This is a genomic window from Mycobacterium sp. Aquia_213, assembly GCF_026625985.1.
Classification (GTDB): Bacteria; Actinomycetota; Actinomycetes; order Mycobacteriales; family Mycobacteriaceae; genus Mycobacterium.
Genome location: NZ_CP113116.1, coordinates 3,543,112 through 3,658,454 on the forward strand (window position 1 = coordinate 3,543,112; position 115,343 = coordinate 3,658,454).

Sequence of the window (115,343 nt, forward strand, 5' to 3'; positions counted from 1 at the left end):
CGCCAGCTCAAGGTGCCGGAGGAAATGCTGCCGCAGCTGCGCATCGAAGACCGCACGATCAGCCACGGGGACCTCAGCGACATCCCGATCCGGGTCTACTGGCCGCCGGACACCGAGGCTCCCCCGCCCGTCGTCGTCTTCTACCACGGCGGCGGCTTCTGCCTGGGCGATCTGGAGACCCACGACCCCGTCGCCCGTGCGCACGCGATCGGGGCCGAGGCCATCGTGGTGTCAGTCGACTACCGGCTCGCCCCCGAACACCCGTTTCCGGCCGGCGTGAACGACAGCTGGGCCGCGTTGCAGTGGGTCGGCGAGCACGCCGCCGAACTGGGCGGTGACCCGAGCCGGATCGCCGTCGCGGGTGACTCCGCCGGCGGGAACCTCGCGGCGGTCACCGCCCTGCTGGCCCGCGACCACGGCGGCCCGGACCTGACGTTCCAGTTGCTGTGGTATCCGGTCGCCACGGCGGACCTGTCGCTGCCCTCGCACACCGAGAACGCCGTCGCACCAGTGCTGGACCGTGAAGTCATCGAGGCGTTCCTGGCCTGGTATCTGCCCGACGTCGACATCGACGGCGATCCCACGGTGTTGCCCGTCACGCTGGCCCCGGCCAATGCCGCCGACCTGTCGGGTTTGCCGCCCGCCTACATCGGGACGGCCGAACACGATCCGCTGCGTGACGACGGGGCGCGGTACGCGGAGCTGCTCAACGCCGCGGGTGTGCCTGTCGAATTGAGCAACGAGCCCACCATGGTGCACGGCTACGCCAGCTTCGCCATGGTGATCCCGGCCGCCGCGGAGGCGACCGAACGCGGGCTTCGGGCACTGCGGAAGGCGTTGCACCCCTAAGCTCCAGCCATGAGCAAGGAGTTTTCGCGTCTCGACGAGTCGCTGCGCGAATTCATCGACGGCCAGGCCATGTTCTTCGTCGCCACCGCCCCCTCCGAAGGCGGCCGAATCAACCTCTCCCCCAAGGGGTATCGCGATACCTTTGCGGTGCTCGACGATCACACCGTCGCCTATCTCGACCTGTTCGGCAGCGGTGTGGAAACCATCGCACACCTGCGTGACAACGGGCGGATCACGCTGATGTTCTGTTCGTTCGCCCGCAACTCGCGCATCCTGCGGTTGTACGGGACCGGACGCCCGGTCCGGCCCGACGACGCCGAATTCCCAGCCCTGCTAACCCATTTCGGCGATCAGCATGCCGGCGTGCGGGCCGCCATCGTCATCGACGTCGAGCGGATCGCCGACGCCTGCGGATTCGCGGTGCCGTACTACGAACTCGTCGACGAACGGCCGGTGCTCGACACGTATCACGCGAAGGCGTCCAACGAAACCCGCGTGCACGGCATCGAACGCAACCAGCGCAGCATCGACGGGCTGCCCGGGTTGGAACCCGACCATCCGCTGCTCGGCTAGATCGCGCGCTTGAGGTCGTCGACCTTGTTCAGCTGCTCCCACGGCAGCTCGATGTCGGTGCGGCCGAAGTGGCCGTACGCCGCGGTCGGCGCGTAGATCGGACGCAACAGGTCCAGGTCGCGGACGATCGCTCCGGGCCGCAGGTCGAACACCTCGGGCACGATCTTCTCGATCTTGACCGGGTCGACGGTCGCGGTGCCGAACGTCTCGATGAACAGCCCGACCGGGGCGGCCTTGCCGATCGCGTAGGCCACCTGCACCTCGACCCGTTCCGCCAGCCCGGCAGCAACGATGTTCTTGGCCACCCAGCGCATCGCGTACGCCGCCGACCGGTCCACCTTGGACGGGTCCTTGCCGGAGAACGCGCCGCCGCCGTGGCGGGCCCAGCCGCCGTAGGTGTCGACGATGATCTTGCGGCCGGTCAGGCCCGCGTCACCCATCGGGCCGCCGACGACGAACTTGCCGGTCGGGTTGATCAGCACCCGGGTCGACGACGAGTCCAGCGTCTCGTGGGCGAGGTCTGCCAGCACGGTCTTGATCACGTGCTCGCGCAGGTCGGGGTCCAGCGTCTGCACCAGGTCGATGTCGGCCGAGTGCTGGGTGGAGATCACCACGGTGTCCAGCCGGACCGGGACGTCGTCCTCGTAGGCGATGGTGACCTGGGTCTTGCCGTCCGGCCGCAGGTAGGGCAGCGTGCCGTTCTTGCGGACCTCGGTCAGCCGCCGCGACAGCCGGTGGGCCAGCGCGATGGGCAGCGGCATCAACTCCGGGGTGTCGCTGATCGCGTAGCCGAACATCAGGCCCTGGTCGCCGGCGCCCTGGGAGTCCAGTGGGTCGGCAGCGCCCTCGACACGCGTCTCGTGGGCGGTGTCGACGCCCTGGGCGATGTCGGGCGACTGCCGGCCGATGCCGATGTTGACGCCGCAGGTCTCCCCGTCGAAGCCCTTGTCCGAGGAGTCGTAGCCGATCTCGAGGATGCGCTCGCGCACCGTGTTGGCGATGTCGGCGAATGCCTCCTTCGCGGTCGTCGTCACCTCGCCGATGACGTGCACCTGACCGGTGGTTACGGCCGTCTCGACGGCCACCCGCGAGCGCGGGTCTACCGCCAGCAGCGAGTCGAGCACCGAGTCGCTGATCGCGTCACAGATCTTGTCTGGATGCCCTTCGGTCACCGACTCACTGGTAAACAGCCGACCCTTTTCGCTCACTGCGTCATCCTTCCGTACTGACTAATGTTAGTTAGGCAAATTATCTTAGGCACTTTCAACTCAACCGGCTCCGGCGGGCGATTGCAACCTGGTGTTACCCGTCTTCGCCCTGCAGAAAAGTGACGATCGCGTCAACGATTCGACTGGCCATCAACGTCTTCGACCCGTGCTGCAGCGCGGCCTCGGTGCCGTCGGACGCCAGCAGCCAGCCGTCGTTGCTGTCCACCTCGAACGCCCTGCCGTCGCCAACCGCGTTGACCACCAACAGGTCACATCCCTTGCGGCGCAACTTCGCTCGGGCGTGGAACAACACATCGCCGTTGGCGTCGCCGGTCTCGGCGGCGAAACCGACGATGGCCCGCATGTTGGGCAGCTCCCCGTGCGCTCGCGCGCGGACCGCGCCGGCCAGCACGTCGTCGTTGCGCACCAACTCGATGGTCGGCGCGTCGTCCTGATCGTTCGGGCCTTTTTTGATCTTCGCGGCGGCAACGTGCGCGGGCCGGAAGTCGGCGACCGCGGCCGCCATCACCAGGACGTCGGCGGCCGGAGCGTGCTTGGAGACCGCGTCGGCGAGCTGCTGGGCCGTGCTGATGTGCACCACTTCGACACCGGCCGGATCGATCAGCCCGACGGTGTGGCCGGCGATCAGCGTGACCTCGGCGCCGCGCTGGGCGGCGACCCGTGCGACCGCGTAGCCCTGCTTGCCGGAGCTGCGGTTACCGATGAAGCGGACCGGATCGATCGGCTCGCGGGTGCCGCCGGCGGTCACCAGAAGCTTGCGGCCGGCCAGGTCGAAGGGCAGCGCGTCGCCGCGCTCCAGCAGCAGCTGGGCCAGCGTGGTGATCTCTTCGGCCTCGGGCAGCCTTCCTTTGCCGCTGTCCGCGCCGGTGAGCCGTCCAAATGCCGGTTCCAGCACAACAGCGCCCCGACGGCGCAATGTCGCCACATTGTCGACCGTGGCCGGGTGTAACCACATCTCGGTGTGCATCGCGGGGGCGAACAGCACCGGACATCGCGCCGTGAGCAGCGTCGCGGTCAGCAGATCGTCGGCCCGGCCGTGCACCGCACGGGCCAACAGGTCGGCGGTGGCCGGTGCCACCACGACCAGGTCGGCCTGCTGGCCGAGCCGGACATGCGGCACCTCGGGAACGTCGGTGAAGACACCGGTGTGCACCGGCTGCCCGGACAGGGCCTCGAATGTGGCGGCGCCGACGAAGCGCAGGGCGGATTCGGTCGGGATGACGCGGACCTCATGGCCCGCCTCGGCGAGCTGCCGAACGACGGTGCACGCCTTGTACGCGGCGATACCACCGGAGACACCGACGACGATCCGCTTGCGATCCACCTACGCCGGCCCTTCTTCGTTGAAGCGGCTCTGCACGTCCGGCCCCGTCCCGTTTACTCGCCCTCGGTGTGCTCGAGCAGGTCGGCGTGGATCTCACGCATCGCGATCGAGAGCGGCTTTTCCTGCAACCCGGGCTCGACCAGCGGGCCGACGTACTCGAGGATGCCCTCGCCGAGCTGGTTGTAGTAATCGTTGATTTGCCGAGCTCGCTTGGCGGCGTAGATCACCAGCGCGTACTTGCTCGAGACGCGGTCCAGCAATTCGTCGATGGGCGGGTTGGTGATGCCCAATGGGGTGTCGTAGGCGCGCGGACCGCCCGCGGAAGGATCGAATTGATCCACGGCGGTCAGCGACGCGTCGGACTGCGGAATACTCACTAAGACTTTCTCCTGGCGCTTGGTCTGTTCAAGAGCGGTTGAAACGGCTAGAAACTTGATTCTTGATCGCGTCTGACGAGTCGGCTCAGGCCGTACCAGACGCGTTTCCCACCAGCAAGGATACCAATTCCGCGCACGCAGACTCCAATTGCCTGTTGACGACGACCTGGTCGAAGTCGTCTTGGGCCGCCAGTTCCTCCCGCGCGGTCTCCAGGCGGCGCGCCATGGCCTCCGGCGTTTCGGTGCCACGCCCAACGAGCCTGGCCTGCAAATCCGCCCAGCTGGGCGGGGCCAGGAACACGGTGATGGCTTCCGGCATCGCCCTTTTGATCGCCCGGGCTCCGGCCAGATCCACCTCGATGAGCACCGGAAATCCCGCGGCGGTCGCGGCCCGGACCGGCCCGGCCGGGGTGCCGGATCGCTGCAGTCCACCGTGGATTTCGGCCCACTCCAGCAGGGCACCCTCGTCGATGAGTTGCTGAAAGCGGTCGGGACTGACGAAGTGGTAGTCGACGCCGTCGACCTCGCCCGGCCGCGGCGCCCGCGTCGTGGCCGAGACACTGAAATGCAGGTTCGGTACCTGCTCGCGCAGACGCCGAACCACTGTTGACTTGCCGACCGCTGAGGGACCGGACAGCACCACCACACGCCCGTCGCCTGATGGCTCAGGACGTGCGCGGTGCTCGGCGTCCGGTCCCTCGTCGACGGTCACCGGCGCCCCTGAGTCGGGGCACCCACAGGCCAATCGGCCTGCATCGCCGCAGGTCGGGTTAGGCGGTGCCGAACTTTTCCAGCAGTGCCTTGCGCTGGCGATCGCCGAGACCGCGCAGGCGGCGGGTCGGAGCGATCTCGAGCTCGGTCATGATTTCCTGCGCCTTGACCTTGCCCACCTTCGGCAACGCCTCCAGCAGCGCAGAAACCTTCATCTTGCCCAGGACTTCATCACTCTCTGCGTCCTTGAGCACCTGGGTCAGGTTGGTGCCACCACGCTTGAGCCGGTCTTTCAGCTCTGCTCGTGCTCGACGTGCGGCAGCCGCCTTCTCCAACGCGGCCGCGCGCTGCTCGTCGGTCAACTGGGGAAGGGCCACGATTCCTCCGTATCTAGATCCATCTCGTGTCTCTGCCGGGTACTTGGGCCCAGCGGAGACGACCGTACTCACGCTTCCTGACGAAATCTAACCCGACCCCCTGGTTAAGAGGTTAAATGCCCAGCGTGCGCCGCGCCTACTCGTGCTGTCAGCGGCATGCTTCGGCATCGCTGGCAGCGCCTGGATCGGGCCCTTGGGCGGCGGCCGCGTGCTCGCGCCATGGATCCTGATCACGCTCTCTACCTGCGGTTTTAGGAGTTGACGGCGGATCGCTGGAGGTGAGTTGAGGAGCCGTCGCGAAGGGTGCCGACTGATAGCCGCAGGGCCTCGTGCGGGGGATCACGATTTGCCATGGCGTGTCGCGCGTGTCGCGGCGCGGACAAACACCTGGTCGCCGGGTGCAAGCCGGTAGGGAAAGATTCCGATGCTGTTAACCGGAGCCCCGAAATCCCGGCTATTGCACACCGAGATAGGCGACGGAGTCCAGCATTTGTTCGCCCGCGGCCCGCAGATCCGACACGCTCGGTCCGGCCCGCAGCACCTCGCGGGCCACCGCGGGCAGCAATTGGCCCGGAACGGCCCCACCCAGGCCCGCCAGGGCCTCAGGACGCCCGCCCTGCACGCCGACGCCCGGAACCAGCACCGGCCCGCCCAGCGCGCTGACGTCGGGCGCCTCGAAGACCGTCGCACCCACGACCACGCCGACGTATCCCGGCTCATTCGGAGTCGACGACCGGTTGACCACCGCCGCCTGGTCGATGACCAGCTGGGCCACCGTGCGGCCGTCGAAGGCGGCACGCTGCACGGTCGCGCCCTCCGGGTTGGAGCTGGCCGCCACCACGAACACCCCCCGATCGTGGGCGGCGGCGGCCTCCAGCAGCGGGCGCAACGAGCCGAACCCCAGATAGGGCGAGGCGGTGACGGCGTCGGCGGCCAGCGGCGAATCGCCGGCCCAGGCCGCGGCGTAGGCCGACATCGTCGTCCCGATGTCCCCGCGCTTGGCGTCGGCCAGCACCAGCACCCCGGCCGCGCGCAGCGCGGCGATCGTGCGTTCCAGCACCGCGTAGCCGGCGGAGCCGTAGGACTCGAAGAACGCCACCTGGGGCTTGACGACGGCGAAGCCGGAAAAGGCCTCCACACAGATGTCGCAGAACTTGGCCACGCCGTCGGCGCTGGCCGGCAGGTCCCACGCCCGCAGCAGCTCGGGGTGCGGGTCGATGCCCAGACACAACGGCCCGCGATTCGCCTTCGCCTCGGCCAGCCGGACGCCGAACCCGGTCATCGAGCGTCCCTTTCGGCCGGGCCCCGGCGTCCGATCACGCTGTGCAGCTCCTGCAGCGACCGCACCCCGATGTCCCCGCGGATGCCGGCCTCGATGCCCTGCACGGCGGCCGATGCGCCCTGCACGGTTGTCACGCAGGGGATGTTGACCGACACCGCGACGGAACGGATTTCGTAGCCGTCGATGCGTGGACCGGAGTTCCCGTAGGGCGTGTTGATCACCATGTCGACCTCACCCGCCTTGATCGCGTCGACCGCCGACAACGCGGGCCGCCCGGGCTCCGGTGGCTCGAAGTGCTTGCGCACCTCGTCGCAGGGAATTCCGTTGCGGCGCAACATCTCCGCGGTGCCTTCGGTGGCCAGCACCCGGAAACCCAGGTCGGCCAGCCGCTTGACGGGGAACACCAATGAGCGCTTGTCGCGGTTGGCGACCGAGACGAACACGGTGCCCTGGGCCGGCAACGAACCGTAGGCCGCGGTCTGGCTTTTGGCGAAGGCAGTGCCGAAGTCCCGGTCGATCCCCATCACCTCACCGGTCGATTTCATCTCCGGGCCCAGCAACGAATCGATGCCCGATCCGTCGGCACGCCGGAACCGGTGGAAGGGCAACACCGCTTCCTTCACCGCGATCGGGGCGTCCAGGGCCGCGTGGGCGCCGTCGCCGGTCGGCACCAGCATGCCTTCGTCACGAAGCTGGGAGATGGTGGTGCCCAACATGATCCGGGCACACGCTTTGGCCAGTGGGATCGCGGTGGCCTTGGAAACGAACGGCACGGTACGGCTGGCCCGCGGGTTGGCCTCAAGGACATAGAGCACGTCGTCTTTCAGGGCGTACTGCACGTTGAGCAGCCCCACCACACCGATGCCGTGCGCGATGGCCTCCGTCGCCCGGCGGACCTTCTCGATGTCGCTGCGGCCCAGCGTCACCGGGGGCAGCGCGCAGGCCGAGTCCCCGGAGTGAATGCCGGCCTCCTCGATGTGCTCCATAACCCCGCCGATGTAGACCTCGGCGCCGTCACACAGTGCGTCGACGTCGATTTCGACCGCGTCCTCGAGGAACCGGTCGACGAGCACCGGGTGCTCGGGCGACAGCTGGGTGGCACGGGTGATGTAGCTCTTCAGCGTCTCCTCGTCATAGACGATCTCCATGCCCCGCCCGCCCAGCACGTAGGACGGACGCACCAGTACCGGGTAGCCGATCTCGTCGGCGATTCGGCGCGCCTGCGCGAAAGTCGTTGCGGTGCCGTACTTCGGCGCCGGCAGCCCCGCCGCACCCAGCACGTCGCCGAAGGCACCGCGGTCCTCGGCCAGGTCGATGGCCTCCGGCGGGGTGCCGACGATCGGAACGCCGGCGTCGGCGAGCCGCTGGGCCAGCCCAAGCGGTGTCTGGCCGCCGAGTTGCACGATGACGCCGACCACTCCCGGGCCGCCGCTGCCCGACTCCGCTTCGGCGCGGAACACCTCGAGGACGTCCTCGAAGGTCAGCGGTTCGAAGTAGAGCCGGTCGGCGGTGTCGTAGTCGGTCGACACCGTCTCCGGGTTGCAGTTGACCATCACGGTTTCAAAGCCGGCCTGGCTCAGCGTGGTTGCCGCATGCACGCAGCTGTAGTCGAATTCGATCCCCTGCCCGATCCGGTTCGGCCCCGACCCCAGGATCAACACCTTGGGCTTTTCGGCCTGCGGTGCGACCTCGGTCTCGGCGGCGGGGTCGAGTTCGTAGCTGCTGTAGTGATAGGGCGTCTTGGCCTCGAATTCCGCGGCGCAGGTGTCGACGGTCTTGAACACGGGGTGGATGCCGAGGCGTTCCCGCAGCGAGCGCACCCCGGCCTCGCCGGCCAATTCCGGTCGCAGCGCAGCGATCTGGCGATCGGACAGTCCGCTGTGCTTACCGTGCCGCAGCAGATCGGCGTCCAGCACCGGGGCGGCGGTCAGCTCGTCGCGCAGCGCCACCAACTCGCCGATCTGCGCGACGAACCACGGGTCGACGCCGCTGGCTTCCGCGACCCGCTCCACCGAGGCGCCCAGCCGCAACGCCAGCTCGATGTCGTACAGCCGGCCTTCGGTCGGAGTCAGCAGCCGGGTCAACACTTCCTCGACGTCACCGTCGGGGTCGGGGCCCGTCCAGAAGCCGGCCCGGTCGGTCTCCAGCGAGCGCATCACCTTGCCGAGCGCCTCGACGAAGTTGCGGCCCAGCGACATTGCCTCGCCGACGGATTTCATCGTGGTGGTCAGGGTGGGGTCGGCCCCGGGGAACTTCTCGAATGCGAACCGCGGCGCCTTGACCACGACATAGTCCAGGGTGGGCTCGAAGCAGGCCGGGGTTTCCTTGGTGATGTCGTTGACGATCTCGTCGAGCGTGTAGCCGATGGCCAGTTTGGCGGCGATCTTGGCGATCGGAAAGCCGGTGGCCTTGGAAGCCAGTGCGCTGGAACGGGATACCCGCGGATTCATCTCGATGACGATCAGCCGGCCGTCTTTCGGATCGATCGCGAACTGGATGTTGCAGCCGCCGGTGTCGACGCCGACCTCGCGCAGGATCGCGATGCCCAGATCGCGCATCCGCTGGTATTCCCGGTCGGTCAGCGTCATCGCCGGCGCGACCGTGACCGAGTCACCGGTGTGCACGCCCATCGGGTCGACGTTCTCGATCGAGCAGACCACCACGACGTTGTCGTGGCCGTCGCGCATCAGCTCGAGCTCGAATTCCTTCCAGCCGTAGATCGATTCCTCGATCAGCACGTTGGCGCTGGGCGATTCCGCCAGCCCGGCGCCGGCCATCCGGTCGACCTCCTCGGCGGAGTTCGCCATCCCCGAGCCCAGCCCGCCCATCGTGAAGCTAGGCCGCACCACGACGGGCAGACCGAGGTCCTCGACCGTTTCGCGGACCTCGTCCATCGTGAAACAGACTCGGCTGCGTGCGGATTCACCGCCGACCTTGGCGACGATGTCCTTGAACATCTGCCGGTCCTCGCCGCGCTGGATGGCGTCGAAGTCCGCGCCGATCAGCTCGACGCCGTAGCGCTCCAGGGCGCCGTTCTCGTACAGCGCGACCGCGGTGTTGAGCGCGGTCTGCCCGCCCAGCGTCGCCAGCAGGGCGTCGATCTTGTTGCCGCGCTCGGCCTGCTGGGCGATCACCTTCTCCACGAAGGCCGGCGTGATGGGCTCGACGTAGGTGTGGTCGGCGTACTCCGGGTCGGTCATGATCGTGGCCGGGTTGGAGTTGACCAGGCTGACCTGCAGACCCTCGGCGCGCAGCACCCGGCAGGCCTGGGTGCCGGAGTAGTCGAATTCGCAGGCTTGACCGATGACGATCGGCCCGGAACCGATCACCAGGACATGACGCAGGTCGGTGCGGCGCGGCACTAGCGTGACTCCCTTGCCATCAGGTCGGCGAATTGGTCGAACAGGTACTCCGCATCGTGTGGGCCGGCGGCGGCCTCCGGATGGTATTGCACCGAAAATGCCCGTCCATCAAGCAGTTTGACACCCTCGACTACTCCGTCGTTGGCGCAGGTGTGGCTGACGATCCCTTGGCCGAACGGCGTGTCGAACTGCTGGCCGGCCTCACCTTCCAGCGCGAAGCCGTGGTTCTGCGCGGTCACCGCGACCCGCCCGGTGGCATGGTCGATGACCGGGATGTTGATCCCCCGGTGACCGAAGACCATCTTGTAGGTGGACAGGCCGAGCGCCCGGCCCAGGATCTGATTGCCGAAACAGATGCCGAACAACGGGATTCCGGCGTTGAGCACCTCACAGGTGAGCGCGACGATGTGGTCCGCGGTGGCCGGGTCGCCGGGCCCGTTGGATAAGAACACCCCGTCCGGCTTGATGTCGGCGATCTGCTCGAAGGTGGCCGACGCCGGCAGCACGTGGCTGCGGATTCCGCGCCGAGCGAAGTTGCGCGGCGTGTTGGTCTTGATTCCCAAATCCAGGGCTGCGACCGTAAATCGCTGCGGCCCTTCGGGTTCCACGATATATGTGCCCGGGGTGCTGACCTCGCGGGCGAGGTCAGCACCGAGCATCGACTGCTGGTCGCGCACCCGGTCCAACAGCTCGTCCGGCTCGGCCAGCGCCGCGCCGGAGAACACCCCGGCCTTCATCGAGCCGCGGCTGCGCAGATGCCGCACCACGGCGCGGGTGTCGATGCCGGCGATCCCGACGATGTGCTGGCGGATCAGCTCGTCCTCCAGCGTCGACGTGGCACGCCAGTTCGAGGCGCGCGGCGACGGGTCGCGCACCGCGTAACCGGCGACCCAGATTTTGTCGCCCCGGCTTTCGGCGTCCTCGCCGTTCCAGCCGGTGTTGCCGATCTGCGGTGCGGTGGCCACCACGATCTGGCGGTGATAGCTGGGATCGGTCAGCGTCTCCTGGTAACCCGACATGCCCGTGGAGAAGACGGCCTCCCCGAGGGTCTGGCCGATCGTGCCGAACGGCGTCCCGGTGAAGACGCGCCCGTCTTCAAGTACCAGTTGGGCTGCTTTAGTCACGGGCGCCGCTCCTCCTCATTACTGCGTGCTGCATCGTCGTCGGCGCGGCTCACGCAGCCTCCTCGAGCCAACCGTCGTATCCGCCGCGATTGCCGGCCCGGAACCCGGTGTCGATTTCGACGCCCGACGGTAGCCGCCACCGGATGGCCAATATCCCACTGCGGGCGCCGAGCTTGCCGGCCAGCACGCGTTCGGTGCGCACTTCGGAAATTGCGCTCTGCGGAATCCAAATCGGGTTGGCGCCGATGCGTTCCAACAGGATTCCCTCGGGATAGCGGCTCAGCACCGCCTTGCTGCGAAACCCGAGATCACCGGCCGTGACCCGCTCATTCCATTCCGGGGCCAGCGTCGACCCGACGTAGACACCGCGCAGTGTGGTGGTCGCCATGCCCACCTCGTCGGGTATGGCGGGCAGGTTGCCGATCAGTTCCTGCTGGCGCAGCGAGCGCCGCCGCCAGCCCAGCATCATCAGCTGGATGACCACCGCGATGACCACGACCAGCACGGCCGCGAAGATCAGCGACCCCACCAGCGTTGCGGAATTCATGCCGGGCTCTTCCCGTCCCGAGCGGTGATCTTTCCGCGCAGCAGCGTGGCGGTCACGGTGGCGGGCAAGGTCATCGACTCGTACGGAGTATTGGCCGAGCGGCTGGCCAGGTCGCCACCGGTGACCGTCCAGGTCGCGTCCGGGTCCACCACGGTCAGGTTGGCCGGCTCCCCTACTTCCAGCGGCCGGCCGTGATCGGGCAATCCGACTATGCGCGCCGGGTTTTCGCTCATCACCCGAGCGACATCGCGCCAGGTGAGCAATCCGGGTGCCACCATCGTCTGCACCACCACCGACAGCGCGGTCTGCAGCCCCAGCATGCCGGGGCGGGCGGCGGCGAACTCGCAGCATTTCTCGTGCTCTGCGTGCGGGGCATGGTCGGTGGCCACACAGTCGATTACCCCGTCGGCCAGTGCTTGACGCAACGCGATCGTGTCGGCTGCCTCACGCAGCGGCGGATTGACCCGGTTCACCCCGTCGTAGCTGACCAGCCTGCTGTCATCCAGCAACAGATGATGCGGCGTCACCTCGGCGGTGATTGAAATGCCTTGCCCCTTAGCCCATTTCAGAAGCTCGACCGTTCCCGCAGTGGAGGCGTGGCAGATGTGCACGCGGGCGCCGGCGTCGCGAGCCAGCAGCGCGTCGCGGGCGACGATCGATTCCTCGGCCACCCGGGGCCAGCCCGCGAGTCCGAGCCGGGCGGCCGTGGGCCCCTCGTGCGCCACCGCGCCGACGGTCAGTCGCGGCTCCTCGGCGTGCTGGGCGATCAGCACGCCCAACCCGGTGGCGTATTCCAGCGCGCGGCGCATGATCAGCGGGTCGTGCACGCAACTGCCGTCGTCGGAGAACATCCGCACCTGTGCGACGCCGGCGGCCATCATGCCCATCTCGGTGAGCTCGGATCCGGCCAGTCCGACCGTGACCGCGCCGACGGGGTGCACGTCCACCAGGCCGACCTGCTGGCCGCGATGCCAGACGTGATCGGTGACCACCGGGCTGTCGGCCACCGGTTTGGTGTTCGCCATCGCGAACACCGCCGTGTATCCACCCAAAGCCGCTGCTGCCGAACCGGTTTCGATGTCCTCGGCGTATTCGCGGCCGGGCTCGCGCAGGTGGGTGTGCAGGTCGACGAACCCGGGCAGCAGCACCTGACCGGTGGCGTCGATGACGTCGGCGGTATCCGGGATAGCCTGCTTGGCCCCGATTTCGGCGATCTGGCCGTCGTCGATCCGGACGTCGACTCGATCGCCTTCGCCGTACAACCGGACTCCGCGAAGCAGCACACTCATGCCACCACCTCTTTTGCCTTCTGCTCCGCAGAATCGGTACCGACCAGCACGTGGAACAGCACGGCCATCCGCACGTGCACGCCGTTGGAAACCTGTTGCAGCACCGCGGATTGCGATGAGTCCGCCACCGACGACGCGATCTCCATGCCGCGCACCATCGGGCCGGGGTGCAGCACGACGGCGTGGCCCGGCAACATGGCCTGGCGCCGGTCCGAAAGGCCGTAGCGCACCGAGTATTCGCGCACCGACGGGAAGAACCCGCCATTCATCCGCTCGGCCTGCACCCGCAGCATCAACACGGCATCCGCGGCGGGGAGCTCCGCGTCGAAGTCATAGGAGACGGTGGCCGGCCAGCCCTCGACGCCGACCGGCAGCAGTGTCGGCGGCGCCACCAGCACCACCTCGGCGCCCAACGTGGCCAACAGCATCACGTTGGAGCGAGCGACCCGGCTGTGCAGGATGTCGCCCACGATCACCACGCGCCGACCCTCGATGGCACCGAGCCGCTGGCGGATGGTCAACGCGTCCAGCAGCGCCTGCGTCGGGTGTTCGTGGGTGCCGTCGCCGGCATTGATCACCGACGGGCCACCTTCTTCGCCGTCGCCGCGTGCGGTCCAATCGGCCAGCAGGTGCGCGGCACCGGAGGCCGGGTGCCGGATGATCAGCGCGTCGGCACCGGCCGCGTGCAGCGTCAACGCGGTGTCGCGCAGCGACTCCCCTTTGCTCACCGACGATCCGGAGGAGCTGACGTTGATCACGTCGGCGCTCATCCACTTCCCGGCCACCTCGAACGACACCCTGGTGCGGGTGGAGTTCTCGTAGAACATCGTCACCACGGTGCGCCCGCGCAGCGTCGGCAGCTTCTTCACCTCGCGCCCGACCAGAGCCTGCGCGAACCGGTCGGCGTCGTCCAGGATCGCGGTGGCATCGTCACGACTGAGATCGCCGGCGGCCAGCAGATGTCTGGTCATTCGGCCCCGTCCCGCGAGATGACAACGCCGTCGCGATCATCGTGCTCGCGCAGCTGAACATGCACACTCTCGGTGCGCGAGGTCGGCACATTCTTACCCACGTAGTCGGCGCGCACCGGCAGCTCGCGATGGCCACGGTCGACCAGCACCGCCAGTTGCACGGCCCGCGGTCGGCCCACGTCGCGCAGTGCGTCCAGCGCGGAGCGCACCGAGCGCCCGGAATACAACACGTCGTCGACGAGAATCACCAGCGCGTCGTCGATGCCACCGGCCGGGATCGACGTGACCTCCAGCGGGCGGGGCGGCTTGGTCATCAAATCGTCACGGTACAAAGTGATGTCGAGCGCCCCATGGCCGACCTCGACACCACAGAATTCACCGATGTTGGCGGCCAGCCGCGCGGCCAGGGTCACCCCGCGGGTCGGGATTCCCAACAGCACCACGTGCGGCGCGTCGGGACCATCGAGCGCGGTCTTTTCGATGATCTGATGCGCGATACGGGAAATGGTTCGGCCGACGTCGGCCGCCGACATCAATTCGCGGCCGGATGCGGAATCACCCGCGGCACTCATGCGAAACCTTGACCTCCTTCTCCGCCTCTCCGGACGGATCGTTAAAGGATGTCGACTGTCGGGCAGCGTAGCATTCCGCGACTCGCCCGACGACGCCGGACGCGCCAGGCCCCGAGCGCCGCGGCACGACAGCGCGGCAACAACCGATTCCCCATTCCGAAATGACCGCCCGGCATGACGATCCAGAAGATTGGTCACCCTGCCGCAGAAAAATGCGCGTACCGACCTACACGGCCTGAATTTTCAGCGCGCTGTTAAATTTTTGTATAATAGCGCACTCACGAGCGCGATGCGGCACAATAAGCCGAACAGAAGGTTACCAACAATTCACCGATAGCTTAATCGTCCCGAGCCGGGTGATGGCGCTTGGCCTGGGGCTATGCCGGGCCGAAAACCGTCGTTCGCATCATCGTGACGGAATCTCGGGCGAACGGAACCTCAACCCCGAATTCATTGATAAGACCGCACGAATTCATCGAGAATTATCTGTTGCAAAGGTTTTGGCCCTATGCGAGGATTTCCATGGCACGGCATTCTGCCGGCTATTTAATTTCTGAATTGGAGTTGTCATGCGCGCCGCGAGTTCGCATGCTGACTGCACGCAAATCATCACTTCACCGCGCGGCGCGCTGGCGACTCGTCCAGGCGTCCCGCTGGCGGGCACGCACCGTGGCGATTGCGGTATTGAGACCACGCCGGCGCCCCGTCGCGGGGTCGGTGCTCGCGAAATCCGTTGCCAAGCCCGCGAACATCTGCTCGCTGCGGGTCTCCGATGCATCATCGGCGTTGTCGCGCAGGTACTTGTCCGGCAGCGACAACTTGGCGACGGTCCGCAGCGTCTTGGCGTACTGCAGCAGAAATGGGCCGGTGGTGTAAGGCAGATCGTATTTCTCGCACACCTGGCGCACCCGCGCCGAGATCTCGGCGAGCCGATTGCTCGGCAGGTCGGGATACAGGTGATGCTCGATCTGGTAGCACAGGTTGCCGGTCATGAACCGCAGCACCGGGCCCGCGTGAAAGTTGGCGCTGCCCAGAATCTGGCGCAGGTACCACTGGCCCGTCGGCTCGCCGATCATGTCCGACTTGGTGAACTTCTCGGCGCCGTCGGGAAGGTGCCCGCAGAAGATCACGGTGTGAGTCCACAGGTTGCGGAGCACATTGGCGAGCGCGTTGGCTTTTGCGGTGGACTTATACGTCGCGCCCGGCGAGAACGAGGTCAGGACCGGGAAGGCGACATAGTCCTTGAACACCTGGTGACCGACTTTGACGCCGACCTCGCGCAGCCGCGCCTTGGCGATCTCACGACCGATCTTGCCCTTGAAGGTTCTGCCAACCTCCAAGTGATGCAACGCGATTCCCCATTCAAACGCGACGGCCATCGCCGCGATGTACATCAAATTGAAAGCGTTGTACCGCGTCCAGCGCTGGTCTCTAGTCACGCGCAACGTGCCGAAGCCGACATCGTCGTCCATACCAAGGATGTTGGTGTACTTGTGATGCATGAAGTTGTGGACATAGCGCCAGTGCTTGGACGGTGCAACGATGTCCCACTCCCAGGTGGAAGAGTGAATCTCGGGGTCGTTCATCCAGTCCCATTGGCCATGCATGACGTTGTGGCCGATCTCCATGTTCTCGATGATCTTGGCGGCGCTCAGGGCAAGCACGCCTGCGCACCAGGCGGAGCGGCGCGAACCGGCGGCTAGCAGCACCCGGCCGGTCACCTCCAGCGCCCGCTGCGCTGCGATGGTGCGGCGGATGTAGCGGGCATCGCGTTCACCGCGCGAATCCTCGACGGCGCGGCGGATCGCATCCAGCTCGACGGCCAGGCTTTCGATGTCGGCTTCGGTGAGGTGTGCAAATACCTCTAAATCGCTGACCGCCACCGGGCTTCCCTTCCCACCGCTGATGTCTCGGGCATAACACGATCAATTCTGCGGCACGACCTTTCCTTAAAAAGCGGCCAATGCTCAAACATTGACGGAAGTTCAAGCGCATAAGGCAACAGCCATTTAATTATGGGTTACGCATTGCCGAAAAGAACCTGCACTCGACTACGGCCCATATACTCGATGCACCAATCAGCAAAGTAGGCTCCGGTAGCTCCCGACCACGGCGCCACGTCGGTGCGAAGACGGACTACGCGGAACATTCAAGCGCCGAGAAAGAATGTGACCGCGCTGACAGTGGCCCGCCTAAGCGGCTCGCGGCACCGCCCGGGGTGCGCGGCCGGCCAGAGCCATAGCATGACAGCCAGGAATAGCATCGCCGAAAAATACTTTTTCGCAGTGCTTTTCATCACACTCGATCGACCTGCGCACCAAACATCTCCGGCGTTACGCTCGGGCCGCAACACCCCGTGATGGGTGCGGAGTCCATGTTCCGCGGCAGTCGCGGACACGTGTCGTGTCACAACCGCGACACGTGCACACGTGATCATCCGAGCAGAGATGAGATCGATCATGCGCCCTGCGGTGTCTCGACGGGCAAACGTAGTGAGGAATGGCATGGCGCTGCTATTTCGGTTGCAGAAATTTCGCGACGATGCGAAGATGTCAACCGCTAGAAAGCAAATTGAACTGCGGCCTTCTCGTTGACTGCGCGCATAAAGGGGTTGCCATGGGCACCGATATTTCATTGGCAATGAATTCGGACGCGGAATCGCTTCTCACGACCGCTGTCTCGTCGTCACTTCCGGTACGGCCCGCGCGCGGCGTCCGTTCCGGACGCATTGTGCGGAGCAATTACCTGCGGTCGAAATCGCTGCAGAGCGCGCAGCGCTCCGAGCTGATGGACCAGCTCTACGCAATCTTCAGCGACACCCTGTACGGCTGCACGCGCGATGAACTCGAGGAGGTGATGTTCAGCGCCGGCGACATCGACCTCATCCTCTGCTACGGCGTGCACGACGAACTCGTGGGGTTCTCGTTCGCCGGCATCGAGCACATCGAGCACGCGGGCCGCACGTTCGCGGTGTTCACCGCGGGCGGGTTCTTCCGACCCGGCTATCACGGCGGGGTACGAAGCATATTGTTCGGCTTGGGCCAAGCGACCCGGGCGAAGCTGCGTAATCCGCGAATTCCGGTGGGCTACCTCACCCGCTGTACCACACCGGCGGTTTACCGCCTACTCGCCTCGAAGATGCCGCGGGTCTACCCCAACCGCAGATACCCGACACCCACCGATATCGAAGAGTTGGTCCAAGCGATCAGCGCGGGTCGCCACTACACCGTGATGGGCGAAAACCCTTGGGTGGTGGGCTCGATCGGCAAGATGCATCACCCGTCGCGATTGCGCCGACTCGAATACGATCCCGAGGTGCGGTTCTACACCGAACTCAACCCGCGCTTTGCCGAAGGCGAAGCGCTGCTGGCCTGGACGCCGCTGGACGTGGCCAACATCGCCGGTGGATTCGCTCGTGCCCTGCGCGCGCGGTTGGACCGATGAACGTTCCATGACCGGCATTCTCCAACGCATCTGGGTGCCGATCGTCATGGTTGTCGTCCTGACGGTCGGTACCCTCACCGTTACCCGGCTGCACGGAATTTTCGGTTCCCATCAACATGATTCGGACAAGAGCAACGCCGACGCGATCGTCGCGTTCAACCCCAAGCACGTCGTCTACCAGATCTTCGGCCCGGCCGGCGCGACGGCCACCATCCACTATTTGGATGCCGACGCGCAGCCACAGGAGGTCAACAACGCGACGGTCCCGTGGACGTTGCGGATCGACACCACGCTCAGCGCGGTGGTGGCCAACGTCGTGGCGCAGGGCAACAGCGAACATCTCGGATGTCGCATCGTTGTCAATGACGTTGTCCGCGATGAACTTACGGTCCAGGCGCACAATGCCGCGACCAGCTGCCTGGTGAAATCCGCGTGACAGCCGATTCCGACGCGGGGCCGCTGCATACCGTTGCCCGGACAGTCCGCTGGCTGGCGGTGGCCGTCATTCTGTTCTGGGTGGCGCTGTGTGCCGTCATGAACACGGTGACACCGCCGCTGTCCGAGGTCGCCGGAAAGCATGCGGTCTCGTTCAGCGCCCACGACGCGCCGTCGCTGATCGGGATGAAGCGCATCGGCAGGAATTTTCAGCAGTTCGATTCCGACACCACGGCGATGGTGGTGCTGGAGGGGCGAGACAAGCTGGGCGAGAGCGCACACCGGTTTTACGACTCGCTGATCGCCAAACTGCGCGAAGACAAGGCCCACATAGAGCACGTCGAAAACTTCTGGGGCGACAGCCTGACCGCGGCGGGATCACAGAGCACCGACGGCAAAGCCGCGTATGTCCAGTTGTACCTGGCCGGCGACCAAGGCAGCTCGATGGCGCACGAGTCGGTGGGCGCGGTTGAGCGCATTGTGGACGGCATGCCGGCCCCGCCCGGAATCAAGGCCTATGTGACCGGCCCCGGCCCGCTCGAAGGCGATCAACACACCTACGGCGACCGCAGCCTGGAAAAGATCACCCTGATCACCGTCGTCGTGATCGCGATCATGCTGCTCATCACGTATCGCTCGGTGAGCACCGTGGTGTTGGTGCTGCTGACGGTAGGTGTCGAATTGCTCACGGCCGAGGGCATCATCGCGACCCTGGCCAACAACAACGTCATCGCCCTATCCACTTTTGCCGTCAATGTGCTTGTGGCACTGGCGATAGCGGCCTCGACGGACTACATCATCTTCCTGATCGGTCGCTACCAGGAGGCGCGGGCAGCCGGCGTGGACCGGGAACCGGCTTACTACGCCATGTTTCACGGAACGACCCATGTGATTGTGGCGTCTGGGCTGACCGTCGCCGGGGCGATGTACTGCCTGAGTTTTACCCGGCTTCCGGTCTTCAACACCCTCGGCTGGCCGTGTTCACTCGCGATACTCGTGGTGATCGTGGCCTCACTGACCCTCGCGCCCGCCGTGATCGCCGTGGGCGGCCGATTGGGAGCATTCGACCCCAAACGTCAAGCGAGCACCCGGCGTTGGCGCCGGATCGGCACGGTTGTGGTCCGGTGGCCCGGCCCGGTGCTCGTCGCGGCGATCCTGGTATCGCTGATCGGCCTGATCGCCTTGCCGATGTACCAGACCGGCTACAACGGGCGTTACTACATCCCCGCGGACACACCGTCGAACATCGGTTACGAGGCTTCGGACCGCCACTTCGCGGCGGCCCGCATGGAACCCGAGCTGCTGATGATCGAGGCCGATCACGACCTGCGTAACCCGACCGACATGCTCATCCTGGACCGGGTCGCCCACAGTGTCTTCCACACCCCCGGTATCGCACGGGTGCAAAGCATTACCCGGCCGCTGGGCTCCCCGATCGACCACGCCTCGATCCCGTTCCAGATCAGTGCGCAGAGTGCCGTTGCGATCGAGAACCTCAACACCATGCGGGAACGCATCGCGGACATGTCCCGGATGACCAACGAGCTGCAGCACATGATCGACGTCTCGTTGCACATCCAAGACTTGACGCGACAGCTCACGAACGTGACCCATGGCATGGCCACCGACACCCAGCAGATGCGGGCCACCACCGACGAACTGCGGGATCACCTTTCCGATTTCGACGACTTCTGGCGGCCCATCCGGAGCTATTTCTATTGGGAGCGACACTGTTTCGATGTTCCGCTGTGTTGGTCACTGCGTTCGTTGTTCGACGGAATCGACGGGATCGACAGGCTCAGCGAGGATGTCGGCAACCTGGCACACCACACCGATCAGCTCGACCGGCTGATGCCGCAAATGGCGGCGCAGATGCCCCCGCTGATCGCGGCGATGCAGACGGTCAAAGAGCTCGCCCAGACCGCGACAAGCACCTTCTCCGGCTTGATCACCCAGATGGACGCATTGACGCGCAACGCGACCGTGATGGGACGAGCCTTCGACGGTGCCAAGAACGACGATTTCTTCTACCTTCCGCCGGAAGCGTTCGAGAATCCGGACTTTCAGCGCGGCCTGACCATGTTCTTGTCCCCGGACGGCAGCTCGGCGCGGTTCATCATCACCCACAAGGGTGACCCCGCGACGGCCGAGGGGATTTCGCACATCGATCTGATCAGGCAAGCCGCGGACGAGGCCGTGAAGGGCACTCCCCTGGCCGCCGCGAACATCTATCTGACGGGTACCGCGTCGACCTACAAGGACGAGCACGACGGGTCGATGTACGACCTGATGATCGCTGCGACCGCGTCGCTCTGCCTGATCTTCATGATCATGCTGGCCATCACCGGCAGTGTGGTCGCCTCCGCGGTGATCGTGGGAACGGTCACGATCTCGTTGGGCTCATCGTTCGGCCTGTCGGTGCTGATCTGGCAGCACATGCTGCACCAGCCGTTGCACTGGCTGGTGCTCGCGATGGCCATCATCGTCATGCTGGCCGTGGGATCGGACTACAACCTGCTGCTGGCCGCGCGATTCCGGGAGGAAGTCGGAGCGGGACTCAAGACCGGGATGATCCGATCGATGGGCAGCACGGGCGGGGTCGTCACCACTGCCGGACTGGTGTTCGCGTTCACGATGGGCGCGATGGTGACCAGCGATCTGCGCGTCGTCGGCCAGATCGGCACCACGATCATGATCGGGCTGTTGTTCGACACCCTGATCGTGCGCTCGTTCATGATGCCGGCCGCCGCGACCCTGCTGGGGCGCTGGTTCTGGTGGCCCCGCCAGGTCCCCACCCACGCCGCGCCGCGGCCCGCCCGTCCGGCTGCCGTCGAGCAGCGTCCGGCCGCCGAGTACGCCGTGAGCGCACCCACCACCGAATGACGTTCGGCCGCTACGCTGGCGAAAATGACAGGCAGTAACCCCTCCGGCTTTCCGTCCGGATTGCAACGCATGGACTTCGACGCCCTGTACCGCGGCGAGAGCCCGGGCGAGGGCATCCCACCGATGACCACACCGCCCTGGGATACCAAGGCACCCAAGGAGAATGTCATCGGCTGGCACACCGGCGGCTGGGTCCACGGCAATGTCCTGGACATCGGCTGCGGGCTCGGCGACAACGCCGTGTACCTGGCCCGCAACGGGTATGTCGTGACCGGCTTGGACATCTCCCCGACCGCGCTGATCACCGCCGAGCGCCGCGCCAAGGACGCCGGAGTGGACATCAGATTCGCGGTGACCGACTCCACCAAGCTCGAGGGCTACACCGACGCGTTCGACACCATCGTCGACAGCGGCATGTTTCACTGCCTCGACGACGAGGGCAAGCGCAGCTACGCCGCCGCCGCACACCGCGCCACCAAACCGGGTGCCACGCTGCTAATCAGTTGCTTCTCCGACGCCAACCCGCCCGATCCGGAGCGGCCACGGCCCGCGGTATCCGAGCAGACGCTGCGCGACGTGCTCGGCGGCGCCGGGTGGGATATCGAAGCCCTGGAACCCGCCGCGGTGCGACGCGAGGTCGACGGCAGCGAAATCGAAATGGCGTTCTGGTATGTACGCGCGCAGCGGCGCTGACTACCCCACGGTGCAAGAATATTGCCCGTTGACCACACAATTCGACGGTGGCGTGTAGGTACCGCTCAGCACGCCCCGGAAACCACCCGTGGCGGTACCGCCGGGACCAATCTCGCGATCCCAATTCGCGGGGGTGACCACATAGTGCGTGCCGGATTGGGTAACGGTGCTGTTCCACGCGTGCAAGACCGATTGTCCCGCCGGCATATCGAAGTCAATCCTCCAGTCGGCCAGCGACGACATGTTCGGGTTGGTGACGGTGAAGTGGGCGATGAAACCGGTCTGCCACGTATGTTCCACCTGCAACGTCGCCATGGCCGCGGCCGCATGAGCCGCGGGTGCGCTGGCGAGTCCGAGGATGGCAACCAACAATGCCGACACGGTTACCTGAAGCGCTGTGCGCCAGCGTTTCACGTAGCTGTTCAGTGCGGCCATAGCAGCCAACACTAAAGCCAAACAGGCGATATCGGCCCTCGGATCGCGGCTACGCTGCTGTACCTTTGCTCAACCGAAACCGTCATGAAATTTTGGCCCGCGATATGCGCCGTGGGCGTGGCGGCGGATTCGCAGCTAATCTGACTCGCGTGAGTGACAACGCCGGCGGGCCAGCCCGCCCGCTGATCGGGTTCATCACCGGCGATAACGCGCCGCAGATTGCCCCGGCTTCGGTTAACCGGGCGTGGATGACTGCGCAGTCGGAGGCGGACAAGGGTTGGCCGAGCCGCTGCCTGCCGATGCTGATCGCCAACCAAAGCGGCTGGGAGTTGCGCAATCCGTGCGCGTTCACCGCTACCTGGATAGCTCAGGATGGCATGGACGTGATGATCGAACCCGATCGGTACGTGGCCGATCAGTTCCTGCCCGCCAGCCACTTCGGCAACGGAATCCTGACCTGGCGTTTGCCGATGCTGTTTCGCACTCCCCCGGGCTACAACCTGTTGGTCCGCGGGCCAGCAAACTATCCGAAGGACGGCGTGTGTCCGCTGGAGGGCATCGTCGAAACCGACTGGGCAAGTGCGAGTTTCAGTATGAGCTGGAAACTCACCCGCAAACTGATGCCGGTGCGATTCGAGGTCGACGAGCCGATCTGCATGATCGTCCCGCAACGCCGCGGTGAACTCGAAGAGTTCGCCCCCGAGCTCAAGAGCATCGCGGCTGATGAAGAGCTGCGGCGCAAGCATGAGTTGTTCCTTCGCGAACGTGACGCGGCAAAGCATGCCGAGCAACTAGCGAGGGTCGCCGCGGGAGACCGGGTGGACTGGCAGGGCGACTACACGCGCGGCAAACACAGAGACGGCGAGGCCGGGGCACCGGATCACCAGACTCGCCGTCGCCTTCGTTCCTTTGCTCAGCCCGAGGATGAGTCCCGGTAATAAAGCTCAAACCCCGGGCGTATTCAGCGAATTCGCAGGTTTCCCTTTTAACCTCGCTGGCGTGAGTGAGAGGTCCAACGAGACGCTCCGTCCGTTGATCGGGTTCACCACCCGTGACAACGCACCACCGATCGCTCCGGCACCGATTAGCCGCCCGTGGATGCCGGAGATGTCAGAGGCCCGTGCGGGCTGGCCGAACCGGTGTTTGCCGATGCTGATCGCCAACCAAAGCGGCTGGGAGCTGCGCAATCCGTGCGCGTTCACCGCCACGTGGATGGCTCAGGAGAATGGCGTGGACGTATTGATCACACCCCATGGGCGCGATACCGGTCAGCTCCTGCCCGCCAGCCACTTCGGCAACGGCATCCTGACCTGGCATCTGCCGATGCTGTTTCGCACTCCCCCGGGCTACAACCTGTTGGTCCGCGGTCCAGCAAACTATCCGAAGGATGCCATCTACGCGTTGGAAGGCATCGTCGAAACCGACTGGGCAAGTGCGAGTTTCAGCATGAGCTGGAAGTTCACCCGCAAACTGATGCCGGTGCGATTCGAAGTCGACGAGCCGATCTGCATGATCGTCCCGCAACGCCGCGGCGAGCTCGAAGAGTTCGCGCCAGAACTCAAACCTATCGAGTCCGATGAAGAGCTAGAGCGCAAGTACGAGCTCTTTCTTCGCTCCCGCAGCCGGGCAAGGCAAATCGAACAGATAGCGCGGGTCAACGCCGGCGAGCAAGTGCAGTGGCAGGGCGACTACACGCGAGGCAGACACCGAGACGGCGAAGCCGGGGCACCGGATCACCAGACTCGCCGTCACCTCCGTTCCTTTGCTCCGCCACCCTTTGCGCAGCGCCACGAGGCGTCCCAGGACCTACGCGCGCAACAGGGCTAACCAGACGGTTCGGTTGACTCACCTGTGCTCCAACACCTCTCGCGGATCCCGGCGTACGAAGGCGAGTGCGCAACGATCTGCTTGGCGAGCTGCCGTGACTGCTTGCCCACATGCCCGATCAGCGACGGTCGCAACTGATAACCGATGAACCACAGCCCGTGCGCGGCCGGTTCGGGCGCCAGTCGCATCGGATAGCCCCGGTGGTCGAGGAGGCCGAGATGACCGACGACGTCGTGGAGCCCGGATCGGAAGCCCGTCGCGCAGATGACGACATCGGGCTCTAGCCGGGTGCCGTCGACCAGGGATACGGCGCTCCGGTCGAAGCTATCGATGGTTTTGACCACCTCGATGGATCCATTCCTGATCGAACCGATTACGCCGGCGTCGACGACGGTCGGAGGATCGTTGCGCGCCGCGCAGGCGGCGAACGGACCGTCGTTCGGGATCGGCAAGCCATAAGGGGTGAGATCGCCGACGGTTCGCAGTCGGACGAAACGGGCGACCGCATCAGCGACGGCAACCGGCGCGTGATAAAGTGGTGCTGCGATAAGCTCCGGCGAGACGCCTTGAAACCCATTGCGTATCAGGATATTCGGCGGATTTCGAACCGCGAGCCACACCTTGGTCGCCACCGGCGCCAGCGCGTGAGCGGCCTCCAGGCCGCCCGGGCCCGAGCCGACGACCAGGACCCGTTTGCCGGCATGATCCACGGCATCGCGGAATTCCGACGAGTGCAGCAATTCACCGGTGAAAGTGTCCAACCGAGTCCACGCCGGAATGTATGGGGTGTTCGCATGGCCGGTCGCGATGACGACGTTGTCGGTGGCGATATCGCCGTCGGATGTCACCACGGTCCAACCGCCCCGGTGCGAATCAATGCGCTCAACCGTGATTCCCAGCATTAGCCTGATGCCGTCTTGGTGCGCGTAGCCAGCGAAGTAGTCCGCGACCTGACTGCAGGTGGGAAATGTGGGCGTGCGCTTGGGGTATGGGCGACCCGGCATATGCGAGAGGCGGTTAGGGGTATTGAGTCTGTCCGTCTCGCCGCGGCTTCGCCACCAATTCGCCACCTGGTCCGCCCGCTCCAGCAGGATCGGTACCACTCCGCGATCCCGAAGGCTGACCGCCGTGGACACGCCAGCCGGGCCCGCGCCGACGATTACCGCACGTTCTTGGTGCATTTTCCTCGCCTCGACCTCATAGCCCCAAGCTATCGTCATCTGGTAGCGTATGCAATCAGATGGCGTGTGATCTCAGATACTCCCCGGCATCGGCCGGTGTCCCGTCAAGGACTTAACGAAGCGGCCGCTACCCTGACCGAGTGAATCTCGATGGCAATCAGACCTCGATCCGCGAGGTCTGCGACGCCGGCCTGCTCGCCGGTGCGGTAACGGTGGTGTGGCGGCATGGAGAAGCCCTGCAGGTCAACGAGATCGGCTACCGGGATGTCGGCGCGGGCCTGCCAATGCAGCGAGACACGCTTTTTCGCATCGCGTCGATGACCAAACCGGTCACCGTGGCCGCGATCATGAGCATGGTCGACGAGGGCAAGCTGACGCTCAAAGACCCGATCACGCGCTGGGCGCCGGAGTTGGCCGACCTGCGGGTGCTCGACGACCCGCGCGGTCCGCTGGACCGCACCCACCCGGTGAACCGGGCAATCCTGATCGAGGATCTGCTGACCCACACCAGCGGCCTGGCCTACGGATTTTCGGTGTCCGGGCCGATCTCCCGGGCCTACATGCGGCTGCCGTTCAATCAGGGCCCGGATGTGTGGCTCACCGAGCTGGCCAAGCTCCCGTTGGTGCATCAGCCCGGCGAACGGGTCACCTATAGCCACTCGATAGATCTGTTGGGCGTCATCGCTTCTCGCGTCGACGGCAAGCCGTTCTACGAAGTGCTCGACGAGCGGGTCCTGGGCCCGGTGGGCATGCCCGACACCGGATTCTTCGTCTCGCCCGAAGCGCGGCGACGCGCCGCGACCATGTATTCGCTCGATGACGATCACCAGCTGCGGCACGACGTGATGGGGCCGCCGCACATAACGCCGCCGTCGTTCTGCAACGCCGGCGGCGGGTTGTGGTCGACCGCGGAGGACTACCTGCGGTTCATCCGGATGCTGCTCGGCGACGGGACCGTCGACGGCGTGCCGGTGTTGTCGCCCGAATCGGTCCGCCTGATGCGCACCGACCGGCTCACCGACGACCAGCGACGGCACGACTTCCTCGGGGCGCCGTACTGGATGGGACGCGGGTTCGGATTGAACCTGTCGGTGGTGACCGATCCGGCGAAGTCCACGCCGCTGTTCGGGCCGGGCGGCGTGGGAACGTTCAGCTGGCCGGGCGCCTACGGGACGTGGTGGCAGGCGGATCCGTCGGCGGATCTGATCCTGCTGTATCTGATTCAGAACATGCCCGACCTGACCGTGGACGCGGCCACCGCCGTCGCGGGTAACACGTCGCTGGCGAAACTGCGTACCGCGCAACCGAAGTTCGTCCGTCGCACGTATCAAGCACTCGACCTCTAGCACCGTGGTCGACTACCCTCCCGATCGCATCGTCGGCCCGCGACTCGTCTTGCGGCTACCCACGCTCGGGGACGCCGGCGCGCTGTATCAACGGGTCGCCCGCGATCGCGCGGTCACGAAATATCTGCTGTGGTCCCCGCATCCCGACGTGGCGACGACGCGGCGGGTGATCGCCGAGAAACTCAATGCCACCGACGAAGAGCGAACCTGGGCCGTCGAACTGCGGCACAGCGGCGACGTCATCGGGCTGACCAGCTGCCGGCGCTCGGCGCCCGAATCGGTCGAGATCGGTTATTGCCTCGGCCGGAAGTGGTGGGGCAGGGGTTTGATGTCCGAGGTGCTGGACATGCTGCTGACCGCGCTGCACGCCGACCGGGAGCTAGTCCGCGTCTGGGCGACCTGCAGCGTCGACAACGTACGGTCGGCGCGCCTGCTGGAGCGAGCCGGGTTCGTGCTGGAGGCCCGGCTGGCACGCCATGCCGTCTACCCCACGATGGGACCCGAGCCGCGCGACGCCCTGCTCTACGGCATGGCCCTGCGCTGAGTGTGCATTGCCCCGACTACGCGTTCCGGACTTCCAATGCCCGGCGCGCATAGGCCCGCACGTCGGCGTCGCTGTCCTTGAGCGCGATGCCGAGTGCATCACGCGCGGCGGCCTGATCGGCCCAGCGAGTCAGGCTGAGGACGGCCGCCTTGCGCACGTCCAGGTGTGCGTCGGACAACGCATCGGCCAACCGCGGCACCGCGAGTTCGGTCGTGGCCCCGGCCAACGCACGAGCCGCGCCCTCGCGTATCTGCCATGCCGGTGCCTGCAACGCACGTTCGACGGCAACGAAATCATCGTGACTGCAACCTAATTCACCGAGTGCCGCGAGTGCGGCCGCACGTACCAACGGATCGGGGTCGGCAATCAGCGCGCTGACCGCCTCGACGCCGGACCGCAACGTGGCCAGGCCGGCGGCCGCGGCGATGCGGACCTCCCGGCTCTCGTCGCGGGTTGCCGTCTGTACCCCGTCTACGTCGTCGACCGAGACCAGCGCGCGCACCGCCTCGATCCGCACCCGGTGGTCGGGATCGTCGAGCGCGCGCCGGTATTGGCCGGCGGCACCGGCCCGGCGGGCGGACAGCAGGTAGACGGTGGCCGCGCGCACGACCGTGTCGGCCGACAGCAGATACGGCTCGGCGCCGGCCGGGTCGGGCAGCACCTCGACCAGTTCGCGGATCCCCTCGGCGCTGGTGCGACGCACCCCGGCGTCGGCGTCGTCGAGCGCGGCGAACAGCGCGGGCGCATAACCGTCGGGAATGGACTCGGTGAGCGTCGCCACGGCGGTCCGGCGCACCCCGGGATCGGCATCGGCCAGATAGGGCTGCAGGTCGGCGATCGTCGGCTCCTCGAGGGCGAGGACCTCGGCGATCCGCGGTGACGGCGGCTCGAACGTGGTTGTGGCCGAAGCGATTCGCGAGCCGGCGGTGGCCGGTGCTTTGCCGCCGACCAGCGGCGGCTGTTGCACCTCGTGCACCGTCTGGTCCAGCGGCGGCAGTCCGTCCAGCTCCGGGACCGATACCAGGTACGGGGCGACGGGGCGCTTGAGGAATGCCATCTCGCCGTCGGGTCCCTTGCGCAGGTTCAGGTGATAGCCCCACTCGCTGTCGTCGCGGACCGGCATGTCGGCGCGTTCGTGGTAGAGGCCCCAACGGGATTCGGTGCGGGTGAGCGAGGACCGTGCGGCCATCTCGGCGCAGTCCCGGATGAACGACACCTCGACGGCCCGCATCAGCTCGTGCGGATTACGGGCCCCCATCCCGGCGATCTCGTCTTGCATCCGGTCGAAGGTGCGCACCGCGATCGACAGCTTGGCCGCCGTCTTCGGCGGCGCCACATAGTCGTTGACGAACCGCCGCAGCTTGTACTCGACCTGTGGCTGCGGCGGCCCGTCCGGATGCTGCAGCGGCCGGTAGATCAGCTCGTGCGCCTCGCGTAATTGCTCGTCCGGGAGTTGCTGTGGTGCGGCGACTTCCGAGCGTATAGAGGCGGCGTGCGTGCCGGCGAGGTCGCCGAACACGAAGGCCCCGATCATGTAGTTGTGCGGGACACAGGCCAGGTCGCCCGCGGCATAGAGCCCCGGCACCGTGGTTCGCGCGTGTTCGTCGACCCAGACTCCGGACGCGGAATGCCCGCTGCACAAGCCGATTTCGGAGATATGCATCTCGATGTCGTGCGTCCGGTAGTCGTGGCCGCGGTTGGCGTGGAAGGTGCCCCGGGTGGGCCGCTCGGTGGTGTGCAGGATGTTCTCCAGCGCGGTCAGCGTCTCGTCCGGCAGGTGCGACACCTTGAGGTAGATCGGCCCGCGTGCGGAGTCGATTTCGCTCTTGACCTCGGACATCATCTGTCCCGACCAGTAGTCGGAGTCGACGAATCGCTCGCCGTCGGCGTTGACCTGGTAGCCGCCGAACGGGTTCGCCACATAGGCGCACGCCGGGCCGTTGTAGTCCTTGATCAACGGATTGACCTGAAAGCACTCGATACCGGACAGCTCCGCGCCCGCGTGGTAGGCCATCGCGTACCCGTCGCCGGCGTTGGTCGGGTTCTCGTAGGTGCCGTACAGGTAGCCCGACGCGGGCAGCCCGAGCCGACCGCACGCCCCCGTCGACAGGATCACCGCCTTGGCCCCGATGGCGACGAATTCGCCGGTGCGCGTGTTCAATGCGGCGGCCCCGACGGCCCGGCCCCCGTCCACCAGCACCCGCACCGGCATCAGCCGGTTCTCGATCTGGATCTTCTCGCGCATCGACCGTTGCCGCAGCACCCGGTACAGCGCCTTCTTGACGTCCTTGCCTTCGGGCATCGGCAACACGTAGGAACCCGAGCGGTGCACCCGGCGCACCGCGTACTCGCCGTGCTCGTCCTTCTCGAACTTCACCCCGTAGCGTTCCAGCCGTTGCACCATCGCGAACCCGCGGCTGGCCGTCTGATAGATGGTGCGCTGGTTGACGATTCCGTCGTTGGCGCGGGTGATCTCCGCGACGTAATCCTCCGGTTCGGCCTTGCCCGGGATGACGGCGTTGTTGACCCCGTCCATGCCCATCGCCAGCGCACCGGAATGCCGCACGTGCGCCTTTTCCAGCAGCAGCACCTGCGCGCCGCTCTCGGCGGCCGACAATGCCGCCATGGTTCCCGCGGTGCCACCGCCGATGACCAGCACGTCACAGTCCAGGCGCACCGGCGTGCTGGGATCTGGAGTTTCCATCATGCTGCCACCGCCGAATGATCGAGTGCGGCAATAACTTCGGCGCGCAGCGCGGCGCGCTGCTGATCGACTCGCGGCTCCGGCACGTCGATCAGGGCGCGCAGCGGCTGGCCGGCCTTGCCCAGCACGGCGATACGGTCACCCAGCAGCAGCGCCTCGTCGACGTCGTGGGTGACGAAGACGATCGTCGTCGGATGAGCGCTCCAGGTCTCGATCAGCAACCGCTGCATGGCCGTACGGGTTTGCGTGTCCAGCGCACCGAACGGCTCGTCCATCATCACCGCGCGCGGCGTCCCGGCCAGGCCGCGAGCGAGCTGAACCCGCTGGCGCATGCCACCGGACAGGCTCTTGGGCAGGTAGTCGCCGAAGCCGGTGAGACCAAGCTCGGCGATCCAGCGGTCGGCCTCCACGCGGCGGCCGGAACGCGGGACACCACGCAACCGCAGGGCCAACTCGATGTTGGACCGCACGGTGCGCCAGGGCAGCAAGGCGTTGTCCTGAAACACCATGCCCCGGTCGCCCGAGGTGGTGGTCACGTCGGCGCCGTCGGCCAGAATCCGGCCGGCGTCGGGCCGCAGCAGTCCCGCCACGGCGCGCAGCACAGTCGACTTGCCGCAGCCCGAGGGGCCGGTCAGCACCAGGATCTCCCCCGGGCGCACGGCCAGGCTGAGCTCGTCGATCACCGGATCGCCGCTGTAGGACAAGCGAACTCGATCCAGTTCCAGACTCATTCCCGCTTGTTTCAAGGTCATTGCCGGCCTTCCTCCTCTGCGCGCGGCAGCCAACTGGTCACCCGACGGCCCACGACTTCGACGGCCGCGGCTGTCGCGAATCCGAGCACGCCGATCGTGATGATGCCGACGAACACCTGCGGGTAGGCCAGCACGGTGTAGTCCTGCCAGGTGCGATAGCCGATGCCGAGGCGCCCGGAGATCATCTCCGCGGAGATCACGCAAATCCACGCCACTCCCATGCCGACCGACAAGCCGCCGAACACTCCGGGCAGGATGCCCGGCAACACCACCTGTTTCAGCACGTCCCACCGGTTGCCGCCGAGAGTGCGCACCGAGTCTTCCCACAGGGTGGGCAGCGCCCGAACCGCATGGCGGGTGCTGACCATGATCGGGAAGTAGGCCGCGAGGAACGTGATGAACACGATGCCGGCCTCGTCGGTCGGGAACAGCAGGATCGCCACCGGAACCATCGCGATGGCCGGGATGGGCCGGGCCAGTTCGGCCAGCGGGCCGAAGGTGTTCGCGAACAACCGGGACCGGCCCAGCAACACGCCCGTCGCGACGCCGATCACGGCGGCCAACCCGAAACCGGTGAGAATGCGAATCAAGGACTGCGCCAAGTCAAGCCAGTACTCATAGGTGCCGAGCCGACGCTGCAGTGCGTGGACGATCTCGGTGACGGTGGGCAGCGTGTCGAAGCGCAGTAGCAACCGCACCTTGTCGGCAGTGAGCAGCTGCCACAGCCCGATAGCCGCGACGACCGAGGCGAGCCGCAGCAGTCGCCACTGCCACGGCGAGGTGGCCCGCCGCGGCGTGCCGGTCACCGGAGCCGCGTCGACGACGTGTCCGGTGACCGGCACTGCCGGATCGCCGGTCAGGTAAGCAGTCATACCGAACCTCCAAGGGCCTGTTGGTAATTGACGACAGTGCCGCCAGGGTGAGCGGCGAGGTAGCGGTGTGCGCCGGCCGGGGTTCCGAACGGCAGGTAGTTCTGGCCGTCTTGCACCCAGACCGCCTTGTCGGCGAACCACCGGGTGCCCAACTCGGCGTCGGGAACATAGGCGGCGCGGACTTTGGCGCCGTGGGCGGTCGCATCCCGCACCGCCCGCAGCAGGCCGTTCGGGTTGGCGAGCGTCTGGGTGGCCTCGGATCCGTCCAGCCACAGTTCGCTGGCCAGGGCGGGGTCGCCGCTGAGCACCGACGGATTGGCGGTCGCGGCCCGGGTCGCGTCGTAGTTGAGGCCGCGGGCGCCGAACACGGCGCGCAACGGTGCGTCCTGGATGAAGCCGGCAACGTCGAGTTCGGCGAAGTCACCGATCGACTTCAGGTACGGCACATCGTTTTTCAGCGCTTCGACCAGTGACGGTTTGAGCGTGGTATCGAAGGACGTGCCGCCGGGACCGTTGTAGAGATAGACCACTTCCTGCGGCAACCCACTGGACTGGGCGACGATGCGGGCCGCCTCGAGTGGCTTCTGATTGAGGAAGTCGGTGGCATCGAGTTGCGCCTGCAGGAAAGCGCCCAGCACCTCCGGATGCGACGCCGCATACGAGCGCCGCACCACCACACCGTGCAGGGTCGGCAGGTTCAGCTCGGCGCCGTCGTACAGCAGTTTGGCCTTGCCCTGGAACACCAGCAGCCCGGGCCAGGCGACGAACTGCGAAAGCCCTTGTACCTGACCGGATTCCAGGGCAGACGCGCCAATCTGCGGCTGCTGGTTGAGCACCTCGACACCTTTGATCCCGCCCCTATCCAGGGCCCGCATCAGCGTGCCGTGACCGGCCGAGCCCACGCTCGCCGAAACCTTCGAGCCGGCCAGGTCGTTCAACGTCGTGGCCGACGAACCGGGCGCCACCACAACCATGTTCAGCGCGCCCTTGGGGTTGTAGCCGGTGATCGAGACGATTTCGGTTTTCGCCAGCGGGTTGGCCTGCGTCTTGGAGCCGTTGATCAGCATGGGGTAATCCCCCATCGAGCCGATGTCGATCTTCTCGGCCAGCATCTGCGCGGTGATCGGGGCGCCGGTGTCGTAATCCTGCCACCGGACCGCGTATTTGGTGCCGGTACGGGTGGTGATGTCGGCGAGTCGGCGCTCCAGGTAGCCCTGGGCGCGCAGCAGCGTCCCGGCGGTCACGGTGTTGATGGTCTTGGACTGGTAGCCGATGACGACGTTGACCACACCGGAGGACGCCGATAGTGATTCCAGCGAGCAACCGGACACGACCGCGATGATCACGGCCGCGACCGACACCAGCCTTAAGGCGTGTCGTTTCATGAACTGTCCTGGGCTGTAGGTTATTTCAGCGAAGTAGATACGGCATGTTGACCGTGACGGCACCGGTCGGGCAGCGGGCGGCACACGGGCCGCAGTACCAGCATTCGTCCACGTGCATGAACGCCTTGCCGGTGTCGGGGTTGATGGCCAGCGCGTCCAGCGGACAGACGTCGACGCAGAGCGTACAGCCGTCGATGCAGAGCGACTCGTCGATCGTGACCGGCACGTCGACTCGGTTGTTGTTGACCAGCGTCATGGCTTGCTCCTAATTAGGTGGCCGCGCATCGTGATTCGATCGCCGCGCATCCGGATGTATTCGAGGTCGACGGGCCTGCCATCGTCGAGACTGGTGAGACGTTCGAGCATCAGCAGCGCCGACCCGTCGGGCACATGCAGCGTGGCCGCCGAATGCACATCGGCGGGGATGGCCTCCAGCGCCAGCGATGCCTCGCCCAGCCGGTGTCCGCTCACCTGCTCGATCAGGGCGAAGAGGTCTTGCGTATCTAGGGGGTTTTCCAGCGGGTGATCCAGGATCTGGGCTCCGATATCCGGGGCGAGATAGGTCAGGTCGAGGCTCAGCGGCAAGTCGCCGAGGTAACGCAACCGCTCGATGAACACCGCCTGTTCACCGGGCTCCAGCTGCAGCCGGCTGGCCACCGCCGGCGGTGCGACCACCGGCATGGCGGCGCGCACCTCGTTACGGACTTCGCCGATGTGTTTGAAGGTCTCTTTCAATCCCAACAGGGAGTCGATCCGGTGGTCGTACTTGCGCTGCGCGACGTGGGTGCCGACCTTGGGTCCACGGTCGATCAAACCCTCGTGCTTGAGGATGCCCAGCGCCTCGCGAATGGTGTTGCGGGACACCGCGAACTCGGCCGACAGGTCGCTGTCGGCGGGCAGGCCATCCGGATAGGCCCCGGCGTGGATCTGCTGCCGCAGCACATCGGCCACCCGGCGGGCACGATCGGCCCGGGGTCCGCGAATGGGTATCGCCTCAGCCACGTCGCCACGCTAACGCAGCTCAGGGGCATATTTCGGGTGAGCGATCGACGCCCGTGACGGCGGGTAGACGTATTGCGCCGGGTGCACTTCAGTGGCGACCAGCGCAAACCCGGGCGCCGGCGGCTATTGCGCCACCTGGGAAAACGCGCAGCCTTTGCGATCCCGGTGAGTAGAAGTTAGCGGCGAGGGGCACACGACGTTTTGCCCGCCTCTGAGCGACAACCCGGTGGATGTCGGGGCGCAATGGAACAGTTCGGCGGATGACGACCAACTCGTTGCGACTGCGTGGAATCGAACTCCGTTATGTACTGACCTGGCATCTGGCCCTGCATGGTGCCGCGGCCGTCCCCGACCTGATCCACGCGTTGGCGCACCACAACTTTGACGCCGGCGCGCGTCCGTCGAAGTCGATTTCTGACGCGCTGCGCTGGGAGATCCGCTACGGACGAGTGGTGCGATTGGCCCGCGGCTGGTACGGACCCGGCTGTATGCCGCGTGGTACAGAGCATCGAATCCACCAACGGGTACTCGCACTGCGCGCACGAGCAGAGTCGCTCAGAGGCGGGCAAATCGACAGGTGGTTGATCGCGTGCGGATCAGAGCCCGCGTGAGCCCATCCTCACACGTCTTCGGTGACGACCTCGACGCGGTCACCGTTGCGCGCACCGTTCAAAATCGACGTGTCCGAAGGCAGTTCGAAGCCCGGGAACACCGAACCGACCGCGGCGGTCGCCGCGCTTCGTTGCGCTTCCAGGCGGGCCAGCGCCTCCGGGGTGAACACCGACAACCCGAGATCCGGGTTGTACCCGTGGATTTCCTTCACGTCGAGTTGGGCCAGGAAGTACAGGATCTCTTTCGAGACCACCTGACCCGGGACCAGCACCGGGAAACCCGGCGGGTACGGCACCACGAAGGTGGTGGAGACCAACTTCCTGCCCTCGGCAATCCGCCGCCCGGCGCTACCGATCTGCACGTACTCACGATCGGACTCTTCATAGCCCGCGTAGAACGCCGCCCGCATGTCACCGAAGGCGCAGGCGTCCACCGGGCGGAACGCGATATCGAATTCGCTGAAGTCGGGAAGGTGCGGCAGATCCTCGGTGATCTCCTCGACGCGGCGCTTGTGCAGCGTCCAGTCGGCCACACTGGCCAATTCCCGCTCCCGCTCGAGGTCGGTGGCCACCCGGCGCAGCACATCGAGCAGATGGTGCACGCTCGACCAGGTGACACCGATCGTGAAGATCAGCAGCACGCTGTTGATCGACGTCTTGTTGATCTGAATGCCGAAGCGCTCCATCAGGATCTTCTCGCGGAAGTCGTACCCGTTCATTCCGGTGTTGCCGAGGAACAGGGTGACGCGCGTCGGATCCAGCACGAACTGGTCGGACCGCCAGGCTTCGTTCCACTCGGCCAGCGCGCCCTGCCGCACCTCGCGATAAGAGCTCACCGCGGAGGCCCGGAACTCCTCGGGCACCAGGTCGGCTTCGTCAAGGATGCGGAACCACTTGCTGATCAGCCGGTCCTTGCGGACGCGGTGCCGGAACACCAGCGCCATGTCGTAGACCTGCCGGACCAACTGGAATCCCTCGATGTCGACCTGCCGGCGTGCCAGGTCCAGCGAGGCCAGCAGTTGCTGGTTCGGCGACGTCGAGGTGTGCGTCAAGAACGCCTCACCGAACGCATCGCGGGCGCGCGAGTTGAAGTCCCGGTCGCGCACGTGGATCATCGACGCCTGCCGAAACGCCGACAGCGACTTGTGCGTGGAGTGCGTCGCATACACCCGCACCCGCGCCTTGGTCGGGTCGGGCAGCAGCCGGTGGTTGACCCACTCCGACCGCGGGACCCCCTCCATCGACGCGGCCCAATCACGGTATTCCGCAGCGTATTCCGGCGATGCGAGCATCTGCTCGAGCCGATCCGCCGCCACCATCGCGGTGCGTTGCCGGGCCCACGGAACCGCGGTCGCAAACGCGTACCAGGCCTCGTCCCACAAGAAGCAGATGTCCGGCTTGATCGCCAGCACTTCCTCCATCACCCGCAGCGGGTTGTAGACGACGCCGTCGAAGATGCAGTTGGTCACCAACAGCATGCGCACCTTGTCCAGCTGGCCGGCCGCCTCGAGATCGAGCAGCGCCTTCTTGATCGTGTCCAGCGGCACCGCCCCGTAGATCGCGAACTGCGGCAGCGGGTAGGCATCCAGATACAGCGGATAGGCGCCGGCCAGCACCAGACCGTAGTGGTGCGACTTGTGGCAGTTGCGGTCGATCAGCACGATGTCGCCCGGCCGGGTCAGCGACTGCACGACAATTTTGTTGGCCGTCGACGTGCCATTGGTGACGAAGTACGTCTGATTGGAATGCCACGTCTTGGCGGCCTTGTCCATCGCCTTCTTGATGTTGCCGTGCGGGTCCAGCAGCGAGTCCAGGCCGCCCGAAGTGGTCGAGGTCTCGGCCATGAAGATGTTGCGGCCGTAGAACTCTCCCATGTCCTGCAGGGACCGCGAGTTGAAGATGCTGGCGCCCCGCGCGATGGGCAGCGCGTGGAATTGGCCGACCGGCGAATCCGCGTACGCCCGCAGCGCATCGAAAAACGGTGTGGCGAAGCGGTTTCGCAGACCGGCCAATACCGTGCTGTACAGATCGGTGACGTCGTTGAGCCGGTAGAACGTCCGGTCGTAGATGTCGTGTTCCTCGTCATTGCCCGCCGCGATCGACTCGTCGGTGAGCAGGTAAAGGTCGATGTGCGGCCGCAACTCACGGATCCAGTCGCCGCATTCGATGCAGTCGCTGCCGCTGTCACGTCCGACCGCATCGTCGGCGACGCCCAGCAGGGTGTTCATCAACGGCACCCGGTCCCGCGACCGCAACGCGACGTCGTGACGGATGATCGCGGCCTGAATCTCGCCGTTCAAGGCGACGGCGGTGATGGCGTCCTCGACGCTGGGCACCACCAGCAGTTCGAACTGCACGTCATCGGACGGGCAGCGCAGCGCCCGCAGGGCCTCGGCCAGGCAGTCGGGTCCGGTATTCGGCGAGTCGTCGGCGAGCAACACGGTATAGAACTGCTGCTGCTTGGCCTGGGCCACCAACTCCTGGTCGGCCAGTGGGGTCGATGTGTCGAAAAGTGCTGTGCGGTCCCCGTATTCGCTCAGCAGCCGCACCGCCAGCGACACCTCCTCGGCGAGCCGCACCGTGGACAGGCTTTCGAGGTGAGCGCGGTAGGTCGCCAGGTTGTCCGCCCCCGGATACAGCCAGTAGCGCTCGTATGCTCCGAGGCGGTCCATCAGCCGCCTGACCTTTGCCACCTCGTGCGATTTGTCCAGCCCGGCCAGGTCCACCTCGGCAAGGTGACGGCATGCATCGTCGAGCAGGTTCCAGGTGTCGATGCGCGTATACGACGGGTTGGCGACCGCGGCCAGCGCGGAGACGCGCAGCCGTCGCGTGTAGGAACTGTAGGGATTCATGTCGTCACCTGTTCTTTTGGTGAGGGTTGCGGCCGCCGGCGCAGCTCCAACGTATCGCGGCAGATTGCGCGACCGCCGTGAATGTTTCCCGACACCGACCTGAACGACTCGTACTCATTGTTATCCGCTCTGGCCTGCGTCCGCGATCTTTTCGCTCAGGATCAACGCGATCGGTCAGCGGTCGGTGTCGTCACCGTCGACCACCCCCCGACCGCCACGGCTGCCGTCCATCCACCGCAGCATCGGCAGCTCCCGCCCGCGCGCCGGCAGATCGGTGACGTCGCTGAGCGACCTCACCACGGCCTGCGTCAGGCCCATCAGAGCGGCCATCACCGGCAGCAGCGGCTGTAGCGGCTTGGCCGCCGACCGCACCGTGCTGATCCGGCGGGCGACGATCAGACGCTCGATCGAGTGATACAGCCAGGCGCCCACACCCAGTGCATAGATCGAGAGCGCCGAGGCGACGATGGTGAGCCCGTACGCCGCACAGATCACGGCACCCAGCACCACCGTCGCAGCCAGGAAGGCGGCGATGTAGGCGCGGAGTTCCAGTCGGGTCATGACGGCGGTTCGGGGTTCTCCGGTGTCGGGGCGGCGACCGCTGCCCCTCGGACCGCCTTGGCGGCGGCCCGGATCTGCGGCGTCACCAGCATGACCTGGCCGAGGACCCCGTTGACGAACCCCGGTGAGTCGTCGGTGGACAACTCCTTGGCCAGCTGCACGGCCTCGTCGACCGCGACCGGCTCCGGCACGTCGTCGGCATAAAGCAACTCCCACACCGCAACTCGCAGGATCGCGCGGTCGACCGCGGGCAGCCGGTCCAGTGTCCACCCCTGCAGGTGCGAGCTGATCAGGTCGTCGATATGGGCGGACTGGTCGCCGACGCCATGCGCCACCGCGACCGTATACGGGTGCAGTGCCTTGACGTCGGGATTGGCTTCGGCCAGCACGGCGCGCACGTCGGCCACCTCGACCGGGCTCAGGCCGCGCGCCTCGGCCTCGAACAGCAAGTCCACCGCGCGTTTACGGGCATGATGGCGTCCCTTGCTGGGCCTCGGCGATTTACCGTCCGCCATGGTCAGGCGTTGACCCGACCCAGGTAGCTGCCGTCGCGCGAATCCACCTTCAGCTTGTCCCCGGTGTTGATGAACAACGGCACCTGAAGTTCCGCACCGGTCTCCACGGTCGCCGGCTTGGTGCCGGCGCTGGACCGGTCGCCCTGCAGGCCCGGTTCGGTGTGGGTGACCACGAGTTCGACCGACACCGGCAGCTCGAGGTACAGGGGTGCACCGTTGTGGAAGGCCACCTGCACCGGCAGGCCCTCCAGCAGGAACCGGGCGGCGTCGCCGACCAGCGATTCCGGCAGCGGATGCTGTTCGTAGTCCTGGCTGTCCATGAACACGAAGTCCGAGCCGTCGCGGTACAGGTAGGTGGCGTCGCGGCGGTCGACGGTGGCGGTGTCCACCTTCACGCCGGCGTTGTAGGTCTTGTCGACGACCTTGCCCGAGAGCACGTTCTTCAGCTTGGTACGTACGAAGGCCGGGCCTTTGCCCGGTTTGACGTGCTGAAACTCGGTGATCTGCCACAGCTGGCCGTCGATCACCAGCACAAGTCCGTTCTTGAAGTCGGCAGTCGATGCCACGGTCGCTCTATCTCCTACAGGATGGCCAATTTTCCAGGGCCGAGCAGTCGCCCGGCAGCGGTTTCCGCCGCAAAGGGTGCGAGCAGAACAGCACCGGATGCAGCTTACCCGCGCTGCGGTCCAGCACTAACCGCGCCGCTAATGGAGCTGCCCGGCACCGCACAGCCCGAAAAGGCCGTCGTTGAGATCGCACGGGTCCGTCGCGTGGGACGGCGCAACCATGTCGGAGGCGGGCGAAGGGGGTAGGTGGTTTGCGGCGAGGTTGCCCAGCAAACCCAGCGCAACGCCGGCCGCGATCAGAATCGGGCCTCGCCCGGCCACCCGGCGGGCGGCCGTCATGATGACCCCGGCTCGGTCATAGTCGTGGCCGACGAACAACACGGCGGTGAGCCAGAACCCGGCAAGAGCGGTCAAGGCGCCCACGACGTAGACGGCGATGAGGGCTATATACGCCATTTTCCGGATCCTACGCAGGCCCGGAGTTCGGGCAGGGCGACGGGTTATCGGCCGCTATGCCGCCCAGTGCAATGTGGGGCTAGACAACCGGCATGGTGCCGGACGTGCATCCTGCCGCCGCCAACGCGGAAAGGGCGAAAACTGTTCGGCCACCATTCATGGCGACGTTTGGGGCCTGGCCCAGCTACGTCAGGATGGCCAGCTCCTTAGGGAACCTAGTCAGTAGCTCCGCGGTCTGACCCCTGGTTTCCGACGCATCGCCGGCGACGACCAAGGTGTCCTCGATGCGGACACCGCCGCGGCCGGGCAAGTAGACGCCGGGCTCCACCGTCACGACCGAACCCGCGAGCAACGTCCCGGACGAGGTGGCACCGATTCCCGGTGCTTCGTGGATCTGCAGGCCCACCCCATGTCCCAAACCGTGGCTGAATTGCTCGCCGTAACCCGCGTCGGCGATCACCTGGCGTGCGGCGCCGTCCACTTCACGCAGGTCGGCGCCGGGCCGCAGCGCCTCGCGGCCGGCCCGCTGCGACTCGGCAACCAGCTGGTAGATCTCCAGCTGCCAGTCCGCGGCCTTGCCCAGCACGAACGTGCGGGTCATGTCCGAGTGATAGCCGGCGACCAGCGCACCGAAGTCGATCTTGACGAAGTCACCGTCGGCGAGAACCGCATCGGTCGGCCGATGGTGCGGGATCGCCGAATTCGGTCCGGCGGCCACGATCGTCTCGAACGAAATCGCGTCGGCGCCGTGATCGAGCATCAACCCCTCAAGCTCGCGGCTCACCTCGCGCTCGGTGCGGCCGGGCCGCAAACCGCCCCGCGCCACCAGCTCTTTCAGTGCGGCGTCGGCGGCCTCGCAGGCCAGTCGCAGCAGTGCCACCTCACCGGCGTCCTTGATCTCGCGCAGCGCTTCGACCGTTCCGGCGGCCCGCACCAGCTCGGTCTTACCGCCGTGCTCGCCCACCTCGCTCGTCAGTACGTCGAAGCCGTCCACCGTGACCACATTGCTTTCGAAGCCCAGCCTGGACACGCCCGCGTCGCCCGCCCGCCCCGCCAGGTAGCGCCCGACGGCCCGCTCGATGGCTACTTCCAGATCGGGCGCCTGCGCGGCGGCCTGGGTGCGGTAACGGCCGTCGGTAGCCAAAATGGCTTCGCGATCGTCGGAAAAGACCAGCAACGCGCCGTTGGACCCGGAGAAACCTGACAGATAGCGCACGTTAATCAGGTCCGTGACCAGCATCGCGTCCAGGCCGCTGGCACCGATCTGGCTTTTTAGATTGTCTCGACGCTGGGAATGTGTCACGACTCACGACGGTACTCGCTACGCTGGTCAGCCATGAGTAACTGGATGCTGCGTGGATTGGCGTTCGCTGGGTTGATGGTGGTCGTCCGGTTGTTTCAGGGGACGATCATCAATGCGTGGCAGACGCAAGCCGGGCTGGTAAGTGTCGTACTGCTTCTCCTCTTCATCATCGCCGTAGTCGTGTGGGGGGTGATGGACGGCCGGTCCGACGCCAAAGCCAATGCGGATCCGGATCGCCGCGCGGACCTGGCGATGACCTGGCTGCTGGCCGGCCTGTTCGCCGGGATTCTCAGCGGAGCCGTTTCGTGGCTCATCGCGCTGTTCTACAAGGGCCTCTACACCGGGGGCCTGATCAACGAGGTGACGACGTTCGCGGCGTTCACCGCGCTCTGCGTCTTCCTGCCCGGAATCATCGGGGTGGCCGTCGGCCGCTGGCGGGTGGACCGCAATCCCCCGGCCGACCGGCCAGGCGGGCCGGACGAGGAGCGGGCTGACACCGACGTGTTCGCCGCCGCCCGCAGCGACGAGGCCACGACGGGCGCCGTTGCGCCGGAGGCACAGACCTCGGCGGTGGCCACCGCCGAACGCGAAGCGCCCACCGAGGTGCTTCCGACGGGCCGATGGGGAGCGCCCACCGAGACGATCCCCACCACGGAAGACGACGCCAAGACCGAGGTCATTCGCACCGACGACCCGAAGAAGGACTAGCCGCTGGTCCTGGTCTCGACCAGGTAGCGCAGCGCAAGCAGGTAGCCCTGGACGCCCAGCCCGACGATCACTCCGGTCGCCACCGGGCTGAGATACGAGTGATGCCGAAACTCTTCGCGCGCATACACATTGGAGATGTGCACCTCGATCAGCGGGGCGCGCAGCTCGGCGCAGGCATCGCGAAGCGCCACGGATGTGTGGGTCAGGCCGCCGGCATTGAGAATCACCGGCTCCCCCGCGTCGGCGGCCAGATGAATCCAGTCCAGTAGTTCGGCTTCGCTATCGCTTTGCCGCACAACGGCTTTGAGCCCCAGGTGGACGGCCTCACGTTGGATCAGCGCGGCCAGCTGCTCGTGGGTGGTGTCCCCGTACACCTCGGGTTCGCGCCGCCCCAGCCGGCCCAGGTTCGGCCCGTTGATCACATTGACTGTCTTGCTCATGGCGCACAGACTCCCGCGTAGGCCGTCACCAGCAGACCCGGGTCCGGTCCCACCAACCGGCCCGGCTTGGCCAGCCCGTCGAGAACCACGAACCGCAGCACACCGGCGCGGGACTTCTTGTCTCCAGCCATATATTCCAGCAGCTGGGGCAGCGCGTCGGGGTCGTAGCTCACCGGCAGGCCCAACGAGGTCAGGATGGCGCGATGACGCGCGGCGGTGTCGTCGTCGAGCCGGCCGGTAAGCCGGGCGAGCTCGGCAACGAACACCAAGCCCACCGATACCGCGGCACCGTGCCGCCACTGGTAGCGCTCCCGGCGTTCGATGGCATGCGCCAAAGTGTGTCCGTAGTTGAGGATTTCGCGCAGCTCGGATTCTTTTTCGTCGGCGGCGACGACCTCGGCCTTGACGGCGATCGCGCGACGGATGAGCTCCGGCAGCACGTCACCCTTGGGGTCCAGCGCCGCCTGCGGGTCGGCTTCGATGAGGTCGAGGATCACCGGATCGGCGATGAACCCCGCCTTCACCACTTCGGCCATTCCGGCCACGATTTCGTTGTGCGGCAACGTTTCCAGGGTGGCCAGGTCGACCAGGACGGCTAGCGGCTGATGGAAGGCGCCGACCAGGTTCTTGCCCGCCTCGGTGTTGATGCCGGTCTTGCCGCCCACCGCCGCGTCGACCATGCCCAGCAACGTCGTCGGCACATGCACGATCGAGACGCCACGCAACCAGGTGGCCGCGGCAAACCCCGCGACATCCGTGGCCGCGCCGCCGCCGAGGCTGACCAGGGCGTCCTTGCGGTCAATTCCGATGCGGCCCAACACTTCCCAGATGAAGCCAACGACCGGCAATTCTTTTCCGGCCTCGGCGTCCGGGATTTCGATGCGGTGTGCGTCGACGCCCTTGTCGACCAGGTAGCTGCGGATCGCCTCGGCGGTCTGCGCCAATACCGGTTGATACAGGATCGCGACCCGGTGCCGGTCGCCGAGCAGTTCGCCCAACTCGGTGAGCAAGCCGGTACCGATCACCACCGGGTACGGCGGGTCGACGGCCACCTGCACGGTGACCGGCGGGGTGGGTTCTGTCATGTGATGGCCCCGGTGTTCTGCGGCAGCCGGGACATGATGTAGCGCACCACCGCCCCGGGATTGCGGCGGTTGGTGTCGACCCGGAGCGTCGCGACGCGCCGGTACAGCGGAGTTCGTTGCGCCATCAGGGCGCGGTATTTCTCGGCGCGATTTCCGCCGGCCAGCAGGGGCCGGGCGGAGGTGCCGCCGGTGCGCCGCACGCCTTCTCGAGCCCCGATCTCCAAGTAGATGACGGTGTGGCCGGCCAGCGCATCGCACACCCCCGCGGTGGTGACCGCGCCGCCGCCGAGCGATACGACACCGTCCTGGTCGGCCAGCGCCGCGCGCACCACGGCTTCCTCGATGCGGCGGAATTCCTGCTCCCCGTCGGTCGCGAAGATGTCGGCGATCGTGCGGCCGGTCTGCTGCTCGATCAACACGTCGGTGTCGACATAGCCGACGCCCATCGCCTTGGCCAGCCGACGCCCGATGGTCGACTTGCCCGAGCCCGGCAATCCGACGAGTACCGCCCTGGGGGTCACGGCGCGCCTACCCGGACGCCTTGGCGCGTGCGGCCGGCGCTTCGTGCTCGGCGACCGCGCGCTGGTAAGCCTCGATGTTGCGCCGGGTTTCGGCCAGCGAATCGCCACCGAACTTGTCCAGCGCGGCCCGGGCCAGCACCAGCGCCACCATGGTCTCGACGACGACGCCGGCGGCCGGTACCGCGCACACGTCGGAGCGCTGGTGGATGGCGACGGCCTCGTCGCCGGTGGCCATGTCGACGGTGGCCAGTGCGCGCGGCACGGTCGAGATCGGCTTCATCGCCGCCCGCACCCGCAGCACCTGGCCGTTGGTCATGCCGCCTTCCAGGCCGCCGGCCCGGTTGGTCGAGCGGATCACGCCGTCGGGCCCCGGGTACATCTCGTCGTGGGCCTGGCTGCCGCGGCGGCGCGCGGTCTGGAAGCCGTCGCCGATCTCCACGCCCTTGATCGCCTGGATGCCCATCACGGCGGCCGCCAGCTGGCTGTCCAGGCGGTTGTCGCCGCTGGTGAACGACCCCAGCCCGACCGGCAGGCCGAGTGCCACGACTTCCACCACACCGCCCAGGGTGTCGCCGTCTTTCTTGGCGGCCTCGATCTCGGCGATCATCGCCTGCTCGGCGGCCTTGTCGAAGGCGCGCACCGGGCTGGCGTCGATCGCGGTCAGGTCGTCGGATCCGGGCGGCGGTCCGTCGTAGGGCTCCGACGGACCGATCGCGATGACGTGCGAGAGCACCTCGACGCCGAGTGCCTGGCGCAGAAACGACCGGGCGACCGTGCCCGCCGCGACGCGGGCGGCGGTCTCTCGCGCGCTGGCGCGCTCCAGCACCGGCCGGGCGTCGTCGAAACCGTATTTGAGCATGCCGGCGTAGTCGGCGTGTCCGGGCCGGGGCCGGGTGAGCGGCGCGTTGCGTGCGATGTCGGCCAGCTCGGCGGGGTCGACCGGGTCGGTGGCCATCACGGTTTCCCATTTCGGCCACTCGGTGTTCCCGATCTCGATGGCGATCGGCCCGCCCAGGGTTAGGCCGTGGCGCACCCCGGCCAGCACGGTGACCGCGTCCCGCTCGAACTGCATGCGGGCGCCGCGGCCGTAACCGAGCCGGCGACGGGCCAACTGGTCGGCGATTTCGGTGGAGGTGACCTCCACACCCGCGACCATGCCGTCGACCACGGCTACCAACGCGCGGCCATGGGACTCCCCGGCGGTGATCCAACGCAACACGAGTCCCATTCTCCCATGGGGACATGCGTGGGCTTAAATCCGCGCGCTGCCTCAGAAGAAGCTGGTATCCGGCAGTTCCGCGCCGTTGACGGCGACGTCGCCGAGCACCCGCGCCTTGTAGACCGTCGGGTTGTGCGAGAACAGCGTCCGCAGGTTGCGCCAGTGCCGGTCCAACAGCGCCGATGCCTGTATCGCGGAGGCACCACCCGCGTCGAAGACGCGCGATGCCGCCCGCAGCGCGGGCTCCTGGATCGCGACCTTGACGCGGGCGGCCGAGATCGACGCCCGCTTCTCCAATTCGGGGTCGATCCCGGTGTCGCGCGCCGCGTCGAGCGCGGGCGCGAGTTCGGCCGCCGCGCTGCGCACCAGCGCCTGCGCGGTGTAGGCCACCGCGTCGATCTCGCCGACGATCTGCAGCAGCTGCGGGTCGGCGGTCGGTTGGTCGACGCTGGCGAAGGTGTAGGTGCGCCGCCGCCCACGCACCAGCGCCGCGGCGTCGGCCGTCAGCGCGCGCAGGATCCCGGCGGCGATCGCGTGCAGATACAGCTGCATCAGCGCGCCCCGGGCGCGGTCCAGACCGATGTTGGCGCCCAGCGGGAACACCTCGTCGGCCGCGACCTCCACGTCGTCGAATACCGTTGTGCCGCTGCCCGTTTGGCGCTGACCGATGCCGTCCCAGTCGTCGACGTGCTCGACGCCGGCCCGGTCGACCGGAATCACCACCGCGGTCGGGGCGCCGTCGTCGCCCTGCGCGGTGATCCGCAGATGGTCGGAGAACTGCGCGCCGGTGCTGTAGAACTTCCGGCCACGCAGCCGCAAGCCGTGCTCGGTGGCCACCAGCCGGGTGTCGCGGTTGTTGCCTCCGATCGACGTCTGGCTCTGCTCGGAGTTGGCCCCACCGATCAGCCCGCCCTCGGCGACGATCGCGATCCAGCGCTCGCTGCCCGGGCGCTTCGGCCTGATCTGCAGCTCCTCGACCAGCGCGTGGTGCACCCGCAGGATGTGCGCCAGATCGGGGTCGGCCGCGGCCAGCGCGATGAGGTGGTCGAAGAACTCCGGCACCGTATAGCCCGCGCCACCGTGTTCGCGGGCCAGCCGCACGGCGCCCAGCCGCTGCTCCCGGACGAGTTTGAGCCCGCGCAGCGGCGGCTCGGTCAAGCCGTCGGCCAAGCGCAGGCGGTAGTCCCCGGCGATGTCGGCGAGCACATGATCGACCCCAGGCATGCGCCGAAAGTTAGGCGCGCACAGCCAAACCGGCAACGATTTGCAGCGTCACAATTTTTAACCGGGCTCAACCGAGCAGCACTGCACCCGCGGTGGCCAGGCACATCGACGGACCGTGGGGCACCGGGGCGGCGCGGCACACCACGCCCAGCAGCACGGTCAGCACCGGCGCGGCCAAAGCCGCCAGAAACCAGACCGCGACGCCGAAACCGCCGGCCAGCCCGCCCAGGCCGATCGCCAGTTTCACGTCGCCGGCTCCCATCCCGGCCGGCGCGATCAGGTGCACCAGCAGATACAGCCCGGTCAATGCCGCGGCTCCGGCCAGCGCGGGCACGCCGCGCCCGAGGCAACAGGCGGCCACCAGGATCAGCCCGGCCCCGGGCAGCGTCAGCAGGTTGGGCAGTCGGCGTCGCCGGATGTCGTGGCAGCTCAGCGCCACCAGCCAGACCAGAACCACCGCCGCCGCTGTCGCCCGCACCCGCGGGACCCTAGTCCAGGGCGGCCAGAGCGCCAGTCATCGCTTCGCGCGGGGCGGGCAGCCCGGTGAACTGCTCCACCTGCGCGAAGGCCTGGTGCAGCAACATCTGCACGCCGTTGATCACGCGCCCGCCCACGTCGGCCACCGCGGCGGCCAGCGGGGTGGGCCACGGGTCGTAGACGGCGTCCAGCAGCACCGGAATCGTCGCGAAGGTGCCGGCATACCGCGCGGCCACCTCGGCCGGGATCGTGCTGACCAGGACCTGCGCCGCCGCCACCTCAGCGGCCAGGCCGTCCCCGTCCAGCTCGCAGAACCGCGTCGGCACGCCGGCCCGCGCCCCCAGATCCACCAGCCGGGCCGCCTTCTCCGGGTTGCGCGCCACGACGGTGATGCCGCCGACTCCAAGCTGGGCCAGGCCCACGACGGCCGCCGGCGCGGTGCCGCCCGATCCACAGACCAGCGCCCATCCAGAGGCCGATCCGATCGCCCCGCTGACGCCGTCGATGTCGGTGTTGTCCGCCCGCCAGCCGCGGGGCGTGCGCACCAGCGTGTTGGCCGATCCCACCTGCTCGGCGCGCTCGGTGCGCTCGTCGGCGAACCGCAGCGCGGCGAACTTGCCCGGCGCCGTCACCGACACACCGACCCATTCCGGCCCGAACCCGCCGACGACACCCGGCAGTTCCTCGGCGCCGCACTCGATGCGCTCGTAGGTCCAGCCGTCCAGGCCCAGCGCGCGATAGGCCGCGAGGTGCAGTTGCGGCGATTTCGAATGCGCGATCGGCGACCCGAGGACGGCCGCCTTGCGGGAAGGCGCCGGGTTAGCGGGGCGTGCTGTCGAGGACACCGTTGTGCTTAGCCAGCTCGATATTGGCCAGATGCTGCTTGTAGTCCTTGGTGAACAGCGTGGTCCCCTGGGCGTCGATGGTGACGAAGTACAACCAGTCACCCGGCTCGGGATGCTCGGCGGCATGCAGCGCATCGATGCCGGGCGAACAGATCGCCGTGGCGGGCAGACCCGGCGAGACGTAGGTGTTCCACGGCGTCTTCTGGGCCCGGTCGGCGTCGCTGGTGGCCACCTCGCGGCGGTCCAGCGGATAGTTCACCGTCGAATCGAACTCCAGCGTGTGGTGCGCGTTCAGGCGGTTGTAGATGACCTGCGCCACTTTCGCGAAGTCCTGCGAGTTGGATTCCTGCTGCACCAGCGAGGCCACCACCAGGATGTCGTACGGCGACAGCTTCATCGCCGCGGCGGTGTCCACCAGCCCGGACTGCATGTACTCCGCGGCCCCGGCGCTGATCAGGTTCGCCAGGATGTTCTGCGGCGTGGCCGACGGGTCGACGTTGAAGGTCCCGGGCCCGATCAGCCCCTCGATCCGGCGGTGATCGGTGCCCAGCTCGGTGACCGGCTGAATCGCCCAGGCCGGCACCGACAACACGTTGGGCGGGGTGTTGCCCGCCGCCGCGCGCAGCTCGTCCACCGAGACGCAGTGCTTGTTGCCGTCGAGATCCACACAGGTGGCGCGCGAGATCAGCGTCAGGATTCCCGGGTTGACCTTGTTGGTCTTCATGTCGGTGGTGTCGTCGAGCTGACGCCCTTCCGGAATCACCAGTTTGCCCACCCGGTTGCCGGGGTCCGTCAGCCGCTCGACAGCCGAAGCCGCCGGGATTTCGGTGCGCATCCGGTAGAAGCCCGGCTGGATCGAGTTGATCGCGGCGTTGCCGTGCGCGGCGTTGATGAAGGCCCGGACGGTCTTGATCACACCCTGGTTGAGCAGCGTCTCGCCGACGATCGTCGTCGAGTCGCCGGCTTGGATCTGAATCACGATGTCGCGCTTGCCGTCTCCGCTGTAGTCGTCCCCGGCGCCGAACACCGTGTGCCACATCTTGGAGCCGACGAAGACCGCGGCCACCACGATCACGACGAGCACGCCCAAGACGATGCGGCCGGTGAAACGGCGCCGCCGGCGCCCGCGCTCGGCCTTGATCCGGGCCATCCGGCTGGTGCGGTGCCGGGGTGGACCGACCGCGGTCGGCTCGGCCCGTTCGTCCCGCGCGCTATCCACCATCGATGACATCCCCCGCCGCCTGGGCCCCGGACTCGGCCAGCGTGGCCCGGCGCTGATCGAGCCAGCTCTGCAGGATCGCCACGGCCGCCGCCTGGTCGATCACCGCCCGCTGCTCCTTGGCGCGCACACCCGCCGCGCGCAGGGCACGCTGCGCGCTGACGGTGGTCAGTCGTTCGTCGGCGAGCCGCACCGGCGTGGGCGAAACCCGCCGCGCCAGCGCCTCGGCCAGCTCGATCGCGTCGAGCGCCGACGGCCCGGTGCGGTCGGCCAGCGTCCGGGGCAACCCGACGACCACCTCGACCGCTTCCAGTTCGGTGACGAGCTCGGCCAGCCGTCGCAGGTGCTTGCCGGAGCGGTCCCGGCGCACCGTTTCCACCGGTGTGGCCAGGATGCCGTCGGGATCGCTGGCGGCCACCCCGATGCGCACGGTGCCGACGTCGATGCCTAGCCGCCGTCCCCGCCCGGGGTCGTGGTTAGGGTCGCCGGGCCGGTCGGGCAAGCGATGCTGTGCCAATTCCACTCAACCGACCCGCGCTATCACGGCGATCTCGGAGCGGATCGCGTCCAGCGCCGCGTCGATGCCGGTCGGATTCTTTCCGGAGCCCTGCGCCAGGTCGGGCTTGCCCCCGCCACGGCCGTCGACGGCCGTGGCGAGCTGTTTGACCAGTTCATTGGCCCGGATCCCGAGGTCTTGGGCGGCCGGATTGGCGGCTATCGCGTAGGGGACGGTCTCGCCCTCCCCCTCGGCGATCAGCGCGACCACCGCGGGATCGCTGCCCAGCTTGCCCCGAATGTCGCCGACCAGGGAGCGCAGATCGCCTGCCGTCATCCCGCCCGACATCCGCTGCGCCACCACACGGACGTTACCGATCCGCTCCGCACCGGCCGCCGCATTCGCCGCCGCGGCCTTCGCGCCGGCCTGCCGGGCGCGTTCGAGTTCCTTCTCCGCAGCCTTGAGCCGCTCGACCAGATTGGCCACCCGGGCGGGCACCTCATCGGACGGCACCTTCAGCGACGATGCCAGCCCCGCCATCAGCGCCCGCTCCTTCGCCAGGTGCCGGAACGACTCCAGCCCGACGTAGGCCTCCACCCGGCGCACCCCGGAGCCGACCGACGATTCGCCCAGGATTGTCACCGGGCCGATCTGCGCCGAATTGTGCACATGCGTTCCACCGCACAGCTCCAGCGAGAACGGGCCGCCGATCTCCACCACCCGCACTTCGTCCGGGTAGGCCTCGCCGAACATCGCCATTGCACCCATCGCCTTGGCCTTGTCGAGGTGCTCGAGGAACGTGTGCACTTCGAAGTCGGCCTGCACGGCCTCGTTGGTCACTTCCTCGACCTGGGTGCGCTGCTCGTCGGACAGCGGGCCCTGCCAGTTGAAGTCGAAGCGCAGGTACCCCGGACGGTTCAGCGATCCGGCCTGAACAGCGTTGGGGCCCAACACTTGTCGCAGTGCGGCATGCACCATGTGGGTACCCGAGTGCCCCTGGGTGGCGCCCTTACGCCAGCCGGCGTCTACCGCCGCGACGACGGTGTCGCCCTCGACGAATTCGCCAGACTCGACGTTAACCCGATGCGTCCAAAGGGTTTTGGCGATCTTCTGCACATCGGTGACCGCGGCCCGCGCGCTCTCGCCGGCACCCGTTCCGCTGATCGTGCCCTCGTCGGCGATCTGCCCACCGGACTCGGCGTACAGCGGCGTGCGGTCCAGAATCAACTCGACGCGATCGGCGCCGACGCCGTCGGCGTGCGACACCACCGGGACTCGTTTGCCGTCGACGAAGATGCCCAAAATCCTTGCCTCGGAGCTTAACTCGTCGAAACCGGTGAACTCGGTCGGGCCGGCGTCAACCAGCTCGCGGTAAGCGGTCAGGTCGGCGTGCGCATGTTTGCGCGCGGCGGCATCGGCCTTCGCGCGCTTGCGCTGTTCGGCCATCAGTTCCCGGAAGCCGATTTCGTCGACCTGCAGGCCCGCCTCGGCGGCCATCTCCAGGGTGAGCTCGATCGGGAAGCCGTAGGTGTCGTGCAGGGTGAAGGCGTCCGAACCCGAAACCACCTTGGCCCCAGCAGCTTTGGTGGTTCCCGCAACGTCGTCGAATAGCTTCGACCCCGACGCCAGGGTGCGGTTGAACGCGGTTTCCTCGGCGACGGCGATGCGGCGGATCCGGTCGAAATCCGTGACGAGTTCGGGATATGACGGGCCCATCGCGTCGCGGACGGTGGTCATCAGGTCGCCGACGATCGGGCCTTCGATGCCCAGCAGCTTGGCGGAGCGGATCACCCTGCGCAGCAGCCGGCGCAGCACGTAGCCGCGGCCGTCGTTGCCCGGGCTGACGCCGTCGCCGATCAGGATCGCGGCGGTGCGGCTGTGGTCCGCGATCACGCGGTAGCGGACGTCGTCGTCGTGGTTGCCGGCGTCATAGCCGCGCGGTGCGCGCGCGGCCACCAGGTCGATGACCGGCCGCAGCAGGTCGGTTTCGTAGACGTTGTGCACGCCCTGCAGGATGAACGCGACCCGCTCCACACCCATGCCGGTGTCGATGTTCTTGCGCGGCAACGGCCCAAGGATCTCGAAGTCTTCCTTGCTGGTTCCCTCGCCGCGCTCGTTCTGCATGAACACGAGGTTCCAGATCTCGATGTAGCGGTCCTCGTTGGCGATCGGGCCGCCCTCGATGCCGAATTCCGGGCCGCGGTCGTAGTAGATCTCCGACGACGGACCACACGGCCCGGGGATGCCCATCGACCAATAGTTGTCGGCCATGCCCCGGCGCTGGATCCGTTCGAGCGGCAGGCCGGCGATCTCCTGCCACAGCTGGACGGCCTCGTCGTCGTCGAAAAAGACCGTCGTCCATATTTTTTCGGGGTTCAGCCCGTAACCACCCTCGGAGACGCTGTTGGTCAACAGATCCCAGGCCAGCGCGATGGCCTCGCGCTTGAAGTAGTCGCCGAACGAGAAGTTGCCGGCCATCTGGAAGAAGGTGTTGTGCCGGGTGGTGATGCCCACCTCGTCGATATCCGGGGTGCGGATGCACTTCTGGATGCTGGTGGCCGTCGCGTACGGCGGGGTGCGCGCGCCCAGGAAGAACGGCACGAACTGGACCATGCCGGCGTTGACGAACAGCAGGTTGGGGTCGTCGAGGATCACCGATGCGCTCGGCACCTCGGTGTGACCCGCCTTCACGAAGTGATCAAGAAACCGTTTCCTGATCTCGTGTGTCTGCACTCTTTTCCGCTTCTTCCTATAAGGGCTGTCCAACGACGCGTTTCGACCGCTCACAGTACCGGTCCCGGCGCCGTCGAATTCCCGGCAGCTAACCCTCCAAAAAGCTCAACCGCACCGAGCGCCGCGGGTTGTCCCGGTTGAGGTCGACCAAAACAACGCTTTGCCAGGTCCCCAGCTGCGGCTCGCCGGCCGCGACCGGCAGCGTCACCGACGGCGAGACGATCGCCGGCAACACGTGGTCGGCGCCGTGTCCGGCCGAGCCGTGCGCGTGCCGGTAGCGGTCGTCGCGCGGCAACAGCCGGTCCAGCGTGTCGAGCAGGTCGTCGTCGGAACCGGCGCCGGTCTCGATGATCGCCACCCCAGCCGTCGCATGCGGGACGAACACGTTGCACAAGCCATCCCCACAGGAGAAGCAAAACCTGCGCACCGCATCGGTCAGATCCACGATGCGACGACTGGTGGTGTCCACCTCGAGCACATCCGTATGCATCTGACCAAGAGTACGGCGCGCCCGCGCTGACCAGCCAATCGTCTGTGAGCACGGCCACACGAAGCGGACACGCCGAGAACACTGCGGGAAGCCATTGCCAGCGCTAGCCGGGAGGAGGAAGGTTACTTGTCAGGGGGGCCGAACGCGACGCCGGGGGCGTTGCTCAGACGAGTTAGGGGTCCATCCGTGTTCGCACGTTCTTTCACCATCGAGGGACAACCCGAGTCGGTCGACACCGGAATCGCGCATTGTCGCGACGTCGTCGTGCCGGCCATGGAGGAGCTTGACGGGTGTGTCGGCCTTTCGCTGTTGGTAGACCGACAATCCGGCCGCTGCGTCGCCACCAGCTCATGGGAGAGCATCAAGGAGATGCGCGCCAGCGCCGAGCGGGTGGCCATCATTCGCGACCACATCGCGCTGATGTTCGACGGCAGCGCGAGCGTGCAGGAATGGAGCGTGGCCTTCCTGAACCGGCGCCAGCCGTCGCTCGAGGGCGCCGCGGTGCGGGCCACCTGGGTCAAGATCGTGCCGGACCAGCTCGAGCGCTCTCTCGACTTCTACCAATTGATCGTGGTTCCGGAGATGGAGGACCTCGAGGGTTTCTGCAACGCCAGCCTGCTGGTCGACCACCCCACCTCGCGGCGGGCGGTGTTGTGCACGACGTTCGAGAGCCAGGAGGCGATGGCCCGCAACAGCGACACGGCCAGCGAGCTGCGCAGCCGGCGGGCCCGCGACCTGGGGGTCGAGATCGTCGACGTCGCCGAGTTCGAGCTGGCGATCGCCAACGTGAAAGTGGCCGACCTGGTCTGAGCGGCTAGCCGCGCTTGCGGCGGATGATCGCGCGCAACCGCTCCAGGCGCCCGGTGATCTCGCGTTCGACGCCGCGACCGGTGGGCCGGTAGTAGTCGACGTCCGCCAGCTCGTCCGGCGGATATTGTTGCGCGACAACGCCATCCGGGTGGTCGTGGGCGTATTTGTAGCCCTGCGCATTGCCGAGTGCGGCCGCTCCCGAGTAGTGGCCGTCGCGCAGATGGGCAGGCACCAGGCCAGCCCTACCCGCCTTGATGTCGTTCATCGCCGCGGCCAGTGCGGTGGTCACCGCGTTCGACTTCGGCGCGGTCGCCAGGTGAATCGTGGCGTGCGCCAACGTCAGTTGCGCTTCGGGCATGCCGATCAGCGCCACCGTCTGCGCGGCGGCGACCGCGATCTGCAGCGCCGTCGGGTCGGCCATGCCGATGTCCTCGCTGGCCAGGATCATCAGCCGCCGCGCGATGAATCGCGGATCCTCCCCCGCGACGAGCATGCGGGCCAGATAGTGCAGCGCCGCGTCGACGTCGGAGCCGCGCATCGATTTGATGAACGCGCTGATGACGTCGTAGTGCTGATCGCCGTCGCGGTCGTAGCGCACGGCGGCTTTGTCCAGTGATTGCTCGACGGCCGCGACCGTCAGCTCGCCGCCCGCCTCGACGGTTTCGGCGGCGACTTCCAGCGCGGTCAGCGCGCGGCGGGCATCGCCCGCGGCCAATTGCACCAGCAGGTCGACGGCCTCGGGTTGCACGCCGATCTGGCCGCCCAGGCCCCGCGAATCGTCGATCGCGCGCTGCACCACGACGCGGATGTCGTCGGCCGTCAGCGGGCGCAGCTGCAGGATCAGCGACCGCGACAGCAACGGCGCCACCACCGAGAACGACGGATTTTCGGTCGTCGCGGCCACCAGCAACACCACCCGGTTCTCCACCGCGGACAGCAACGCGTCCTGCTGGGTTTTGGAGAACCGGTGCACCTCGTCGATGAACAGCACCGTCTGCTCGCCGGCAAGCAGCGCCCGGCGCGCGCTGTCGATGACCGCGCGGACGTCTTTGACCCCGGCCGACAGCGCCGATAGGGCTTCGAACCGGCGGCCGGTCGCTTGGGAGACCAGCGCCGCCAACGTCGTCTTGCCGCTTCCCGGGGGGCCGTACAGGATGGCCGAGGCCACCCCCGAGCCCTCGACCAAGCGGCGCAGCGGCGACCCGGGCGCCAGCAAGTGGTCCTGCCCGACGACTTCGTCCAGCGATGCCGGGCGCATCCGCACCGCCAGCGGCGCACCGGCCGACACGCCCAGGGCGTCGTTGGCCGTCCGCGACTCGCCGGGCAGGTCAAACAGACCGTCGGACACGGCTTCAGACATACCACGCAGCTCGGACAGGTACGCGCATTGGTGGCGACCGCGCCCGAACAGGCGCGAAGCAAGCAAAGCTCAATCCTCGCTCCCCCGGCGCATATTTGCTAAGTTCCGGGTTGCCAAGTTCCGTGCGTGTGCCCGCCAGCTTTTCCGACAGCAAACTAGGACGGCAAATGAGCCAGCCCCCAGAACAACCAGGTGACCCGGCCGACCCGCTCGGCGGCGACCAGAACCCTCCGGGCTACTCGCAACCGCCTTGGCACGCCGCGCCGGGCTATGGCGCACCGCCCCCGCCGCCACCGGGCTACGGCCCGCCGCCGGGCGGCTACAACCCGCCCGGACCTCCTCCCGGCGGCGCACCGCCCCCCGGCTACGGGGCACCGCCCCCGCCGCCCCCCGGGTACGGCGCACCGCCGGCCGGCTACCCGCCGCAGCCGGGCTTCGGTGGCTCCACCGCGCCGAAATTCGACGTCGGCGAGGCGGTCAAGTGGTCGTGGGCCAAGTTCATGCAGAACCCCGCGGCGTTGATCGTTCCGGTCTTGGTCTACGGCACGGTGATCACCGTCTTCGCCCTGATCGCCGGGCTGTTGCCAATGGTCTTCGGTGAGAGCACCGCCACGACCTACACCAACAGCTACGGCGAGACCACCAGTGGCGTCGACATCGCCTACGGCCCCGCTTCGATCGCGGTGATGATCGTCGGCTACATCCTGGTCTTCATCGCCGCGATATACATGCACGCTGGGTTAACGACCGGCGCCCTGGACATCGCCGACGGCAAGCCGGTGAGCATCGGAACGTTCTTCAAGCCCCGCAATCTCGGCCCGGTATTCGTCGTCGCGCTGCTGGTTGCGTTCGGCGCGGTGGTCGGATCGATCCTGTGCATCATCCCGGGCCTCATCTTCGCGTTCCTCACGTTGTTCGCCATCCCGTTCGTCGTCGACCGGTCGCTGTCACCGGTGGAAGCCATCAAGGCCAGCATCGCGACGACGCGGGCCAACATCGGCCCCGCGCTGCTGTCGTGGCTCGTGCAGTACGCGGTGGTGCTGGTGGGCGAACTGTTGTGCGGTGTCGGCATGATCGTCGCCATCCCGGTCGCGGCGCTGATTCAGATCTACACCTACCGCAAGCTTTCCGGCGGTCAGGTCGTTGTGCTGGAGCAGCCCGGTTACCAGCCGGGACCGCCGGCCGGGCCCCCACCCGGACAGCAGTTCGCCTAGTACGTCGCCGGCGGCGAGGACCCAGAAACCCGCCTGCGCCAATCCTCGCCACCCGACCGCTTATTTGTTAAGTTCCGGGTGGCCAAGTTCCGCGCATTCACATGAGGACGGCAGATGAGCCAGCCCCCCGAATATCCAGGTAACCCGGCCGACCCCTACGGCGCGCCGCCGCCACCGCCACCCGGCTACGGCGCACCCCCGCCACCGCCACCCGGTTACGGCGCACCCCCGCCGCCGCCCCCCGGCTACGGCCCGCCACCTGGCTACGGTGCGCCGCCCCCCGGCTACGGCGCCCCACCCCCCGGCTACGGCCCGCCACCGGGCTACGGCGCCCCGGCCGCCCCGCAATTCAGTGTGGGTGCGGCGTTCAGCTGGGCCTGGAACACCTTCACCAAGAACGCCGCCGCGCTGATCGTTCCGACCCTGGTCTACGGCCTGCTGTTCGCCGCGGCGTCCGCCCTGAACTTTGTCGGCCAGAACATGAGCGCGAACGTGACACCGTATGACTCCTCCGACTACGACTTCGACTTCGCTGCGAATCTCAGTCCCACCGGAACGGCCATCGTCGGGCTCGGCTACCTCGTCTCCTTGCTTGTGACCGCGTATGCCCAGGCCGCGTTCCTGTCGGGATGCCTGGATCTCGCGGACGGCCGGCCGGTGAGCATCGGATCCTTCTTCAAGCCGCGCAACCTCGGCATGGCGTTTCTCGCCGCATTCCTGGTCAGCATTCTCACCTCGATCGGCTACGCCGCGTGCTTCGTTCCCGGCATCGTCGTGGGGATCTTCACCCAGTTCATCATCCTGTTCGTCGTCGATCGCTCGGAGAACGCCATCAAGGGGTTCGGGTCGGGCTTCTCGTTGGTGGGGTCGAATTTCGTCAACTCCCTGCTGGTGTGGCTGGTGACAATGGCGACGATTTTCGTCGGTGCGCTGGCGTGCGGCGTCGGCCTGTTGGTGGCGGCGCCCGTCGTGGCGCTGATCCTCACCTACGCCTACCGCAAGCTTTCCGGCGGTCACGTCGCGTCGGCCGAACAGCCCGGCTACCAGCCGGGACCGCCGGCCGGCCCGCCACCGGGGCCGCTGCCCGCGTAGGCGGCCCGGCTCCGCGACCGGCGGCGCGCTGCGGCGTCGCTGCCCTTGTGATGAGATCAGCGGTTATGAGCATCAAAGTTGCGCTGGAGCATCGCACCAGCTACACCTTTGACCGGGGGGTCCAGGTTTACCCGCACGTGGTGCGGTTGCGCCCAGCGCCCCACTCGCGCACGCCCATCGAGGCCTACTCGCTGCGGATCGAGCCCGCTGACCACTTCATCAACTGGCAACAAGACGCGCTCGGCAATTTCCTTGCCCGGCTTGTGTTCCCGAACCCGATGCAGCAGCTGACGATCACCGTCGGGCTCATCGCCGACCTCAAGGTGATCAACCCGTTCGACTTCTTCATCGAGGAATCGGCCGAAACATGGCCTCCCGCTTCGGGGTTGATGTATCCCAAGGCGCTCGCCGACGACCTCAGGCCGTATCTGCGCCCGGTCGACGAAGACGTCGAAGGATCCGGGCCCGGTGAGCTCGCGCGGGCGTGGGTTGCGAACTTCTCGGTGCCCGACGGCACTCGCACCATCGACTTCCTGGTCGCGCTCAACCACGCGGTCAACGCCGACGTGGCCTACAGCCTGCGGATGGAACCCGGCGTCCAGACACCGGATTTCACGCTGCGTACCGGCGTCGGCTCGTGCCGGGATTCGGCGTGGTTGCTGGTGTCGATCCTGCGCCAATTCGGGCTGGCCGCCCGGTTTGTGTCCGGCTACCTGGTGCAGCTGGCCTCCGACATCGAAGCGCTCGACGGGCCGTCGGGGCCCGCCGCCGACTTCACCGACCTGCACGCCTGGACCGAGGTGTACATCCCCGGCGCGGGCTGGATCGGGCTGGATCCGACGTCGGGACTGTTCGCCGGCGAAGGCCACATCCCCCTGGCGGCCACGCCGAATCCCTCGGGCGCAGCACCGATCAGCGGCAGCACCGGCCCGTGTAAGACCACCCTGGAGTTCTCCAACACCGTCACCCGCATCCACGAGGATCCGCGCGTCACACTGCCCTACACCGACGCGGCGTGGGAGACGATCTGCGCGGTCGGGAGCCGCGTCGACGAACAGCTCGCCGCCGGCGATGTCCGGCTGACCGTCGGTGGCGAACCCACCTTCGTGTCGGTGGACAACCAGGTCGACGAGGAGTGGACGACCGCCGCCGACGGCCCGCACAAACGGCAGCGCGCGTCCGAGCTGGCCGCCCGGCTGAAATCGGAGTGGGCCCCGCAGGGACTGATCCATCGCGGACAGGGCCGCTGGTATCCGGGAGAGCCGTTGCCGCGCTGGCAGATTGCGCTCTACTGGCGCACCGACGGGCTGCCGCTGTGGACCGACGACACGCTGCTGGCCGACCCGTGGGCGACCGAGCCGACGAGTTCGACGGCGGACGACGAGAGCGCCTACCAGGTGCTCGCCGGGGTGGCCGAGAGCCTGGGATTGCCACTGTCCCAGGTGCGGCCGGCCTTCGAGGACCCATTGGCCAGGCTCGCCGCCAAAGTCCGCCTGCCACGCGGCGACGCGGTCGAGTCCAGCGACGACCTCACCGACGACGATGCCGCCGCCCGCACCGCACTGCTGGCTCACCTCGACGAAACCACCACGACCCCAGCGGCATTCGTGCTGCCGTTGCACCGCCGCGACGACGACCTCGGCTGGGCCAGCTCGAACTGGCAGCTGCGCCGCGGCCGCGTCGTGCTGCTCGAAGGAGATTCACCGGCGGGGCTGCGGCTCCCGCTGAATTCGATCAGCTGGAAAGCGCCGCGGCCGTCGTTCGACGTCGATCCCCAGACCGTGGGCGAAGCCTTGCCGGCGGAGCCCGGCAAGGCGGCCGTGGACGACGACGACACCGCGCCGCGGACCACGATGGTCGCCGAGGTCCGCGACGGGCTGCTGTACGTATTCATCCCGCCCACCGAGGCGCTGGAGCACTTCGTGGACCTGATCGCCCGGGTCGAGGCCGCGGCGGCCAAGGCGCAGTGCCCGGTCGTGATCGAGGGCTACGGCCCGCCGCCGGACCCGCGGCTGCAATCGACGACGATCACGCCCGACCCCGGCGTCATCGAAGTCAACATTGCGCCGACCGCCAGTTTCGACGAACAACGACGGCAGCTCGAAACCCTCTACGAGCAAGCCCGATTGGCCCGGTTGTCCACGGAGTCGTTCGACTTCGACGGCAGCCACGGCGGTACCGGTGGCGGCAACCACATCACGCTCGGCGGCGTGACGCCGGCGGACTCGCCCCTGCTGCGCCGCCCGGACCTGTTGGTCTCGCTGCTGACCTACTGGCAGCGGCACCCCGCGCTGTCCTATCTGTTCGCCGGCCGCTTCGTCGGGACCACCTCGCAGGCGCCCCGGGTCGACGAAGGCCGCGCCGAGGCGCTGTACGAACTCGAGATCGCGTTCGCCGAGATCGCCCGGCTGTCCGCCGGCGGCGCGACCAAACCGTGGGTGACCGACCGGGCGCTGCGGCACCTGCTGACCGACATCACCGGCAACACCCATCGCGCCGAGTTCTGCATCGACAAGCTCTACAGCCCGGACAGCCCCCGCGGCAGGCTCGGGTTACTGGAGCTGCGCGGCTTCGAGATGCCGCCGCATCTGCGCATGGCGATGGTGCAGTCGCTGCTGGTGCGCTCACTGGTGGCCTGGTTCTGGGACGAACCGCTGCGCGCCCCGCTGATCCGGCACGGCACCAACTTGCACGGCCGATACTTGTTGCCGCACTTCCTGATTCACGACATCGCCGACGTGGCCGCCGATCTGCGCGCGCACGGCATCGCGTTCGAGACCAGCTGGCTGGACCCGTTCACCGAGTTTCGATTCCCGCGCATCGGCACCGCCGTCTTCGACGGCGTCGAGATCGAGCTGCGCGGCGCGATCGAGCCGTGGAACACCCTCGGCGAGGAATCCACCGCGACGGGCACCGCCCGCTATGTCGACTCCTCGGTCGAGCGGCTGCAGATCCGCATCATCGGCGCCGACCGGCACCGCTACGTCGTGACCTGCAACGGCTACCCGGTGCCGTTGCTGGCCACCGACAACCCCGACATCCACGTGGGCGGGGTGCGGTACAAGGCGTGGCAGCCGCCCAGCGCGCTGCATCCGACGATCACCACCGACGTGCCGTTGCAGTTCGAGCTGATCGATCTCACCTCGGGAACGTCACGCGGCGGCTGCACCTATCACGTCTCGCATCCGGGCGGCATGGCCTACGAGGAGCCACCCGTCAACGCCGTTGCGGCCGAATCGCGCCGCGCCCGCCGGTTCGAGGCGATCGGCTTCACCCCGGGCAAGCTGGACCTCTCCGCGATCCGGGAGAAGCAGGCCAGGATATTCACCGATATCGGCGCGCCGGGCATTCTCGACCTGCGGCGCGTGCGTACCGTGCAGCAGTAATGGCGTCTTCGGAGAACTAGCATCACGATGGCACTCGACCCCTTGGCGGTTACCGGTACGTCCGGCGACCACTACGACGCCGATCGGCTACTGGCCGGCTACCGGACCGCGCGCACCCAGGAAGCGCTGTTCGACCTGCGCCCCGCCGGCGCGCAGCCGGCCGGCTACGACGAATTCCTGGACGAAGACGGCAACGTGCGGCCGGCCTGGACCGAGCTGGCCGACACGGTCGCCCAGCGCGGCCGGATGGGGCTTAATCAGCTGCGCTCGGTGGTGCACAGCCTGATCGACAACGACGGGATCACCTACACGGAGGTCGAGCCCGACGGTGGCCGCGCCCTCGAGCCGCGGCCATGGAGCCTGGACACCCTGCCGATCGTGGTGTCCGCGGCCGACTGGGAGGTGCTCGAGGCCGGGCTGCTGCAGCGCTCGCGCCTGCTCGATGCCGTGCTCGCCGACCTGTACGGGCCGCGCAGCTTGCTTACCGACGGCATGCTGCCGCCGGAGCTGGTGTTCGCGCACCCCGGTTACGTGCGCGCGGCCAGCGGGATCGAAGTGCCCGGCCGCCACCAGCTATTCATGCACGCCTGCGATCTGAGCCGGCTGCCGACCGGCGCCTTCGAGGTCAACGCGGACTGGACGCAGGCGCCCTCGGGTGCCGGTTACGCGCTGGCCGATCGACGCGTGGTCGCGCACGCGATTCCCGATCTCTACGAGCGGATCGCGCCACGGCCCAACACCCCGTTCGCGCAGGCGCTGCGGCTGGCGCTGATCGATTCCGCACCCGACGACGCGCAGGACCCGGTGGTGGTGGTGCTCAGCCCGGGTATCTACTCGGAGACCGCATTCGACCAGGCGTATCTCGCGACGCTGCTGGGTTTTCCGCTGGTCGAAAGCGCCGACTTGGTGGTCCGCGACGGCAAACTGTGGATGCGCTCGCTGGGGACCCTGAAACGGGTCGACGTCGTGCTGCGCCGCGTCGACGCGCTCTACACCGACCCGCTGGATCTGCGGGCCGATTCCAAGCTCGGGGTAGTCGGTTTGGTGGAGGCACAACGCCGCGGCACGGTGACCGTCGTCAACACGCTGGGCAGCGGGATCCTGGAAAGCCCTGGGCTGCTGCGGTTTCTGCCCGAGCTGGCCGAACGACTGCTCGGCGAAGCCCCGCTGCTGAACACCACGCCGGTGTACTGGGGCGGTATCGCCAAGGAACGCTCGCACCTGCTGGCCAATCTCTCGTCCCTGTTGATCAAATCGACTGTCGGCGGGGAAACCCTTGTCGGACCGACGCTTTCGTCGGCCCAGCTGACCGAAGTGGCCGCACGCATCGAGAGCATGCCATGGCAGTGGGCCGGTCAGGAGCTGCCGCAGTTCTCCTCGGCGCCGACCGACCATGCCGGCGTGTTGTCGTCGGCCGGTGTCGGCATGCGATTGTTCACGGTCGCCCAACGCAGCGGCTATGCCCCGATGATCGGCGGCGTCGGCTACGTCTTGGCGCCCGGGCCCGCGGCCTACACACTGAACACTGTTGCGGCAAAAGATGTTTGGGTGCGCCCGACGGAACGCGCCCGCGCGGAGACCATCACCCTGCCGACCGAGGTGCAGCCGGTGAAGACCGCCGCGGGCACCTGGGGGGTCAGCTCGCCGCGTGTGCTGTCCGACCTGTTCTGGATCGGGCGCTACGCCGAGCGTGCGGAAAGCACGGCCCGGCTGCTGATGGCCGCCCGCGACCGCTTCCACGTCTACCGCCACCACCAGGAGACCGAGGAAAGCGAGGTCGTGCCGGTATTGATGGGCGCCCTGGGCCGCATCACCGGCAGCGACACCGGAGCCGACAATGACCATGCCGAGATGATCGCGATCGTCCCGTCGACGCTGTGGGCGCTGACCTTCGACCCGGCCCGGGCGGGCTCGCTGGTCCAGTCGGTGGAGGGGCTCGCCCTGGCCGCCAGGGCGGTGCGCGACCAGATGTCCAACGACACCTGGGTGGTGCTGGCGACCCTGGAGCGCGGACTTGCGCACCGGGCCGACCCGCCGCAGTCGCTGGGCGAGGCCGACACCCTGCTCGCGTCGGCCCACGGGCGCACCTTGGCCGGGATGCTGACCCTGTCGGGGGTGGCCAACGAGTCGATGGTCCGCGACGTGGGCTGGTCGATGATGGACATCGGGAAACGGATCGAACGCGGCCTGTGGCTGACCGCGCTGCTGGGAGCCACGCTCACGACGGCTCGCGACGCCGTCGCCGAGCAGACCGTCATCGAGTCGACGCTGGTGGCTTGTGAATCGTCGGTCATCTACCGGCGTCGCACCGTCGGCCAGATCAGCGTCGCCGCGGTGACCGAGCTGATGCTGTTCGACGCCAAGAACCCGCGCTCGTTGCTCTATCAGCTGGAGCGGCTGCGGGCCAACCTCAAAGACCTGCCCAGCGCGTCGGGATCGTCGCGTCCGGAGCGGATGGTCGAGGAGATCAGCACGCAGCTGCGCCGGTCGAGTCCCGCCGCGCTGGAGGGGGTGGACGCCGATGGGCACCGCGCCGAACTGGCCGAGTTGCTCACCGCGATCCACGCCGAACTGCGCGATCTGGCCAAGGTCATCACCGAGACGCAGCTGACCCTGCCGGGCGGTATGCAACCGCTGTGGGGCCCCGACGAACGCCGCGTGATGCCGGCCTAGTCCGCGACGGCCGATTCAGCCCGCGACGGCGGCGGGCCCCTGCGCGGCGGACACCACCTCGTCAATGACGTCGTGGATGAACTGCATCTTGTCCAGCACCGCGGCCGGCAGCACGAACGGATACAGATCGTCGTGGCCCATCGACCGGTTCACCATGTTCAACGACCACGACAACGGCAGCCACATCTCGATGATGTTGGGAAAAGCGCTGGGGCCCAAGGGCGGCCGGTCGAACGTTGCCGACGCCGATGCGAGACCGCACCACGCCGAGGTGTCCAGGGTGTCGCGGATGTGCAGGTAATGCGCGAACGTCTCGGCCCAATCCTCGGCCGGGTGCATCGTCGCGTAGGACGACACGAAGCTTTTCTTCCATCCCGCCGGGACGCCCTCGTTGTAGTGCCGGTCCAGCGCCTCTTGATAATCGGCGTCGGGATCGCCGAACAGCTCGTTGAAGCGCCTGAGGTTCTCCTGCGAGGAAGCGATCAACCGGTAGAAGTAGTAGTGGCCGATCTCGTGCCGGAAGTGGCCGAGCAGGGTCCGGTACGGCTCGTCCATCTCGACGCGCAGTTGCTCGCGGTGGACGTCGTCGCCCTCAGCCAAATCCAATGTGATGACGCCGTTTTCGTGCCCGGTCATTACGTTCTCGTGCGCGCTGGACAGCAGCCGGAAGGCCAACCCGTAGTCGGGATCTTCATCACGACCGATGATCGGCAGCTTCAGCTCGTGCAGCTCGACGATCAGCCGCCGCTTGGCGGCCTCGGCCTGGGCGAACTCCGCCAGGCCGACCGAGTCGGTGTCGTTGGGCCGTTCGGTCGTCAGCACGCATGACGCGCAGCGCAGCCGGGGGTTGTTGACGGGGACCAGCCAATTACATTCGGCGACTTGTAGATTGGCGCACAGTTGATAGTCGGCGCCATCCACGAAACCGGCGGGATCGCTTGAATCGCCGCCCTTGGCGATCACCAACAGAGCCTTCTGTTCGAGCGAGAACCCCAGCGCGCTACCGCAGTTCAGGCAGCTGGAGTTCTCGAACGCCAGCCGCTGGCCGCAGTTGGGACAGTTGAAATCACGCATACAGCTCATCGCCTTCGAAGGGCACCACGTCGACCGCAACGTCGATCTTGCTGCGCTTGGAGTCGGTGTAGATGATGCCACGCAGCGGCGGCACGTCCGCATAGTCACGGCCCCGCCCGACGATGATGTAGCGCTGGTCGACCATCTGGTCATTGGTGGGATCGAGCCCAAGCCATTCGAACTGGCCGGGCTGCTGCGGGGTCCACACGGCGGCCCAGGCGTGGGTCGCGTCGATGCCGATCATCCGTTCCTTTCCGGGTGGCGGGTCGGTGGCCAGATAGCCGGACACATAGCTGGCCGCCAACCCGTTGGCGCGCAGGCAGGCGATCGCCAGCCTCGCAAAGTCTTGACATACCCCTTCCCGGGCCGTCAGAACCTCATTGACACCGGTGGAAATCGTCGTCGAACCCGAGCGATAGGTGAAGTCGGTGAAGATCCGCGACGCCAGGTCGCGCAGCACCTCGATCAGCGGGCGCCCGGGGGCGAAACTGGGTGCCGCGTAGTCGCGGACTTCGTCGGTGATCTCCGGCGGGTTCAAATCCAGGGCGTACTCGGTCGCCAGCGCTCCCCGGCGCCCGGCCGGCCGGGCCGCCTCCCACGGTTCGATCGCCGGGCCGTTGCTGTAGCGCTCGGGCGGCGCCGGATAGACGTCGACGATGGAGTCGCTGGTCACCGTCAGGGTGCGATGCGGCTCGGTGACATGGAAGTAGGAGCTGATGTTCCCGTAGCCGTCGACGCTGGTGGAGCTGTCGGCGGGGGCCGGGTCGATGGTCAGCCGGTGCGCGATGCATTGCTGGCGTTGCGAGTCCCGCGGGGTGAGAAATCCGCGGCCATAGGAGCTGGTCACGATGTCCGAGTAGCGGTACTGGGTGCGGTGGGTGATGCGATGACGGCGGGTGGCCGGGGGCTGCACTGCAGAAGACAACGAGCGACCTCCTGAGATCTGCGGATGCGTGGTGGGCGACCGACAACCAATACGGCACCAAGCGCACCATAGCGGGAGCACAATCGATCTGTGGCCACCTGGGACGACGTCGCCCGGATCGTGGGTGAGCTGCCACTCACCTCCGAGCCGTCACCGCGCGACTGGCGGGTCGGCAAGAAGTTGCTGGCGTGGGAGCGGCCGCTGCGCGCGTCGGACCGCGATGCGCTGTCGGCGAACGGGGCGGAGCCGCCCGAGGGCGACATCCTGGGTGTCTGGGTCTCCGATGAGGGCGTCAAGTTCGCGCTGGTCGCCGACGAGCCGACGATCTACTTCACCACCCCGCATTTCGACGGCTATCCCGCGGTGCTGGTCAAGCTGGCCGAGATCGACGTGCCCGGTCTCGAGGAACTGATCACCGAGGCCTGGCTGACGCGGGCGCCCAAGAAGCTGGTCCAGGAGTTCCTGACCGGCTCGATCTGAGCCGTTCACGGCCGGTGCAGGTCGATCACCCGTTGCAGGTCGTCAACGCAAGCCTGGACCACGTCGGCCAGCACCACCTCGGATCTTTCCCGGGCGTTCGACAGCAGCGTCGACGCGTGCCGGCGGGCCGCTTCAACATGGGCAGCCGCGGTCCCGGGATCCGAGTCGGCGAGTGCGGTCGCCTTCGCGAGGTCGTCGAGCACCGCCTCCGCGGGCTGCGGAAGACGGTCGCGGCGGCCGTCGACCGCGGGTACGACGGCGCGGGCCAGCTGCAGCACCGAGCCGGCGAGCAGGGCCAGCTGCACGCCCTGATGGTCCGCGGCCTGGACGGCATCGCGAAGTCTGAAGCGCCGCGGCGCGGTTCGCACGACCAGACGGGCGGTAGCGCGCGCTTGCAACAGGCCGCCCAGCTGTTCGTGCACCCGGTCGACGGCCGGCAACGGCCAGTCGGGTTCGGGAACTTCACGGCCGCGGGCGAGATCGCCGGTGCGGGCCAGCACCGAGCGCAGGGTGCGCAGCACCTCGATGCGCGCGTTGCGCAACAAGACGAGCGGATCGGACGGGAACAGCAGTACGGCGACGATGATGGCCAGCCCGCCACCGATCAGTGCGTCGAAGATGCGTTCCCAACCGACGCCGCTGCGATAGAGGGCGAGCACCAGGATCGACGAGACCACGGTCTGATTGGCGAACATCATCCCCTGGCCGATGTAGCCCTGACCGATGAAGACCGCGACCAGCAGCGCGATCAGTGCGGCGATCGCGATGGACACGGCCCCGGGGCCGAGCAGCGCCTGCACCAGGGCCCCGGTGCCGATGCCGAGGGTCACCCCGATGATCATCTGGATGGCGCGTTGGGCGCGCAGCACGTTGCTGGTCGACAACGACACCGCCGCCGCGATCGGGGCGAAGAACGGTTGCGGGTGCACCAGCACGTCGTGCGCGATGAACCACGCCAGACCCGCCGCGACCGAGGTCTGCACGAGGTAAAACCACACGCCGCGGACTCGCTTGAAACCCCCGACCAGGGCGGCTCGACCCGCGAACGGCCGCGTCAGCAGCGAAGTGCTCATCTCGCTTGCTTACCGCAGCGCCAACGCGTGCGGCAATGCGAGAAACGTCAGCCGCGCTGCAACTCGAACAGCGGAATGACCCGGCTGATCTTCGACTGGTATTCGGCAAACACGGGCGCCGCGGCGACGACCTTGGGAACGATCTCCTCGCGCTCGGCAGGCGTCAGTTCGCGCGCGGTCGCGTCGTAGGCGTCCACACCCGAGTCGGTAGCAACCTCGAGATGGACCTGTGGGTTGGCTCGCAGGTTGTGCACCCAAGCGGGGTCGGTTGGTGAGCCCCGGAACGATCCGAGGATGATCAGCCTGCCGTCGATGTCGAAGAAGGCCAGCGGCGAAACCCGCTGCTGCCCCGACTTGGCGCCCGTCGTCGTCAGCAGCAGCAAATGCCCGCCGGAGAACTGCCCGGTCACTTTGCCGTCGTTGGCCCGGAATTCCTCGATGAGGTTGCGGTTGAATTCTTTTACGGTTTCGCGGTCTGGTCGCTGTTCGGTCATGCCTGCTCAACCTGTTTGGGTTTGGCATCTATTCCGGATTCCTTGCGCTGCTGCGCGGTGATCGGCGCGGGCGCATCGGTCAGCGGGTCGACGCCGCCGCCGGTCTTCGGGAAGGCGATCACCTCACGGATCGAGTCCACCCCGGACAGCAGGGCGTTGATCCGGTCCCAGCCGAACGCGATGCCGCCGTGCGGGGGCGCGCCAAAAGTGAACGCCTCCAACAGGAATCCGAATTTCTCCTCGGCCTCGGCCTGGTCCAGACCCATCACCGCGAACACCCGTTCCTGAATGTCACGGCGGTGGATACGGATCGAGCCGCCGCCGATCTCGTTGCCATTGCAGACGATGTCGTAGGCATCGGCCAGCACGACGCCCGGATCGGAGTCCAGCGCGCCCGCGAACTCCGGCTTGGGCGAGGTGAACGCGTGGTGCACGGCGGTCCACGCACCGGAGCCTACGGCGACGTCACCGGCAGCGGTCGCGTCCGCGGCGGGCTCGAACAGCGGCGGATCCACCACCCAGACGAACGCCCAGGCTGCCGCGTCAATCAGGTTGAGCCGGTTGGCGATCTCGCCGCGGGCGGCGCCCAACAAGGCGCGCGACGCCTTCGCCGGTCCGGCCGAGAAGAAGATGCAGTCGCCGGGGCTGGCTCCGACGTGGCCGGCCAGGCCGTCGCGTTCGGCGTCGGTCAGGTTCTTGGCCACCGGTCCGGAGAGCTCGCCGTCATCACCGACCAGCACGTAGGCCAGGCCGCGGTGCCCGCGCTGTTTGGCCCATTCCTGCCAGCCGTCCAGGGTGCGGCGTGGCTGCGAAGCCCCGCCGGGCATCACCACCGCACCGACATACGGCGCCTGGAAGACACGGAATGTGGTGTCGGAGAAGAACTCTGTGCACTCGACAAGCTCCAGCCCGAAGCGCATGTCCGGCTTGTCGGAGCCGAACCGTCGCATGGCGTCGGCATAGCTGATCCGCGGGATCGGCGTCGGGATCTGGTAGCCGATCAGCGCCCACAGCGCGCTCAGGATCTCCTCGGAAATGGCGATGATGTCCTCGACGTCGACGAAGCTCATCTCCATGTCGAGCTGAGTGAATTCCGGCTGCCGATCGGCGCGGAAATCCTCGTCGCGGTAGCAGCGGGCGATCTGGTAGTAGCGCTCCATGCCGGCCACCATCAGCAACTGCTTGAACAGCTGCGGGCTCTGCGGCAGCGCGTAGAACGATCCGGGGTGCAGCCGGGCCGGCACCAGGAAGTCGCGCGCGCCCTCGGGCGTCGAGCGGGTGATCGTCGGCGTCTCGACCTCGACGAAGTCGTGCCGTGAAAGCACCGATCGGGCGGCGGCATTCACCTTGGAGCGCAACCGAATTGCCGCGGCCGGGCCATCGCGGCGCAGGTCGAGGTAGCGGTACTTCAGCCGCAACTCCTCCCCCGCCGGCTCGTCGAGCTGGAATGGCAGCGGCGCACTTTCGCCGAGCACGGTCAACGACGTGACATTCAGCTCGACATCGCCGGTGGGAATCTCGGCGTTGGCGTTGCCTTCCGGACGGATCTCGACGACCCCGGAGACCGCGACGCAGAATTCGGCGCGCAATCGGTGCGCCTGTTCCAGCACATCTGCCGCGCGGAAGACCACCTGCGCGATGCCGGACGCGTCCCGCAGGTCGATGAAGATGACGCCACCGTGATCGCGGCGGCGCGCCACCCACCCGACCAGCGTCACCTGCTGGCCGGCGTCGCCATCCCGTAGTGAACCAGCGGTGTGGCTGCGCAGCACGAATACTCCTCTTGACGTTGGACGACTGACCAGTCTAAGGGGCGGTGATTCGCTGCTATCGGTCCCGGCGCCGAACGGCACGGACATGCGCGTCCTTGCGAATACATCGGTGACAAAAGTCGTTGTCACCCATAACAATGCCGCTGCCGATCGACGAGGGCTTATTCGAAGTAACGTTAGGTCGATAAGGGCCTAATGGGTTGCCCACTGACGGAAGCGCCTTCGCCGCTGCTGCCGAAGCGTCGAGTCCTGCGAGCTCTTGGATGGTCTTCGTGCGAACCACATCGAACAACAGGCCGAACGGTACCCATCGGTTTGATGCGTTTTCTGATGCCGTATCAGCCAATTTGGTGCCGGTGGCGTTGTCGATGGACGACGTAAGGGCATTTAGCGGGGGTGTGCGTTCGACCACCTTGGGTACCGTCCAACTAGCAAGGGTGCGAGTCGCGAACGAGATGGCGGTCAAACGTACCCAACAGCTGATTGAACGCAGCGCACCCGAGTACCTCAAGGTCGCGGTGCAGCTGACGGGCGCCTGTCTGATATCTCAGGGCGGCCGGGAAGCAGTGCTCGAGCCGGGCGACTACGCCGTCTATGACACAACGCGGCCGTACCAGTTGTTGACGCGCGGCCCATTTCAGATGCAGACCGCGATGTTTCCCAGTAACTTGCTTCAGCTGCCGGTATCGCAGCTGTCGCAACTCACGGCTCGACCGATCAGTGGCCATGCGGGCCTGGGCTTGATGGCGTCATCGTTCTTCGTTGAGCTCGGCAAGCGACCGACCGGCGAATTCGGCAGCGCCACCCCACGTCTCGCCGACGCCGTACTGGACATGCTCGCGGCTTCGCTCATCGCACAGTTGCCCGACGCTACCGCATGGGATCACGCCGACAGAAGGATCTTGCTGCTACGAATCCGTGCCTTCATTGAAGGCCGACTCGGTGATCGCACCCTCAGCTCCTCGACAATCGCTGCGGCACATCATGTGTCGGTGCGCCACCTCCAAAAGCTGTTCGAACAAGAAGGCCAAACGGTGGCCGGGTGGATCCGCAATCGACGGATCGAGCTCTGCCGCAGGGATTTGAGCAACGCGGCGCTCGCGGAAACGCCGGTCCATTCGATCGGCGCCAGATGGGGACTCGGCAATGCCGCACACTTCTCCCGCTTATTCAGGGCAATGTTTGATGAAACACCCAGCGAGTATCGCGCGCGAGCACTGAATGGCGAGCAACAACCCGCATGCTGATTCGCCTGGGACCGCATCGTGCACTCGGCGGATCCGCGTCGGCTTCAGCACCACCGACGGCGTAACTTCGCATCTATCGCCACAAACATCGCACTCGTGGGTCCCGGCGCGGTCGGCACGACGGTCGCCGCGCTGCTGTACCAGGCCGGGCATTCGGTGCTGGTCTGCGGTCGCACTGCGCGCGACAGCATCGAGCTGCGCCCCGACGACGGGGACCCGATCGTGGTGCCCGGGCCGGTGCACACCGATCCCGCCGAGATCGCCGGCCCGGTCGACATCGTGATCCTGGCGGTCAAGGCCACCCAGAACGACGACGCGGGCCGCTGGCTGACCCGCCTGTGCGCCGAGCACACGATCGTCCTGGTGCTGCAGAACGGCGTCGAACAGGTCGAGCAGGTGCAGCCGCTCTGCCCGTCGTCGGCCGTGATTCCCGGGATCGTCTGGTACGGCGCCGAAACCCAACCGGAAGGGTGGGTGCGGCTTCGCACCGAGGCCGCCCTGGTGCTGCCCAGTGGACCCGCGGCGGAGACGGTCGCCGAGGTGCTGCGCGGCGCCGGCTGCCGGGTGGACTGTGACCCCGACTTCCGCACCGCAGCGTGGCGCAAGCTGCTGGTCAATGCGTTGGCGGGCTTCCTGCCCCTGACCGGGCGGCGGTCCGGGATCTTTCGCCGCGACGACGTGGCCGCGCTGTCGCGCCGCTATGTCGCCGAGTGCCTGGCGGTCGCGCGGGCCGAGGGCGCCCGGCTGCCGGACACCGTGGTCGATGAGCTGGTCGAGATGTTCCGTGCGGCTCCCGAGGACATGGGCACCTCGATACTGGCCGACCGGGAGCAGCACCGGCCGATGGAATGGGACATCCGCAACGGGGTGATCATCCGCAAGGCCCGCGCGCACAACCTGGCGACGCCGATCAGCGATGTGCTGGTGCCGCTACTGGCCGCGGCCAGCGACGGTCCGGGTTAAGTTAGCGCCATGCATCCCTGCGAACGCGTCGACCTCGACTTCATCGACAGCGCGCCATACCGGTTCCGCAACAGTGTCGACCTGGCCATCACGCCCCAGCAGGTATTCGAAGTGCTGGCCGACGCCGAGGCCTGGCCGCGCTGGGCGTCGGTGATCACCAAGGTGACCTGGACCAGTCCCGAGCCGCGCGGGGTCGGCACCACCCGCATCGTCGAGATGCGCGGGGGCATCACCGGCGACGAGGAGTTCCTGGCCTGGGAACCGTTCACCCGCATGGCATTCCGGTTCAACGAGTGCTCCACCAGGGCCGTGGCCGCCTTCGCCGAGGACTATCGTGTCGAGGTCATCCCGGGTGGCTGCCGGCTGACCTGGACCATGGCACAGAAACCTGCGGGACCGGCACGGCTGGCGATGGTCATCACCGGGCCGCTGCTGAACCTGGGGCTGCGCCGATTTCTGAGCAACCTGCGCCGCTACACCGACATCCGATACTCGGTCACGCAACCGCGTTAGGCTGATTTGACCGACCCGATCTAACGGAGGCTGCGATGACCTTCAACGAGGGTATGCAGATCGACACCAGCACCGCGGACTCATCCGGCGGTGGCGGCATGGGGATGGCCCTCGGCGGTGGCGGCGTCGGGCTGCTGATCCTGGTCGCGGCCCTATTCTTCGGCATCGATCCGAGCAAGGTGATGCCCCCGCCGAGCGCGAACACCGGCGGCTACTCGGCGCCCGGGTTCGACCTGAGCCAGTGCAAGACCGGGGCCGACGCCAACAAGTACGTGCAGTGCCGGGTGGTCGCCACCGGCAACTCCGTGGACGCGGTCTGGCATCAGCTGATGCCGAACTACACCCGCCCGCATGTGCGCCTGTTCACCAGTTCGGTGAACACCGGCTGCGGGCCGGCCACCACCGCTGTCGGGCCGTTCTACTGCCCGGTGGACCAGACCGCGTATTTCGATACCGACTTCTTCAAGGAGCTGGTGGATAAATTCGGTTCCAGCGGTGGGCCTTTCGCGCAGGAGTATGTGGTCGCCCACGAATACGGTCACCACGTCCAGCAGCTGCAGGGCACCTTGGGGCGGTCCCAGCAGGGCGCGCAGGGCGCCGGCGGGAACGGGGTTCGCACCGAGCTGCAGGCCGACTGCTACGCCGGCATCTGGGCGCACTACGCGTCGACGGTCAAACAGGAGAGCACCGGCGTGCCGTACCTAGAACCGTTGAGCGACAAGGACATTCAGGATGCGCTTTCGGCCGCCGCATCGGTCGGCGACGACCGGATCCAGAAGGAGTCGACCGGGCGCGTCAACCCCGAGTCGTGGACGCACGGATCCGCCGCGCAACGCCAAAAGTGGTTCACGGTCGGCTATCAGACCGGCGACCCGCACCAGTGCGACACGTTCGCCTCGACGAACCTCGGTTAAGCCGGGTAGCCGAGGGTGCGACCGCGTGGGTCTACGTGTTCGCCGGCTGACTACCCGAGCTTGCAGGTGACGGTGGTGGTGGCGTCGGCGTGTGCGACCACCTGGCCGTCCACCGCGATCTCGCAGTGAAACTGCGCCGGGCCGTTGCCCGAATCCGGCCAGTGCAGCATGCCGCTGGCGCTGATGCTCGCGTACTGGTTCGGGTTTGCCAGGGTGGCGGTGTAGGTGACCGGCTGGCCGCTGAGGGGCGCCTGCACGCTGGTCATGAACTTCGACGGGTCCGCGTTGTAGGCGGCCTGGCTGGGCGGATCGGAACTCACGTAGTTGACGGTGGCGGTCAAGTTGTTGGGACTCGTCACGGTGTAGGTCACCTGGTGGCCGTCCGCATGCGCCGTCGCCGGCCCGAGAATTACTCCCCCGACCAGTGCAAACGTTGCCGACGCGACCGCGCTGGTCCCTTTTCGCAGGTTCGTCATCACGTTCGTCATATCGAAAACGCTACCGGAACTGTTACCAGCGGCTCCGGCGTTCACCGCTTGATATGCCAACGGTCGCCTGGCTCGGGTATGAAACATGCATGACCGACGACGCCGACCCGGCCGTTCCGGACGGCGCGACGGGCATTAGCCGCCGCCGGTTGTTGACGACCAGCGCGACCTCGGCGGTCGTCGGGATGGGTGTCGGCGCCGGCGTCGGGGTGGGCGCCGCCGCGCTGTTGTGGTCCAACTCGCACGGGCCCGCCCTATTGCCTGCGCCGGATCGCAACGGCGCGCCGCCGGTTTTCGGTCTGCACCTGCAATTCAGCAAGAACGCCGGCACCGAGGTGGTGGTGTCCTGGCACAGCACCGAGGCCGTTCGCAATCCGCGCGTCATGCTCGGCACGCCCGGGGCCGGCTATGGCCGCACCGTCGCGGCCGAAACGCGGACCTACCGAGATGCCAAGTCCAACAATGAAGTTCGCGTCAACCACGCTCGCCTGACGAACCTGACGCCGGATACCGACTACGTGTATGCCGCCGTGCACGACGGCGCCGAGCCCGAGCAAGGCACGGTACGGACTGGACCTGTGGGTCGAAAGCCGTTGCGCTTCACCAGTTTCGGCGATCAGTCCACCCCGACGCTGGACAGGATGCCCGACGGCACCTACAGCACCGACAACATCGGATCGCCCGCGGCCGCCGACACCACGCTGGCGATCGAACGCATCGGCCCGTTGTTCAACCTCATCAACGGCGACCTGTGCTACGCCAACCTCGCCCAAGACCGCGTCCGCACCTGGTCGAACTGGTTCGAGAACAACACCCGCTCGGCGCGCTACCGGCCGTGGATGCCCGCGGCCGGCAACCACGAGAACGAGTTGGGCAACGGGCCGGTCGGCTACGGCGCCTATCAGACATACTTCGCGGTGCCCGACTCCGGGGCAAGCCCCGAACTGCGCGGCCTGTGGTACTCGTTCACGGCCGGATCGGTGCGGGTGATCAGCCTCAACAACGACGACGTGGCGTTGCAGGACGGTGGCAATTTCTACGTCCACAATTATTCGGGCGGCGAGCAAAAGCGCTGGCTTACAGCCGAACTCGCGGCCGCGCGCCGCGATCCCGATATCGACTGGCTGGTTATCTGTATGCATCAGACCGCCATCTCCACCGCCGAACGCGCCAACGGTGCCGACCTCGGCATCCGCGAGGAGTGGCTGCCGCTGTTCGACCAGTACCAGGTCGATCTGGTGCTGTGCGGCCACGAACACCACTACGAACGTTCCCATCCGTTGCGCGGCACGGAAAGCACCGACACCCGCACACCGATCCCCGTCGACACCCCCCACGACGTGATCGACGCGACCCGCGGAACGGTGCACCTCGTCATCGGCGGTGGCGGCACCTCGGCACCGTCCAATGGGATGCTCTTTGCCGAACCACGATGCCGGGTGATCACCGGCGTGGGCGCGTTTGATCCCTCAGTCGGGCGCAAACCGCCGATTTACGTCCTCGAGGACGCACCCTGGTCGGCTTTTCGTGACCGCGAAAATCCTTACGGATTCGTGGCTTTCGACGTCGACCCGGGTCAGCCGGGCGGCAACACCTCGATCAAGGCGACGCATTACGCGCTGCGCGGGCCGCTCGGCGCGGTCGTCGTCGTGGAGCAGTTCACCCTGACCAAGCCCCGCGGGGACAAGCCCACTTAAAACAGCGTCGCCTGCCCGGGTTCCGGCTCGGCGGCCTTGGGTGCTTGCGAGAACGGACGCTGGTCGCCGCTCAGCCGGTGTTTGGTGATCAGCGGGGCGGCCCGCACGCGCAGCATCTCGCGATAGTCCGGCGGCAAATACGCTCCGCGCCGGTACAATTCGCGGTAGCGGCCGACGAGCTCGGGATGCGAACGGGCCAGCCAGGACATGAACCAGCCGCGGGTGGAACGACGCAGGTGCAGGCCGAAGACGGTCACGCTGCCGGCGCCGGCGGCCGCGATCTGGCCGAGCAGCCCGTCGAGGTGCTCGACGGAGTCGGTGAGGTGTGGCAGCACCGGCGCGACCATCACATGGCAGTCGAGGCCGGCGTCGCGGATCGCGCCGATCAGACCCAGGCGCGCCTGCGGCGTCGGCGTGCCCGGCTCGACGTCTCGGTGCAAGTCCGCATCCCCGACCGCCAGCGACACCGCGACCGACACCGGAACCTGTTGGGCCGCAGCGGCGATCAGCGGCAGATCCCGCCGCAGCAGGGTGCCTTTGGTCAGGATGGACAGCGGCGTGCCGGATTCGGCGAGGGCGCCGACGATGCCCGGCATCAGGGCATAGCGGCCCTCGGCGCGCTGGTAGGGATCGGTGTTGGTGCCCAGCGCGACGGCTTCGCGCCGCCACGACGGCCGGCGCAACTCGCGGCGCAATACCTCCGCGACATTGGTCTTGACCACGATCTGGGTATCGAAGTCGGCGCCGGGATCGAAGTCCAGATATTCGTGAGTGGGCCGGGCGAAACAATAGCGGCAGGCGTGCGAGCAGCCGCGGTAGCCGTTGACGGTATAGCGGAACGGCAACGCGGCCGCTTCCGGAATTTTGTTGAGCGCCGATTTGCAGAGCACCTCGTGAAAGGTGATCCCCTCGAATTGCGGCGCGCGCACGCTGCGGACCAGGCCGATCCGCTGTAAACCTGGCAATGCTCCGTCGTCGATCGGTTCCCCGTTGACGGCGACGGCCTGGTTCGCCCACCGCACTCTGCTATTCGAACAATTGTTCGATACGTTGTCAAGCTCCTACGATGGCCTAGACCGGAAATGGCGGAGGGGTACTTGTCGAATCCTGAGTATGAAGGCGAACTGCAGTCCGAACAGGGCTACGTGACCGGACTCTATGCGCGGCTCGATGCCGAACGGGCCCGGGCGAAGGACAAATTCCGCGCGGCGTTGCTGGGCGACAGCGAGAGCCTTTCGGATCGGGACGCCGAGGTGCGCGCGGTGGCCAGGGAGGTCAAGCGGCTGGACGTGGCGGACTACGGGCTGTGTTTCGGTCGGCTGGACGCCCTCTCCGGCGAACGCTCCTACATCGGCCGCATCGGCTTGTTCGACGCCGACAACGAGTACCAACCGCTGCTGCTCGACTGGCGGGCACCGGCGGCTCGCGCCTTCTACATCGCCACCGCCGCCAGCCCCGAGGACATGCACCGGCGCCGCCAGTTCCACACCCGCGGACGTCGCGTCGTCGACTTCACCGACGAGCTGTTCGGCCGGCCCGGCGCTGACGCGCAAGGCGACGCGGCCCTGCTGGCGGCGGTCAACGCGCCGCGCGGCGAAGGCATGCGCGACATCGTGGCGACCATTCAGGCCCAGCAGGACGAAATCATCCGGCTCGATCACCCGGGCGTCTTGGTGATCGAGGGTGGCCCCGGGACCGGGAAGACGGTCGTGGCGCTGCACCGCGTCGCGTACCTGCTCTACACCCAGCGCGAACGCATCGAACGCCACGGAGTCCTTGTGGTGGGGCCTAATTCGGCGTTCCTTCGCCACGTCGACCGCGTGTTGCCGTCGCTGGGCGAGTCCAGCGTGGTGTTCATGACGCCCGGCGATCTGGTGCCCGGTATGCAGGTCAGCGCCGAGGACAGTCCGGATGGTGCGGCGTTCAAGGGCTCGCTGAAAATCCTCGACGTGCTGGCTGCCGCGATCGCGGATCGGCAACGGCTGCCCGAGCGCCCGCTGGAGATCGAACTGGCGGACGTCACGATGCGCATCGACACCGAAATCGCCGAGTGGGCGCGTGAAGAGGCACGTGGCAGCGGACAGCCGCACAACCAGGCCCGCGCGGTGTTCATCGACATCCTCACCTGGGCGCTGACCGAGCGGGCGATCGCGCGGATCGGCCGCGGCTGGCTGACCCGCGAGGACCGCAGCGCCTGGGAGCAGCTGCGCCAGAACCTGCTCGCCGAGCTAGCGGACAACGAACAGTTCACCGCCGCGCTCGACCGGCTCTGGCCGATCCTGACACCGCAGGAGCTGCTGGCGTCGCTGTACCTCTCCCCCGAGCGGCTGCACGCCGTGGGTGCTCCCCAGGCGCTGTTGCGCGTTGACGGCGAGGCATGGACGGTGTCGGACGTGCCGCTGCTCGACGAACTGGTCGATCTGCTGGGCCGCGACAAGAACGCCGAGTCCGCCGCGGCGAGCGCCGAGCGGGAGCGGAACCACGAAGCCGAGTACGCCGCCGGTGTGCTGGACCTGCTCGAGATGCGCAGCGAGGACTCGATGGACGACGAGGAGCAGTTGCGCGCCCAACACATGATCTACGCCGACGATCTGGCCGAGCGATTCCTCGAGCGCGACACCCGCGAACTCGCCGAACGTGCTGCGGCGGACCGGGATTGGACCTACCGGCACATCGTCGTCGACGAGGCCCAGGAGCTGTCCGAAATGGACTGGCGGGTGCTGATGCGACGCTGCCCCGGCCGGTCCTTCACCGTGGTCGGCGATCTCGCCCAGCGGCGCTCGGCGGCCGGGGCGACGTCGTGGCAAGCGATGCTGCAGCCGTATGTGGCGGACCGATGGGAATACCGGCCGCTGTCGGTCAACTATCGCACCCCGGAGGAGATCATGACGGTCGCCGCCGCATTGCTCGACGAGTTCGCGCCCGGGGTCCAGCCACCGGAGTCGGTTCGCGCGTGCGGTGTGCGGCCGTGGTCAAGAAAGGTCACCGACGACGAATTATCCAGTGCCATTGAGGAATTCGTTCGGGACGAGGCCAGTCGCGAAGGCACCAGCGTCGTGATCGGCCCGTCCGGTGTACCGGGTACGGTGCCGGCCTCGCAGACCAAGGGCCTGGAGTTCGACGCCGTGCTGGTCGTCGACCCACAACGGATCCTCGCGGACGGCCCGCGCGGCGCGGCCGAGCTCTACGTCGCCCTCACCCGCGCCACGCAACGCCTCGGGGTTCTGCACCGAGATCCGTTGCCGCAGGCGCTGGCCGGCCTGGCCGAGTACGAGACAGGCACGCAGGCTCGGACTTAGACTCCGGCCGTGTTCTCGGAGACGCGGTATGCGATGAACGGGGACTTGTGCGTCGCCTATCGCGCATCGCGTGAGGGTTAGCGCGACATCGTTTTCGTGCCGAACTGGTTCACGAACTGCGAAGTCTTTCCGGAGCTGCCTGGCGACCAGGGGTGGATGGAAGCGATGACGTCGCTCGGGCGATTGATCCTCTTCGATCAGCCGGGCACCGGCGCGTCCGATCCCGTCGAGCCGGGCGCACTGCCGACCTTGGAGCAATGGGCCGACAGCAGCACCGCCGTGCTCGACGCTCTCGCGATTCCCGAGGCGGCTCTGGTCACCTATGCCGGCGCACTCTCGACGGCGGCGCTGTTCGCGGCCACGCATCCGTCCCGCACGACCACGCTCGTCGTGGTCGAGAGCACGACAGACGCGGCACTCCGCACAGACGCGATGGACGAACTCGGCCACGCGGCCCCCGTCTTATGGGGTTCCGGCGAGATCGAACGTCTGCTCAACCCGGACATGCCGTGGAATGAGGAGATCCGCGCCGCGTGGGCCCGGCACGTGCGCCTGGCGGCGAGCCCACGCACCGTTGAACTTGTGTTGCCACTCGTCAGCGAGATGAGCGCGCGTGCAATTCTTCCGACCGTCCGCGTACCCACCCTCGTCCTCCATTACAGCGACGATCCGCTCCTTCCGCCGGCGAAAGGCAAGGAAGTCGCCGATCTCATCGAGGGCGCGAAATTCGTTGAGCTGCCCGGGCGCAACTTCTATCACGTCGTCGAACCGTGGCGAGATTCCTTCCAGGAGATCGCCCAATTCCTCACCGGTGAGCAGCCCGAGGTCGCCGATGACCGTGTTCTCGCCACCGTGCTGTTCACCGACATCGTGGACTCGACGCGCCGCGCCGCAGAGATGGGCGACCGTCACTGGCGAGCGCTGCTTGACGCACACGACGCCATCGTGCGTTCGCAGCTCAATCGCTTTCGGGGCCGCGAGGTGAACACGTCAGGCGATGGCTTCCTGGCGATGTTCGACGGGCCGCAGCGAGCGATCCGCTGCGCCATGGCGATTCGCGACGCCGTGCGTACGCTCGGCATCCAGGTGCGCGCCGGGCTGCACACCGGCGAGTGCGAGGTCCGCGGCGACGATATCGGCGGGATCGGTGTGCACATCGGGGCGCGCGTGAGCGCGCTGGCGGGCTCGAATGACGTGCTCGTGTCCAGCACGCTGCGCGACCTCGTGATCGGCTCCGGACTCGAGTTCGAGGAGCACGGCACACACCAACTCAAAGGCGTGCCCGGTGAGTGGCGCCTGTTCGCCGTCGCCTCCGTGTAAACCGTTGCTGGGCTTTCAGAATGGCGGTGATTCTTCGTCCGTCTCGGGTTTTCGGCGGGCCATGCGCGCGTCGCGGTTCTGCCGGCGTTCGGTGGCAATGCGTGCGGCACGGTCTTGCGCGCGGGTGTGGCGCCGCCTGGGCATCATCGCGGTGCGGTCGCCGCAGTAATCCTGTGGCAGTTCGACTTCGGGCGCCGGTACACCGCCCGTCGCCAGGCACAGGCTGGGAAACAGCAGTGCGCTGCCCGGCGTGGTGACATGGGTTTGCCCGGCCGACGATGTCAGGATCAGCGTCCCGTCGGGCAGCTGCTTTTCGTGCCACCCCCAGAAGGTTTTGACCAGATGATGATAGCGACTACGCAAAGAACACCCTAACTTCAAGCCGGTCGCGCAAGCGGCAGTGTGATTCTCTTGCCCCACAACGCGAATCCGCGTCTACGTCTGGTGACGTACCCCTGCCACTGGACCAAGGATAGAGAAGCCGACGTCGTCGCTTACGTACGGATCGCCAAGATGGCTTGGGCAGTAGACTTTCGCTGATACGGCGATGAATCTGACCGCGGTTCTATGAACCCGAGCGGGGTTCAGACGGGGATTTTCCTCGTATATACCGTTCATCTCTTCGTCTACCACGGCATAGACCGAGGCGCCGCCGTCGAGTTCGCCACAAATTTGATGGGCTCGGGCGACGAGAGCAGGCAAGTTATCTACTACGGGAATCTCATCTTGTTGGAGCTCCGCCACAAACTGATCCTGCTGGCTCGGGTCGGCGCTTGCCGCGCCAGCGCAAATAACTGCGGCGGTCAGAACCATCGAGGCGCTAACCAGAGCGTCTGCAAGACGGGTGATGCCGGTGCGCACGGCAGGATTTCCATTTCTTCGGTGTCATCCACTCGGTATCTAATTCAACCCGAGTGACGACAGGACGTCCATAGGCACGGAACCAATGGCGGCAAAGAGCACCCGTTCGTCGGGCACCGACTCCGTGAGCTACTGGACAAAGAAAACCCATCAGCAACATTCGACCAGCAGGCAGATAGTTTGCTGTAACAGGTGGGTGCGATTATCTGAAAGACATTCTGGACGCAGGAGGGGTCCACACGACCGTACCGTCGGCCAGTTGCTGCTCACGCCAGCCGGAACCAAGGGCGGCGGCACAGACCGGACGGTGACCATGGGAAAGGCCAACCTAGCCACACATCGCAACCCGGTTCACGCAGCACTGACAGATTAAATCGAAGCCTGCATGGCTGATGACACCTTTTCCGCCATCCAATACGCAAGAACCATCGACCTGTCACCGCTCGGGAAGCCGATGCCTTCGAATACGACTTCTCCACTCGCCGCAGGAAGCCCGGCATCTTCGGGACGGTTGCGCCAGGTGAGTCCATACGACCGTCCAACTGGCTCGATGTGCAGGTCGAGGTCGCCGGTCAGCTCACCTTTCGCGTCGAAGTACTGTACGTGGTAATCGCCAGGGAAGCCGTTAGAAGTGTCGCCCCTTGCGCGTCCGGAGCAGATCGCGCCGTCCAACCGCTCCACAGCATCTGAAGCGATCCAGCGGGCGTCGATCACGTTGGTTTCCGAATTGCTAATTTGATATTCGCAGACCCCGATCACCATCGTGTTGATCATGCTGAGCATGCTAGTCCCGCCGCCGTCGGTCAGGCGGGTGCTCAGGACGGGCGCACCAACGGTTCCGCGAAGCGCATACCCGAGACTCATCGCTGCGCTGGTACCGAGCACAGCAAGGGTTGTCCGCCGAGTGAATAGCCACGGGATGAAAGTAGCGCAGCTGAACAATGTCGAGGGCCGTTGAGCCACGGTCAAAATGGTGGCGGGTCGTCGGGCGGGGCGGGTCCGGACCGCGCCATGCGCGCGTCGCGATTTCGCCGGCGTTCGATGGCAATGCGAACGGCGCGCTCTTGGCTGCGGCTGCGCCGGCGCTTGGGCATCATCGCGGTCCGGTCGCCGCAGTAGTTCTCGCGAAGTGGGTCGGCTTCGGGGGCGGGCATGCCGCCGACGGCGCGGCACAGGCTGGGGAACAGCAGTGCACTGCCCGGTGTGGTGACGTGAGTGTGCCCGGCCGGCGACGTCAAAATTACTGTCCCGTCGGGCAACTGCTTGTCGTGCCACCCCCAGAAGGTTTTGACCAGATGATGAGTGCGGCAGTAGCACTTGAGGTTTGACGCATGCGTCGGGCCGCCTTCGGCGTACGGGATCGTATGGTCAAGGTCGCACTCCACTGCCGGCCGGTCGCAACCCGGCCAGCGGCACGTCAGGTCTCGGCACCGCACAAAGTCCTGCAGCGCCCGGGAAGCCACATACCCTGGCTCGGGCGGGGCGTCGGCAGGATGCACGAGCGGCACCAACTTGGCCGACTTAGCCAGTTCCGCAACGAGTTCCGGTGCGATGAGGCCGTCCGCACTCAACTGGGACCCGGGCAACGACCCGCGACCGTCGACGCTGGCCTGCTCGGCGATCACATGAATGACGACGGGCGATGCGGCGGGATGCTTGCCCGCCGCGCAGTCGGGTCGGCCGCACCGGCAGCCCAGCCGATCGGCCGCCACCGCCAGCGCTCCGAGCGCGTCGGCCCGGCGCTGTTCGCGGCCCCGGGGATCGTGTTCACATACCGTGGTAGACAACGCATTCAACCGCTCTTCAAGTGCTCGCGCGTCGGGGGTCAACAGGGAACCGTTGATCTCGGAAATGCCATCTCCGAGGTCGCCGATCCAGATCTCACGGTCGAACTGCCGTTCCCTGCGCCGCCGTACGGCGTCCGCGTCGGCTCTCACGACGATCCTGTCGACCTGCCCGGCCAGGCGACCTTGGGTCATCGATGGCCAACGCGGCACATTGACCGCCAGCTCCGCGTCGACTCGGGCCAGTACCTCGTCGTCGGTCAGCAGGTCGGTGCGATAGACGATGGTTTGAAACGTTCGATAGTCGATATCGCCGGCTTTGAATACTTCCGCGACCTCCGGCAGCCGCTCACGCATCGCGCGGGCGTACCGAAGGCGGCTGGCTGCCAGCCCCTGACTGATTCGCAACGCGGCCGCCAGCTCGGCGGCCACCGCCTCCATGGTGTCGACCGCCCACGCCTCGGTCTCCGCATAACGACATAACCGGAGGCCGAACAGTGCCCCGATAGCCTCGAGTTGAGCGGCCGCAGCGCGGTTTTCGGACCGTGCGGACGAGCAGATGTCATCCACCAGGGCCGCGGATTCATCCAGTGAATCGAACATACATTCGATTATGCCCTCGCGGTCTGACAACGCCTCCGGCATAGCGCCGGGGCTACGCCTCGACGATCTCGTCCTCGCCGACGGCGTGGCGCCCGGTCATCACGCCCATCAGGCCATCCTGGTAGGTGAGTCCCGGCGGCTTACCCTTGACAGCGGGCGGTGGGATTTCGGACTTCGGGGTGGCCTTGGGCCAGGCCGGCGGCACCGAGAGTGACCCCAGCGCGCGCGACGCACCCAGCTCAGTGCACTCCACCCGGACGCTGGAGAAGTCGCGAAACGATTTCACGGTCGGAGGGGTTGTCCCGGTCTCGGCACCTTCCACGGACGTCTCCTTCACCCGGTGGCAGCGATCTTGGACGACCGTACAATAAACCCGGCTAATTGTTTGCGGATCCGTTAAATTTCTGATGACGGCGCATTGAACTGCCGCCGCCGGGGCCGCAGGCGACGACTACACCGCGAAACGCGAGAGAACCTCGGCGACAACCGAATCGAGCGGTACCGACACCTGCTCCCCCGTGGTCAGATCCTTGACGCCGATCGTGCCGGCCTGCAGATCGCGATCACCGGCGACCAGCGCGATGCGGGCACCGGACCGATCGGCGGCGCGCATCGCGCCCTTGAGCCCGCGATCGCCGTAGGCCAGGTCGACCCGGACACCCCCGGCCCGTAGCTGACCGCCCAGCACCGCCAGCCGCAGCTTGGCCGCCTCGCTCAACGGCACCCCGAAGACGTCGCAGCGGGTCGTCTCCCCGACGCTGCGGCCCTCGGCCCGCAATGCCAGCAGCGTGCGGTCCACACCGAGCCCAAAACCGATGCCGGACAGGTCTTGTCCGCCGAGCCGGTGCATCAGCCCGTCGTAGCGGCCACCGCCACCGATACCCGACTGGGCGCCCAGCCCGTCGTGCACGAACTCGAAGGTGGTCTTGGTGTAGTAGTCCAGCCCCCGCACCATCCGCGGGTTGATCACGTAGGGCACACCCAACGCATCGAGGTGGGCCAGCACCGTGTCGAAGTGCTGCTTGGCCCCATCGGAAAGGTGGTCGAGCAGCACCGGGGCGTCGGCCGTCATGGCTTTCACCTCGGGCCGCTTGTCGTCGAGCACGCGCAGCGGGTTGATCTCGGCACGCCGGCGCGTCTCCTCGTCGAGGTCGAGTCCAAACAGGAACTCCTGCAGCAGTTCCCGGTACTGCGGCCGACAACTCTCATCGCCCAGCGAGGTGATCTCCAGCCGGAAGCCGTCCAGACCCAGTGACCGGAACCCGGCGTCGGCGATCGCGATCACTTCGGCGTCCAGCGCCGGGTCGTCGACGCCAATCGCCTCCACGCCGACCTGCTGCAGCTGGCGGTACCGGCCGGCCTGCGGACGCTCGTAACGGAAAAACGGTCCGGCATAACAGAGTTTGACCGGCAGCGCGCCGCGGTCGAGGCCGTGCTCAATCACCGCGCGCACAACCCCGGCGGTGCCCTCCGGCCGCAGCGTCACCGACCGGTCGCCGCGGTCGGCGAACGTGTACATCTCCTTGGACACCACGTCGGTGGATTCGCCGACGCCGCGAGCGAACAGCCCGGTGTCCTCGAAGATGGGTAGCTCGATATCGCCGTAACCGGCCCGCCGGGCAGCGCCGAGCAGGCCAGCGCGCACAGCAACGAACTGCGCCGAGTCGGGCGGAAAGTAATCGGGCACGCCCTTGGGCGCGGAGAAGGACGAGAACTCCGTCATCCGGTCAGGCCTTCGAGGAACGGGTTGAAACGCCGCTCGGCGCCGATCGTGGTGGAGTTGCCGTGGCCCGGCAACACCACGGTGTCGTCGTCGAGCACCAAGAGCTTGTCGACGATCGACGTCAGCAAATCGCGACCGCTGCCGCCGAACAGGTCGGTGCGGCCCACCGAGCGCTCGAACAGGGTGTCGCCGGTGAACACCACATCTTTGTCGCCGGCAACCCGGAAGACCACCGATCCGCGGGTGTGTCCAGGTGTGTAATCGACGTTCACGCTGACATTGCCCAGGTCGATCTTGTCGCCGTCGCGGTCCAGCTCGACCACCTGCTTGGGCTCGCGGAAGAACGCACCCGTCATCAGCTGCGCCAGCCGCGGCCCCATGCCGTGGAGCGGGTCTTTGAGCATGAACCGGTCTTCGGGATGAATGTAGGTCGGGCAGCCGTAGGTGTCGGAGACCTTCTGAGCAGACCACATGTGGTCGATGTGCCCGTGGGTGAGCAGCACCGCGGCGGGGGTCAGCCGATTCTCGTCGAGGATGCGCCGCAGCGGAGCCATCGCCCGCTGCCCCGGATCCACGATGATGGCGTCCGTTCCGGGTCGCTCGGCCAGCACATAGCAGTTGCACTGCAACATGCCGGCGGGAAATCCGGTGATCAACACGATTCCCAGTTTCCCACGGGGGCCACTTGACACCGCTCGCGCCGCCCGCATTAGCCTGAGCCTGCTACCCGCCCCCGCTTACAACCATGGAGGCATACCGGCCGTGCCGACCAACGAACAGCGACGTGCCAACGCCAAGCGCAAACTCGAACGGCAGCTCGAACGCCGCGCGAAGCAAGCCCGCATGCGCCGCGTCTTAGTCATCGTCGGCGGCGCAGTTGCGGCCATCGCGGTGATCGCAGCGGTGGTGATCACCGTGATCAACACGAACAACAAGCACCAGAACACCGCAGCGCCGACGACCAGCAATTCGCCCGCGGCGTCGGGCACGACGACTCCGCAAACCGGGCAGGTTCCGCCCGTTCCGCCCCTGCCGGCGTTCAAGCCGTCGGACACGGTCGGCGCCAACTGCCAATACCCGCCGTCGCAGGACCCGGCCGCCAAGCCGGTCAAGGCGCCGCGCACCGGCAAGGTACCGACCGATCCGGCGCAAGTGAGCGCCAGCATGGCAACCAGCCAGGGCAACATCGGCCTGATGCTGGCGAACAACGAATCGCCTTGCACGGTCAACAGTTTCGCGAGCCTGATCGGACAGAAGTACTTCGACAACACCAAGTGCCACCGGCTGACCACCTCGGAGACGCTGGGCGTGCTGCAGTGCGGTGATCCCAAGGGCGACGGCACCGGCGGACCGGGCTACCAATTCGTCAACGAGTACCCGACCGACCAGTACCCGCCGAACGACCCCAAGCTACGGGAACCGGTGCTCTACCCGCGCGGCACACTCGCGATGGCCAACGCCGGACCGGGCACCAACGGCAGCCAGTTCTTCATGGTCTACAAGGACTCCCAGCTGCCGCCCCAGTACACCGTCTTCGGCACGATTCAGCCTGACGGGCTGGCGGTTCTGGACAAGATCGCCAAGGCCGGCATCAACGGCGGCGGTGAAGACGGAGCCCCGACCAGCGAAGTCACGATCAAGTCCATCCTCCTCGACTAAATGCTGGGCGGCTCGACACGCATTCGTACGATTTACGCCGCGAGCGGCCGACACTTTAAGGTCATTGCGTGGTGACGGAGTCATTCGGACATTACGAGTTGCGTGAGCTGCTGGGCCGCGGTGGGATGGGGCAGGTTTTTCGTGCCTACGACACCAGCACGGACCGGGTCGTCGCGCTCAAGGTGCTGCCCGCACATCTGGCGGACGACGACGAGTTTCAGCAACGCTTCCGGCGTGAGGCACGCATCGCGGCGAGCCTGAGCGACCCGCACATGGTGCCGATCCACAGCTATGGCGAGATCGACGGCCGGCTGTATGTCGATATGCGGCTGATCGAGGGTCGCGACCTGTTGGCCTATATCGCCGAAAGCGGCGGCCGGCTCAGCCCCGAGCGGGCCGTCGCGGTGGTCGAACAGGTTGCCGCAGCACTGGATACGGCCCACGAGGTCGGGCTGATCCACCGCGACATCAAACCGTCCAACATCTTGGTGTCCGCCCGCGATTTCGTCTACCTGATCGACTTCGGCCTCGCCCGTACCGCCGCCGACACCGCGCTCACCCAAGACGGGCACACGATGGGCACGATGGCCTACATGGCCCCCGAGCGCTTCCGGGGCATGACCGATCATCGTGCGGATGTGTATGCGCTGGCTTGCGTGCTCTACGAATGCCTGACCGGGCACCTGCCCTACCCGGGCGACACCTTTGAAGAACAGCTCAACGCGCATCTGAACACCCCGCCGCCGCACGCCTCATTCACCACGCCCGGCGTCCCGCCTGCCCTCGACGACGTGGTCGCCCGCGGCATGGCAAAGGATGTCAACTACCGCTACCAGACGGCCATCGAGTTCGCGGAAGCCGCCAAAGCCGCACTGGCAGGCCACGGCAGCGCCGCACCGCCCAGCCCGCCACCACCGCCGTACCCGCCAACGGCGGCCACCCCGCCACCACCGCCGCACCCAGCCGCGACCCCACAGCCGCCGGCACCGGGACCCAACCCGACGGCCTATCCGCCACAACAACCACCGCAAAAATCGAACAAGACCCTGATCGTGGGCATCGTCGCCGCATCGATCTTCACCCTTGCGATGGTGACGATCCTGGTGGTGTCCCTGGTGGCGAACGGCGATTCCCCCTCGAACAACGCGACGTCCAGCACCGCGCCGCACCCCCGGACCCCCAAACAGGGGCCCGCCTTCGGCGCACCGGGAGCGCCGACGACCTCGGCCAACCCGAACGCGAATGCCGCGCCGCCGTTGCCGGCATTTGCTCCGCCGCCCGACCTGGGCGCCAACTGCCAGTACATGGCCGTGCCCGCCGACTCGCCGGATGCGTCCCCCAAGCCCGTCAACCCGCCCCCGTCCGGCCGGGTATCCACCAGTCCCGCACAGATTCTGGCCACCATTTCCACCAATTTCGGCGTCATCCGCCTGCAGCTCGACAACGCCAAGTCCCCCTGCACGGTGAACAGCTTCACCAGCCTTGCCCGGCAACAATTCTTCGACAACACCACATGCGGCCGACTGACCAACAACACGGAAAGTGTGTCGCTGCTGTGTGGTGGCCCCGACAAGGATGGCAACGGTGGCCCCGGCTACGAATTCGCCGACGAGTACCCCACCAACCAATACCCTCCGGGCGATCCGGCGCTCAGGGCGACGGTGGTGTACCCACGTGGGACCGTGATCATGGCCACCAACGACCCCAACACCAATGGCAGCCAATTCGTCTTCTTCATGCGGGATGCCGAGGCACTGCCGGCATTCACCGTGCTCGGCACCATCGACGAGGCCGGCCTCGCGGTCCTCGACAAGATCACCGCGGCCGGAGTCGCCGGCAACCGGCAAACCGGCCTGCCCGCCTCACCGGTCACGCTCGATTCGGTAAAGCTCGGCTAACAAGAAACCCGTAACGCACCGAACGGCTTATGGTCGTTGGGTGTCGACGGAGGTATTCGGGCATTACGAACTACAGGGCCTGTTGGGGCGGGGCGGCATGGGGCAGGTGTTCCGTGCTCATGACACCGTCACCGACCGTGTGGTTGCGCTCAAGGTGTTGCCCGCGCATCTAGCGGAAGACGACGAATTTCAGCAACGGTTCCGGCGTGAGGCACGCATTGCCGCAAGCCTGAGCGACCCGCACATGGTGCCCATTCACAGCTATGGCGAGATCGACGGCCGGCTCTACGTCGACATGCGGTTGGTCGAGGGTCGCGACCTGGTGCACTACATCGCCGAAAACGGCGGCCGGCTCAGCCCCGAAAAGGCCGTCGCGGTGGTGGAACAGGTTGCGGCAGCACTGGATACGGCCCACGAGGTCGGGTTGATCCACCGCGACATCAAACCGTCCAACATCCTGGTATCCGCCCGCGATTTCGTCTACCTGATCGATTTCGGGCTCGCGCGGACCGCCGCCGACACCGTGCTGACACACACCGGCCACACGATGGGCACGATGGCCTACATGGCACCGGAGCGATTCCGGGGCATGACCGATCAGCGCGCCGACGTGTATGCGCTGGCCTGCGTGCTCTACGAGTGCCTGACCGGACGCCTGCCCTACTCCGGCGACAGCATGGAAGAACAGCTCAACGGGCATCTCAACATCGCGCCGCCGCGACCGTCTGCAGCCTCGGCCGACGTATCGCAGGCGCTTGACGCGGTGGTCGCCCGCGGCATGGCAAAGGATGTCGACCAGCGCTTCCAAACCGCCGTCGATCTGGCGCAGGCGGCCCGGGCGGCATTGACCAGCCCGACCGATACCGCGGCGTGGAGCCCGCCGCCGACTCAACCGCCTGCACCCACACCTCCTTCACCCCAAGCGCCCGCGCCCCGGCCCAAGCCGACGAATTCCCGGCGGACAACCATCGCTATCGTCGGCGGGTCCGTCGTGGTGCTGGCCGCGGTGGTAGCGCTGGTGATCGTCCTGGTGACCCACAGCGGCAGTGGATCCTCAACGGCCACAACGAGTACGGCGGTGAGATTTCCGGTGCACACCAAGGCGCCCCGCCCCGGAACCGCACCGGGGGCGCCGGTGCCGGCGTTGCCGGCCTTTGCTCCGCCACCCGACCTCGGTGCCAACTGCCAGTACCCGGCGACGCAGGATCAGGCACTCAAGCCCGCCAACCCGCCGCCAACGGGGCGGGTGTCCACCGATCCGCCCGTGATCAGGGCCACCATCTCCACCAACGTCGGCGACATCGGCATCGCACTCGACAATGCCAAGGCCCCGTGCACGGTGAACAGCTTCGTCAGCCTGGTAAAGCAGCAGTTCTTCGATGGCACCCAGTGCGGCAAACTGATCACCCAGTCCGACTTCGGACTCCTGCAGTGCGGCGGCCCGGAGAACGAGGGCAGTGGCGGACCCGGCTACCAGTACGCCGACGAATACCCCGTCAACCAGTTCCCCCCGAATGGCCCCGGGCTCAAACAGCCCGTCCTATATCCGCGCGGCACCTTGACGATGGCCAACGGCCTCGCACCCGACACCAACCAGAGCCAATTCAATATGTTCTACAAGGACAGCGTGTCGGAGCCGACCTTCACGATCTTCGGCACGGTCGATGAGGCGGGCCTGGAGACGATCGACAAGATCGTCACGGCGGGCGTTCTCGGCAACACCGACGATGGCCTTCCCGCCAAGCCGGTCACGATCACCGCGGTGCGGCTCAGTTGAAGCCTATGCGGCAGACGTGACGCGGTAGACGTCGTACACGCCTTCGACATTGCGCACGACATTGAGCAGATGGCCGAGATGCTTGGGGTCGCCCATCTCAAAGGTGAAGCGGCTGATCGCAACTCGGTCACCTGAGGTGGTGACCGACGCCGAGAGGATGTTCACCTTCTCGTCGGCGAGCACCCGCGTGACGTCGGACAGCAGCCGGTGCCGGTCGAGTGCCTCGACCTGAATGGCCACCAGGAACACCGACGACGGCGACGGCGCCCAGAGCACCTCGATGATGCGCTCGGCCTGCTGCTGCAGCGACGCGGCGTTGGTGCAGTCGGTGCGGTGCACGCTGACGCCGCCGCCGCGGGTGACGAAGCCCATGATCTGGTCGCCGGGCACCGGCGTGCAGCATTTCGCCAGCTTGCTCAGCACGCCGGGAGCGCCGGGGACCGACACTCCGACGTCGTCGGTGCTGCGCGGGCGACGCAACATCGTTGTGGGCGTAGACCTCTCGGCGAGGTCTTCTTCGGCCTGGTCGATACCACCGAGCTCGGCCAGCAGCCGTTGCACGACGTGGCGCGCCGACACGTGCCCCTCACCGATCGCGGTGTACATCCCGGACACGTCGGTGTAGTGCAGCTCGCGGGCCACCGCCGCCATGGACTCACCATTGACCAAGCGCTGCAACGGAAGTCCGCCGCGGCGGACTTCGCGAGCCATCGCCTCTTTGCCGGTCTCCAGCGCCTCCTCACGGCGCTCCTTGGCGAACCATTGCCGGATCTTCGCCTTGGCCCGTGGCGAAACCACGAACTGCTGCCAGTCGCGCGACGGTCCGGCGTTGGGCGCCTTGGAGGTGAAAACCTCTACGACTTCCCCATTTTCGAGCTTGCGCTCCAGCGCAACCAGTCGCCCGTTGACCCGGGCGCCGATGCAGCGGTGGCCGACCTCGGTGTGCACCGCGTAGGCGAAGTCCACCGGCGTCGACCCGGTAGCCAGGGTGACGACATCCCCCTTGGGGGTGAACACGAATATCTCTTGCACCGCAAGGTCGTAACGCAACGACTCCAGGAACTCGCCCGGATCGGCGGCCTCACGTTGCCAGTCGAGCAGCTGCCGCATCCAGGCCATGTCGTCGATCTCGGTGGCGGCGTGCTGATGCACAACGCCGTTGCGGCCCTTGGTTTCCTTGTAGCGCCAGTGCGCCGCAATGCCGAATTCGGCGGTGCGGTGCATGTCGCTGGTACGGATCTGCACTTCCAGCGGCTTGCCTTCGGGACCCACCACGGTGGTGTGCAGTGATTGGTAGACACCGAATCTGGGCTGGGCGATGTAATCCTTGAACCGCCCCGCCATCGGCTGCCACAACGAGTGCACCACGCCCACAGCGGCATAGCAGTCCCGGATCTCGTCGCACAGGATGCGGATGCCGACCAGGTCGTGGATGTCGTCGAAGTCGCGGCCCTTGACGATCATCTTTTGGTAGATCGACCAGTAGTGCTTGGGGCGGCCCTCCACTGTCGCTTTGATTTTCGACGCATTGAGGGTGTTGACGATCTCGGCGCGGACCTTGGCCAGGTAGGTGTCCCGGGACGGCGCGCGTCCGGCAACCAGGCGAACGATCTCCTCGTATTTCTTGGGGTGCAGGATCGCGAACGACAGGTCTTCCAGCTCCCACTTGACGCTGGCCATCCCCAGCCGATGCGCCAGGGGCGCAATGACTTCCAACGTCTCGCGGGCTTTGCGCGCCTGCTTTTCCGGCGGCAGGAAGCGCATGGTCCGCATGTTGTGCAGCCGGTCGGCCACCTTGATCACCAGCACCCGCGGGTCGCGCGCCATCGCGGTGATCATCTTGCGAATGGTCTCGCCTTCGGCGGCGTTGCCCAGCTCGACGCGGTCCAGCTTGGTCACCCCGTCGACGAGATGGCCTACCTCTTCGCCGAATTCCTCACTCAACGCCTCCAGCGTGTACCCGGTGTCCTCGACGGTGTCGTGTAGCAGCGCGGCCACCAAAGTGGTGGTATCCATACCCAATTCGGCGAGAATGTTGGCGACCGCGAGCGGATGGGTGATGTAGGGATCACCGGAATGCCGCAATTGAGTCGCGTGCCGCTCGTCGGCGACCTCGAACGCCCGGTTGAGCATAGAGAAGTTCGCCTTGGGATAGATCTCCCGGTGCACCGCCACCAGCGGCTCGAGCACGGGATTGAACGCGCTGCGCTGGGCGGTCATCCGCCGGGCCAGCCGGGCCCGGACCCGACGAGACGCGCTGCTGGGGGTCTTCAGAGTTTCGGTCGGTGGCTCCGGGGTGCCCGCCACGTCGATGGGCGGTAGCGAGTCCGTGGGCGGCACAACGGCTTGCGCCGTGCTTTGCTCATCCGCCACGTTGGTCACCTCCGACCTCGAGGATATCCCCTCAGACGCGGCTCAAGGCGTCTACCGCCAAAGGCGCTACCGCCTGCCGACCACCCAGCGCGGTGATTTCCACCAGCACCGCCGCGCCGATCACGTTGGCTCGGGCACGCCCGAGTAAGCGGTTGGCCGCCCCGAGAGTGCCGCCGGTGGCCAGCACGTCGTCGATGATCATGATGCTGGTGCCGCGCAAGTCCAGACCGTCGGCGGGAATCTCGATCGCCGCGGGACCGTACTCCCGGTCGTATTTCTCATGGAGCACCGGCGGCGGCAGCTTGCCCTCCTTGCGGATGGACAGCACGCCGGTGCCGAGCCGGGCGGCGACGGCAGCGGCCACCAGGGACCCCCGTGATTCGATGCCGGCCACCAGATCGGCGCCGCGGGAGATGTCGGCCAGCGCGTCGATCACCGCGTTCATCGCCGTCCGGTCGGCGAAGAGCGGGGTGAGGTCCTTGAACTGGACTCCCCGCTTCGGAAAGTTGGCAACGTCGCGGGTCAACGACGCGATGAGGTCGGCCAAAGCCGCGTCCTCGCGAATATCCGTCACTGCATCAAAGCCCATCGGTCCATGTTCCAACCCGCGCCCCAGCGGGTCGGATTCGCGCTGACTGCGTACATCTTTTTCGACATCAGCAACGTGCGCTGCTGGCGATATAGGGGCAACGTCGGCATATCTCCCCAGAGTACCGGCGCACCCTCGGCAAGCAGCCGAACGCGCTCGGCCGGGTCGCCGGACACCGCGAGCGCACCGATTATGCCGTCGACCTGCGGATTCGCATAGGCGGACAAGTTGTTGCCGTTGCCGCTGTGCAAGTCGTAGGCGTCCATCGACGACGATCCGGTGGACCCGCTGCCGCCGGCGCCACCGGTGCTGGCCAGCAGGACATCGATTTTTCCGTCCTTGAGCGCCTGGGGTCCGGAGGTGTCCAGTGTGACGTTGGAGACATTAATTCCGGCCGCGGTGCACGACTTCGTAATGGTCCCGACGGTGACCGCAAGCCGGGCGTTGGGGCCCTGGTAGCCGATCCGCACCGCCAGCGGTGCACCGCCCAGCGCGGCGCGGGCAGCGACGGGGTCCGCCTTGTTGAACGGGCCGGCCTCGGCGGCACCGTCGGCCTGCGCAACGGCATCCTCGGAGACCGGAGACAAGCGCGAGTTGGCGATCGCGACCCCGGCGTCGTGCGCGATCACATCGCGGGGGGTGCACAGCGCGAACGCGCGGCGGGCGTTGGCCTGCGCCAGCGGTCCCTGCGGGGCGAAGATCAGCTGCTCGATGCCCGCCGCCGCCACATCGGTGCGGTCGTAATTGTCCGGTGTGGCCAGCGTTCCTGACGACCCGGCCGCGACGTCCACGACGTCCACGCTGCGGTTGTTGACCCGGTCCTGGATGTCGGGGGCCTGCGGCGACACCGTGATCCGCTTGGTGATCGCCTTGGGACCCCACCACCGGTCGTTGGCGACGAGCACCACGGCGCCGTCGTCGAGAACGGATTCGATCTTGTAGGGTCCCGACGACGGGAAGCGCTTGAGGATCTCGTCGTGTTTGAGACCGGGCTTGAGGTCCCAGGTGGTGTTCCACAACTGCGCGATCTGCGCGACCGACGACGCGTTATTGCTGAGCAGCGTCGCGGTCACGTCGATATTCAGCTGATCGGCGATGACGTGCGACGGCATCATCGTGGTCGCGGCGAACAGCTGGGTGTAGTCGACGACGCCGCGGTCCGGGATGAACGACACCCGCGCCTTCTTCTGCCCCGGTATGCAATCGATGTTGGCGATGTCGACATAGCCGGCCTGGGTGGCGGCGTCGAATCCGGGAAACCGGCCCGACTGGGCAGCCCAGGCGAGCACCAGGTCGTCGCAGGTCAACGGCTTGCCGTCGGAGTAGACCGCGTTGTCGGCGATCTGGTAGTCGAGCACCAGCGGCGAACCACCTACCACCGAGACGGAGCCGAAGTCGTGGTCGGCGACGACCTGTCCGTCGGGGCCGTGATAGCCGAACCCGGTCAGCGTGCGGGCGAACGCCTGCGCTCCGGCCGACGCGAACCCGACCGTGGTGTTGGCGTTGTAGCTGCTCAGCGGGCCGTCGACGACGTAGTCGATCTGCGAGGCGGCGCTACCGGAACATCCCGTCAGCGCGACCACGACGGCGAGCGGCGCGGTCAGGGCAACGGCCGCGGCCCGCCTGAGCATCGCGGCTACCGCCGACCGGCGTTTCGCTTGCCGCTCGGGCGTCGGGTACCGGTGGGTCGCACGGGCCGCGCACCCGGCGCCGGCTTGTTCGATGTGGGCTCGGCGGCCGCCGCCGTCGCCTTTTTGGTCTCCCGCGTGCTCTCCTGCGCGGTGTCAGATGCGTCGTCAGCGGAGCTCTCCGCCGGCTCCGGCGTTCCCGGCCTGCGTCGTTTGAGGACGCGGCGGGTGTGCGTTCGCACCAGGTCGGTGCGTTCGCGCAGCGTGACCAGCAGCGGGGTGGCGAAGAAGATCGACGAGTAGGTGCCGACCAGGATGCCGACCAGCTGCACCAGCGCCAGGTCCTTCAGCGTGCCGACGCCCAGCAACCACACCGCCACCACCATCAGCGCCAGCACCGGCAGCACCGAGATCAGGCTGGTGTTGATCGAGCGCATGAAGGTCTGGTTGATCGCCAGGTTGGCTTCCTCGGCGAAGGTGCGCCGGTTGGTGTGCTGGAAGTCTTTGGTGTTCTCTTCGACCTTGTCGAAGACGATGACGGTGTCGTACAGCGAGAACCCGAGGATGGTCAGCAGGCCGATCACCGTGGCCGGGCTGACCTCGAAGCCCACCAGCGAATACACGCCCGCGGTGACGGTCAGGTCGAAAACCATGGTCGTCAGCGCGGAGATGGACATGTAGCGCTCGTAGCGCACCATGATGTAGATGCTGACCAGCACCAGGAACACGCCCAGCGCCATCAGCGCCTTGTTGGTGATCTGGTCGCCCCAGGTCTCCGAGACAGCCGAGTCGCTGATGGCCGCCTTGTTCGGCTTACCGTCGGTGCCCTTCGGCTGGAACGCGTCGAACAGGGCGGTGCGCAGCTTCGAGGTCTGGTCGTTGGTCAACGTTTCCGAGCTGATCTGCACCGTTGCCGAGGCGCCGTTGCCGACGGTGACCACCGAAACCGGGTCGTGGCCCAACGTCCTCTTGAAGACGTCCTGCACCTGCGAGGTCTGGACGTTGCCGCGCGGGAACGAGACCGTGGTGCCGCCCTTGAAGTCGATCCCGAAGGTAAAGCCACGCACGATGATGGACAGGATCGCGATGGCGACGATCGCCCCGCTGATTCCGTACCACAACCGGCGCCGCCCGACGACCTCGAACGCACCGGTTCCGGTGTAGAGCCGCGAGAGAAAACTGTGCTGCGGGACCTGCACGGTGGAGTCCGACGTCAGCTCCACCGCACCGTCGCTGGCTTCGGTGAGTTCGGCCTTGCCTTTGGAGGTCATCGCGCTATCCCCGTCCCGTCTTCAGCTTCGACGCAGCCCCGCGTTCGCGGGCGACCTGCTGGACAGCGCCCAGGCCGTTGTACGCGGGCTTTGCCAGCGTCGGAGATTTGGAGGCCAGGTACACCAGCGGCCAGGTCACCAGGAACACCACCACGATGTCGAGGACCGTGGTCAGACCCAACGTGAAGGCGAATCCGCGCACCTGTCCGATCGCCAGGCCGTACAGCACCGCGGCGGCCAGGAAGGTGACGGCGTTACCCGACACGATCGTCTTGCGGGCGCGGACCCAGCCGCGCGGCACCGCGGAGCGGAACGTGCGGCCTTCCCGGATCTCGTCTTTGATGCGCTCGAAGAACACCACGAACGAGTCCGCGGTGGTACCGATACCGATGATCAGACCGGCGATACCGGCCAGATCCAGGGTGTAGTTGATCTGCCGGCCCAGGATCACCAAGATCGCGAAAATCATTGCGCCGGAAGCAGTCAGCGATATCGCCGTCAGCAATCCCAGCACCCGGTAGTACAGCAGCGAGTACAGCAGCACCAGGATCAAGCCGATCCCGCCCGCGATCAGCCCCGCGCGTAACGAGGTCAATCCCAGTGTCGCCGAGACGGTTTGGGCCTCCGACGATTCGAAGGACAGCGGCAGCGAGCCGTACTTCAGCACGTTGGCCAGCTGCTTGGCGGTTGCGGCGGTGAACGGCGGTTCCCCGCCGGAGATCTGGGTGCGCCCACCGGGGATCGCTTCCTGGATCATCGGCGCGCTGACAACCTGGGAGTCCAGCGTGAACGCGGTCTGGGTGCCGATGTGGGCGGCGGTGAAGTCCGCCCAGGTGTTCGCCGCGGCGGGCCTGAACTGAACGTCGACGACGTAGCCGATGCCGCGCTGGTTCATCGTCGAGCTGGCGTCCTGGATCTGATCGCCACTGATGATCGACGGCCCCAGCAGGTAGACGTACTTGTGGTCGGTGGAGCAGGTCACCAGGGGCAGGGCCGGGTCGTCGTTACCCGCCAGAATGTCTTCTTTGTCGCAGTGCGCGGCCTCCCACTGCTGGGCGACCATCTGAATGTAGGGGTTGGCGCTCTGCCGAAAATCCTTCATCACGTGGATGCGGTCGGCGAGATCCTTGCGCGGATCGGGCGGCCCGGGCACCTCGGGCGGCGGTGCGTCGGCGGCCGGTCCGCCGGGTGCCGGTGCCGGGCTGGGCGTCGGCGGGGGGTCCTGCGGGTAGGGACGCGGTTGCGGCGCCGGCCGTCCGGGCGGCGGTGCGGGATGGCCCGCGGGCGGCGCGGGCTGGCCGGCAGGTGGTGGCGTGGGCTGGCCGGCAGGTGGCGGTGCCGACTGGCCGGGCGCCCCGGGCGGGGTGCCGGCCGGGGGCTTGGGTTCGGCGGCTTGGGCCGGGCTCGAGTTGAGCACCGGGCGGATGTAGAGCCGGGCGGTCTGCCCCAGATTGCGGGCCTCGTTGCCGTCGTTGCCCGGCACCGTGATGACCAGGTTGTCGCCGTCGACCACGACCTCCGAACCGGAGACGCCCAGGCCGTTGACGCGCGCGCTGATGATCTGCTGTGCCTGCGCCAGCGCCTCCCGGCTCGGGCGCGAGCCGTCCGGTGTGCGCGCGGTCAACGTGACACGGGTGCCGCCCTGCAGATCGATGCCGAGCTTCGGGGCGGCGTGCTTGTCCCCGGTGAGAAACACCAGCAGGTAGACGCCGATCAGCAAGACGAAGAAAACCGACAGGTTGCGGGCAGGGTGCACCGGCGCCGAAGACGATGCCACTTTCCTTATATCTCCTTGGTAATCGGTTCTTACCCCGACAGAGCCTACGTGCCCGCTTCGCGGAAACCGCTCATCGGACCGGGGTGGTCACTGATCTTTGGTCGCGCGGCTCTCGTCGGCCGGGCCCGGGGCGTCATCGGATTCTTCCAGGTCGTCGTCGTCTTCCTCGAATTCCTCGAAGTCGTCCTCCGGGAGGATCTTGTCGCGGATGGCCAGCTTCATCCAGGTGGTCACCACGCCGTCGGCGATCTCGAGGTCGACGGTGTCGTCGGTGAATGCGACGACGGTGGCCTCCATGCCGGACGTCGTGTGCACGCGATCCCCCGGCTGCAACGACTCCTGCAGGTCGATGGTGGCTTGCATCGCCTTCTTCTGGCGGCGCGACGCCAGGTACATGAACCCGCCCATGATCAGCAGGAACGGCAGGAACAAAAGCAAACTATCCATCGAACGTGCCTGTCTTTCGTATCGGTATCGCTGGGTTTTCGAGGGTCCAGTGTGCCCGTCCAGTCTGGCAGCCCCGAGGTCGCAGCGAATCGGCACCTGCGCGGACCGCCCGGACCGGCGCTGCAGCCGAGTCCTCGGCACGCGCCAAGACCACTGGAACAGATAGGCTTTCAGCGCGACGCGACCCGCGTGTCGCCGGGAGGAGGACGTCGTGGCCAGCCTCGAACAGACCCGCCAGCTGGTTACCGAAATCCCCGGTCCCCGGTCGCTGGAGCTGAACAAGCGCCGCACCTCGGCGGTGTCCCACGGCGTGGGCGTCACCCTCCCCGTGTTCGTCGCCCGCGCCGGCGGCGGCATCGTCGAGGACGTCGACGGGAACCGGCTCATCGACCTGGGCTCCGGCATCGCCGTCACCACGATCGGCAACTCCTCGCCGCGGGTGGTCGACGCGGTGCGCGAACAGGTCGCCGAGTTCACCCACACCTGCTTCATGGTCACGCCGTACGAGTCCTACATCGAGGTCGCCGAAGAGCTGAACCGGATCACCCCAGGCTCGGGCGAGAAGCGTTCGGTGCTGTTCAATTCCGGGGCCGAGGCCGTCGAGAACGCCATCAAGATCGCGCGCTCCTACACCCGCAAACCCGCCGTCGTGGCCTTCGACCACGCCTATCACGGCCGCACCAACATGACGATGGCGCTGACGGCGAAGTCGATGCCGTACAAGAGCGGCTTCGGCCCGTTCGCGCCGGAGATCTACCGGGCGCCGATGTCCTACCCGTACCGCGATGGCCTGCTCGACAAGGACCTGGCCACCGACGGCGAGCTGGCCGCCGCGCGGGCGATCGGCATCTTCGAGAAGCAGGTCGGCGCCGCCAACCTGGCCGCCGTCATCATCGAGCCCATCCAGGGCGAGGGCGGATTCATCGTCCCGGCCGAGGGCTTCCTGCCGGCGCTGGTGGACTGGTGCCACAAGAACAATGTGGTGTTCATCGCCGACGAGGTGCAAAGCGGCTTCGCGCGCACCGGGGCGATGTTCGCCTGCGAACACGAGGGCCCCAATGGTCTAGAGCCCGACCTGATCTGCACCGCCAAGGGCATCGCCGGCGGGCTGCCGCTTTCGGCGGTGACGGGCCGGGCCGAGATCATGGACGCCCCGCACGTCAGCGGCCTGGGCGGCACCTTCGGCGGCAACCCCGTTGCCTGCGCGGCGGCCCTGGCCAGCATCGAGACCATCGAGAACGACGGGCTGATCGAGCGCGCCCAGCAGATCGAGCGCCTGACCACCGACGTGCTGCTGCGGATGCAGGCCGGCGACGACCGGATCGGCGACGTGCGCGGCCGCGGCGCCATGATCGCCGTCGAGCTGGTCAAGTCCGGCACCAGCGACCCCGACGCCGAGCTGACCAACAAGCTGGCCACCGCGGCCGGCGCCGCCGGAGTCATCGTGCTGACCTGCGGCATGTTCGGCAATGTCATCCGGCTGTTGCCGCCGCTGACCATCAGCGACGAGCTGCTTACCGAGGGCCTCGAGGTCCTGCGCCTGCTGCTGGCCGACCTGTAGAGCGGGTCAGGGTCCAGTCATGGCCCGGATGATCCACCGGTTCGCGGTGCCCATCATCTTGGGCTGGCTGGGAGTTGTCGTCGTCCTCAGTGTCGCCGTCCCGCAGCTCGAAGCGGTCGCGGAACAACACTCGATCTCGCTGGTACCCAAGGACGCACCTTCATACCGGGCGACGAAGCACATCGGCACGGTGTTCAAGGAAGGAAACTCGGACAGTTCCGCGGTGATCGTCCTGGAGGATGATCACCGCCTCGACGACGCGGCCCACACGTACTACGACGGGCTGATTCGCAAGTTGCGGGCCGATCCGATGCACGTGCAGAGCATCCAGGACTTCTGGGGAGATCCACTCACCGCCGCGGGCGCGCAAAGCAATGACGGCAAAGCCGCACTGGTTCAGGTGAATCTTGCGGGTAATCAAGGCGAGTTACGGGCCACCGAATCCATCGAAGCCGTCCGCAGGATCGTCGGCGGTTCGCCCGCACCGCCCGGGCTAACGGTGGGGATCACCGGGGTTGCGGCGTTCGCTTCGGATTTGAAACACAGTGGCGACGCATCGATGCTCAAGCTGACTTTGACCACGGTTGCCGTGGTCTTTTTCATTCTGCTGTTCGTCTACCGTTCGATCGTCACCGTGATCCTGCTGCTGGTCACGGTCGGAGTCGAATTGGCCGCGGCGCGCGGCGCCGTCGCTCTTGTGGTGCACAACAGCGCCCTGGGCCTCACTCCATTCGCGGTCAGTCTGCTCACCTCGCTGGCCATCGCGGCGGGAACCGACTACGGGATCTTCATCGTCGGGCGCTACCAGGAAGCCCGGCAGGCCGGCGAGGACCCCGAAGCCGCGTTCTACACGATGTATCGCGGAACCGCGCACGTCATCATCGGTTCCGGATTGACGATCGCCGGGGCGATTTTCTGCCTCGCCTTCGCCCGAATGCCGTCGTTCCAAACCCTGGGCGTGCCCTGCGGGGTGGGGATCGTCGTCACGACGGCGGTCGCGCTCACGCTGGGGCCGGCGGTGCTGACCGTGGGCAGCCGGTTCGGCCTGTTCGAGCCCAAACGGGTCGTCCAGGTCGGTCGGTGGCGGCGAATCGGCACGGCGACCGTGCGCTGGCCCGCACCGATTCTCGCCGCGACACTGACGGTCGCGCTGGTCGGGCTGCTCGCACTGCCGGGATACCGGGCCAGCTACGACGACCGCGTGTATCTGCCCGCGGCCATCCCGGCCAACAAGGGATTCGCGGCCGTGGCACGCCATTTCTCGCAGGCGCAGATGAAGCCCGAGGTTTTGATGATCGAAACGGACCATGATATGCGAAATCCGGCGGATTTCCTGGTCCTGAATAAGCTGGCAAAGGCCGTGCTCGCCGTCCCGGGTATTTGGCGGGTCAAAGCGATAACCCGACCCAGTGGACTGCCGTTGGAACACGCCACTCTGCCATTTCAGATCAGTTTACGAAATGCCGCGATGCTGCAAACGATGAAGCAGCAGCAAGACCGGATGAAAGACCTGCTGTCCCAGGCCGACGAGATCGCGAAGACCATCGACATCACCCAGCGCCTGTATGACCTGATGCAGCAGCTCGCTGACACGACGCATCACCTCACTGTCAACACCCATGACACCGTGGCGATCACGACCGAGTTGCGGGACAACATTTCGGGATTCGACGATTTCTTGCGGCCGATCCGAAGTTACTTCTACTGGGAGAAGCACTGTTTCGACATTCCCATCTGCTGGTCGGTGCGGTCGCTGTTCGATTCCTTCGACGGTATTGACGAGATCAGCGACAAACTGGCCGAACTGGCAACAGACCTCGATCGCGTCGACGTGCTGATGCCGCGGCTGAATGCCGAACTACCCGTGATGATTTCGACCATGCAGACGTTGCGGACCATGATGCTGACCATGCACAGCACCATGTCGGGCGTGCTGGCCCAGATGAACCAACTGGGCGAGAACCCGACCGCGATGGCGCACGCTTTCGACACCGCCAGGGACGACGACTCGTTCTACCTGCCACCGGCGGTCTTTGAGAACAAGGACTTTCGGCGGGCGATGGATGGTTTCGTGTCGCCGGATGGGCACGCGGCCCGCTTCATCATCGAGCACCGGGAAGATCCGGCGACGGTCGAGGGTATCGCGCGGATCGAACCGATTCGGACGGCCGCCGAGGAGTCGCTCAAAACGACTCCGCTGTCGGGTAGCGGGATCTATCTGGCCGGAACCGCGGCCACCTTGAAGGACACTTCCTCGGGAGCCAGGTGGGATCTGCTGATCGCGGGAACGTCATCTCTTTGTCTCATTTTCATTATCATGCTGGTTCTGACCCGCGCCTTTGTTGCCGCCTTCGTAATTGTCGGCACGGTGGCACTTTCACTGGGCGCTTCCTTTGGGCTATCCGTGCTGTTCTGGCAATATCTGATGAGTTTCCCGTTGTATTGGCTCGTGGTCGTGACATCCGTCATCGTGCTGTTGGCCGTGGGATCCGATTACAACCTGCTGCTGGTTTCCCGATTTAAAGAGGAGATCGACGCCGGATTGAATACCGGCATCATTCGCGCGATGGGTGGCACCGGCAAGGTCGTGACCAATGCGGGCCTGGTGTTCGCGTTCACGATGGCATCGATGATCGTCAGCGATCTACGTGCCATCGGCCAGATCGGCACCACGATCGGTATCGGCCTGCTCTTCGACACACTGCTGGTTCGCGCGTTGATGACGCCATCCATCGCGGCCCTGCTGGGACGCTGGTTCTGGTGGCCCTTGAGCGTGCGCAACCGACCCGCCAGCGCGCTACTTCGGCCGTTCGGCGCGCGATCGTCGGTCCGTGCCCTGGTGCACAGCGAGTGACCAACCCGAAGGTCCGGCTTTTCGCAACCGGGGGTGGGCGATTTCACAGCGAAGCCCCAGGTAAAAACCATTGAGGAATACCTTTAGCTTCGCTAACGTTCTAAGTATCAGCGCAGCGTCGCGCCAACAGCCTGAACTTCTCAGCAATGCAAGGAACTGTTATGTCGACTACCACTCGCGAAGAGCGGCTAGAGCGCCGCATTGAGAATCTGACCGCTACCGACGCACAGTTCGCCGCCGCCAAGCCGGACCCGGCGGTCGTCGAGGCCCTCGATCACCCTGGACTGCGCCTTCCGCAGATCGTCCGGACAGTGCTCGATGGTTACGGTGACCGCCCGGCCCTCGGACAGCGCGCCGTCGAATTCGTCGCGGACCCCAGCGGTCGCACGGTGCTGGGGCTGCTCCCCCGCTTCGACACCATCACCTACGCTGAACTGCGCGAACGCGCCGATGCAGTGGCCCGGGCCCTGACCGACGACGCGCTGCAGCCGGGCGACCGGGTGGCGGCGCTGGGCTTCAACAGCGTCGACTTCACCACCATCGACATCGCACTCGGCGTGGTCGGCGCGGTAGGGGTCCCGCTGCAAACCAGCGCAGCGGTCACGCAGCTCACGCCGATCGTGACCGAGACCGAGCCTGCCGTGTTCGCGGCGAGCGTGAACCAGCTGGCCGACGCCGTCGAGCTGATCCTGAGCACCGACCACCGTCCCAGCAAACTCGTGGTGTTCGACTACCACCCGGAGGTCGACGACGAGCGCGAAGCCGTGGAAAGCGCCCGCGCACGGTTGACCGACGCCGCGGTGCCCGTCGAGTCCCTGGCCGAGCTGACGCGGCGCGGCCGGGCATTGCCCGCCACAGCGGCGGCGGACGTCGACGACGACGCACTGGCGCTGTTGATCTACACCTCCGGCAGCACCGGCGCACCCAAGGGCGCGATGTATCCCCGGCGCAACGTCGGCAAGATGTGGTGCCGGTCGAGCCGCAACTGGTTCGGCGAGACCGTCGCCTCGATCACCCTGAACTTCATGCCGATGAGCCACGTCATGGGACGCGGCATCCTCTACGGCACGCTCGGCAATGGCGGCACGGCCTACTTCGCCGCCCGCAGCGACCTGTCCACCCTGCTGGAAGACCTCGAGCTGGTGCGGCCCACCGAGATGAACTTCGTGCCGCGCATCTGGGAGACGTTGTACAGCGAATACCAGCGCCGCATCGACCGCGGCGGCAGTGCAGCCGAGGTCATGAACGAAGTGGCGCAGGATCTGCTGGGCGGGCGATTCATCTTCGCGATGACGGGCTCGGCGCCCACCTCCCCGGACCTGAAGGCATGGGTGGAAAACCTGCTCGACATGCACCTGCTGGACGGCTACGGCTCCACCGAGGCCGGGATGGTGCTGTTCGACGGCGAGGTGCAGCGTCCGCCGGTGATCGACTACAGACTGGTCGACGTGCCGGACCTGGGCTACTTCGCGACCGACCGGCCGTACCCGCGCGGCGAGCTGCTGCTCAAGACCGAGAACATGTTCCCCGGCTACTACAAGCGCCCGGAGACCACCGCCGGGGTGTTCGACCCGGACGGCTACTACCGCACCGGCGACGTCGTGGCCGAAATCGCGCCCAACAAGGTGGTTTACGTCGACCGCCGCAACAACGTGCTCAAACTTGCGCAGGGCGAATTCGTCACCGTGGCCAAGCTGGAGGCGGTGTTCGGCAACAGCCCGCTGGTGCGGCAGATCTACGTCTACGGCAACAGCGCGCACCCCTACCTGCTGGCGGTGATCGTGCCGAGCGAGGAGGCGCTGTCGCGGTTCGGCGCCGATGAGCTCAAGGGACGGATCGCCGACTCGCTACAGGTGGTCGCCAAGGAAGCCGGTCTGCAGTCCTACGAGGTGCCGCGCGACTTCCTCATCGAGACAACGCCTTTCACGCTGGAGAACGGTCTGCTGACCGGTATCCGCAAGCTGGCGTGGCCAAAGTTGAAGCAGCACTACGGCGAGCGGCTCGAACAGCTCTACACCGACCTGGCCGCGAGCCAGGCCAACGAGCTGAGCGAACTGCGCCGCAGCGGCACCACCGCGCCGGTGCTGGAATCGGTGCGCCGGGCCGCCGCCGCCCTGCTGGGCGCGGCCAGCACCGAGCTGACACCCGACGCCCACTTCACCGATCTGGGTGGAGACTCGTTGTCGGCGTTGACATTCGGCAACCTGCTGCACGAGATCTTCGAGGTCGACGTGCCGGTGGGCGTGATCGTCAGCCCGGCCAACGACCTGGCGGCCATTGCCGCCTACATCGAGGCCGAACGCCAGGGCACCAAGCGGCCCAGCTTCGCATCGGTGCACGGTCGCTTCGAACCTGGGCAAGCGGTCGAGGTGCACGCCGGCGACCTCACGCTGGACAAGTTCCTCGACGCCGAGACCCTGGCAGCCGCACCGAGTCTGGCCGCCCCGGCGACCGAGATCCGCACCGTGCTGCTGACCGGCGCCACCGGCTTCCTCGGCCGCTACCTGGCCCTGGAATGGCTGGAGCGGATGGACCTGGTCGACGGCAAGGTGATCGCGCTGGTCCGCGCCAAGTCCGACGAGGACGCGCGCGCCCGGCTGGACAACACCTTCGACAGCGGCGACCCCAAACTGCTGGCGCACTACCAGGAGTTGGCCGCCGATCACCTCGAGGTCATCGCCGGCGACAAGGGCGAGGCCAACCTCGGCCTGGACCAGCAGACCTGGCAGCGGCTGGCCGACACCGTCGACCTGATCGTCGACCCCGCCGCATTGGTCAACCACGTGCTGCCCTACAGCGAGCTGTTCGGCCCCAACGCCTTGGGCACCGCCGAGCTGATCCGCATCGCGCTGACCGGGAAGAAGAAGCCGTACACCTACGTGTCCACGATCGGGGTGGGCGACCAGATCAAGCCGGGCGCGTTCATCGAGGACGCCGACGTCCGCCAGATCAGCGCGACCCGCCAGATCGACGACAGTTACGCCAACGGCTACGGCAACAGCAAGTGGGCCGGTGAGGTGCTGCTGCGCGAGGCCAACGACCTGTGTGGCCTGCCGGTGGCGGTGTTCCGCTGCGACATGATCCTGGCCGACACCAGCTACGCCGGTCAGCTCAATGTGCCGGACATGTTCACCCGGATGATGCTGAGCCTGGTGGCCACCGGAATCGCGCCGGCCTCGTTCTACGAGCTCGACGCCGACGGAAACCGGCAGCGGTCGCACTACGACGGGCTGCCGGTGGAGTTCATCGCCGAAGCCGTCTCGACGCTGGGGGCGCAGAACGTGGAGAGCTTCCAGACCTACCACGTGATGAACCCCTACGACGACGGCATCGGGATGGACGAATTCGTCGACTGGCTGATCGCCGACGGCAACGCGATTCAGCGGATCGCCGATTACGGCGACTGGCTGCCGCGGTTCGAGACCGCTCTGCGGGGCCTGCCGGAGAAGCAGCGCAACGCCTCGCTGTTGCCGCTGTTGCACAACTACCAGAAGCCGGAGCACCCGATTCGCGGGTCGATGGCGCCGACCGACCGGTTCCGTGCGGCGGTCCAGGACGCGAAAGTCGGTCCGGACAAAGACATTCCGCACATTTCCGCGCCGATCATCAACAAGTACATCAGCGACCTACGCCTGCTGGGCCTGCTGTAAGACAGCGCAAAACCGATCGCCAGCCTGTCAACGGGCCGGCGATCGGTTTGTGCGCGATGCTCTAGCTCTGGGGATGCGGCCAGCGCAGGTATGACGCGCCCGCAGCGGGCGCGGCATCCGCGCGGTGCTTGCGCCAACCGCCGGTCTTGGGCTCACCGTGCGACCCCACCCGGGGGGTAGTCAGGGCGTCCGGCTCCACCTCACGGTGCGGCTCTTCCAGCCCGGACATGTAGACGGGCTCGCCGCCCGTCGGCGCCGCCGACCGCACCCGCCCGAGGGCTTCGATATCGCTGGCCAGTCGCACCGCCAGGCGCGCCAGCGCGATGCCACCGACGAAGACGATCAAGGCACCGAGACCGGAGAAGTACGAAATCTCGAGTGCGGCGCGCTTGCGGTCGGTCGCGGCGATCGGATCTCCGGCAGACCCGATCCCCAGCATCGGAGCGACCTCACCACCGATCACGAACCAGGCGCCGGCGAGAACCGCCAGCCAGCCGCCCACGATCGCGGTGATCCGATTTCCGGAAAATATCAACAACAGGCCGCCGAACGCGGTGACGCCGCCCGGCAACACCTCAAGCCAGCCGCGAGCCGTGCTCCATGCCCACTCTTTGTCGGGCGTGTAGGCGAAATTGAAATGCGGACCGACGAACGGTATCAACGCACCCCAAGCACCCAGAACGAGCAGGATCAACCCGCAAACCGCACCGCGGGATCGTGGCATCCACAACCTGCCCGGATGACCTTCTTGTGCGTAGTTCATTACATCCCCCTATTGATGCCGGACTACTTCAGCACGGCGTGGATACCCCTGCCGTTCGCGGTTGTAACCTCCGGCGGCCCCAAATGCCGTGACCAGTGTGGCCGGTGTTTCTCGTGTTACGTCGCGAGGCCGAGCACCAGCAGCACCACCGAGATCAAGGGGAAGGTGCCCTGCGTCACCGCGGCCCGGGCCTTGTCCGGTGCCGACACCACGAGGACGACCGCGGCCGCGGCCATGGATCCGACCCCGGCGAAGACGAGCGCGGCTCCCACCGCGCGGTGTCCCATCGCGACCTCGGCGATCCCGATGCCGGCGACGATCGCCAGGAACAAGTTGTAAAAGCCCTGGTTGAAGGCGAGCAGCTTGGTGGTCTCGGCCTCGGATTCGGTCGTACCGAAGGTGGCGCGAGTGCGCGGCGAGGTCCAGGTCAACGACTCCATCGTGAAGATGTAGACGTGCAGCAGCGCCGCGAGCGCGGCGAATGCCAGTCCGGCGGTGATCATTGCGCCTCCTACTCCTGATGGTCGCGACCCGCTTCGCCCGGCTGCGCCGCGCTCGCGATCGCTCCTACTCGAACAGCCCCGGTTGGGCCAAGCCGGTGACCCCGGCCGGCGGTGTCATACCCAGATGAGTCCACGCCTGCGCGGTGGCCACCCGGCCCCGCGGCGTCCGCGCAACCATGCCGGCGCGCACCAGGAACGGCTCACACACCTCCTCGACGGTGGTCGCCTCCTCCCCGACCGCCACCGCGAGCGTCGAAACCCCGACCGGGCCGCCGCCGAAGCTGCGGGTCAGCGCCAACAGCACCGCCCGGTCCAGCCGGTCGAGCCCGAGCTCGTCGACGTCGTACACCTCCAGCGCGGACTTGGCGACGTCGCGGGTGATCACGCCGTCGGCCCGCACCTCGGCGAAGTCGCGGACCCTGCGCAACAGGCGGTTGGCGATCCGCGGCGTGCCGCGTGAGCGCCGGGCGATCTCCGCACCGGCTTCGGCGCCCAACTCGATGCCGAGTATCCCGGCCGAACGCGCCAGCACCCGCTCCAGATCGGCCGGCTCGTAGAAATCCATGTGCGCGGTGAAACCGAAGCGGTCCCGCAGCGGACCGGTCAGCGCGCCGGACCGGGTGGTCGCGCCGACCAGCGTGAACGGCGCCACCTCCAGCGGGATCGACGTTGCCCCAGGGCCTTTGCCCACCACGACGTCGACCCGGAAGTCCTCCATCGCGAGGTAGAGCATCTCCTCGGCCGGCCGGGCGATGCGGTGGATTTCGTCGATGAACAACACGTCGTGCTCGACCAGGTTCGACAGCATCGCGGCCAGGTCGCCGGCGCGCTCCAGCGCCGGCCCCGAGGTGACCCGCAGCGTGGACCCGAGTTCGGCGGCGATGATCATCGCCAGCGACGTCTTGCCCAACCCCGGCGGGCCGGACAGCAGAATGTGATCCGGTGTGCCACCACGGTTCTTGGCGCCCTCGAGGACCAGCTGCAGCTGTTCGCGGACCCGGGCCTGGCCGATGAACTCCCGCAGCGAGCGGGGCCGCAGGCTGACGTCGACGTCGCCCTCCCCGACGGTCAGCGTCGGGGACAGGTCTCGATCCGAGAAGTCCTCGGAGAAGTCGTCGCTCATTTGGCCTTGCCCAGCAACGACAGCGCAGCCCGTAACGCGTCGGAAGTCGTTGCCTGCTCGCCTTTTTCGCGACTGGCCGCCAGCACGTTGTCGGTGGCGTCCTCGGCCTGCTTGGCCGCGAAGCCCAGACCGACCAGCGCCTCGACCACCGGGCCCCGCACTGTATGGCCGTTGACCGCCGGCGCTGCCGCGCGCGCACCGGCCGTATAGATCTTGTCGCGCAACTCGAGAACCATACGCTCGGCGCCGCGCTTGCCGATGCCGGGCACCCGGGTCAGCGCGGTGACGTCGCCGTCGGCCAGCGCCTGGCGCAGTGAGTCGGCGTCGTACACGGCCAGGGTCGCCATCGCGAGCCGCGGCCCGACGCCCGACACCGACAGCAGCGTCAGGAACAGGTCGCGGGTCTCGCCGTCAACAAAGCCGTACAGCGTCTGCGAATCCTCGCGCACGATCATCGCGGTGACCAGGCGGGCTTCGCTGCCGAGGCGCAGCGTCGACAGCGTCGACGGCGTCGCGTTCACCCGGTAGCCGACGCCGGCGGCCTCGATCACCACATGATCGAGTGCCACCTCGAGCACCTCACCGCGCACCGAGGCGATCACCGGCCCGCACCCGCCTTGGCGGCCTTGGCCTTCGCCGCCAACTTGGCCCGGTAGGCCTGGCGTGCTTCGGCGGCCAACGCCTCGGCCGCCGCCATCCGGGCCAGCATCGGCGCTCTCCAGCAATGGCAGATGGCCAGCGCCAGCGCATCGGCCGCGTCGGCCGGCGTCGGTTTGGCTTGCAGTGCAAGGATTCTCGTGACCATCGCGGTGACCTGAGCCTTGTCGGCGGTGCCGTTGCCGGTGACCGCGGCCTTGACCTCGCTGGGGGTATGGAAGTGCACGTCGATGTCCCGTTTGGCCGCCGCCAGCGCGATCACGCCACCGGCCTGCGCGGTGCCCATCACCGTCGACACGTTGTGCTGGGCGAACACCCGCTCGATCGCGACCACGTCGGGACGATGCGTATCCAGCCAATGCTCGACGGCATCGCTGATGGCCAGCAGCCTTTTGGGCAGCGCGGCATCCGACGGGGTACGGACCACGTCGACATCCAGCGCGACGATATTTCGGCCGCGCCCGCTTTCGACCACGGACAGCCCGCATCGGGTCAGTCCGGGGTCGACGCCCATCACGCGCATAGCATGCTCCAACTTCGACTTCTTGAAAATACCGCGGCCCGAACAGCTGTTCGATAGCGTAGCGGTCGGGTCCGACCGCTACGGACAGGACACGCGGACCCGGGAAAAGCTGTTAACTTAAGCCGACGTTCGCTCCACCGCCGCGGCGACGGGAGGCCCTGGGTGGGAACAGTGCTGGTAGTGCTGGCTGCGGTGCTGTTCGTCGCGTCCGTCGTGGTGCTTGTCATCGCGTCGCGGCGCCCCAAGGCCGCGGGTCAGCCGCGCGGGCGCCCCGATCCCCTGTCCTTCGACGCGATGCCGCAGTTCGGGCCCCGGCAGCTCGGGCCCGGCGCCATCGTCAGCTATGGCGGCATCGACTACGTGGTCCGCGGCTCGGTGACGTTCCGCGAGGGACCGTTCGTGTGGTGGGAGCACCTGCTGGAGGGCGGCAACCTGCCGACGTGGTTCGCCGTCGAGGAGGACGACGGACGCCTCGAGCTCGTCATGTGGGTCACCCGCAAGGACATCACGTTGCAGCCCGGCGACCAGTACCTGGTCGACGGGATGGCATTTCACGAGTCGGAACGCGGCCGGGCTTCCTATACGACCGAGGGCACGACGGGCCTGCCGGCCGGCGGCGAGATGGAGTTCGTCGACTGCGCCAACGCCGACGAGACCGCGCTGCTCTCCTTCGAGCGCTGGGCACCCGGCACGCCCTGGGAGATCTCGACGGGCAAGCCGGTGTCACCGGGCGAGCTCACCGTCTACCCGGCGCCGACGCCGGGCTCCCCGTAGGACCGCGCGGTGCCGCTCTATCAACTCGCCGTTGCTCCGGCCGACGTGTCCGGAAGCAGGCTGCGGCTCGCACTCAACGCGCCCGCACCGCCGCTGCTGGCCAGTCATTCGCTGCGCCATCCCGACGGCGGCGCGCTGCGGCTCGGGGTGCTCGGCGCCTCACATCTCGTCACGATCGAACACGCCGCCAGCACCTTCTCCGAGCAGGTGTCCTGCACCGCCGACAGCGAGACCGGCAAGCTGCCCGAGCGCGCCGAAGCCTTCGGCTATTCGCTGGAATCCGCCACCGCCACCCGCGACGAGGCGACGTTTCGCCAACTGGCGCGCGAGCTGCGTGACCGGTGCCGGGGCGAAACCGCTTGGCTCGGCGGAACTTTCCCCGGCGATGACGCCGCACTGACCGTGCTGGCCGCCGAACCCGACGGCCCCGGCTGGCACTGGCAGACGTGGCACCTGTACCCGCAGCGCCCTTCGGGGTCCGGCGGCGTGGTGGTCCACACGGCGAGCCGGTGGCGTCCGTGAGCCGCAAGCATCTGTTCTGGCTTGCCGGTGGGCTGGCCGCGGCGTCGGTGGTGTCGTTGATCGTCGGAATCATCTTGCTGCAGAAGGACATTACGTCCTATATCGCGAGCAACTATCGCGAGTACTCCCGCGACGTCAACGGAACGCGATACCTCTGCAGCGGATCGCCCGATCAGGTGGCCGACACGCTCGCCGACTATCAAGAACCCGAGGCCCGCGCCGACAACGACAACAACGAGTACCTGCGCTACAGCGACAGCATCGTGACCGTCGGCCCGGATGGCAACCACCCGTGCAGCATTCGCGTCGAAAGCCTCAGCGCCGGATACAGCCACGGCTCCTACATCTTCCTCGGCCCCGGGTTCAGTCCCGGATCGCCGTCGAGCGGTTCCGGCGGTAGCCCCGGCGGCCCGGGCGGAACGAAATAACAAAGGAGACAACCATGTACCTCGCCTTCGATATCGGAAACGTGGACTTCGACCCCGTCGTCAAAGGCGTCGTCGCGACGCTGTTGTACTTCGTGGTCGGCATGGCGGTTCTGCTCGTCGGGTTCTACATGGTCGACGTGTTGACCCCGGGCAAGCTGCGCCAGCTGGTGTTCGTCGATCGCCGCCCCAACGCCGTCGTGGTCGCCAGCGCGATGTATGTCGCGCTCACCACCGTGATCGTCAGCGCCATCGTCAACAGCTACAGCCAGTTGGCTCAGGGGCTCGTCGGCGTGGCGGTGTACGGGATCATGGGTGTGATCCTGTTGGGAATCGCGCTGCTGACACTGCATCTGGTGATCCCCGGCAGCTTCCACGAGCACATCGACGAGCCCGAGCTGCATCCCGGGTCGTTCGCGGTCGCGCTGATGCTGTTGGCCGTCGGAGGAGTCACGGCCGCCGCGGTGTCATGACCACCACACAGGAAGCCGCACGGTCCGCGGAGCCGTCGACGCGCTGGCGAGCCCTGCTGCTCGCCGCGGTCGCGGCCTGCGCGGCCTGCGGAATCATCTACGAACTGGCACTGCTGACGCTGTCGGCAAGCCTGAACGGCGGCGGCATCGTCGCCACCTCACTGATCGTCGCGGGCTATATCGCCGCGCTGGGTGTGGGCGCGCTGCTGGTCAAACCGCTGCTGAGGCACGCGGGCATCGCCTTCGTCGCCGTCGAGGCGCTGCTGGGCATCATCGGCGGGCTGTCCGCCGCCGCGCTGTATGCCGTGTTCGCGTTCCTCGACGGCGCCACCGGCTCGACGTGGGTGCTGGCGCTCGGCACCGCGCTGATCGGCGGCCTGGTCGGCGCCGAGGTGCCGTTGCTGATGACACTGCTGCAGCAGGGGCGGGCCGCCAAAAACGCGGCGACCGACACCGGCCGCACGCTGGCCAACCTCAATGCGGCCGACTACCTGGGGGCGTTGGTCGGCGGGTTGGTCTGGCCATTCGCGCTGCTGCCGCAGCTCGGAATGATCCGCGGCGCGGCGGCCACCGGCGTCATCAACCTGGTCGCGGCGGCCATTGTCGCGATGTTCCTGCTGCGGCGGGTGATCTCGAAGGCGCAGTTGGCGACGGCATTGTGCGCGCTCGCCGCCGCCCTCGCGCTGTTGGTGGTGCTGCTGGTGCACGCACACGACATCGAAACGACAAGCCGTCAAAGGCTTTACGCAGATCCGATCATCGCCTACCGGCACACCGCCTACCAGGAGATCGTGGTCACCCGCCGCGACAACGACACCCGGCTGTATCTGGATGGCGGTTTGCAGTTCTCCACCCGCGACGAATACCGGTACACCGAAAGCCTCGTCTACCCCGCGCTCGGCAAGGGCGCACGCTCGGTGCTGGTCCTGGGCGGCGGCGACGGGCTGGCGGCCCGAGAGCTGTTGCGCCAGCACGGAATCGACAAGATCGTACAGGTGGAGCTCGATCCCGCGGTGATCGAGATCGCCCGCACCACGCTGCGCGACGCCAATGCCGGCGCGCTGGACAGCCCGCGGGTCTCCGTCGTGATCGACGACGCGATGCGCTGGCTTCGGTCTTCGGATCCGCGGCTGCGACCGCCCGGGGGCTTCGACGCGGTCATCGTCGACCTGCCCGACCCGGATACACCGGTGCTGGGCCGGTTGTATTCAACCGAGTTCTATGCCCTTGTCGCGCATGCACTTTCACCTAACGGACTCGTTGTGGTCCAGGCGGGCAGCCCGTTTTCCACACCGACCGCGTTCTGGCGCACGGTGTCGACCATGCGTTCCGCGGGATACGCTGTCACGCCGTATCACGTGCACGTGCCGACGTTCGGCGACTGGGGATTCGCGCTGGCGCGCCCCGGCGACGCGGCACCGATACCCATAATGCCTGCCGACGCGCCGCCGCTGCGCTACCTCAATCCCCAAGTGCTGCAAGCCGCGACGGTGTTCTCCGACGACATCGCGCCGCGCCCGCTCGAACCGTCAACGCTGGACAACCCGCGCATCGTCGAGGACATGCGGCACGGGTACGACTAGTCGTCCTCGTCGAGAGCGGCCAGCACCTCGTCGGACAGGTCGACGTTGGTCCAGACGTTCTGCACGTCGTCGCTGTCTTCGAGGGCGTCGACGAGCTTGATCACCTTGCGGGCACCGTCGACGTCGACCGGCACGCTGACCGACGGCTGGAAGCTGGCCTCGGCCGAGTCGTAGTCGATGCCGGCGTCCTGCAGCGCGGTGCGCACCGCGACCAGATCGGTCGGCTCGGAGATCACCTCGAAGCTTTCGCCGAGATCGTTGACGTCCTCGGCGCCGGCGTCCAGCACCGCGGTCAGCACGTCGTCCTCGGTCAGGCCGTTCTTCTCCAGCGTGACGACGCCCTTGCGGGTGAACAGGTAGGACACCGATCCCGGATCGGCCATGTTGCCGCCGTTGCGGGTCACCGCCACCCGGACCTCCCCGGCCGCGCGGTTGCGGTTGTCGGTCAGACATTCGATCAGCACCGCGACGCCGTTGGGCCCGTAGCCCTCGTACATGATCGTCTGGTATTCGGCGCCGCCGGCTTCCTCGCCGGCGCCGCGCTTGCGGGCTCGCTCGATGTTGTCGTTGGGCACCGAGGTCTTCTTCGCCTTCTGAATGGCGTCATACAGCGTCGGATTGCCCGCCGGGTCACCACCGCCGGTACGCGCCGCCACCTCGATGTTCTTGATAAGCCGGGCGAACTCCTTGCCACGGCGCGCGTCCTTGACGGCCTTCTGGTGCTTCGTGGTCGCCCACTTGGAATGGCCGCTCATCGTCTTCCTATCTCATTCCTCTTCGTTTACAGGCCAGACGAGTCTACGTGGACGACCGGCGCAGGTTCCCCGGCGACTCCCCGCGGTTGTGTGCATTGACGCCGACCGGGATGCACACTGACCGCCCTCAATGCACACTCGCGCGGACCAGGGGTGGTTTGGCGGCGGGCGTATCGGGAGAACCTGGAGAACGTGAATCAACCGAAAGAGCCCCAGGACGCCAGAGAGTCGACCGAGGAACAGCGCCAGCTGCAGGAACAACTGGAGCACCAGGGCGACGACCCGGACGCGCCGGGCTTGCACCAGTCCCAGCGCAACCTCCCGGACGAGAGCACGCGCTAGCTGCGGCCCCGGACGATGTCGACGAACAGCTGATGGATGCGCCGGTCCCCCGTCACCTCCGGGTGAAACGCCGTCGCCAGCATCGGCCCCTGCCGGACCGCGACCACGTGCCCCCCGGCCCTGGCCAGCACCTGCACGCCGTCCCCGACCCGCTCGACCCATGGCGCCCGGATGAACACTCCGCGCACGGGACTGTCCAGACCCGCGAACTCGACGTCGCCTTCGAACGAATCGACCTGACGCCCAAAAGCATTGCGCCGCACGGTCATATCGATCGCGCGCAGCGGGAGCGCCTGGCGTCCGTTGGCGCCGGCATCAAGGATCTCGCTGGCCAACATGATCATGCCGGCGCATGCGCCGTAGGCCGGAAGCCCGTCGGCCAGCCGCGCCCGCAACGGCTCGAGCAGGTCGAGGTCTGCCAGCAGGTGGCTCATCGTGGTGGATTCCCCGCCCGGGATGACCAGCCCGTCGAGCGCCTCGATCTCGTCGCGGCGGCGCACCGGCATCGACTCGGCTCCCGCGTCGCGCAGCGCGGCCAGGTGTTCCCGGGTGTCGCCCTGCAGCGCCAAGACCCCGATCCGCGGGCGACTCACGGCTGGTACCCGCGCTTATAGCGGGTCAACCCCTCCTGCATGACCGCCGCGACCATCTCGCCGGTCTGGGTGAAGATCTTGCCCTGGCACAGCGCGCGGCCCCCGCTGGCCGACGGCGAGGACTGGTCGTAGAGCAGCCACTCGTCGGCCCGGAACGCGCGCATGAACCACATCGCGTGGTCCAGCGATGCCACCTGCAGATGCTCACGCACGTCGAGATGGGTGACCTGCGCCGAGCCCAGCAGCGTGAGGTCGCTCATGTAGGCCAGCGCGCAGATGTGCAGCACCGGGTCGTCCGGCAGCGGGTCGCGGTGACGAAACCAGACCTGCTGCTGAGATGCCTTGCCGGGCAACAACTCCAAACGATCGCGCGGCACGATGCAGACGTCCCACTCCTCGAACTGCTTGAAACCGGCATCGTCGAAAACCTTGATCGAGTCCAGCCCCGGCAGACCGTCGGGCGGGGGCGCGGCCGGCATCGCATCCTGGTGATGGGGGCCTTCCTGGTCGGCATGGAAAGAGGCTCCCATGCTGAAAATGATTTCCCCGTGCTGGATGGCGTTGACCCGCCTGGTGGCAAACGAGCCGCCGTCGCGGGAGCGCTCGACGATGAAAACCGTTGGCTCCCTGGGGTCCCCGGGCCGCAG

General features: G+C 67.0%; 102 protein-coding genes and 2 pseudogenes (2 of these 104 only partly in view). 37 read left to right on the forward strand and 67 right to left on the reverse strand.

Annotated features, from left to right (window positions below; genetic code table 11):
• Together LMQ14_RS16455 and LMQ14_RS16460 are read left to right on the forward strand one after the other, a co-directional pair.
• Nucleotides 1-849, forward strand: the 3' portion of a protein-coding gene (locus LMQ14_RS16455) for an alpha/beta hydrolase (RefSeq protein WP_267730620.1). Its footprint begins 117 nt before the window's first position; only the last 849 of its 966 coding nucleotides appear in the window; the start codon falls outside the window, past its left edge; it ends in the stop codon at nt 847-849.
• 9 nt (nt 850-858) lie between these two features.
• A complete protein-coding gene (locus tag LMQ14_RS16460) occupies nt 859-1,422 on the forward strand; it encodes a pyridoxamine 5'-phosphate oxidase family protein (RefSeq protein ID WP_267730621.1) in 564 nt (187 codons plus the stop codon).
• On the opposite strand, the gene metK is transcribed toward LMQ14_RS16460, so the two are convergent.
• The 13 genes from metK to LMQ14_RS16525 form a co-directional block, all read right to left on the reverse strand.
• On the reverse strand, nt 1,419-2,630 hold the full coding sequence (metK, locus tag LMQ14_RS16465) for a methionine adenosyltransferase (RefSeq protein ID WP_267730622.1): 1,212 nt from the start codon (nt 2,628-2,630) through the stop codon (nt 1,419-1,421). The two genes, LMQ14_RS16460 and metK, sit on opposite strands and share 4 nt — an antisense overlap.
• 94 nt (nt 2,631-2,724) lie before the next feature.
• On the reverse strand, nt 2,725-3,975 hold the full coding sequence (coaBC, locus tag LMQ14_RS16470) for a bifunctional phosphopantothenoylcysteine decarboxylase/phosphopantothenate--cysteine ligase CoaBC (protein WP_267730623.1): 1,251 nt from the start codon (nt 3,973-3,975) through the stop codon (nt 2,725-2,727).
• Between the two features lie 53 nt (nt 3,976-4,028).
• Nucleotides 4,029-4,352: a DNA-directed RNA polymerase subunit omega gene (gene rpoZ, locus LMQ14_RS16475; RefSeq protein WP_267730624.1), complete on the reverse strand. Its 324-nt coding sequence runs from the start codon at nt 4,350-4,352 to the stop codon at nt 4,029-4,031.
• 85 nt (nt 4,353-4,437) lie between these two features.
• A complete protein-coding gene (gene gmk, locus LMQ14_RS16480; RefSeq protein WP_267730625.1) occupies nt 4,438-5,064 on the reverse strand; it encodes a guanylate kinase in 627 nt (208 codons plus the stop codon).
• Nucleotides 5,065-5,122: 58 nt separating this feature from the next.
• Entirely contained in the window at nt 5,123-5,440 is a 318-nt protein-coding gene (gene mihF, locus LMQ14_RS16485; protein WP_077090846.1) for an integration host factor, actinobacterial type, read from the reverse strand.
• A 454-nt stretch (nt 5,441-5,894) separates the two neighbouring features.
• Nucleotides 5,895-6,722, reverse strand: coding sequence for an orotidine-5'-phosphate decarboxylase (pyrF, locus tag LMQ14_RS16490; protein WP_267730626.1), 828 nt, complete (start codon nt 6,720-6,722; stop codon nt 5,895-5,897).
• A complete protein-coding gene (gene carB / locus LMQ14_RS16495; RefSeq protein WP_267730627.1) occupies nt 6,719-10,084 on the reverse strand; it encodes a carbamoyl-phosphate synthase large subunit in 3,366 nt (1,121 codons plus the stop codon). Before carB ends, pyrF begins: the two co-directional genes overlap by 4 nt.
• Entirely contained in the window at nt 10,084-11,208 is a 1,125-nt protein-coding gene (gene carA / locus LMQ14_RS16500) for a glutamine-hydrolyzing carbamoyl-phosphate synthase small subunit (RefSeq protein WP_267730628.1), read from the reverse strand. The genes carB and carA overlap by 1 nt, the downstream gene beginning before the upstream one ends.
• A 49-nt stretch (nt 11,209-11,257) precedes the next feature.
• Nucleotides 11,258-11,755 (reverse strand): transporter, encoded by a 498-nt coding sequence (locus tag LMQ14_RS16505; RefSeq protein WP_267730629.1) that lies wholly within the window; start codon nt 11,753-11,755, stop codon nt 11,258-11,260.
• Nucleotides 11,752-13,044 carry a dihydroorotase gene (locus LMQ14_RS16510; protein ID WP_267730630.1) on the reverse strand — a complete coding sequence of 431 codons (1,293 nt, stop codon included), beginning with the start codon at nt 13,042-13,044 and terminating at the stop codon, nt 11,752-11,754. The genes LMQ14_RS16505 and LMQ14_RS16510 overlap by 4 nt, the downstream gene beginning before the upstream one ends.
• A complete protein-coding gene (locus tag LMQ14_RS16515; RefSeq protein ID WP_267730631.1) occupies nt 13,041-14,015 on the reverse strand; it encodes an aspartate carbamoyltransferase catalytic subunit in 975 nt (324 codons plus the stop codon). The genes LMQ14_RS16510 and LMQ14_RS16515 overlap by 4 nt, the downstream gene beginning before the upstream one ends.
• Entirely contained in the window at nt 14,012-14,587 is a 576-nt protein-coding gene (pyrR, locus tag LMQ14_RS16520) for a bifunctional pyr operon transcriptional regulator/uracil phosphoribosyltransferase PyrR (protein WP_267730632.1), read from the reverse strand. Before pyrR ends, LMQ14_RS16515 begins: the two co-directional genes overlap by 4 nt.
• Nucleotides 14,588-15,201: 614 nt before the next feature.
• On the reverse strand, nt 15,202-16,470 hold the full coding sequence (locus tag LMQ14_RS16525) for a fatty acid desaturase family protein (RefSeq protein WP_267730633.1): 1,269 nt from the start codon (nt 16,468-16,470) through the stop codon (nt 15,202-15,204).
• Between the two features lie 733 nt (nt 16,471-17,203).
• On the opposite strand from LMQ14_RS16525, the gene LMQ14_RS16530 reads away from it, so the two are divergent.
• From LMQ14_RS16530 to LMQ14_RS16545, 4 genes are read left to right on the forward strand one after another with little or no spacing between them, the layout of a single operon-like run.
• On the forward strand, nt 17,204-18,031 hold the full coding sequence (locus tag LMQ14_RS16530; RefSeq protein WP_267730634.1) for a hypothetical protein: 828 nt from the start codon (nt 17,204-17,206) through the stop codon (nt 18,029-18,031).
• A 7-nt stretch (nt 18,032-18,038) separates the two neighbouring features.
• Entirely contained in the window at nt 18,039-18,467 is a 429-nt protein-coding gene (locus LMQ14_RS16535) for an MmpS family transport accessory protein (RefSeq protein WP_267730635.1), read from the forward strand.
• Nucleotides 18,464-21,349, forward strand: coding sequence for an RND family transporter (locus tag LMQ14_RS16540; protein ID WP_267730636.1), 2,886 nt, complete (start codon nt 18,464-18,466; stop codon nt 21,347-21,349). Before LMQ14_RS16535 ends, LMQ14_RS16540 begins: the two co-directional genes overlap by 4 nt.
• A gap of 60 nt (nt 21,350-21,409) precedes the next feature.
• Nucleotides 21,410-22,042, forward strand: a complete 633-nt coding sequence (locus LMQ14_RS16545) for a class I SAM-dependent methyltransferase (RefSeq protein ID WP_267735556.1) — start codon at nt 21,410-21,412, stop codon at nt 22,040-22,042.
• Here the strand turns inward: LMQ14_RS16545 and LMQ14_RS16550 are convergent, their stop codons facing one another.
• On the reverse strand, nt 22,043-22,477 hold the full coding sequence (locus LMQ14_RS16550) for a cellulose-binding domain-containing protein (RefSeq protein WP_267730637.1): 435 nt from the start codon (nt 22,475-22,477) through the stop codon (nt 22,043-22,045).
• A gap of 149 nt (nt 22,478-22,626) precedes the next feature.
• Here LMQ14_RS16550 and LMQ14_RS16555 point away from each other — a divergent pair, with 149 nt between their 5' ends.
• Together LMQ14_RS16555 and LMQ14_RS16560 are read left to right on the forward strand one after the other, a co-directional pair.
• Complete coding sequence (locus LMQ14_RS16555; protein WP_267730638.1) at nt 22,627-23,415, forward strand: DUF6065 family protein; 789 nt, start codon at nt 22,627-22,629, stop codon at nt 23,413-23,415.
• A gap of 61 nt (nt 23,416-23,476) precedes the next feature.
• Nucleotides 23,477-24,304, forward strand: a complete 828-nt coding sequence (locus tag LMQ14_RS16560; RefSeq protein WP_267730639.1) for a DUF6065 family protein — start codon at nt 23,477-23,479, stop codon at nt 24,302-24,304.
• On the opposite strand, the gene LMQ14_RS16565 is transcribed toward LMQ14_RS16560, so the two are convergent.
• Entirely contained in the window at nt 24,301-25,524 is a 1,224-nt protein-coding gene (locus tag LMQ14_RS16565; RefSeq protein WP_267730640.1) for a flavin-containing monooxygenase, read from the reverse strand. The genes LMQ14_RS16560 and LMQ14_RS16565 overlap by 4 nt on opposite strands.
• A 101-nt stretch (nt 25,525-25,625) precedes the next feature.
• Here LMQ14_RS16565 and LMQ14_RS16570 point away from each other — a divergent pair, with 101 nt between their 5' ends.
• Both LMQ14_RS16570 and LMQ14_RS16575 read left to right on the forward strand, forming a co-directional pair.
• On the forward strand, nt 25,626-26,831 hold the full coding sequence (locus tag LMQ14_RS16570) for a serine hydrolase domain-containing protein (protein ID WP_267730641.1): 1,206 nt from the start codon (nt 25,626-25,628) through the stop codon (nt 26,829-26,831).
• Between the two features lie 4 nt (nt 26,832-26,835).
• Nucleotides 26,836-27,375 (forward strand): GNAT family N-acetyltransferase, encoded by a 540-nt coding sequence (locus LMQ14_RS16575; protein WP_267730642.1) that lies wholly within the window; start codon nt 26,836-26,838, stop codon nt 27,373-27,375.
• Nucleotides 27,376-27,391: 16 nt separating this feature from the next.
• On the opposite strand, the gene LMQ14_RS16580 is transcribed toward LMQ14_RS16575, so the two are convergent.
• The 6 genes from LMQ14_RS16580 to LMQ14_RS16605 are packed head-to-tail and all read right to left on the reverse strand — an operon-like array spanning nt 27,392 to nt 34,090.
• The gene (locus LMQ14_RS16580) at nt 27,392-30,082 is read right to left on the reverse strand and encodes a fumarate reductase/succinate dehydrogenase flavoprotein subunit (protein ID WP_267730643.1); all 2,691 of its coding nucleotides are present in this window, start codon (nt 30,080-30,082) and stop codon (nt 27,392-27,394) included.
• Nucleotides 30,079-30,831 (reverse strand): ABC transporter ATP-binding protein, encoded by a 753-nt coding sequence (locus LMQ14_RS16585; RefSeq protein WP_267730644.1) that lies wholly within the window; start codon nt 30,829-30,831, stop codon nt 30,079-30,081. The genes LMQ14_RS16580 and LMQ14_RS16585 overlap by 4 nt, the downstream gene beginning before the upstream one ends.
• A complete protein-coding gene (locus tag LMQ14_RS16590) occupies nt 30,828-31,703 on the reverse strand; it encodes an ABC transporter permease (protein ID WP_267730645.1) in 876 nt (291 codons plus the stop codon). Before LMQ14_RS16590 ends, LMQ14_RS16585 begins: the two co-directional genes overlap by 4 nt.
• Nucleotides 31,700-33,088 carry an ABC transporter substrate-binding protein gene (locus LMQ14_RS16595; RefSeq protein WP_267730646.1) on the reverse strand — a complete coding sequence of 463 codons (1,389 nt, stop codon included), beginning with the start codon at nt 33,086-33,088 and terminating at the stop codon, nt 31,700-31,702. Before LMQ14_RS16595 ends, LMQ14_RS16590 begins: the two co-directional genes overlap by 4 nt.
• Nucleotides 33,089-33,113: 25 nt before the next feature.
• Nucleotides 33,114-33,344 (reverse strand): 4Fe-4S dicluster domain-containing protein, encoded by a 231-nt coding sequence (locus tag LMQ14_RS16600; protein WP_085221976.1) that lies wholly within the window; start codon nt 33,342-33,344, stop codon nt 33,114-33,116.
• The gene (locus LMQ14_RS16605; RefSeq protein ID WP_267730647.1) at nt 33,341-34,090 is read right to left on the reverse strand and encodes a GntR family transcriptional regulator; all 750 of its coding nucleotides are present in this window, start codon (nt 34,088-34,090) and stop codon (nt 33,341-33,343) included. The genes LMQ14_RS16600 and LMQ14_RS16605 overlap by 4 nt, the downstream gene beginning before the upstream one ends.
• Before the next feature lie 260 nt (nt 34,091-34,350).
• Here LMQ14_RS16605 and LMQ14_RS16610 point away from each other — a divergent pair, with 260 nt between their 5' ends.
• The gene (locus LMQ14_RS16610) at nt 34,351-34,701 is read left to right on the forward strand and encodes a hypothetical protein (protein ID WP_267730648.1); all 351 of its coding nucleotides are present in this window, start codon (nt 34,351-34,353) and stop codon (nt 34,699-34,701) included.
• A gap of 8 nt (nt 34,702-34,709) precedes the next feature.
• Here the strand turns inward: LMQ14_RS16610 and LMQ14_RS16615 are convergent, their stop codons facing one another.
• The 6 genes from LMQ14_RS16615 to LMQ14_RS16640 all read right to left on the reverse strand — a co-directional run bounded on the left by LMQ14_RS16615 (nt 34,710) and on the right by LMQ14_RS16640 (nt 40,954).
• Nucleotides 34,710-37,553, reverse strand: a complete 2,844-nt coding sequence (locus LMQ14_RS16615) for an aminotransferase class I/II-fold pyridoxal phosphate-dependent enzyme (protein ID WP_267730649.1) — start codon at nt 37,551-37,553, stop codon at nt 34,710-34,712.
• Between the two features lie 174 nt (nt 37,554-37,727).
• Nucleotides 37,728-38,114 (reverse strand): antitermination protein NusB, encoded by a 387-nt coding sequence (locus LMQ14_RS16620; RefSeq protein ID WP_267730650.1) that lies wholly within the window; start codon nt 38,112-38,114, stop codon nt 37,728-37,730.
• Nucleotides 38,111-38,629, reverse strand: a complete 519-nt coding sequence (gene nusB, locus LMQ14_RS16625) for a transcription antitermination factor NusB (RefSeq protein WP_267730651.1) — start codon at nt 38,627-38,629, stop codon at nt 38,111-38,113. The genes LMQ14_RS16620 and nusB overlap by 4 nt, the downstream gene beginning before the upstream one ends.
• A 2-nt stretch (nt 38,630-38,631) precedes the next feature.
• The gene (efp, locus tag LMQ14_RS16630; protein WP_085221955.1) at nt 38,632-39,195 is read right to left on the reverse strand and encodes an elongation factor P; all 564 of its coding nucleotides are present in this window, start codon (nt 39,193-39,195) and stop codon (nt 38,632-38,634) included.
• Nucleotides 39,196-39,333: 138 nt separating this feature from the next.
• Entirely contained in the window at nt 39,334-39,651 is a 318-nt protein-coding gene (locus LMQ14_RS16635) for a hypothetical protein (protein WP_267730652.1), read from the reverse strand.
• 184 nt (nt 39,652-39,835) lie between these two features.
• Nucleotides 39,836-40,954 (reverse strand): M24 family metallopeptidase, encoded by a 1,119-nt coding sequence (locus tag LMQ14_RS16640; protein WP_267730653.1) that lies wholly within the window; start codon nt 40,952-40,954, stop codon nt 39,836-39,838.
• A gap of 33 nt (nt 40,955-40,987) precedes the next feature.
• Here LMQ14_RS16640 and LMQ14_RS16645 point away from each other — a divergent pair, with 33 nt between their 5' ends.
• Complete coding sequence (locus LMQ14_RS16645; protein WP_267730654.1) at nt 40,988-41,662, forward strand: B-4DMT family transporter; 675 nt, start codon at nt 40,988-40,990, stop codon at nt 41,660-41,662.
• Here LMQ14_RS16645 and aroQ read toward each other — a convergent pair.
• The 11 genes from aroQ to LMQ14_RS16700 form a co-directional block, all read right to left on the reverse strand.
• Nucleotides 41,659-42,102, reverse strand: a complete 444-nt coding sequence (aroQ, locus tag LMQ14_RS16650) for a type II 3-dehydroquinate dehydratase (protein WP_267730655.1) — start codon at nt 42,100-42,102, stop codon at nt 41,659-41,661. The genes LMQ14_RS16645 and aroQ overlap by 4 nt on opposite strands.
• Entirely contained in the window at nt 42,099-43,187 is a 1,089-nt protein-coding gene (aroB, locus tag LMQ14_RS16655) for a 3-dehydroquinate synthase (RefSeq protein ID WP_267730656.1), read from the reverse strand. Before aroB ends, aroQ begins: the two co-directional genes overlap by 4 nt.
• A complete protein-coding gene (locus LMQ14_RS16660; RefSeq protein ID WP_267730657.1) occupies nt 43,184-43,708 on the reverse strand; it encodes a shikimate kinase in 525 nt (174 codons plus the stop codon). Before LMQ14_RS16660 ends, aroB begins: the two co-directional genes overlap by 4 nt.
• A 7-nt stretch (nt 43,709-43,715) precedes the next feature.
• Nucleotides 43,716-44,927: a chorismate synthase gene (gene aroC, locus LMQ14_RS16665; protein WP_267730658.1), complete on the reverse strand. Its 1,212-nt coding sequence runs from the start codon at nt 44,925-44,927 to the stop codon at nt 43,716-43,718.
• A gap of 51 nt (nt 44,928-44,978) precedes the next feature.
• Nucleotides 44,979-46,151, reverse strand: coding sequence for an acyl-CoA dehydrogenase (locus LMQ14_RS16670; protein WP_267730659.1), 1,173 nt, complete (start codon nt 46,149-46,151; stop codon nt 44,979-44,981).
• Between the two features lie 67 nt (nt 46,152-46,218).
• Nucleotides 46,219-46,629 (reverse strand): prepilin peptidase, encoded by a 411-nt coding sequence (locus tag LMQ14_RS16675; protein ID WP_267730660.1) that lies wholly within the window; start codon nt 46,627-46,629, stop codon nt 46,219-46,221.
• Between the two features lie 10 nt (nt 46,630-46,639).
• A complete protein-coding gene (locus LMQ14_RS16680; RefSeq protein ID WP_267730661.1) occupies nt 46,640-47,473 on the reverse strand; it encodes a shikimate dehydrogenase in 834 nt (277 codons plus the stop codon).
• Nucleotides 47,448-48,695: an endolytic transglycosylase MltG gene (locus LMQ14_RS16685; protein ID WP_267730662.1), complete on the reverse strand. Its 1,248-nt coding sequence runs from the start codon at nt 48,693-48,695 to the stop codon at nt 47,448-47,450. Before LMQ14_RS16685 ends, LMQ14_RS16680 begins: the two co-directional genes overlap by 26 nt.
• Nucleotides 48,685-49,215: a Holliday junction resolvase RuvX gene (ruvX, locus tag LMQ14_RS16690; RefSeq protein WP_267730663.1), complete on the reverse strand. Its 531-nt coding sequence runs from the start codon at nt 49,213-49,215 to the stop codon at nt 48,685-48,687. Before ruvX ends, LMQ14_RS16685 begins: the two co-directional genes overlap by 11 nt.
• Nucleotides 49,216-51,921, reverse strand: a complete 2,706-nt coding sequence (alaS, locus tag LMQ14_RS16695) for an alanine--tRNA ligase (protein WP_267730664.1) — start codon at nt 51,919-51,921, stop codon at nt 49,216-49,218. It lies immediately after the preceding gene.
• 88 nt (nt 51,922-52,009) lie between these two features.
• Nucleotides 52,010-52,399 (reverse strand): secondary thiamine-phosphate synthase enzyme YjbQ, encoded by a 390-nt coding sequence (locus LMQ14_RS16700; RefSeq protein ID WP_267735557.1) that lies wholly within the window; start codon nt 52,397-52,399, stop codon nt 52,010-52,012.
• Between the two features lie 198 nt (nt 52,400-52,597).
• Here LMQ14_RS16700 and LMQ14_RS16705 point away from each other — a divergent pair, with 198 nt between their 5' ends.
• A complete protein-coding gene (locus tag LMQ14_RS16705) occupies nt 52,598-53,221 on the forward strand; it encodes a hypothetical protein (protein ID WP_267730665.1) in 624 nt (207 codons plus the stop codon).
• 4 nt (nt 53,222-53,225) lie between these two features.
• Here LMQ14_RS16705 and LMQ14_RS16710 read toward each other — a convergent pair whose 3' ends face one another.
• A complete protein-coding gene (locus tag LMQ14_RS16710) occupies nt 53,226-54,581 on the reverse strand; it encodes a replication-associated recombination protein A (protein ID WP_267730666.1) in 1,356 nt (451 codons plus the stop codon).
• A 167-nt stretch (nt 54,582-54,748) separates the two neighbouring features.
• On the opposite strand from LMQ14_RS16710, the gene LMQ14_RS16715 reads away from it, so the two are divergent.
• The 4 genes from LMQ14_RS16715 to LMQ14_RS16730 all read left to right on the forward strand — a co-directional run bounded on the left by LMQ14_RS16715 (nt 54,749) and on the right by LMQ14_RS16730 (nt 62,946).
• Nucleotides 54,749-55,795: a hypothetical protein gene (locus tag LMQ14_RS16715; RefSeq protein WP_267730667.1), complete on the forward strand. Its 1,047-nt coding sequence runs from the start codon at nt 54,749-54,751 to the stop codon at nt 55,793-55,795.
• 114 nt (nt 55,796-55,909) lie between these two features.
• The gene (locus tag LMQ14_RS16720; protein WP_267730668.1) at nt 55,910-56,887 is read left to right on the forward strand and encodes a hypothetical protein; all 978 of its coding nucleotides are present in this window, start codon (nt 55,910-55,912) and stop codon (nt 56,885-56,887) included.
• A 65-nt stretch (nt 56,888-56,952) separates the two neighbouring features.
• Nucleotides 56,953-60,273 carry a DUF2126 domain-containing protein gene (locus tag LMQ14_RS16725; RefSeq protein ID WP_267730669.1) on the forward strand — a complete coding sequence of 1,107 codons (3,321 nt, stop codon included), beginning with the start codon at nt 56,953-56,955 and terminating at the stop codon, nt 60,271-60,273.
• 27 nt (nt 60,274-60,300) lie between these two features.
• A complete protein-coding gene (locus LMQ14_RS16730; protein WP_267730670.1) occupies nt 60,301-62,946 on the forward strand; it encodes a circularly permuted type 2 ATP-grasp protein in 2,646 nt (881 codons plus the stop codon).
• A 15-nt stretch (nt 62,947-62,961) separates the two neighbouring features.
• Here the strand turns inward: LMQ14_RS16730 and LMQ14_RS16735 are convergent, their stop codons facing one another.
• Both LMQ14_RS16735 and LMQ14_RS16740 read right to left on the reverse strand, forming a co-directional pair.
• Nucleotides 62,962-64,020: a zinc-binding metallopeptidase family protein gene (locus LMQ14_RS16735; protein ID WP_267730671.1), complete on the reverse strand. Its 1,059-nt coding sequence runs from the start codon at nt 64,018-64,020 to the stop codon at nt 62,962-62,964.
• A complete protein-coding gene (locus tag LMQ14_RS16740; RefSeq protein ID WP_267730672.1) occupies nt 64,013-64,945 on the reverse strand; it encodes a transglutaminase family protein in 933 nt (310 codons plus the stop codon). Before LMQ14_RS16740 ends, LMQ14_RS16735 begins: the two co-directional genes overlap by 8 nt.
• 90 nt (nt 64,946-65,035) lie before the next feature.
• Here LMQ14_RS16740 and LMQ14_RS16745 point away from each other — a divergent pair, with 90 nt between their 5' ends.
• Nucleotides 65,036-65,425 (forward strand): MmcQ/YjbR family DNA-binding protein, encoded by a 390-nt coding sequence (locus LMQ14_RS16745; RefSeq protein WP_267730673.1) that lies wholly within the window; start codon nt 65,036-65,038, stop codon nt 65,423-65,425.
• A gap of 5 nt (nt 65,426-65,430) precedes the next feature.
• On the opposite strand, the gene LMQ14_RS16750 is transcribed toward LMQ14_RS16745, so the two are convergent.
• Genes LMQ14_RS16750 through aspS form a run of 3 tightly spaced genes read right to left on the reverse strand, consistent with a single transcriptional unit; the run spans nt 65,431 to nt 68,764 of the window.
• The gene (locus LMQ14_RS16750; protein WP_267730674.1) at nt 65,431-66,498 is read right to left on the reverse strand and encodes an FUSC family protein; all 1,068 of its coding nucleotides are present in this window, start codon (nt 66,496-66,498) and stop codon (nt 65,431-65,433) included.
• Nucleotides 66,499-66,545: 47 nt separating this feature from the next.
• A complete protein-coding gene (locus LMQ14_RS16755) occupies nt 66,546-66,992 on the reverse strand; it encodes a nitroreductase family deazaflavin-dependent oxidoreductase (protein WP_267730675.1) in 447 nt (148 codons plus the stop codon).
• On the reverse strand, nt 66,989-68,764 hold the full coding sequence (gene aspS / locus LMQ14_RS16760; RefSeq protein WP_267730676.1) for an aspartate--tRNA ligase: 1,776 nt from the start codon (nt 68,762-68,764) through the stop codon (nt 66,989-66,991). The genes LMQ14_RS16755 and aspS overlap by 4 nt, the downstream gene beginning before the upstream one ends.
• A 272-nt stretch (nt 68,765-69,036) precedes the next feature.
• Here aspS and LMQ14_RS16765 point away from each other — a divergent pair, with 272 nt between their 5' ends.
• From LMQ14_RS16765 to LMQ14_RS16780, 4 genes are all read left to right on the forward strand, one after another.
• Entirely contained in the window at nt 69,037-70,011 is a 975-nt protein-coding gene (locus tag LMQ14_RS16765) for a helix-turn-helix domain-containing protein (protein ID WP_267730677.1), read from the forward strand.
• 75 nt (nt 70,012-70,086) lie between these two features.
• Nucleotides 70,087-70,974, forward strand: coding sequence for an oxidoreductase (locus tag LMQ14_RS16770; protein ID WP_267735558.1), 888 nt, complete (start codon nt 70,087-70,089; stop codon nt 70,972-70,974).
• Between the two features lie 9 nt (nt 70,975-70,983).
• Nucleotides 70,984-71,487, forward strand: coding sequence for an SRPBCC family protein (locus tag LMQ14_RS16775; protein WP_267730678.1), 504 nt, complete (start codon nt 70,984-70,986; stop codon nt 71,485-71,487).
• Nucleotides 71,488-71,522: 35 nt separating this feature from the next.
• Nucleotides 71,523-72,401 carry a neutral zinc metallopeptidase gene (locus LMQ14_RS16780; protein WP_267730679.1) on the forward strand — a complete coding sequence of 293 codons (879 nt, stop codon included), beginning with the start codon at nt 71,523-71,525 and terminating at the stop codon, nt 72,399-72,401.
• Nucleotides 72,402-72,451: 50 nt separating this feature from the next.
• Here the strand turns inward: LMQ14_RS16780 and LMQ14_RS16785 are convergent, their stop codons facing one another.
• Nucleotides 72,452-72,877 (reverse strand): hypothetical protein, encoded by a 426-nt coding sequence (locus LMQ14_RS16785; protein WP_267735559.1) that lies wholly within the window; start codon nt 72,875-72,877, stop codon nt 72,452-72,454.
• 101 nt (nt 72,878-72,978) lie between these two features.
• On the opposite strand from LMQ14_RS16785, the gene LMQ14_RS16790 reads away from it, so the two are divergent.
• The gene (locus tag LMQ14_RS16790; protein ID WP_267730680.1) at nt 72,979-74,586 is read left to right on the forward strand and encodes a purple acid phosphatase family protein; all 1,608 of its coding nucleotides are present in this window, start codon (nt 72,979-72,981) and stop codon (nt 74,584-74,586) included.
• Here the strand turns inward: LMQ14_RS16790 and LMQ14_RS16795 are convergent.
• Nucleotides 74,583-75,608, reverse strand: coding sequence for an Rv2578c family radical SAM protein (locus LMQ14_RS16795; protein WP_267730681.1), 1,026 nt, complete (start codon nt 75,606-75,608; stop codon nt 74,583-74,585). The genes LMQ14_RS16790 and LMQ14_RS16795 overlap by 4 nt on opposite strands.
• 75 nt (nt 75,609-75,683) lie before the next feature.
• Between LMQ14_RS16795 and helR the strand changes: the two genes are divergently transcribed.
• Both helR and LMQ14_RS16805 read left to right on the forward strand, forming a co-directional pair.
• Nucleotides 75,684-77,885, forward strand: a complete 2,202-nt coding sequence (gene helR / locus LMQ14_RS16800; RefSeq protein ID WP_267730682.1) for an RNA polymerase recycling motor ATPase HelR — start codon at nt 75,684-75,686, stop codon at nt 77,883-77,885.
• A 9-nt stretch (nt 77,886-77,894) separates the two neighbouring features.
• Nucleotides 77,895-79,205 (forward strand): annotated as a pseudogene (locus LMQ14_RS16805) (adenylate/guanylate cyclase domain-containing protein).
• Between the two features lie 15 nt (nt 79,206-79,220).
• Here the strand turns inward: LMQ14_RS16805 and LMQ14_RS16810 are convergent.
• The 7 genes and pseudogenes from LMQ14_RS16810 to LMQ14_RS16840 all read right to left on the reverse strand — a co-directional run.
• Nucleotides 79,221-79,595, reverse strand: a pseudogene (locus LMQ14_RS16810) (hypothetical protein); the annotation flags it as partial.
• 45 nt (nt 79,596-79,640) lie between these two features.
• Complete coding sequence (locus tag LMQ14_RS16815) at nt 79,641-80,066, reverse strand: DUF732 domain-containing protein (RefSeq protein ID WP_267730683.1); 426 nt, start codon at nt 80,064-80,066, stop codon at nt 79,641-79,643.
• A 369-nt stretch (nt 80,067-80,435) separates the two neighbouring features.
• Nucleotides 80,436-80,840: a hypothetical protein gene (locus tag LMQ14_RS16820; protein ID WP_267730684.1), complete on the reverse strand. Its 405-nt coding sequence runs from the start codon at nt 80,838-80,840 to the stop codon at nt 80,436-80,438.
• 191 nt (nt 80,841-81,031) lie between these two features.
• On the reverse strand, nt 81,032-82,495 hold the full coding sequence (locus LMQ14_RS16825; protein WP_420714527.1) for an HNH endonuclease signature motif containing protein: 1,464 nt from the start codon (nt 82,493-82,495) through the stop codon (nt 81,032-81,034).
• A gap of 10 nt (nt 82,496-82,505) precedes the next feature.
• Entirely contained in the window at nt 82,506-82,775 is a 270-nt protein-coding gene (locus LMQ14_RS16830; protein WP_267730686.1) for a PPE family protein, SVP subgroup, read from the reverse strand.
• 129 nt (nt 82,776-82,904) lie between these two features.
• Nucleotides 82,905-84,176, reverse strand: coding sequence for a histidine--tRNA ligase (gene hisS / locus LMQ14_RS16835; protein WP_267730687.1), 1,272 nt, complete (start codon nt 84,174-84,176; stop codon nt 82,905-82,907).
• Nucleotides 84,173-84,835, reverse strand: coding sequence for an MBL fold metallo-hydrolase (locus tag LMQ14_RS16840; RefSeq protein WP_267730688.1), 663 nt, complete (start codon nt 84,833-84,835; stop codon nt 84,173-84,175). Before LMQ14_RS16840 ends, hisS begins: the two co-directional genes overlap by 4 nt.
• Before the next feature lie 103 nt (nt 84,836-84,938).
• Between LMQ14_RS16840 and LMQ14_RS16845 the strand changes: the two genes are divergently transcribed.
• The 3 genes from LMQ14_RS16845 (at nt 84,939) to LMQ14_RS16855 (ending at nt 89,510) form a co-directional block, all read left to right on the forward strand.
• Nucleotides 84,939-85,835 carry a peptidylprolyl isomerase gene (locus tag LMQ14_RS16845; RefSeq protein WP_267730689.1) on the forward strand — a complete coding sequence of 299 codons (897 nt, stop codon included), beginning with the start codon at nt 84,939-84,941 and terminating at the stop codon, nt 85,833-85,835.
• Between the two features lie 71 nt (nt 85,836-85,906).
• Nucleotides 85,907-87,733 (forward strand): protein kinase domain-containing protein, encoded by a 1,827-nt coding sequence (locus tag LMQ14_RS16850; RefSeq protein ID WP_267730690.1) that lies wholly within the window; start codon nt 85,907-85,909, stop codon nt 87,731-87,733.
• Nucleotides 87,734-87,773: 40 nt separating this feature from the next.
• Nucleotides 87,774-89,510 (forward strand): protein kinase domain-containing protein, encoded by a 1,737-nt coding sequence (locus LMQ14_RS16855; protein WP_420714528.1) that lies wholly within the window; start codon nt 87,774-87,776, stop codon nt 89,508-89,510.
• Nucleotides 89,511-89,513: 3 nt separating this feature from the next.
• Here LMQ14_RS16855 and LMQ14_RS16860 read toward each other — a convergent pair whose 3' ends face one another.
• The 6 genes from LMQ14_RS16860 to yajC form a co-directional block, all read right to left on the reverse strand.
• Nucleotides 89,514-91,883, reverse strand: coding sequence for a RelA/SpoT family protein (locus LMQ14_RS16860; RefSeq protein WP_267730691.1), 2,370 nt, complete (start codon nt 91,881-91,883; stop codon nt 89,514-89,516).
• Between the two features lie 31 nt (nt 91,884-91,914).
• On the reverse strand, nt 91,915-92,457 hold the full coding sequence (locus tag LMQ14_RS16865; protein WP_420714689.1) for an adenine phosphoribosyltransferase: 543 nt from the start codon (nt 92,455-92,457) through the stop codon (nt 91,915-91,917).
• Entirely contained in the window at nt 92,454-94,103 is a 1,650-nt protein-coding gene (locus LMQ14_RS16870) for an ABC transporter substrate-binding protein (protein WP_267730693.1), read from the reverse strand. The genes LMQ14_RS16865 and LMQ14_RS16870 overlap by 4 nt, the downstream gene beginning before the upstream one ends.
• A 5-nt stretch (nt 94,104-94,108) precedes the next feature.
• The gene (secF, locus tag LMQ14_RS16875) at nt 94,109-95,371 is read right to left on the reverse strand and encodes a protein translocase subunit SecF (RefSeq protein ID WP_267730694.1); all 1,263 of its coding nucleotides are present in this window, start codon (nt 95,369-95,371) and stop codon (nt 94,109-94,111) included.
• Nucleotides 95,372-95,375: 4 nt separating this feature from the next.
• A complete protein-coding gene (gene secD / locus LMQ14_RS16880) occupies nt 95,376-97,148 on the reverse strand; it encodes a protein translocase subunit SecD (protein WP_267730695.1) in 1,773 nt (590 codons plus the stop codon).
• Nucleotides 97,149-97,235: 87 nt separating this feature from the next.
• Complete coding sequence (yajC, locus tag LMQ14_RS16885; RefSeq protein ID WP_267730696.1) at nt 97,236-97,595, reverse strand: preprotein translocase subunit YajC; 360 nt, start codon at nt 97,593-97,595, stop codon at nt 97,236-97,238.
• Nucleotides 97,596-97,806: 211 nt separating this feature from the next.
• Here yajC and gabT point away from each other — a divergent pair, with 211 nt between their 5' ends.
• From gabT to car, 3 genes are all read left to right on the forward strand, one after another.
• Nucleotides 97,807-99,156, forward strand: a complete 1,350-nt coding sequence (gene gabT, locus LMQ14_RS16890) for a 4-aminobutyrate--2-oxoglutarate transaminase (RefSeq protein WP_267730697.1) — start codon at nt 97,807-97,809, stop codon at nt 99,154-99,156.
• 19 nt (nt 99,157-99,175) lie between these two features.
• Complete coding sequence (locus LMQ14_RS16895; RefSeq protein ID WP_267730698.1) at nt 99,176-102,010, forward strand: RND family transporter; 2,835 nt, start codon at nt 99,176-99,178, stop codon at nt 102,008-102,010.
• A gap of 161 nt (nt 102,011-102,171) precedes the next feature.
• Nucleotides 102,172-105,660, forward strand: a complete 3,489-nt coding sequence (gene car / locus LMQ14_RS16900) for a carboxylic acid reductase (protein WP_267730699.1) — start codon at nt 102,172-102,174, stop codon at nt 105,658-105,660.
• Nucleotides 105,661-105,721: 61 nt separating this feature from the next.
• On the opposite strand, the gene LMQ14_RS16905 is transcribed toward car, so the two are convergent.
• The 5 genes from LMQ14_RS16905 to ruvC all read right to left on the reverse strand — a co-directional run bounded on the left by LMQ14_RS16905 (nt 105,722) and on the right by ruvC (nt 109,229).
• Nucleotides 105,722-106,423, reverse strand: coding sequence for a hypothetical protein (locus LMQ14_RS16905; protein ID WP_267730700.1), 702 nt, complete (start codon nt 106,421-106,423; stop codon nt 105,722-105,724).
• Between the two features lie 116 nt (nt 106,424-106,539).
• Nucleotides 106,540-106,926 (reverse strand): DUF1304 domain-containing protein, encoded by a 387-nt coding sequence (locus LMQ14_RS16910; RefSeq protein WP_267730701.1) that lies wholly within the window; start codon nt 106,924-106,926, stop codon nt 106,540-106,542.
• A gap of 64 nt (nt 106,927-106,990) precedes the next feature.
• Nucleotides 106,991-108,049 (reverse strand): Holliday junction branch migration DNA helicase RuvB, encoded by a 1,059-nt coding sequence (gene ruvB / locus LMQ14_RS16915; protein ID WP_267730702.1) that lies wholly within the window; start codon nt 108,047-108,049, stop codon nt 106,991-106,993.
• Entirely contained in the window at nt 108,046-108,651 is a 606-nt protein-coding gene (ruvA, locus tag LMQ14_RS16920; RefSeq protein ID WP_267730703.1) for a Holliday junction branch migration protein RuvA, read from the reverse strand. Before ruvA ends, ruvB begins: the two co-directional genes overlap by 4 nt.
• Entirely contained in the window at nt 108,648-109,229 is a 582-nt protein-coding gene (gene ruvC, locus LMQ14_RS16925; protein ID WP_267730704.1) for a crossover junction endodeoxyribonuclease RuvC, read from the reverse strand. Before ruvC ends, ruvA begins: the two co-directional genes overlap by 4 nt.
• Before the next feature lie 162 nt (nt 109,230-109,391).
• On the opposite strand from ruvC, the gene LMQ14_RS16930 reads away from it, so the two are divergent.
• Genes LMQ14_RS16930 through LMQ14_RS16950 form a run of 5 tightly spaced genes read left to right on the forward strand, consistent with a single transcriptional unit; the run spans nt 109,392 to nt 113,006 of the window.
• Nucleotides 109,392-110,003, forward strand: a complete 612-nt coding sequence (locus tag LMQ14_RS16930) for a DUF4178 domain-containing protein (protein ID WP_267730705.1) — start codon at nt 109,392-109,394, stop codon at nt 110,001-110,003.
• 9 nt (nt 110,004-110,012) lie between these two features.
• On the forward strand, nt 110,013-110,525 hold the full coding sequence (locus tag LMQ14_RS16935) for a DUF2617 family protein (RefSeq protein WP_267730706.1): 513 nt from the start codon (nt 110,013-110,015) through the stop codon (nt 110,523-110,525).
• Entirely contained in the window at nt 110,522-110,953 is a 432-nt protein-coding gene (locus tag LMQ14_RS16940) for a DUF4247 domain-containing protein (protein WP_267730707.1), read from the forward strand. The genes LMQ14_RS16935 and LMQ14_RS16940 overlap by 4 nt, the downstream gene beginning before the upstream one ends.
• Nucleotides 110,954-110,967: 14 nt before the next feature.
• Complete coding sequence (locus tag LMQ14_RS16945) at nt 110,968-111,423, forward strand: DUF350 domain-containing protein (protein WP_267730708.1); 456 nt, start codon at nt 110,968-110,970, stop codon at nt 111,421-111,423.
• Nucleotides 111,420-113,006, forward strand: coding sequence for a polyamine aminopropyltransferase (locus LMQ14_RS16950; protein ID WP_267730709.1), 1,587 nt, complete (start codon nt 111,420-111,422; stop codon nt 113,004-113,006). The genes LMQ14_RS16945 and LMQ14_RS16950 overlap by 4 nt, the downstream gene beginning before the upstream one ends.
• Here the strand turns inward: LMQ14_RS16950 and LMQ14_RS16955 are convergent.
• Complete coding sequence (locus LMQ14_RS16955) at nt 113,003-113,761, reverse strand: YebC/PmpR family DNA-binding transcriptional regulator (RefSeq protein WP_267730710.1); 759 nt, start codon at nt 113,759-113,761, stop codon at nt 113,003-113,005. The two genes, LMQ14_RS16950 and LMQ14_RS16955, sit on opposite strands and share 4 nt — an antisense overlap.
• A 192-nt stretch (nt 113,762-113,953) precedes the next feature.
• On the opposite strand from LMQ14_RS16955, the gene LMQ14_RS16960 reads away from it, so the two are divergent.
• The gene (locus LMQ14_RS16960) at nt 113,954-114,103 is read left to right on the forward strand and encodes a hypothetical protein (RefSeq protein ID WP_267735737.1); all 150 of its coding nucleotides are present in this window, start codon (nt 113,954-113,956) and stop codon (nt 114,101-114,103) included.
• Here LMQ14_RS16960 and pdxT read toward each other — a convergent pair.
• Together pdxT and tesB are read right to left on the reverse strand one after the other, a co-directional pair.
• On the reverse strand, nt 114,100-114,696 hold the full coding sequence (gene pdxT / locus LMQ14_RS16965; RefSeq protein WP_267730711.1) for a pyridoxal 5'-phosphate synthase glutaminase subunit PdxT: 597 nt from the start codon (nt 114,694-114,696) through the stop codon (nt 114,100-114,102). The two genes, LMQ14_RS16960 and pdxT, sit on opposite strands and share 4 nt — an antisense overlap.
• Nucleotides 114,693-115,343 carry the 3' portion of an acyl-CoA thioesterase II gene (gene tesB / locus LMQ14_RS16970; RefSeq protein ID WP_267730712.1) on the reverse strand. Its footprint extends 186 nt past the window's final position, so only the last 651 of its 837 coding nucleotides appear in the window; its start codon lies off the right edge, out of view; its stop codon occupies nt 114,693-114,695. The genes pdxT and tesB overlap by 4 nt, the downstream gene beginning before the upstream one ends.

Coding starts and splice junctions, on each gene's coding strand:
- LMQ14_RS16460 (WP_267730621.1), top strand. CDS start 859: ATGAGCAAGGAGTTTTCGCGTCTCGACGAGTCGCTGCGCGAATTCATC.
- pyrF (WP_267730626.1), bottom strand. CDS start 6,722: ATGACCGGGTTCGGCGTCCGGCTGGCCGAGGCGAAGGCGAATCGCGGG.
- LMQ14_RS16505 (WP_267730629.1), bottom strand. CDS start 11,755: ATGAATTCCGCAACGCTGGTGGGGTCGCTGATCTTCGCGGCCGTGCTG.
- LMQ14_RS16510 (WP_267730630.1), bottom strand. CDS start 13,044: ATGAGTGTGCTGCTTCGCGGAGTCCGGTTGTACGGCGAAGGCGATCGA.
- LMQ14_RS16515 (WP_267730631.1), bottom strand. CDS start 14,015: ATGACCAGACATCTGCTGGCCGCCGGCGATCTCAGTCGTGACGATGCC.
- pyrR (WP_267730632.1), bottom strand. CDS start 14,587: ATGAGTGCCGCGGGTGATTCCGCATCCGGCCGCGAATTGATGTCGGCG.
- LMQ14_RS16530 (WP_267730634.1), top strand. CDS start 17,204: ATGGGCACCGATATTTCATTGGCAATGAATTCGGACGCGGAATCGCTT.
- LMQ14_RS16535 (WP_267730635.1), top strand. CDS start 18,039: ATGACCGGCATTCTCCAACGCATCTGGGTGCCGATCGTCATGGTTGTC.
- LMQ14_RS16550 (WP_267730637.1), bottom strand. CDS start 22,477: ATGGCCGCACTGAACAGCTACGTGAAACGCTGGCGCACAGCGCTTCAG.
- LMQ14_RS16565 (WP_267730640.1), bottom strand. CDS start 25,524: ATGACGATAGCTTGGGGCTATGAGGTCGAGGCGAGGAAAATGCACCAA.
- LMQ14_RS16580 (WP_267730643.1), bottom strand. CDS start 30,082: ATGATGGAAACTCCAGATCCCAGCACGCCGGTGCGCCTGGACTGTGAC.
- LMQ14_RS16585 (WP_267730644.1), bottom strand. CDS start 30,831: ATGACCTTGAAACAAGCGGGAATGAGTCTGGAACTGGATCGAGTTCGC.
- LMQ14_RS16590 (WP_267730645.1), bottom strand. CDS start 31,703: ATGACTGCTTACCTGACCGGCGATCCGGCAGTGCCGGTCACCGGACAC.
- LMQ14_RS16595 (WP_267730646.1), bottom strand. CDS start 33,088: ATGAAACGACACGCCTTAAGGCTGGTGTCGGTCGCGGCCGTGATCATC.
- LMQ14_RS16600 (WP_085221976.1), bottom strand. CDS start 33,344: ATGACGCTGGTCAACAACAACCGAGTCGACGTGCCGGTCACGATCGAC.
- LMQ14_RS16610 (WP_267730648.1), top strand. CDS start 34,351: ATGACGACCAACTCGTTGCGACTGCGTGGAATCGAACTCCGTTATGTA.
- LMQ14_RS16615 (WP_267730649.1), bottom strand. CDS start 37,553: ATGAATCCCTACAGTTCCTACACGCGACGGCTGCGCGTCTCCGCGCTG.
- LMQ14_RS16620 (WP_267730650.1), bottom strand. CDS start 38,114: ATGACCCGACTGGAACTCCGCGCCTACATCGCCGCCTTCCTGGCTGCG.
- nusB (WP_267730651.1), bottom strand. CDS start 38,629: ATGGCGGACGGTAAATCGCCGAGGCCCAGCAAGGGACGCCATCATGCC.
- LMQ14_RS16635 (WP_267730652.1), bottom strand. CDS start 39,651: ATGGCGTATATAGCCCTCATCGCCGTCTACGTCGTGGGCGCCTTGACC.
- LMQ14_RS16645 (WP_267730654.1), top strand. CDS start 40,988: ATGAGTAACTGGATGCTGCGTGGATTGGCGTTCGCTGGGTTGATGGTG.
- aroQ (WP_267730655.1), bottom strand. CDS start 42,102: ATGAGCAAGACAGTCAATGTGATCAACGGGCCGAACCTGGGCCGGCTG.
- aroB (WP_267730656.1), bottom strand. CDS start 43,187: ATGACAGAACCCACCCCGCCGGTCACCGTGCAGGTGGCCGTCGACCCG.
- LMQ14_RS16670 (WP_267730659.1), bottom strand. CDS start 46,151: ATGCCTGGGGTCGATCATGTGCTCGCCGACATCGCCGGGGACTACCGC.
- LMQ14_RS16685 (WP_267730662.1), bottom strand. CDS start 48,695: ATGGTGGATAGCGCGCGGGACGAACGGGCCGAGCCGACCGCGGTCGGT.
- LMQ14_RS16710 (WP_267730666.1), bottom strand. CDS start 54,581: ATGTCTGAAGCCGTGTCCGACGGTCTGTTTGACCTGCCCGGCGAGTCG.
- LMQ14_RS16715 (WP_267730667.1), top strand. CDS start 54,749: ATGAGCCAGCCCCCAGAACAACCAGGTGACCCGGCCGACCCGCTCGGC.
- LMQ14_RS16720 (WP_267730668.1), top strand. CDS start 55,910: ATGAGCCAGCCCCCCGAATATCCAGGTAACCCGGCCGACCCCTACGGC.
- LMQ14_RS16725 (WP_267730669.1), top strand. CDS start 56,953: ATGAGCATCAAAGTTGCGCTGGAGCATCGCACCAGCTACACCTTTGAC.
- LMQ14_RS16730 (WP_267730670.1), top strand. CDS start 60,301: ATGGCACTCGACCCCTTGGCGGTTACCGGTACGTCCGGCGACCACTAC.
- LMQ14_RS16735 (WP_267730671.1), bottom strand. CDS start 64,020: ATGCGTGATTTCAACTGTCCCAACTGCGGCCAGCGGCTGGCGTTCGAG.
- LMQ14_RS16750 (WP_267730674.1), bottom strand. CDS start 66,498: ATGAGCACTTCGCTGCTGACGCGGCCGTTCGCGGGTCGAGCCGCCCTG.
- LMQ14_RS16755 (WP_267730675.1), bottom strand. CDS start 66,992: ATGACCGAACAGCGACCAGACCGCGAAACCGTAAAAGAATTCAACCGC.
- LMQ14_RS16775 (WP_267730678.1), top strand. CDS start 70,984: ATGCATCCCTGCGAACGCGTCGACCTCGACTTCATCGACAGCGCGCCA.
- LMQ14_RS16780 (WP_267730679.1), top strand. CDS start 71,523: ATGACCTTCAACGAGGGTATGCAGATCGACACCAGCACCGCGGACTCA.
- LMQ14_RS16785 (WP_267735559.1), bottom strand. CDS start 72,877: ATGACGAACCTGCGAAAAGGGACCAGCGCGGTCGCGTCGGCAACGTTT.
- LMQ14_RS16790 (WP_267730680.1), top strand. CDS start 72,979: ATGACCGACGACGCCGACCCGGCCGTTCCGGACGGCGCGACGGGCATT.
- LMQ14_RS16820 (WP_267730684.1), bottom strand. CDS start 80,840: ATGATCAACACGATGGTGATCGGGGTCTGCGAATATCAAATTAGCAAT.
- LMQ14_RS16825 (WP_420714527.1), bottom strand. CDS start 82,495: ATGCCGGAGGCGTTGTCAGACCGCGAGGGCATAATCGAATGTATGTTC.
- hisS (WP_267730687.1), bottom strand. CDS start 84,176: ATGACGGAGTTCTCGTCCTTCTCCGCGCCCAAGGGCGTGCCCGATTAC.
- LMQ14_RS16870 (WP_267730693.1), bottom strand. CDS start 94,103: ATGCTCAGGCGGGCCGCGGCCGTTGCCCTGACCGCGCCGCTCGCCGTC.
- secF (WP_267730694.1), bottom strand. CDS start 95,371: ATGACCTCCAAAGGCAAGGCCGAACTCACCGAAGCCAGCGACGGTGCG.
- yajC (WP_267730696.1), bottom strand. CDS start 97,595: ATGGATAGTTTGCTTTTGTTCCTGCCGTTCCTGCTGATCATGGGCGGG.
- LMQ14_RS16895 (WP_267730698.1), top strand. CDS start 99,176: ATGGCCCGGATGATCCACCGGTTCGCGGTGCCCATCATCTTGGGCTGG.
- car (WP_267730699.1), top strand. CDS start 102,172: ATGTCGACTACCACTCGCGAAGAGCGGCTAGAGCGCCGCATTGAGAAT.
- LMQ14_RS16905 (WP_267730700.1), bottom strand. CDS start 106,423: ATGAACTACGCACAAGAAGGTCATCCGGGCAGGTTGTGGATGCCACGA.
- LMQ14_RS16910 (WP_267730701.1), bottom strand. CDS start 106,926: ATGATCACCGCCGGACTGGCATTCGCCGCGCTCGCGGCGCTGCTGCAC.
- ruvB (WP_267730702.1), bottom strand. CDS start 108,049: ATGAGCGACGACTTCTCCGAGGACTTCTCGGATCGAGACCTGTCCCCG.
- ruvC (WP_267730704.1), bottom strand. CDS start 109,229: ATGCGCGTGATGGGCGTCGACCCCGGACTGACCCGATGCGGGCTGTCC.
- LMQ14_RS16945 (WP_267730708.1), top strand. CDS start 110,968: ATGTACCTCGCCTTCGATATCGGAAACGTGGACTTCGACCCCGTCGTC.
- LMQ14_RS16950 (WP_267730709.1), top strand. CDS start 111,420: ATGACCACCACACAGGAAGCCGCACGGTCCGCGGAGCCGTCGACGCGC.
- LMQ14_RS16955 (WP_267730710.1), bottom strand. CDS start 113,761: ATGAGCGGCCATTCCAAGTGGGCGACCACGAAGCACCAGAAGGCCGTC.